This is a genomic window from Streptomyces sp. NPDC085931 (genome assembly GCF_044540565.1).
Lineage (GTDB): Bacteria > Actinomycetota > Actinomycetes > Streptomycetales > Streptomycetaceae > Streptomyces.
Map to the genome: position 1 here is coordinate 1 of NZ_JBITSK010000021.1, position 113,773 is coordinate 113,773.

A 113,773-nucleotide genomic window follows, 5' to 3' on the forward strand; every position below is an offset into this window, starting at 1 on the left:
GCGGCCTTCTTCCAGACCACGGGCATCGACCGCATCGAACGGGTCCTGACCGACAACGCCTGGCCCTACCGCAAGAGCTTCGCCTGGCAGCAGGCACTCGGCGACCTCGGCGCGGCCGGCAAGCTCACCCGCGCCTACCGGCCGCAGACCAATGGCAAGGTCGAACGCTTCAACCGCACCCTGCTCGACGAATGGGCCTACCTCAAGCCCTACACAAGCAACGACGAGCGAACCGCGGCCCTGGCAGACTTTCTGCACGCCTACAACCACCACCGCTGCCACACCGCACTCGGCGGCCAGCCACCGATCAGCCGCGTTAACAACCCTGCGGGTCAATACACCTAGGGCCTGTCGTGCCGCCCGGGTGGCCCGCGCCTAGGGCCGTCGTGCCGCCCGGGTGGGCGCAGCGGGCACCCCGCCGCGCAACGCCCGGCGCCGAGAGCCGGGTCCTGTCCGACCGTTCCCGCCTGCCTCGCGACGGCGGGAACGGTCGGACAGGCCACTAGGGCCTTGTCGTTTGGATCAGGTCGCAGGAAAGGGACGGTGCTGTTCAGCGCCGGGGAGCGTGGTCTGGTGCGTGCAGCTGCAAGGCGGAGGAGGGAGTCGACGCGGAGCGTCGGCGACCGACGACAACGCCGCAGATGTGCGTGCCAGACCACGCGTCTGCGGCGTGATCCAAACGACAGGCCCTAGACGGCCGGCTGCGACGGATACGTCCCGTGCTCGAACTCCGGCTCGGGGTCCCGGGGTCCGAACAGCGCCGTGAGCCCCAGGTGCACGACCAGCGCGGCGAGCGGCCACGCCAGCAGCGCCCCCTTCGCCCCGAGCTTCAGCGGCGCGGAGAACGTCACGCCCCGCCCCACCTCACGCGCGTGCGCGACGACGTCCTCGGCGGGACCGAGCCACACCCCGACCCGCCAGGCCAGCAGCGACCCGAGCAGCCCGCCGACGGCCAGGCCCACCACCAGCGGCACACCCCCGCGCCGCCGCAGCAGGAACACCGCCAGCGCGCTCACCAGCCCGAAGCCCAGCCCGAGCAGCGTGAACGTCCCGTCCACGCCGACGGCCTGCTCCCCTTCGGTGTCCTTGAGGTAGACGACCCAGTTCCCGTCCGTCACGTCCCCGATCAGCGGCACGTGCGGCGCGAGCCACCACCACAGCACGCCCAGCAGCACCCCGCCGAGGGCCACGGCCAGGGCGACCAGCCCGGCCTCCCGCAGTTCGGTCCTCATCCCGGGGCCGTCGTCCTGTCCGTACCAGCCGGGCCCGGTGTGCTTGGCGTACTCGGCGTGCTCGGAGCCGGGAGCCGCGGGCGCCCCGGCCGGCGGCTGCCACGAACCCTGCGCGGAGTGTTCGTGCGGTGGCGGTGGCGGAGTCAGTGGTGCGGTCACCCTGCCATCGTGCCAGGCCCGCCTGTGTGCCGCGTCACCGGACGACCCCTCCCCGCTCACCGGACGGCCGCCCGCCGGTACGCCCAGGTCGCCACGGCCAGCGAGACGACGCCCACACCACCGCAGACGGCGAGATCACCGAGCACGAACGCCCAGTCCGGGTCCGCCCCGAACGTGCGCGCGAACGCCTCCACCCCGTACGTCGACGGCAGCAGGTCCCGCGCGAAGCGCACGGCCTCCGGCATCCGGTCGGCCGGCAGCACGCCCAGCAGCAGCGCCGCCGACATGCCCAGCTGCCCGAGCAGCGTGGCCAGCTCCGGCCGCGGCGCGAGCAGCCCCAGCGCCGCCCCGAGCCCGGCGAGCGCGGCGCCCGCCAGCGGGATGACGGCCATGAGGATCCACAGATGGGCCAGCGGCAGCCCGAACAGCACACAGCCGAAGACCGCCGTCACGACCGTCCCGGGCACGGTGAAGGACGCGTACGCGCCCGCCGCGCCGAGCACCACGGCCGCGGGCGGCACCGGCAGGGTCGCGTAGTGGTCGAGCCCGCCGCTGGCGCGCAGCTGCCCGAAGTACTGCGCGAGCAGGTTCAGCGCGACGAAGGCGACCACGAGGACCGACGAACCGGCGACCACCGCCTGCGCCTCGGCCCCGTCGTCCACGACCCCGCGCATCAGGATCATGATCCCGACCGACTGGAAGGTCGCCACGAACAGCAGCGGGATCCGCGCGACCCGCGCCCGGGACAGCTGCGCCCGGTACACGGCCGCCAGCGACGGCCACAGCCGCGCCCGGGGCCCGAGCTCGGCCGCGCCCGCGGCGGGCTCCTGGACGGCCAGGGCACTGCCCGGCAGGACATCGGCGGGTACGACACTCACGTCGCGCTGCTCCCCTTCGTCGGGTCCACTGCGGCAGTCGCCCTGTTCGGTACGTACGCGGCGGCCCACGCACTCAAGGCCTCGGTGTTCCTCACGTTCCTCATGCCTTCACCAGCCCCTGCTGCGCGGCACCGCCCAGCGCCAGGTAGACGTCCTCCAGGCTCGGCGTGGCCAGCGTGAAGTCGTCCAGGGCGGCGAAGGCGGCGCCGCCGGTGACGGTCGCGACGACCGCCCGGGCCTCCTCGGGGCCGAGCCGGAGCGTCCAGCGGCGGCCCGACTCCACGGCCCGGTCCCGCAGCGCGGCCACCTCGGGCACGTGCAGCGGAGCGGCGTCCCGCCACACCAGGTCGACCCGCACCTCGCCCGCGACCTGTTCCTTGAGCCCGGCGGGCGTGTCGCAGGCGATCACCCGCCCCCGGTCCAGGACGGCCACCCGGTCCAGCACGGTCTCGGCCTCGATGACGTTGTGGGTGACGAGCAGCACGGTCGTGCCGTGCTCGGCCCGCCGCCGGTCGACCGCGGACCACACGGCCCGCCGGGCCACCGGGTCCATGCCGGTGGTCGGCTCGTCGAGCACGAGCAGCGGCCGCTCCCCCACCAGCGCCGCGGCGAAGCACGCCAGCCGCCGCTGGCCGCCGGAGAGCTTCTTCAGCGGGCGTCCGGCCAGCGGGGTGAGGCCGAGTTCGTCGAGGACGGCGTCCCGCTCGGCCCGCGCCCGCCGGACCTCCAGGCCGCGCAGCCGCCCGGTCGTCTCGGCGGCGAGCGACACGGTCAGTTCGTCGAGGGCGGTCGACTCCTGGCCGAGGTAGGCGAGGATGCGCGAGGCCCGCTCCGGGTGGCGCACGATGTCGTGCCCGAGGATCTCCACGCTGCCGCTGTCGGGCCGCATCAGCCCGGTGAGCTGCCGTACGAGGGTGGACTTGCCGGCGCCGTTCGGGCCGAGCAGGCCGAAGATCTCGCCGCGGCGGATCTCCAGCCGTACGTCGTCCGTGGCCCGGACCTCGGGGGTCGCGGGCGCGCCGCGCCGGCCGCGGACCGCCGGATAGGTCTTGGTCAGCCCGCGCACCGCGCACACGATGTCGCCATCGTGCCGAAATGCCTGTGCCGCGCGCTTACTCACAAGGGACGAGACTACGGGGTCGGCGGGCCCGGTTCGCTCTCGGGTCGCTCCGTGACGGGAAAAGAGCCGGCGAGGCCTCAGTCGCCGACCGGGGCGTGCTCCACCCCCGTGCGCACGCCGATCTCCTTCCAGAAGCCGGCCCGGATGGCGTAACGGTCGCGTTCGTCGATCTGGTCGTCCTTGTGGGCGAGCAGGCCGAACCGGGCGGCGTAGCGCAGCAGCTCACCGTCGACCCGGTGCGGGATGCGTGGGTACATCCCGGACAGTTTCTGCAGGTGGCTCTGGTCGCCGAGACGTTCCACCCAGCGCCGGGCGAAGACCTGGCCCACCTCGAAGGGGTCGCCGCCGACCGTGGTGATGTCCTCCTCGCGGTCGGCCCAGCGCTGCTCAGCGGTGGTCAGCTGGGCGAGCGTCGGCATCGAGGCGGCCTCGGGGGGCTCGGCCGCGGGCCGGTCGACCCAACCTTTGTCGGAGGACCAGCGGAGGGTGGCGGAGGCGGGGGGCTGGGCGGGCTGGGTGCCGGGGGCGCGCAGGGCGGCCAGGTCTTTGGGTGTGGGGACCCCTTTGGCGGCGGGCACGCGCTCCTCGCTGCCGTTCTGGCCGGGGCCGGGCACCGGGTGCGGGGGCTGCGGGGCGGGCCGCTCGGCGGGGGCGGCGAGGGCGGAGTCGGGCAGCGGCGCGGAGAGGATCGCGGCGATCTCCGGCCGGGGCGCGGGCTGCGGGGCGCACACCCCCGAGTACTCCTTGGCGCGGACGGCCTTGGTGATCCACGCGCGGTCCAGGACACGCCGCTCGTCGGCCTCGGCGACCAGGTCCTCGGACTGGTTGTAGTCGCCGTCGGCGGCCTGCACGGCCCACAGGTGGACGGCGACCCCGTGCTCCTTGGCGGCCATCATGCCCGGCAGCAGGTCGCCGTCGCCGGTGACCAGGACGACGTCGGAGCAGGCGCGGTTGCGGGCCAGTTCGGTCAGCTCGGCGTGCATGGCGGCGTCCACGCCCTTCTGCGCCCAGCGGCCGTCGCTGCGGGTCAGGGCGCCGAGCCGGACGGTGACCCGGGGCATCACGCGCAGCCTGCGGTGCTCGGGCTGCGGGACGCGGTCGGGGGCGCCGTCGAACCAGTAGATGCGCAGCAGCGGCTGCTGTGTGTCGGATTCGGCACGCTCGCGCAGCCCCTGGATGAGGGCTGTGTGGTCGACCGTGATGCGGGACCGCGAGGGCTCCCCGGCGAGGAGGCTCGCCGCGGCTCCCAGCAGATACCCGGCGTCCACCAGGACGATGCAGCGGTCCACGCGACTCACCCTCTTCCCGGGAGGTTTGTTTCGGGCTTCCTTCGAGTCTGCCCGACGGCGCGGAGGTTAACGGCCGGAACTCGATCTTCGGCGTGGCGTTTCGCCGCCCCCCGCTCCGACTCCCCCTGTCACGCAGGGTAATTGTCCGACATGCGATCGTTGTCGGCCTGTGTGAATCTGGTCCCGGCCCTGGCCCCTAGATCCCCCACAGGAGGCATCACCATGGCCAAGAACAAGAACCGTGACCGTAAGCAGCAGCGTCCGACCGAGCGCGGGCAGCGGGCGGACCGCAGCCCCGCGGCCCAGGCGGAGCCCCAGACCGAGGTCGAGCTGACCCCCGGCGACGTGGCCTCCCGCAAGCGGAAGCGCAGCTTCGGCCACAACTGACGTTCGCGGCGCGGGTTTTCGCGATCCACGCGCATACGTGAGGGGCGTACCAGGTACCGGGTACGCCCCTCACGCGCGTCACGCGCGTCACCAGCCGCCCGCGGCCCCGGTCAGCGAGCCGGACAGGACGGGCCGAGCGGCACGGCCGCGGTCAGCCCGCCAGGCAGGACGGGCCGAGCAGCACCTTCAGGTCGCCGAAGAGTGCCGGGTCGGGCTTGACCCGGTGCCGGTCCAGACGCAGCACGGTCGTCTTGGTCGGCCCCTGGAGCTTGATCCGGACCTCGCTGTCGCCCTTGTGGTGGCTGAGCACCTCGCCGAGGCGGCTGACCAGCGGCGGGGTGACCCGGGTGGCCGGGATCGTGAGGACCACGGGCGCGTTGGTGCCGGCGTTGGACAGGTCCGGGACCATCAGCTCCATCGCGACGAGCCGCGGCACGTCCTCGCGCTTGTCCAGGCGGCCCTTGACGAACACCACGGCGTCCTCGACGAGTTGGGTCGAGACGAGCTGGTAGGTCGCGGGGAAGAACATGCACTCGATGGAGCCGGCGAGGTCCTCGACGGTGGCGATCGCCCAGGCGTTGCCCTGCTTGGTCATCTTGCGCTGCAGGCCGGAGATGATGCCGCCGATGGTGACGACCGCGCCGTCCGCGTGCTCACCGCCGGTCAGCTGGGAGATGCCCGCGTCGGCCTTGTCGGACAGGATGTGCTCCAGGCCGAACAGCGGGTGGTCGGAGACGTACAGACCGAGCATCTCCCGCTCCTGGGCGAGGAGATAGGTCTTGTCCCACTCGTCGGTGGAGAACTCCACGTCGAGCCCGAAGCCCGGCTCGCTGGTCTCGGCCTCGCCCATGCCGCCGAAGAGGTCGAACTGCCCCTCGGCCTCCTTGCGCTTGACCGCGACCACGTTGTCGATCATCGGTTCGTACTGGGCGGTGAGACCCTTGCGGGTGTGGCCCAGCGAGTCGAAGGCGCCGGCCTTGATGAGCGATTCGGTGGTGCGCTTGTTGCAGACCACCGCCTCCACTTTGTCCAGGTAGTCCGGGAAGGACGTGTACTTCCCCTTGGCCTTGCGGCACCGGATGATCGACTCGACCACGTTCGTGCCGACGTTGCGGACGGCGGACAGGCCGAAGAGGATCACGTCGTCGCCCTGGGCCGCGAAGTTGGACATCGACTCGTTGACGTTCGGCGGGAGCACGCGGATGCCCATGCGGCGGCACTCATTGAGGTAGACGGCCGACTTGTCCTTGTCGTCCTTCACGGACGTCAGCAGGGCGGCCATGTACTCGGCGGGGTGGTTGGCCTTGAGGTAGGCCGTCCAGTAGGAGACGAGTCCGTACGCGGCGGAGTGCGCCTTGTTGAACGCGTAGCCGGCGAAGGGGACCAGCACGTCCCACAGCGCCTGGATGGCCTCGTCGCTGTACCCCTTCTTGCGGGCGCCCTCCTGGAACAGGACGAAGTTCTTCGCCAGTTCCTCGGGCTTCTTCTTGCCCATCACGCGGCGCAGGATGTCGGCCTCGCCCAGCGAGTAGCCGGCGATGATCTGGGCGGCCTTCTGCACCTGCTCCTGGTAGACGATCAGGCCGTAGGTGACGTCGAGGACCTCCCGGAGCGGCTCCTCCAGCTCGGGGTGGATGGGCGTGATCTCCTGCTGGCCGTTCTTGCGCAGCGCGTAGTTCGTGTGGGAGTTCATGCCCATGGGGCCCGGGCGGTACAGGGCCGACACGGCGGAGATGTCTTCGAAGTTGTCCGGCTTCATCAGCCGGAGCAGGGACCGCATGGGCCCGCCGTCGAACTGGAAGACGCCGAGGGTGTCCCCGCGCTGGAGCAGTTCGAAGGTCGTCGGGTCGTCGAGCGGGAGGCTCAGGAGATCGATGTCGATCCCCTTGTTGGACTTCACCATCTTGACGGCGTCGTCCATGATCGTCAGGTTGCGCAGGCCCAGGAAGTCCATCTTCAGCAGGCCGAGCGACTCACAGCTCGGGTAGTCCCACTGCGTGATGGTCACGCCGTCGGTGTGCCGGACCCAGACGGGCACGTGGTCGGTGATGGTCTCGCTGGACATGATCACGCCGGCGGCGTGCACGCCCATCTGCCGCACCAGGCCCTCGACGCCCTTGGCGGTGTCGATGACCTTCTTCACGTCCGGCTCGTTCTCGTACATCGCCCGGACCTCGCCCGCCTCCGAGTAGCGGGGGTGGTTCGGGTCGGTGATGCCGTCCAGGTTGATGCCCTTGCCGAGGACGTCGGCCGGCATGGCCTTGGTGATGCGGTCGCCCATCGCGTACGGGTAGCCCAGCACGCGCGCGGAGTCCTTGATCGCGTTCTTGGCCTTGATGGTGCCGTACGTGCCGATCATGGCGACCTTGTCGGCGCCGTACTTCTCCGTGACGTACCGGATCACCTCGACGCGCCGGCGCTCGTCGAAGTCGATGTCGACATCGGGCATGGAGATGCGCTCGGGGTTGAGGAACCGCTCGAAGATCAGGCCGTGCGGGATGGGGTCGAGGTCGGTGATGCCCAGGGCGTAGGCGACGATCGAGCCGGCCGCCGAGCCACGGCCGGGGCCGACCGCGATGCCCTGCTTCTTGGCCCACATGATGAAGTCGGCGACCACGAGGAAGTAGCCCGGGAAGCCCATCGAGATGATGGTGTCCATCTCGTACTCGACCTGCTTCATGCGGTCGTCCGGGATGCCGTCCGGGAAGCGGCGGTGCATGCCGCGCATGGTCTCCTCGCGGAACCAGCTGACCTCCGTGTACCCCTCGGGGATGTCGAACTTGGGCATGAGGTCGCGCTTTTCGAACATGCCCGTGGTGTCGACCATCTCGGCGATCAGCCGGGTGTTGGCGCAGCCCTCCTGCCAGGCGTCCGAGGAGTCGATGGCGTACATCTCGTCCGTGGACTTCAGGTAGTAGCCGGTGCCGTCGAACTTGAAGCGGTCCGGGTCGGAGAGGTTCTTGCCGGTCTGGATGCACAGCAGCGCGTCGTGGGCGCTCGCCTCGTGCGCGTAGGTGTAGTGCGAGTCGTTGGTGACCAGCGGGGGGATGCCGAGCTTCCTGCCGATCTCCAGCAGGCCGTCGCGGACCCGGTGCTCGATCTCGATGCCGTGGTCCATCAGCTCCAGGAAGTACTTGTCCTTGCCGAAGATGTCCTGGTAGTCGGCGGCGGCCTTGAGGGCCTCGTCGAAGTGGCCGAGGCGCAGCCGGGTCTGGACCTCGCCGGAGGGGCAGCCGGTGGAGGCGACGATGCCCTCGGACCACTTGGCGATGGTCTCCTTGTCCATCCGGGGCCACTTCTGCAGCCAGCCCTCGGCGTAGGCGTCGGAGGACAGCCGGAAGAGGTTGTGCAGACCGGTCTTGTTCACGGCCCACATCGTCTTGTGCGTGTAACCGCCGGAACCGGAGACGTCGTCCCGCTTCTGGTGCGGCTGGCCCCACTGGATCTTGCGCTTGTTGCGGCGCGACTCGGGCGCGACATAGGCCTCGATCCCGATGATCGGGGTGATCCCGGCCTTCTGCGCGGAGTGGTAGAAGTCGTACGCCCCGTGGAGGTTGCCGTGGTCGGACATGGCGATGTGGGTCATGCCCATCTCGTTGCACGCGTCGAACATGTCCTTCAGCCGCGCGGCACCGTCCAGCAGCGAGTACTGGGTGTGGACGTGCAGGTGCGTGAACGGCGGCTTTGACACGGCTGCGGCCTCCAGGAAGAACACGGGTCGAATGGGGTCCGACAGGCTGCGGACAGTCTGGGGGACAGCGTCGAAGTCTATGCCTCGGCAGTGACACACGGGGGCCTGACCCGCGTACCTTCGTGCGGGGGCCGTGGGCACTCGCGCGTGCCCCCGCACGTTAGGCACAGGGCGGACCTGCCGCCCGAGACGCATGCACCAGGAGGCACCCAGCGATGTCGTTCCCGCAGCTCGACGGCGAGCACCGCGGTGAGGAGATCCTCGCCGTCATCGACACCGCCTTCGGCGAGCTCCTGGCCGCCGACCCGGCCGCGTTCCGCGTGAAGTTCCGGAAGATGGCGGCCTCGGCCTTCGCCTTCTACCGGGGCACGGCGAGCCTCTTCTACCACGACCTCGACCGGGAGGGGCTGCTGGACGGCCCGTACCTGGACGAGCGCACGTCGCGCGTGTGGATCCACGGCGACCTGCACGCGGAGAACTTCGGCACGTACATGGACGCCAACGGCCGCCTGATCTTCAACGTCAACGACTTCGACGAGGCCTACGTGGGCCCCTTCACCTGGGACCTGGCGCGTTTCGCCGCGTCCATCGCGCTGATCGGCTACGCCAAGGCGCTCAGCGACGAGCAGATCACCGAGCTGGTGCGGGTGTACGCGGGCGCGTACCGGGAGCGGATCCACGCCCTGGCCACGGGCGCGAAGAGCGACGAGGTGCCGCCGTTCACGCTGGACACCGCGCAGGGCCCGCTGCTGGACGTGCTGCGCGACGCCCGCTCGCTGACCCGCTTCGGGCTGCTGGAGTCGATGACGGAGATCCGCGACTTCGAGCGCCGCTTCGCGCCGGGCGGCGGCTCGGTCGAGCTGGACGCGGCCACGCGCTACAAGGTCCTCGCCGCCTTCGACGGCTATCTGGAGACGCTCCCGGACAGCTCCCTGGCCCGCCCCGACTCCTACCGCGTGAAGGACGTCGTCGGCCGCCGCGGCATCGGGATCGGCTCGGCGGGGCTGCCGTCGTACAACATCCTCCTGGAGGGTCACAGCGACGCCCTGGAGAACGATGTCGTGATCTACATCAAGCAGGCCCAGACCCCGGCCGTCTCCCGGCACATCACGGACCGGGCGATCCGCGACTACTTCCAGCACGAGGGGCACCGCACGGTCATCTCCCAGCGCGCCCTCCAGGCGCACGCCGACCCGTGGCTGGGCTGGACCGAGCTGGACGGCGCGGGCCAGCTGGTCGCCGAGGTCTCGCCGTACGCGGTGGACCTCGACTGGGGCGACATCGACGACCCGGAGGAGATCGCCCAGGTGGTGGCGGACCTCGGCCGGGCGACGGCCACCATGCACGCGGCGGCGGACGACCAGTCCGGCGAGTCCCTGGTGCCGTTCTCCACCGAGCGGGCCATCGACGCGGCGATCGCGGCCGACGAGGAGGGCTTCGCGCCCCTGCTGGTCGACTTCGCGCACAACTACGGCGCACGCGCGCGTGCCGACCACCAGACCTTCGTGGACCTCTTCCGCAACGGCCGGATCCCGGGTCTGTGACGGAAGAAGCTCACACAGGCATCCTTTAGGGGTCCCTTACAGGTCCCCGTGACAGACTCTTCTCTCGCTATGGACATATCCGGGACCCCGCTCAGAGCCGTGCGCGCGGCGCTGTTCACGGCCGTGGTCGTGACGCTCAGCACCGCGTCGCACGTGCTGCTGTCCCGGGCCCCGCTGCCGGTGGGCACGGTGGCGGCGGTCGCCGCCGCCGTGTTCCTCCTCGCCTACGCCCTGGCGGGCCGCGAGCGCTCCTTCGGGCGGATCGCGGCCCTGCTGATCCCGCTGGAGCTGGCCGCCGACACGGTGTTCACCACGGGGCAGCACGCCTGTTACGGCCGCGCGGGCGGCCCGGTCGCGGGCCCGCTGCGCTCGGTCGGCCTGGACGTGCTGTGCGGCGGCGGCGAGGTCGGTACGCCGCTGGCCCGGATGGCCGGTGCCACCGGTACGGAGCGGCTGGCAGCGGTGGTCGCCCACGCCGACCCGGCCACGGCCTGGCTGCTGCTCGGCGCGCACCTCGGCGTCGGCCTCACCGCGGCCGTGTGGCTGCGCCGCGGCGAGCGGGCCCTGGCCCAGCTGCTGCGGGCGGTGACGGCGACGACGTTCCGGCCGTTGCTGCTGGCGGTCGCCGCGGTGGCGGTACGGCGGCGGCCGGCCGCCCGCCGGCTGCCCGCGCGCCCCGCCGGCCGCACGTCGACCGCCCGCGACCTGGTTCTCGCCTACTCCCTGGGACGGCGTGGACCGCCGTGCTCGCCCGCCCTCGTCTGAGGCACCCGCCGTCGCGCACGGCGAGCACGAGCAGTCCCCCTCACCTATCCCGCACACACGACGTGTGCGCGTCCCCCACGGAGAACATCACCATGAGCAAGCGGAACAGCCAGGCGGCGAAGACGGCGGCCCGGGAGCGGCTGCGCGTCGAGCGCGAGCGCGAGGCCAAGCGGGCCAAGGCCAGGCGGCAGATCGTCGTCGCCTGCTCCGTCGTCGGCGTCCTCGCGATAGCCGGCGGCATCGGCTACGCGGTCGTCCAGGCCAACAAGCCCGGCTACTGGGAGGCCCAGAAGGACGCCGAGGTCGTCGCCCCGGCCAACACCACCGGCACCGACGGCACCACGGTCGTCATCGGCAAGGACTCGGCGAAGAAGACCCTGAAGGTCTACGAGGACCCGCGCTGCCCGGTGTGCGCCCAGTTCGAGCAGACGGTCGGCCCGACCGTGAAGAAGGACATCGACGACGGCAAGTACAAGATGCAGTTCATCGGCGCCACCTTCATCGACGACAAGGACAACGGCGAGGGCTCCAAGAACGCGCTGAGCGCCCTGGGCGCCGCGCTGAACGTCAGCGACCGGGCGTTCCTCGACTACAAGGCCGCCCTCTACTCCGCGAAGTTCCACCCGGAGGAGACGACCGACGAGTTCAAGAAGGACAGCTACCTGATCAAGGTGGCGAACAGCGTCCCGGAGCTGAAGGGCAACAAGAAGTTCCAGGACGCCGTCGAGAAGGGCACCTACGACGCCTGGGCGATGGCCATGTCGAAGACCTTCGACGACAACAAGGACGGCGTCACGGGCACGCCGGGCTTCGTGATGGACGGCAAGCAGCTCACCGCCGACAGCCAGGGCACGCCGCTGATGACGGTGGCCGACTTCAACCGGGTGGTGGGCGAGGCCCTGAAGAAGTGACGACGGGCCGTGGACCGGCCGGCGTGTGAAGAGCGGGCGAACTTCCGGAGTTCGCCCGCTCCGGCGCATACCGACCAGTAACCTGATCGCTCGTGACCAGTCGATACAGATCATCGAACACGTCCGAGGGCCTCAACTCCCTCACCCCGCGCCGCCGTACGGTCGTCAAGGCCGCGGCGGCGACTGCTGTCCTGGCCGGGCCGCTGGCGGCGACCCTGCCCGCGCGCGCCGTGGACCAGGCCCCCGCCTTCCTGCACGGCGTGGCCTCCGGCGACCCGCTGCCGGACGGCGTCCTGCTGTGGACCCGGGTGACGCCCGTCCCCGAGGCGATACCCGGCTCCGGCATCGGCCCGGACATCGACGTCGCCTGGACGGTCGCCCGGGACAAGGCGTTCACGAACGTCGTCGCCCAGGGCTCCACGACCGCCACCGCCGCCTCCGACCACACCGTGAAGGCCGACATCCGCGGCCTGGAGCCGGGCACGGACTACTGGTTCCGCTTCTCCGCCGGCGGCACCGACTCCCCCGCCGCCCGCACCCGCACCGCCCCCGCTCCCGACGCGGCCGTCACCGGCCTGCGCTTCGGCGTGGTCTCCTGCGCCAACTGGGAGGCCGGGTACTTCGCCCCGTACCGGCACCTCGCGGCCCGCGGCGACCTGGACGCCTGGCTGCACCTGGGCGACTACATCTACGAGTACGGCACCGGCGAGTACGGCACCCGCGGCACCGTCGTCCGCCCGCACGTCCCGGCCCACGAGATCGTCACGCTCGCCGACTACCGTGCGCGGCACGCCCGTTACAAGACGGACCCGGACCTGCAGGCGCTGCACGCGGCGGCCCCGGTCGTGGCGATCTGGGACGACCACGAGTTCGCCAACGACGCCTGGTCGGGCGGCGCGGAGAACCACACGGAGGGCGCCGAGGGCGCCTGGGCGGCCCGTCAGGCCGCCGCCCGGCAGGCCTACTTCGAGTGGATGCCGGTGCGTCCCGCCCTCGCCGGCACCACCTACCGCCGGCTGCGCTTCGGCAAGCTGGCCGACCTGTCGCTGCTGGACCTGCGCTCCTTCCGCTCCCAGCAGGTCAAGGTCGGCAACGGCGAGGTCGACGACCCGGACCGCACCCTCACCGGCCGCGCCCAGCTCGACTGGCTCAAGGCGGGCCTGCAGGCGTCCGACACCACCTGGCGGCTGGTCGGCAACTCCGTGATGATCTCGCCGTTCGCCATCGGCTCGCTCTCCGCCGACCTGCTGAAGCCGCTGGCCAAGCTGCTGGGCCTGCCGCAGGAGGGCCTCGCCCTCAACACCGACCAGTGGGACGGCTACACCGACGACCGGCGCGAGATCCTGGCGCACCTGCGCGCGCACGCCATCCGCAACACCGTCTTCCTCACCGGCGACATCCACATGGCGTGGGCCAACGACGTCCCGGTGGACGCGGGCACGTACCCGCTCTCCCCGTCGGCCGCCACGGAGTTCGTCGTCACCTCGGTCACCTCGGACAACCTCGACGACATCGTGAAGGTCCCGGAGGGCACGGTCTCCGCGGTCGCCGCGCCGGTGATCCGCGCGGCCAACCGGCACGTCCACTGGGTCGACACCGACCGCCACGGCTTCGGCGTCCTGGACCTCACGGCGGAGCGGGCGCAGATGGACTACTACGTCGTCTCCGGCCGGGCACGGCGCGACGCCACGGCCGTGTGGGCGCGCTCGTACCGCACGCGCAGCGGCACGCAGAAGCTGGAACGCGCGTACGACCCGGTGTAACCGGAGTCGCACCGGATGCCCGCCGTACCGGTACCGCACCGAGCCGCGGCGCACCACCCTGCGGATCGCGTGCTCCACCACCGCCACCCCGTCGGGGAACATGTGGTTCCGGATCTATGACTCGCAGCCGGTGGGCTGGGGCTGGTCCGGGCACTTCGCGTCGCTGGTGCACCCGCCGAAGAAGTGCTGACCGGCCGCTAGAGCGTGTCGAGGAAGCCGAGCGCCACCCGCCAGGTGGCCTCGGCCGCCTCGGCGTCGTAGTCGGGCAGGTCGGGGTCGGTGTAGAGGTGGCCGGCCCCGGCGTAGCGGTACACCTCCACGTCGGCGCCCGTGCGGCCCATCTGCAGGTACCAGGCGCTCAGCCAGTCGTCCGTCTCGAACGGGTCCGGCTCCGCGACGTGCAGCTGGACCGGCAGCCCGTCCACCGTCACGCCCGGGGCGATGTCCGAGGTGCCGTGCAGGAGCAGCAGGCCGCGGGCCTTGTCGTCGCCGAGGGCGAGGGTCTGGGCGATGGAGGCGCCGAGGGAGAAGCCGGCGTACACGAGCCCGCGCTCCGAGTAGGGCGCGGCGGCCAGCACGGCCCGCCTCAGCAGCTCCTCCTTGCCGATCTTCTCGTTGTGCTCCATGCCCTCCTCGACGGTCTCGAACGTGCGCCCTTCGAAGAGGTCGGGCGTCCACACCTCGTGACCGGCCGAGCGCAGCCGGTCAGCGGCCTGCCGCACCGCGGGCCGCAGACCGAAGGTCGAGTGAAAGAGCATGATGTTCATGAGGCCATGGTGCCAGCCGGGTGTGACGGGCCGGGATCGCGGCAGTACCCAGGACGCCGCCGAAGTCACATGTTCATGCCCCCGGCGAGCCGGTTAGGTTCGGGGGCATGGAGAACCTGCTACGACCGCTGATCGTGGTCGGTGGCTCGGTCGTGCTCACGCTGGTGATCGGCTGGGCCACCGACCTCCTGCTGCGCAAGGCCGACGAACGGCACCACGACACCCCGCTGTGGGGTCTGCTCCGCCGTGCCCGTATCCCCTACCAGCTGGTGCTGTGCGCCGCCCTGCTGAGAGGGTCGTACCGCGAGGCGGACCTGCTGCGGAGCAACGAGGAGACCGCCGGCCGGGTGCTGACCCTGGTGCTGATCGGATCGACCGCCTGGCTGGTGATCCGTATCGCGGCGGCGATCGTCGAGACGTCGTACAGCCGGTACGCCCACGGCCGGGCACACCGCGATCCGGCCCGGGTCCGCCGGGTGCGCACCCAGGTGACGCTGATCATGCGGGTGGTGTCCGCGATCGTCGGCGTGGTGGCCGCGGCGAGCATGCTGCTGACCTTCCCGGCGTTCAAGGCGGCCGGCGCGTCGCTGCTGGCCTCGGCCGGAATCCTCGGCATCGTCGCCGGTGTCGCCGCCCAGTCCACGCTGAGCAACATGTTCGCCGGGTTCCAGATCGCCTTCGGCGACATGGTGCGCATTGGGGACACCGTGGTCGTGGACGGCGAGTGGGGCACGGTCGAGGAGATCACGCTGACGTTCCTCGCCGTGCGCACCTGGGACGAGCGCCGGATCACCATGCCGGTGTCGTACTTCACGTCCAAGCCGTTCGAGAACTGGTCGCGGGGCACGCCGCAGATGACGGGCATCGTCTTCTGGCACCTGGACCACACGGCCCCCGTGGAGGCGATGCGCGACAAGCTCCGCGACATCCTGCGCGAGTGCCCGGCCTGGGACGGCCGCGCCTACGACCTGTCGGTCACGGACACCACGCCGAACACCATGCAGGTGCGGGCCCTGGTGACCGCCAAGGACGCCGACGACATCTGGACGGTGCGGGTCGCGGTCCGCGAGCGGATGATCCGCTGGCTGGCCGACGAGCACCCCTACGCCCTGCCCCGGGTCAACACGGCCGACGCGATCCTGCCGCCGTCCCGGGACGGCGGGTCCCCCGCCCGCAACGGCGCCCGCCCGTCCCGCGACGGGGACCGGCCGTCTTACGACGGCGTCCCGGGCCAGCGCCGCTACCACGGCTCGCCCCGCTCGGAGCGCTGAGCCCGGCCGCCCCGCACCGCACACCGCCGAGGACGGCTGCCCCGCGACAGCGGGCGGCCGTCCTCACCGCTGCCCGGGTTCCGCCCGGGCCGGTTTCCGCCCGGGCCGGGTTTCGCCCAGCCGGGTTCATGGGTGCACGGGGGCAGGCCGCAGGGGCGGGCGAGGGCGTGGCTCAGCGCAGGCTGCGCACGTCGAGATGGCGCAGCACCCGGTCCACCACCTCCGGATCGGCTCCCGGTTCACTCCGCGCCGCCAGCACCTCGTGCCGCGCGGCGCTCAGCATCTCCTGCTGGATCCGCCGCATCCGCTTCAGCTGCCGTGCCCGCTCCCGGTGCGCCTCACGCCGCTCGTCCTCCGCCACCTCGGGGCTGATCCGCACCCCGATGTCGAACGCGCGCCGCAGCATCTGCTCGGACAGCTCCTCCGGCAGCTCCTCGGAATCCTCGATCTCCCGCAGCCGCCGCTTGGCCGCCTTCGCCGCCCGGATCGCCAGGGTCTTCGCGAAGTCCTTCTCCACGTCCGTGTCGGCCTTGACCCCGAGCCGCCGCACCAGCCAGGGCAGCGTCAGCCCCTGCACGATCAGCGTCACCATGATCACCCCGAAGGCGATGAAGATGATCTCGTCCCGGTTGGGGAACGGCGCCCCGGTGTCCGTCTCCAGCGGAATGGCCAGCACCAGCGCGACCGACGCCACCCCCCGCATCCCCGACCACCACATCACCACGGTCTCGCGCCAGCTCACGGGGATGTCCTCGTCGTAGTCCCGTCGCGCGTGCAGCCGTTTGGTCAGCCAGGTCGCCGGCAGCAGCCACAGCAGCCGGACGAAGACGACCACGCACACCACCAGCGCCGCCCACCCGAGCAGCTGTCCCCACCGGCCGGCCGCGGTGTGGATGGCGTTGTGCAGCTCCAGCCCGACCAGCCCGAAGGCGACGCCGGTGACGAGCGTGTCCACGATGTTCCAGAACGTGTGCCCGGCCAGCCGCGTCATCACGTCGTCGGCGTCGGAGCCGTACTCCGCCAGGAACAGCGCGGTGGTGAGCACGGCGAGCACCCCGGAGCCGTGCAGTTCCTCGGCCATCACGTAGGCGGCGTACGGCACCAGCAGGGTCAGCGAGATCTGCAGGGTGGCGTCGTCGAGCAGCTCCATCAGCTTGTTGGTGCCCCAGCCGAGCGCGAGGCCGACGGCCACCGCCACCACCGCCGACAGCACCAGGTCGAGCCCGGCCTGCCACGGCGAGAACGTCCCGCTCACGGCGGCGGCGATCGCCACGTGGTAGAGGACGATGGCCGTCACGTCGTTGAAGAGCCCCTCGCCCTCCAGGATGGACACCAGCCGGCGCGGCAGTCCCAGCTGCCCGGCGACGGCGGTCGCCGCGACGGGGTCCGGCGGCGCCACCAGCGCACCGAGCGCGAACGCCGCGGCCAGCGGCAGGCCCGGCACGATCGCGTCGGCCGCGGCGGCCACACAGGCCATGGTGACGAACACCAGCGCCACGGCCAGCAGGAAGATGGGTCTCTTGTTGGCCGCGAACTGCCGCCACGAGGTGCGCCGCACGGCGGCGTACAGCAGGGGCGGCAGCAGCAGGGGCAGGATCAGGTCCGGCGGGATCTCGACGTTCGGGACGAACTCGAGCAGCGCGAGGACGATGCCGAGCAGGGTCATCAGCACCGGCGCGGGCACGCCGAGCCGATCCCCGACCGGGACGCTGATCACGGCCCCGAGCAGCAGCACGAACAACAGGGCCAACTGATCCACGGTCAGCGCTCCGGGAGGTCAGACGGTCACACGACTGATCTCAAGCGTGCCACGCAACACCCGTGACAAACCGTTTCGGCACCCGCTGCGGCGGGCTAGAGCGAGCGCCGCATCCCCTGATGGGGAATTCCGGCCTCCAGATATTCCGGCCCGTAGGCCGCATAGCCCAGCCGCTCGTAGAAGCCGAGCGCGTGCGTCTGGGCGTGCAGGTCGACGGCCGCGAGCCCGCGCGCGCGTGCCGCGTCCTCGATGGCCCGCACCAGGGCGGCACCGACACCCGTCCCGCGCGCGTGAGCGGCCACGGCGAGGCGCCCGAGGGAGCCCACCGACGGATCGGCCCCGGTCTGCGCCACGGCCGCCTCCCCGACCAGCAGCCGCCCGGTCCCGAGCGGCACGCCGTCCGCCCGGATCGCCAGCACATGGACGGCCCCGGCGTCGTGGGCGTCGTACTCCAGGTCCTCCGGCACGCCCTGCTCGCCGACGAAGACCTCCTTGCGCACCGCGAAGCACGCCTCACGGTCGGCCGGGTCCTCGGCGACCCGCACCGCGTAGCCTGGCTCGCTCACGCGTACGTCTCCTCCCGCACCTGGTCCAGGGCGTTGCTCAGGTCCTCCGGGTAGTCGCAGGAGAACTCCACCCACTGCCCGTCCCCGGGGTGCTCGAAGCCGAGCCGCACCGCGTGCAGCCACTGGCGGGTCAGCCGCAGCCGCTTGGCGAGCGTCGGGTCGGCGCCGTACGTCAGGTCGCCGACGCAGGGGTGCCGGTGGGCGGCCATGTGGACACGGATCTGGTGGGTGCGGCCGGTCTCCAGCTTCACGTCGAGCAGGGACGCGGCGCGGAACGCCTCGATGAGGTCGTAGTGCGTCACCGACGGCTTGCCCTCGGCGGTGACGGCCCACTTGTAGTCGTGCTGCGGGTGCCGGCCGATGGGGGCGTCGATGGTGCCGCTGGTGGGGTCCGGGTGGCCCTGGACGAGCGTGTGGTACCGCTTGTCGACCGTGCGCTCCTTGAACTGGCGCTTCAGCGACGTGTACGCGTACTCCGACTTGGCCACGACCATCAGCCCCGACGTGCCCACGTCCAGGCGGTGGACGATGCCCTGGCGCTCGGCGGCGCCGGACGTGGAGATCCGGTACCCGGCGGCGGCGAGGCCTCCGATGACGGTCGGGCCGGTCCACCCCGGCGACGGGTGCGCGGCCACGCCGACGGGCTTGACGATGACGACCACGTCGTCGTCGTCGTGGACGATCTCCATGCCCTCGACCGGCTCGGCCACCACCTGCACCGGCGCGGGCGCCTGCGGCATCTCGACCTCCAGCCAGGCCCCGCCGTGCACCCGCTCCGACTTGCCGACCACCGACCCGTCGACCGTGACCTTCCCCGCCGCGGCCAGCTCGGCCGCCTTGGTACGGGAGAAGCCGAACATGCGGGAGATGGCGGCGTCGACGCGCTCGCCCTCCAGGCCGTCGGGCACGGGCAGGGTACGGATCTCGGGAAGCGTGCTCACCCGTCGAGTATGCCGGACGGGCCCGGCACCCCCGTACGCGCCTGTGGACAACCCGTCCGGCGCCCGCTCAGTCCTTGTGGACGGTGCCGTCCGGGTCGAGCCCCTTGAAGGACAGCAGCACGATCAGGATGCCGCCGCACACGATCGCCGAGTCGGCCAGGTTGAACACGGCGAAGTGCTTGGGCGCGATGAAGTCCACCACCGCGCCCTCGAAGACGCCCGGCGCGCGGAAGATCCGGTCGGTGAGGTTGCCCAGCGCACCGCCGAGCAGCAGCCCGAGCGCGATCGCCCAGGGCAGGCTGTAGAGCTTGCGGGCCAGACGGGCGATCACCACGATCACCGCCGCCGCGATCACGGTGAAGATCACGGTGAAGGCCTCGCCGAAGCCGAAGGCCGCGCCCGCGTTGCGGATGGCCTCGAACTTCAGCCAGTCCCCGATGATCTCGATCGGCGGGTGGTGCTCCAACTTGGCCACCACGATCAGCTTGCTGATCAGGTCGAGGGCATAGGCGAACAGGGCCACCGCGAAGAGCACCGCGATCCGGCGCCTGCCCCGCGGGGCCGGCCCGGCCGCGGCCTCCGGCTCATCGGAACCGGACGCCCCGGCGGCCGCCGCGCCCGTCGGGGCGGTGCCGGACTCCCCGGTCCGGGCGCCGGTGTCCTCGGAACTGGGCCGCTCCCGTCCGTCCCCGGCCGCGTCCGGTGTGTCCGGCGTACCGATGATGCGCTCCGCCTCTGCCACGTGAGTCCCTCAACCTAGGTGCCTGACTGAGCACGAGGGTACGTCACGGCTCGCGCGACGCACGTGCTCAGGAGGCATTCGGCGAGGGTCAGTACCGGCGCTCCTGCTTCTGCTTGCACTCCACGCAGAGGGTGGCCCTCGGGAAGGCCTGCATCCTGGCCTTGCCGATGGGGTTGCCGCAGTTCTCGCACAGGCCGTAGGTGCCGGAGTCGAGGCGGTCCAGGGCGCGTTCGGTCTGGTCGAGCATCTCGCGCGCGTTGGCGGCCAGCGCCAGCTCGTGCTCACGCGTGATGTTCTTGCTGCCGGTGTCCGCCTCGTCGTGCCCCGCGCCGTCCCCGGAGTCCCGCATCAGGCCGGCGAGGGACCGCTCCGACGAGCTGATCTCCTCCCGCAGCCGCGCCTCCTCGGACATCAGCTCGGACCTGGCCTCCTCGACCTCTTCGGCCGTCCAGGGGTCCTCCCCCGGGCGTACCGCGAGCTCACCGGGCTCCACCACGCCCGCCCGTGCCTTCGGAACGGCGGTCTTCGCCGCCGTGGCCGTGCCAGGAGTCTTCTTCGCACCCACCGTCGTCGCTCCCGTCTGCGGCGCGGTCCCGGCCGCGCCCGCCTTCTTGGCCGTGCTGCTCCCGGCCGTGTCCTGTGTGACCGCTGCGGCCCGGGCGGTGCCCGTGCCGGCCGCGCTCTTCGTGGTGGTGCTCCCGCCTGCGGCGCCCTGCCCGGCCACGCCCTCGGCTCCCTTCCTCACGACCCCGCCCCCACCGTCGCTCTCCTTGCCGCCGACGCCCTTCCTGGCCGGAGCCTTCCCCGCCACGGCCTTCTTGGCGCCTGCTTTCTTGCCGGGCGCCTCGGCGCCCTTCTTCGGGGCGGCCTTCTTCACCGGCGCCTTCCCGGCCCTTGCCGCCTCTTCTGCCGCCTCTTCGGAGACCGCCACTTCGCTTCCGGCCTTGCGCGCGAGGGCTCCCTCGGCGGAGCCCTTCCCGGCTGCGGCCTTCTCGACCGTGGCCTTCTTCGCGGGGGCTTTCTTGGCCACGGCCTTCTTGACGGGGGCCTTCTTGACCGGGGCCTGCTTGGCCACGGCCTTCTCGGCTGCGCCCTTCTTCGCCGCGGCCTTCTTCGCTGCACCCTTCCCGGCTGCGGCTTTCCTGACCGGAGCCTTCTTGGCCGGAGCCTTCTTGGCCGGAGGCTTCGTGGCCGGCCCCTTCTCGGCCGGAGCCGTGCCGGCGGAAGCCGCGGCATCCGAAGCCGAAGCGGCCGCTGCCTGCCCGCGCGAAGCCGCCTGCCCGCGCGACGCTGCCTGCCCGGCCCCCGTCCGATCCGCCGGCGTCGTCCCCTCGGCCGCTCCCCCGCCCCCGGTCTCCCGGCCCGCCGCCCCCTCGGCCGCCTCCTTCGTGACGTTCTTGACGCTCCTGACGGCCGCCTTGGTCTTCTCGACCGCGGCCTTCGTCCCCCCGGCCGCCTTCTCCACCGCCCCCTTCACCGCCCGCCCAGCCGAGCCGGCCTGCGCGGACTTCTTCCCGCCCACGCCCTTGGCCGCACCGCCGGGGGCCTTGCCCGGCCCGCCGGACGCCGGCTGCTGTACGGCGGTCTTCTTCGCCACCATGGCCGCGGCCCCTTCACATATTGTGATCTTGCTCGCGCATCGTGCTGGGACGATAAATCGACTCGAGTCCCACGGCAACGGGGCACACCGCCCGATTCGCCCGCCTCGCGCACGCCGCGTGGCGAACCTGCATCCGTTGTGCCCCGCTCCCCGTCCGGTAATCCGCCGGGCCGGACGTCCCAGGATCCGAACACCCATACCACCCCAATAAGGTCATCAAACCCATAAGCCATCCCAGAACTCGCTTTCCGGCCCTCCCGAAAAGCGGTCGGCCGCTGTCCGCCCGGCGCCGTACACTGGGCGGAGCGAAAAGCGTGGATGGGGACGAGTAGCGGCGTACGCAGCCCAGAGCGACCCGGGGACGGTGGAAGCCCGGGGGCGAGCGCGACGTGAAGATCACCCCGGAGCCGCCGGAAGAACGCCGCAGCGCAGGCAGCGGCCAGTAGACCCGGCATCGCGACCCCAATGAGGGGGCTCGCCGGCGCACACCCCGTGCCGGAGGGCCAAGGAGGGTGGTACCGCGGGAGCGCGCCGAAGGCGGCGCAGGCAGACGTAGCTCTCGTCCCTCCGGACGGAAGGCAGCAAGTCCGCCGGAGGAAGCCCGCTGATGACATCGCCGACGTATCGCCAGGTACCCGCCCAGGTCGATCTGCCCGCCCTCGAGCACGCCGTGCTCGACTTCTGGCGTGAGCAGAAGATCTTCGCCAAGAGCCTGGAGCAGTCCGAGGGCCGCCCCGAATGGGTGTTCTACGAGGGCCCGCCCACCGCCAACGGCATGCCCGGCGCCCACCACATCGAGGCCCGCGTCTTCAAGGACGTCTTCCCGCGCTTCCGCACCATGCGCGGCTATCACGTGGCCCGCAAGGCCGGCTGGGACTGCCACGGCCTCCCGGTGGAGCTGGCCGTCGAGAAGGAGCTCGGCTTCTCCGGCAAGCAGGACATCGAGGAGTACGGCATCGCGGAGTTCAACGCGAAGTGCCGCGAGTCGGTGACCCGGCACACGGACGCCTTCGAAGAGCTCACGACCCGCATGGGCTACTGGACGGACCTGAAGAACCCGTACCGCACGATGGACCCCGAGTACATCGAGTCCGTCTGGTGGTCGCTGAAGGAGATCTTCACCAAGGGCCTGCTCGTCCAGGACCACCGCGTCGCCCCCTGGTGCCCCCGCTGCGGCACGGGCCTGTCCGACCACGAACTGGCCCAGGGCTACGAGACGGTCGTCGACCCGTCCGTCTACGTCCGCTTCCCGCTGACCTCCGGCCCGCTCGCCGGCGAGGCCGCCCTGCTGGTGTGGACGACGACCCCGTGGACCCTGGTGTCCAACACCGCGGTCGCCGCGCACCCCGAGGTGACCTACGTCGTCGCCACGAACGGCGAGGAGAAGCTGGTCGTCGCCGAGCCGCTGGTCGCCAAGGCCCTCGGCGAGGGCTGGGAGACCACCGGGCAGACCTTCACGGGCGCCGAGATGGAGCGCTGGACCTACCGGCGCCCCTTCGAGCTGATCGAGTTCCCCGAGGCGGCCCACTTCGTCGTCAACGCCGAGTACGTCACCACCGAGGACGGCACGGGCCTGGTCCACCAGTCCCCCGCCTTCGGTGAGGACGACCTCAAGGTCTGCCGCTCCTACGGCCTGCCCGTGGTCAACCCGGTCCGCCCGGACGGCACGTTCGAGGAGGACGTCCCGCTCGTCGGCGGCGTCTTCTTCAAGAAGGCGGACGAGAAGCTCACCGCCGACCTCGACGAGCGCGGCCTGCTCTTCAAGCACATCCCGTACGAGCACAGCTACCCGCACTGCTGGCGCTGCCACACCGCGCTGCTCTACTACGCGCAGCCGTCCTGGTACATCCGCACCACGGCGATCAAGGACCGCCTCCTCGCGGAGAACGAGGGCACCAACTGGTTCCCTGACACGGTCAAGAACGGCCGCTACGGCGACTGGCTGAACAACAACATCGACTGGGCGCTGTCCCGCAACCGCTACTGGGGCACCCCGCTGCCCATCTGGCGCTGCGAGGACGACCACCTCACCTGCGTCGGCTCCCTCACCGAGCTGACCGAGCTGACCGGCACCGACCAGTCGGGCCTGGACCCGCACCGCCCGTTCATCGACGAGGTCACCTTCGCCTGCCCGCAGGGCGGTTGCGGCAAGACCGCCACGCGCGTGCCCGAGGTGATCGACGCCTGGTACGACTCGGGCTCGATGCCGTTCGCGCAGTGGGGCTACCCGTACAAGAACAAGGAGCTGTTCGAGGCCCGCTACCCGGCGCAGTTCATCTGCGAGGCGATCGACCAGACCCGCGGCTGGTTCTACACGCTGATGGCGGTCGGCACGCTCGTCTTCGACAAGTCGTCGTACGAGAACGTGGTCTGCCTCGGTCACATCCTCGCCGAGGACGGCCGCAAGATGTCCAAGCACCTGGGCAACATCCTGCAGCCGATCCCGCTGATGGACCAGCACGGCGCCGACGCGGTGCGCTGGTTCATGGCCGCCGGCGGCTCCCCCTGGGCGGCCCGCCGCGTGGGCCACACCACCATCCAGGAGGTCGTCCGCAAGACGCTCCTGACGTACTGGAACACGGTCGCCTTCCAGGCACTGTACGCCCGTACGTCGAACTGGTCCCCCTCCGAGGCCGACCCGGCCCCGGCCGACCGCCCGGTCCTGGACCGCTGGCTGCTGTCCGAACTGCACGCCCTCACCGACCAGGTCACCCAGGCCCTCGACGCCTACGACACCCAGCGCGCCGGCAAGCTGCTGTCCGCGTTCGTCGACGACCTGTCCAACTGGTACGTGCGCCGCTCCCGCCGCCGCTTCTGGCAGGGCGACAAGGCCGCGCTGCGCACGCTGCACGAGGTCGTGAAGACCGTGACGCAGCTCATGGCCCCGCTGACCCCGTTCATCACCGAGCGGGTCTGGCAGGACCTGATCGTCCCGGTCACCCCGGACGCCCCCGAGTCGGTGCACCTGTCGTCCTGGCCGGAGGCGGACCTCACCGCCATCGACCCGGAGCTGTCGAAGCAGATGGTGCTGGTGCGCCGCCTGGTCGAGCTGGGCCGGGCCACGCGCGCGGAGTCGGGCGTCAAGACGCGTCAGCCGCTCTCCCGCGCCCTGATCGCGGCCACCGGCTTCGAGACGCTGGACTCCGAACTGCGCGCGCAGATCACGGAGGAGCTGAACGTCGAGTCCCTGGCCACGCTGAGCGAGGTCGGCGGCTCCCTGGTCGACACCACCGCGAAGGCCAACTTCCGCGCGCTGGGCAAGCGGTTCGGCAAGCGCGTCCAGGACGTGGCGAAGGCCGTCGCGAACGCGGACGCGGCCGCCCTGTCCCTGGCCCTGCGCGAGGGCACGGCGTCGGTGGAGGTCGACGGCGAGACCGTCACGCTGGCCCCCGACGAGGTCATCATCACCGAGACCCCGCGCGAGGGCTGGTCGGTGGCGTCCGACGCGGGCGCCACGGTCGCCCTGGACCTGGAGATCACGGAGGAGCTGCGCCGTGCGGGCCTGGCCCGTGACGCGATCCGCCTGATCCAGGAGGCCCGCAAGAACAGCGGCCTCGACGTGGCCGATCGCATCGCCCTGCGCTGGACGGCGACGGACGCGGCGACGGTCGCGGCCCTCACCGACCACGCCGGCCTGATCGCCGACGAGGTCCTCGCCACGGACTTCGCCCAGGGCGAGGCGGACGGCGGTTACGGCGAGCCGTTCACCGACGAGGGACTGACCCTGACGTTCCGCCTGCGCAAGGCGTAACCACCAGGACCTCACCCGCCGAAGGCCCGGCCCTGCCAAAGATCTTGGCGGGACCGGGCCTTCGGCGTTGCGTACGCACGACCGCGGACACGTTCGCCCGCACACCCGTGCGCGGGCACGAACGGGCAGGGCAAAGGGCGAGGCCCCGGGATGTACCCGGGGCCTCGCCCTGAACGCTGCCGACGTCTACGCCGTACTACCGGCCATCAGGCCGTCAGTTGTCGTCCTCGTCGATCAGGAAGCCCCGCATGGGCGAGGGCGCCTGACCCATCGGCGACGGACCCTGCGGACGCACCGGCGCCATCGGCTGGGTCATCGCCGGCGACATCTGCTGCTGGCCACCGTAGGACGGAGCGGACGGCGAGGGGGGGCCGCCCATCGTCTGGTTGCCACCGTAGGACGGGGCGCTCGCGCCGGCCGGTGCCATGGAAGGCGCCGGGGACGGCGGGAGGGACGCGGTCGCCGGAGTGCGCGGCGGGGCCAGCGAGTCGTCGGCCTGGGTCTCCAGCTGACGCAGCTGCGACTCCAGGTACGACTTCAGGCGCGTGCGGTACTCGCGCTCGAAGCCGCGCAGGTCCTCGACCTTGCGCTCCAGCGTGGCGCGGGCGGACTCCAGGGAGCCCATCGCGACGCGGTGCTTCTCCTGCGCGTCCCGCTCCAGGGCGTCGGCCTTGGCCCGGGCGTCACGCTCCAGACCCTCGGCACGCGAACGCGCCTCGCCGACGATCTTGTTGGCTTCGGAACGGGCCTCGGCGATCGCCTGGTCGGCGGTCTGCTGGGCCAGCGAGAGGACACGGGCGGCGCTGTCGCCGCCGGGTCCCTGACCGGGGCCGCCCATCGGACCGCCCATGGGGCCGCCCATCGGACCACCCATCTGCTGCTGCATGGGGGGCTGACCCATCGGACCCGGACCCTGGCCCATCGGACCGGGACCACCAGGACCCTGGGGACCACCCTGACCGCCGGGACCGGCGGGCAGCTGCGGGGCACCGCTCGGCAGCTGGGGCGGACCACCCATGGGGCCACCCATCTGCTGCTGCGGCGGGCCCGATATGCCGGCGGGTACGGGACCACCCGGACCTCGCATGCCCTGCTGCTGCTGTTGCTGCTGCTGGTCCTGCTCCGGCGGCTTGCGCATGTTCTGCTGGTTCTGGGCAGCAGCGCGCGTGGCCGCGGCCAGTTTGGCGCGCAGGTCCTCGTTCTCGCGGAGCAGGCGGGTCAGTTCGGCTTCGACCTCGTCGAGGAAGGCATCGACCTCGTCCTCGTCATAGCCTTCTCGGAGGCGGACGGTCGTGAACTGCTTGTTCCGCACGTCCTCGGGGGTCAACGGCATCTCTTCACCTCAACGTAGTCGTCGGCATTCGGCAAGACCATGGTTCACATCGCTCACAGCCGGCTCACGATCGAGATCAGGATGTAGACGATGATCATCAGTACGAAGAAGGACAGGTCGAGCGCCACGCCCCCGAGACGCAGCGGCGGAATGAACCGCCGCAGAAGCTTGAGCGGTGGATCAGTGACAGTGTAGGTGGCCTCCAGAACGACCACCATCGCCTTGCCGGGTTGCCATGAGCGGGCGAACTGGAAGACGTAGTCCATGACCAACCGGAAGATGAGCACGATGAGGAAGCACATCAGCGCGATGTAGACGACATCCAAAACCACGCTCATGACCTGTTGCTTCCCTCTCCCCTGTGCCCTGCTGTGTAGTGCTGTGTACTGATGTTTCCGGTGGTGCGTCTCAGCTCTGGTTGAAGAACCCGCCCTCTGCGATGCGGGCCTTGTCCTCCGCCGTGACATCGACGTTAGCAGGCGACAACAGGAACACCTTCTGCGTCACCCGCTCGATGCTGCCGTGAAGACCAAACACCAAACCGGCCGCAAAGTCGACAAGTCGCTTCGCGTCTGTGTCATCCATCTCAGTCAGATTCATGATCACCGGGGTGCCCTCACGGAAGTGTTCCCCGATGGTACGGGCCTCGTTGTAGGTCCGCGGGTGGAGCGTGGTGATCCGGTAAGGCTCTCGTTCCGACACGACCTTGGGCATGATCACCGGTGCGTTCTTCTCCAGGCTGGCGCGTTCTTGTGTGATGGATGCCACGGGCGCGATGCGCGCCGGGCGGCTGGATTCCGCGGGGAGCGAAGCGGAGCGGGGGGCCGGCTCGCGAGGTGCGGACGGTTGTACGACTCGTACCTCTTCGTCCCTTTGGGGCTGATGTGAGACATGCGGCGGGTGGGACGGCTCGTGCCGCCGGTGGTCCCGCTCGGGTTCCGGGTCCAGTTCGGGTTCGAAGTCGTCGTCGGGGTCGAATCCGCGGCCGTCGTACCCATCGTCCTCCACGAGGCCGAGGTAGACCGCCATCTTGCGCATCGCGCCGGCCATGCTCTGAGTCCTCCGCTCTGTGGTGGATCGGCTGACGACTGCCAAGTGCCCGCGATCCACGAGGTCCTTGCATCCGCCTTTCGGCGGCAATGACCATATTTTCTGCTGTGGTCCGACTTCTTGGCGACGTTACCGGAGCCTGGGGCGGACTCCGAGTACCGCGCTGCCGACGCGCACATGTGTCGCTCCGGCCGCCACGGCCTGTTCGAGGTCCGCGCTCATCCCTGCGGAGACCATGGTGGCAGCCGGATGACTCCGGCGCAGGTCGGTCGACAAATCCATCAACCGCCCGAACGCCGCCTGTTCGCGTCCCGCGTACTCCCCGGTGAGCGGTGCGACGGTCATCAGACCGGCGAGCCGCAGCCCGGGCGCGCCGGCGACGAGGCCGGCCAACTCCGCGACGCCCTCGGGCGCCACGCCTCCGCGCTCGCCCCGCCCGCTCACCCCGGCGTCGAGCGCGACCTGCAGCAGGCACCCCAGCTCGCGCCCGGTCCGCTCGGCCTCCTTCGACAGCGCGGTGACCAGCTTGGGACGGTCGACGGACTGCACGAAATCCGCGTAATTGACCACGGATCGCACCTTGTTGGTCTGGAGTTGACCCACGAAGTGCCATGTCAGGGGCAGATCCGAGCACGCGGCGGCCTTGGGCGCCGCGTCCTGGTCGCGGTTCTCGGCGACATGGCGCACGCCGAGCTCCGCGAGGATCCGCACGTCGCTCGCGGGATAGGTCTTGGTGACCACGATCAGGGTCACGTCCTCGCGCACGCGCCCCGCGGCCGCGCACGCGTCGGCGATGCGCCGTTCCACTTTCGCCAGGTTCGCGGCGAGTTCGTCCTTACGGTCCGTCATGTCCTGTCAGTCCAGCCACACATAGCCCGCGAGCCGCCCGGTGGTGCGGTCGCGCCGGTACGAGAAGTGATCGCGCGACTCCCGCGTGCACACCGGCGAACGCACCCGGTCGCGCACCCCGAGCCGTTCCAGTTGGGCGTGCACCCCGGCGCTCACGTCGACCGCCGGCGTGCCCCAGCTCGTCTCGGCGTACGCCGCCGGCTCGGCGGCGGACACCTCGGCGCGCATCTCCTCGGGCACTTCGTAACACCGGCCGCAGACGGTGGGTCCGGTGCGGGCGACGATCCGGGAGGGGTCGGCGCCCAGGTCCGTCATCGCGCGTAGCGCGGCCGGGACGACGCCGGCGATCATGCCGGGCCGGCCCGCGTGGGCCGCGGCGGCGATCCCGGCGACGGGGTCGGCCAGCAGCACCGGCACGCAGTCGGCGGTGAGCACCGCGAGGGCGAGCCCCCGCCGCGCCGTGACGATCGCGTCGACCGACGGGATCTCCCGTGCGGTTCCCCACGGTGCGTCGACGACCACCACGTCCGCCCCGTGCACCTGGTTCATCCAGACCACCCGGTCCGGATCGAGGCCCAGGGACGTGGCGGCCCGTTCCCGGTTGGTGCGTACGGCGTCGGGGTCGTCCCCGACCGCTCCGCCCAGGTTGAGCTCCTCATACGGAGCGGCGCTCACCCCGCCCCACCGGTCGGTGAAGGCGAAGTGCGCGCCGCTCACGCTCTCGCGCTGTCCTATCACGTCAGAAGGATCACTTGAGGAAGTCCGGTACGTCCAGTTCCTCGGCCGCGCTGTCCGAGTAGGTGCGCGGCGCCGGCGGGACCGGCGGGGCGACCGGGATCTCCTCGACCGGCTTCGGAGCGGGCTCCGGGTCCTCCTTCGGCGTCACGCTGCCGAGCGAGCCGAAGGTCGGACGGCTCTCGGCCTGCCGGACCGGGGCGGGCTCCTCGCGCTTGGCCGAGGCCGAGCCGATCACGTTCTCCCGGCGGGCCGGGGGCTGGCCCCCGTCGAAGCCGGCCGCGATCACGGTGACCCGGACCTCGTCGCCGAGGGCGTCGTCGATGACGGCGCCGAAGATGATGTTGGCCTCGGGATGCGCGGCCTCACTGACCAGCTGGGCGGCCTCGTTGATCTCGAACAGGCCGAGGTCGGAGCCGCCGGAGATGGAGAGCAGCACGCCGCGGGCGCCGTCGATGGACGCCTCCAGCAGCGGCGAGGAGATCGCCATCTCGGCGGCGGCCACGGCCCGGTCGTCGCCGCGGGCGGAGCCGATGCCCATCAGGGCCGAACCCGCCTCGGACATGACCGACTTGACGTCGGCGAAGTCGAGGTTGATGAGGCCGGGGGTGGTGATGAGGTCGGTGATGCCCTGCACACCGGACAACAGGACCTGGTCGGCCGACTTGAAGGCGTCGAGCACCGAGACCTGGCGGTCCGAGATGGACAGCAGCCGGTCGTTCGGGATGACGATGAGGGTGTCGACCTCTTCGCGGAGCTCGGCGATGCCGTCCTCGGCCTGGTTCGCACGGCGCCGCCCCTCGAAGGTGAACGGGCGCGTGACCACACCGATGGTGAGGGCACCGAGCGAGCGGGCGATGTTGGCCACGACGGGCGCGCCGCCGGTGCCGGTGCCGCCGCCTTCACCGGCTGTCACGAAGACCATGTCGGCCCCCTTGAGGACCTCCTCGATCTCCTCGCGGTGGTCCTCGGCGGCCTTGCGGCCCACGGCCGGGTTGGCTCCGGCGCCGAGTCCGCGGGTGAGTTCACGGCCGACGTCCAGCTTGACGTCGGCGTCGCTCATCAACAGAGCTTGCGCGTCGGTGTTGATGGCGATGAACTCGACGCCCTTGAGACCGACCTCGATCATCCGGTTGATGGCATTGACACCACCGCCGCCGACACCGATGACTTTGATGACTGCGAGGTAGTTCTGCGGTGCTGCCACGTCGAAGGCCTCTCGCCTCGAGTTACGTGTCGCCGAATCCCCGTGACGCCCTGCGCCCCGTGACCCGACGACTGATGCCGAATGGGACGGTCCGTATCGCCGACCCGAACCCTAACCCTGAAGTTTAGGGTTACCAGTGTGTCCGTTCCTTGGAGTCTTCTGAACAGGACACTAAGTCGACAAGTGGCGCACGTTCAACGAACACGCCGAACCTCCCGTTTTTCTTTTCACCCTATGTGATCAGCCGTAGCACTGCCCAACCAGGGTGCTGGCCTGCGCGGATGTGCGTCAACTCCCTGATGACGCGGGGGCGGTGGGGACGCTCACGTCGAAGTGCCGCGCGTCGGGCGAGGCTTTCATCAGGGCGGTCAGCGTGCGGGCCTTCGCGGCACCCTTCTCGCTGCTCCCCCAGACGACGGTGCGGCCGTCCCTCAACTCCAGCGAGATGTCGTCGTAGGAACGGACCTTGACGGTCCGTGTGTCGCGGGCGACCGCGGCCGGGACGGCGCGGGCCACGCCGACCGCCTCGCGCACCAGCCGGGGCTCGCCGAAGCGGCGCAGTCCGGCGGCGGCCGAACCGGAGCGTGACAGCGTCAATTCCAGTGCGGGCACGCCTTTCGGCGCCTCGGAAACCGTGGCGAAACGGACACCTTCATCGTCCACTTCGACGAACTTTCCGCCCTTTTGGACAATCAGGACCGGAGTCCGCTCGACCACTTTCAGCTCGATTCCACGGGGCCAGGAACGGACCACGTCAACCGAGTCAATTCGGGGCAATTTCCGGCGCAGTCGGGTCTCGATCGCGTCCGTGTCGACGGAAATCAGCGGCTCGCCGAGGGGGACCTCGGCGGCCGCCTTGACCTGAACCGGCGTCAGGACCCGGGTGCCCGACACCGCGACCCGCTCGGCGCGCAGCCAGTCGGACCCGTAGAACAGCCACAGGGTCGGGAAGCCGACGAAGACCACGGTCAGGCCCAGGATGACGATCACACGAACGTGGCGCCGCCTCAGACGCCTGACGGGAGGCGGGCCGGACGACTTCTGCTGGCGTTCACCGCGCTCGGCGGTGGTCGATCCGGCCACGCTCCCCTGCCTTCCGTCATACGGGCCTAGCGGTGTGCACGAGCGGCGGCGATCGCCTCGTACACCATGCCGACGAGCAGGTCGTCGGCGTCCCGGCGGCCGAACTCGGCGGCGGCGCGGGACATCTGGTACAGCCGGTGCGGGTCGGCGAGCACGGGCAGGACGTTCTGCTGGACCCACTCGGGGGTCAGTTCCGCGTCGTCGACCAGCAGGCCGCCGCCGGCCTTCACCACCGGCTGGGCGTTGAGCCGCTGTTCGCCGTTGCCGATGGGCAGCGGGACGTAGGCGGCCGGGAGCCCGACGGCGGAGAGTTCGGCGACGGTCATCGCGCCCGCGCGGCAGAGCATCATGTCGGCCGCGGCGTACGCGAGGTCCATCCGGTCCAGGTAACTTACCGGGATGTAGGGGGGCATCCCCGGCATCTGCTGGACCTGCGGCAGTTCGTTCTTCGGGCCGACCGCGTGCAGGATCTGGATGCCGGCCTGCTGGAGCCAGGGGGCGACCGTCTGCACGACCTCGTTGAGGCGGCGCGCGCCCTGGGAGCCGCCGGAGACCAGCAGCGTGGGCAGGTTGGGGTCCAGCCCGAACGCGGCCCGGGCCTCGGGGCGTACGGCGGCCCGGTCCAGGGTCGCGATGGAGCGCCGCAGGGGGATGCCGATGTAGCGGGCGCCGCGCAGCTTGCTGTCCGGGGTGGAGACGGCGACCTGGCTGGCGTAGCGCGAGCCGATCTTGTTGGCCAGGCCCGGGCGGGCGTTGGCCTCGTGGATGACGATCGGCACGCCGAGGCGCTTGGCCGCGAGGTAGCCGGGCAGGGCGACGTAGCCGCCGAAGCCGACCACGGCGTCCGCCTTGGTGCGCTCCAGGATCTGCTCGGTCGCCTTGATCGTGCCGCGCAGCCGGCCCGGGACGGTGATCAGCTCGGGCGTGGGCTTGCGTGGCAGCGGCACGGCCGGGATGAGCGCGAGTTCGTAACCGCGCTCGGGTACCAGACGCGTCTCCAGGCCCCGCTCCGTGCCCAGGGCCGTGATGCCCACGGTCGGGTCCTGCCTGCGCAGGGCGTCCGCGAGGGCGAGCGCGGGCTCGATGTGGCCCGCGGTTCCTCCGCCGGCGAGTACGACATGCACCGAAATTCACCGCTCTCCGGACGGACGCGCCGCCGTGGCGCGCCGTCGCATCGTGTTCCATCTCCGGGGACTCCGACCCGAACCGGTTCCCCCGGCCCCCCGCTTTCTACCAAAGCGAGGTTGCCGCATCGCAAGCGCTGCCCGCGCAGCGGGCTCGTCGCGCGCGAAGGCGATCAGCAGCCCGATGGCGAACATGGTCGGCAGCAGGGCGGATCCCCCGTAGGAGAACAGCGGGAGAGGCACACCGGCGATCGGCAGCAGACCGAGCACCGCACCGATGTTGATCACGGCCTGGGCCGTGATCCAGGTGGTCACGCCTCCCGCGGCATACCTCACGAAGGGGTCCTCCGTGCGTCCGGCCACGCGGATACCCGCATAGCCTAGAGCCGCGAAGAGGGCGAGGACCGACAGCGTCCCCGCCAGGCCCAGTTCCTCACCGGTGACGGCGAAGATGAAGTCGGTGTGGGCTTCGGGGAGTTGACCCCATTTCTCCACACTCGCCCCCAGTCCCGAGCCGAAGATCCCGCCGGAGGCCAGGGCGTAGATGCCGTGCACGGCCTGCCAGCAGTCGACGGGCCCGGACTGGGGTTCGGTGGCGCCCAGGCACTGCAGGCGGGCCATGCGGTTGGGGCTGGTCTTGATGAGGATCAGGCCGAGCACGGCGGCGACCGACAGGACGCCGGCGAACAGCCGCGTGGGCGCTCCGGCCAGCCACAGCAGGCCGAACAGGATGGCCGTGAGGATGATCGCGGTGCCCATGTCGCCGCCGATCATGATCAGCCCGAGCAGCATGAAGGCGGCCGGCACCAGCGGCACCAGCATGTGCTTCCACTGGGTCAGCAGCCGCTTGTCCTGCTTGCGGGCGAGCAGATCGGCGCCCCACAGCACCAGCGCGAGCTTGCCGAACTCACTGGGCTGGAGCTGGAAGGAGCCGCCTACGGCGAGCCAGTTCTGGTTGCCGTTGACCGAGACTCCTATCCCGGGCACCTGCACCAGCGCCATGAGGAAGACGGCGCCGGCGAGGATGGGGTAGGCCAGCGCCCGGTGGAGTTTCACCGGCATGCGTGAGGCGGCGAGCAGCAGACCGGCGCCGATGACGGCCGCGAGCAGCTGCTTGCGGAAGAAGTACGAGCCGGGCAGCGACATCTGCAACGCGGTGATCTGGGAGGCCGAGTAGACCATCACCAGGCCCAGCACGGTGATCAGGGCGCTGCCGCCGAGGATCAGGTAGTAGGCGGTCAGCGGCCGGTCCCAGCCGCGGCGGGCGCGGGTGTACAGGCCGAGGACGCCGTTCTCCCGGGGGGGCCGGGAGACGGCGGGGCGCTTGGGGGCGCGCGGGGTCGGGGGCCGTCCGGTGCGGCTGGTGGGCATCGCCGCTCACCCCGCCTTGCCGGAGGGGGGCGGCGTGCGGCGCACGCTCCCCGGCCGCTCGGGCACCAGCCACATCCGTGTCACGCGTCCCTCCCAGGTACGCCCGGCGTCACCGCCGGGCGAGGCGGACCCGGGTCAGCCCTCGACGGAGCCGAGTTCGCGAACGGCGTCCGCGAAAGCGTCCCCGCGCTTGTTGTAGTCGGCGAACATGTCCATGGAGGCACAGGCCGGGGCCAGCAGCACCGTATCGCCGGCCCGGGCGAGCCGTCGTGCCTCCTGGACCGCCGCGCGCATCGCCCCAGTGTCGGTCCGGTCGAGGTCGACGACGGGTACTTCCGGGGCGTGTCGCGCCAGGGCTTCGCGGATGAGCGCGCGGTCCGCGCCGATCAGCACGGCCCCGCGCAGCCGCTTCGCGGCCTTGGCGACCAGTTCGTCGAAGACGGCGCCCTTGGCGAGCCCGCCCGCGATCCACACGATCGACTCGTAGGCCGCCAACGAGGCTTCCGCGGCGTGGGTGTTGGTCGCCTTGGAGTCGTCGACATAGGCGACCCCGTCCACGTCGGCGACGTGCGCGATGCGGTGGGCGTCCGGGGTGAAGGCCCGCAGCCCGTCCCGGACGGCCCGGGCGGGCACGCCGTAGGCACGGGCGAGGGCCGCCGCCGCGAGGGCGTTGGCGATGTTGTGCGGGGCCGGCGGCCTGACGTCCGCGACCTCGGCGAGCTCCTGGGCGTTCTTGTGCCGGTTCTCGACGAAGGCGCGGTCGACCAGGATGCCCTCCACGACGCCGAGTTGGGAGGGCGCCGGGGTGCCGAGCGTGAAGCCGATCGCCCGGCAGCCCTCCTCCACGTCGGCCTCGCGGACCAGGTCCTCGGTGGACGGCTTGTCGGTGGCGTCCACGTTGTAGACGCAGGCGACCCGATTGCCCTCGTAGATGCGGCCCTTGTCCTTGGCGTACGCCTCCATGGAGCCGTGCCAGTCGAGGTGGTCGGGGGCGAGGTTGAGCACCGCGGCCGAGTGGGCGCGCAGGGACGGCGCCCAGTGCAGCTGGTAGCTGGACAGCTCCACGGCCAGGACGTCGTACGTCTCCTCGCCGAGCACCGCGTCCAGCACGGAGACGCCGATGTTGCCGACGGCGGCGGTGCGCAGGCCCGCCGCCTTCAGGATCGAGGCGAGCATCTGGACGGTGGTGGTCTTGCCGTTGGTGCCCGTGACGGCCAGCCAGTCGGCGGCGTCGGGTCCGCGCAGGCGCCAGGCCAGCTCGACGTCGCCCCAGACCGGGACGCCCGCCTGTGCCGCCGCCGTGAACAGCGGCTTGTCCGGCCTCCAGCCGGGCGCGGTGACGATCAGCTCGGTGCCCTCCGGCACGGTGTCGCCGTCGCCGAGGCGCACGGTGATGCCGAGCGCCTCCAGTTCGGCCGCCTGCGCCCGCGCGCGCTCGTCGGCGCCGTCGTTGACGACCGTGACGCGCGCGCCGAGGCCGTGCAGCACCTTGGCCGCCGGGACGCCCGAGACACCGAGTCCGGCGACGGTGACGTGCTTGCCCTGGAAGTCGAAGGGCTCCGAGGAGGTCACTTGTCCGCTGCCCATCCTGCGTAGAAGAGGCCGAGTCCGACGATCACACAAATGCCCTGGATGATCCAGAAGCGGACCACGACGAGCACTTCGGACCAGCCCTTGAGTTCGAAGTGGTGCTGCAGTGGCGCCATCCGGAAGACGCGCTTGCCGGTGAGGCGGAACGAACCGACCTGGATCACCACGGACATGGTGATCAGGACGAACAGGCCGCCGAGGATGGCGAGCAGCAGCTCGGTGCGCGAGCAGATCGCGAGGCCGGCGAGCACACCGCCGAGCGCGAGCGAACCGGTGTCGCCCATGAAGATCTTGGCCGGCGAGGTGTTCCACCACAGGAAGCCGAGGCAGGCGCCCATCAGCGCGGAGGCGACCACCGCGAGGTCGAGCGGGTCGCGGACCTCGTAACAGGCCCCGGGGTTGGTCAGGGTGCCCGCGTTGGCGCAGGACTCCTGGAACTGCCAGACGCCGATGAAGGTGTAGGCGCCGAAGACGAGCACGGAGGCGCCGGTGGCCAGACCGTCCAGACCGTCGGTCAGGTTCACGCCGTTGGACATCGCGAGGATCATGAACAGCGCCCAGACCACGAACAGCACCGGGCCGATCGTCCAGCCGAAGTCCGTGATGAACGACAGCTTGGTGGAGGCCGGGGTGTTGCCGCGGTTGTCGGCGAACTGCAGGGACAGCACCGCGAATCCGATGCCGACGATCAGCTGGCCGGCCATCTTCGCCTTGGCCCGCAGGCCCAGCGACCGCCGCTTGACGATCTTGATGTAGTCGTCGAGGAAGCCGACCAGGCCCATGCCGACCATCAGGCCGAGCACCAGCAGGCCCGAGAAGGTCGGCGCCGCGTCGGCCTTCGGGTCCACATAGCCCGTGATGACCTTGGCCAGGAAGTACGCGGCCACCGTCGCCAGGATGAACGCGATGCCGCCCATGGTCGGCGTACCGCGCTTGCTGGCGTGCTCGCGCGGTCCGTCGTCGCGGATGTACTGGCCGTAGCCCTTGCGCGCGAGCAGCTTGATCAGCAGCGGGGTGCCGACCAGCGTGAGGAAGAGACCAATGACTCCTGCGAACAGGATCTGCTTCATCATCGGGCGGCAACCTCACCCTCGGCACCGGACTCCAGCAGCGCCTGGGCAACGCTCTCGAGCCCGACCGAACGGGACGCCTTCACGAGCACGACGTCCCCCGGGCGCAACTCGCTGCGCAACAGGTCGACCGCCGCCTGTGCGTCGGACACGTGCACCGACTCCTCACCCCACGAACCCTCGTTATATGCGCCCAGTTGCAGCCAGGCGGCTTCCCTGCCACCGACCGCGACGAGCTTGCTGACGTTGAGCCGGACGGCGAGCCGCCCGACCGCGTCGTGCTCGGCGAGAGCCTCGTCCCCGAGCTCGGCCATCTTGCCGAGCACCGCCCACGTGCGACGCCCCTTGCCGATCGCCACCAGCGCGCGCAGCGCTGCCTTCATGGACTCGGGGTTCGCGTTGTAGGCGTCGTTGACGACCGTCACGCCGTCCGGGCGCTCGGTGACCTCCATCCGCCAGCGGGAGAGGGAGCCCGCCTCGGAGAGCGCGAGGGCGATCTCGTCTGCGGACATGCCCAACTCGTGGGCGACGGCGGCCGCGGCGAGCGCGTTCGACACGTGATGCTCACCGTACAGGCGCATGGTCACATCGCTTGCACCGGAGGGTGTGTGAAGCCTGAACGAGGGCTGTCCGGTGTCCGTGAGTCGCACGTTCTCGGCGCGAACGTCCGCTTCGCCGGACTCTCCGAAAAGGAGCACCTTCGCCTTCGTTCGGGAGGCCATGGCGCGGACGTAGGGGTCGTCCGCGTTGAGGATCGCGGTGCCGCCCTCGGCCTCGGGGGGCAGCGCCTCCACCAGCTCGCCCTTGGCCTGGGCGATCTGCTCGCGGCCGCCGAACTCGCCGATGTGGGCGGATCCGACGTTGAGCACCAGCCCGATCCGCGGCGGGGTCAGTCCCGTCAGGTAGCGGATGTGCCCGATGCCGCGGGCGCCCATCTCCAGGACGAGGAACCGCGTCTCCGCGGTGGCGCTGAGCGCGGTCAGCGGCAGCCCGATCTCGTTGTTGAGCGAGCCGGGCGTGAACACCGTCGGCGCCTTGCGCTGGAGCACCTGCGCGATGAGGTCCTTGGTGCTGGTCTTGCCCGCCGAGCCGGTGAGGGCGACGAGGGTGGCGCCGAGCCGGGCCACGACGTGCCGCGCGAGGGCGCCGAGAGCGGACTGGACGTCCTCCACGACGATCGCGGGCACGCCGACGGGACGGGTGCCGAGCACGGCCACCGCTCCCGCTTCGACGACCGCCGCCGCGAAGTCGTGGCCGTCCACGCGCTCACCGGCGAAGGCCACGAACAGGCTGCCCGGCCCCGCCTCGCGGGAGTCCCGGACGACCGGGCCGGTGACCTGGACGGACGGATCCGGTATGTCGTGCGTCTGCCCGCCGACGACTTCTGCGATCTCGGCGAGGGAGAGGGCGATCACAAGTTCATCCCCTGGGTCTTCTGGATTTTCATCCCTGGGTCTTCTGGATGGCTTCGCGCAGCACCTGGCGGTCGTCGAAGGGACGGACCACACCGGCGATGTCCTGGCCCTGCTCGTGGCCCTTGCCCGCGACCAGCACGGTGTCGCCGGGCTCGGCGCGCGCGACGGCGGCGGCGATCGCGGCGGCCCGGTCCTCGAAGACCTGCACCTCGCCGCGCTCGTGCGCGGGCACGGAGGCCGCGCCCTGCAGCATGGTGGCGAGGATCGCGAGGGGGTCCTCGCCACGGGGGTTGTCGGAGGTCAGGACGGCGGTGTCGGCGAGCCGCGCCGCCGCGGCGCCCATCGGCTCCCGCTTGGTCCTGTCCCGGTCGCCGCCGCAGCCGAGGACGATGTGCAGCCTGCCCTCGGTGACCTTGCGCAGGGCGCGCAGCACGGACTCGACGGCGTCGGTCTTGTGCGCGTAGTCGACGACGGCGAGGTACGGCTGCCCGGCGTCCACGCGCTCCAGGCGGCCCGGTACGCCGGGCACGGCGGCGACGCCGTCGGCGGCGGACTGCGGGTCGAGTCCGGCGGCGGCCAGGGCGACGATCGCGGCCAGGGTGTTGGCCACGTTGAAGGGGCCCGGCAGCGGCGACTTGGCGCTGATCCGCTCGCCCTCGGGACCGACGACGGTGAAGGTCGAGTCCAGCCGGCCGACCCGGACGTCCTCGGCGCGCCAGTCGGCGTCGGGGTGGCCCTCGGCGGAGTAGGTGACGACGGGGACGCCGGCTTCCTTCGCCAGCCTGCGGCCGTACTCGTCGTCGACGTTGACCACGCCGAGTCGGCTGCGCCGCGAGGTGAACAGCTGCGCCTTCGCCTGGAAGTAGTCCTCCATGTCGGAGTGGAACTCCATGTGCTCCGGGCTGAGGTTGGTGAAGACGCCGATGTCGAAGACGCAGCCGTCGACCCGGCCGAGCACCAGGGCGTGGCTGGAGACCTCCATGGCGACCGCCTCGACGCCGCGTTCGCGCATCACGGCGAACAGGGCCTGCAGGTCGGTGGCTTCGGGGGTGGTGCGCTCGGACTTGATGCGCTCGTCGCCGATGCGCATCTCGACCGTGCCGATCAGGCCGGTGGACCGGACCGTCCTCAGGCCGCCCTCGACGAGGTAGGCGGTGGTGGTCTTGCCGGAGGTGCCGGTGATGCCGATCTGGAGCAGGTCCCGGCCGGGGTGGCCGTAGATCGTGGCGGCCAGCTCGCCCATCTGCCCGCGCGGGTCGTCGACGACCAGGACGGGCAGGCCCGCCGCGGCGGCGCGTTCGGCCCCGGTCGGGTCGGTGAGCACGGCGGCGGCGCCCAGGCCCGCTGCCTGGTTCACGAAGTCAGCGCCGTGCAGGCGGGCGCCCGGGAGGGCGGCGTACAGGTCGCCGGGGCGCACGGCGCGCGAGTCGTGGGTGATGCCCGTGACCTCGGCGGCGCCCCGGGGCGCGGGAGCACCCAGCTGATCGGCCAGTTCCGCGAGGGATGTGGCGGAGACCTGCGCCGGCCTGGGCGGCCCGGGGTATGTCACGGGATGCCCCTTCTGGGTGGTTTGGGACTGATCAGCGTGTGGCACGGCGGTGAGCGTACCGGGCGTACCCGCCTGCGGGCGAAGTGAGGGGCCCGGGGTGCTCTGGTTCCCGGGGTCCGGGGTGATCGTCGTCACGAGTGGTTCCTGGCTGTTCGGTGCGGACGGGCGCGGAGGGCCGGCCGGCGCTGGGGGTCAGCGCCGGAAGGTGACCGGGAGCTTGGCGGGCTCGGCCCCGGTCGGCGGGACCTGGAGGGACTTCAGTGCGAACTCCATGACCTGCTTGTAGACGGGACCGCAGATCTGACCGCCGAAGTAGCTGCCCCGGGTGGCGTTCTGGATGGCGCAGTAGACGGTGACGCGGGGCTTGTCGGCGGGCGCGAACCCGGCGAACGAGGAGGTGTAGCCGCTGTACTTGCCGGTGGCCGGATCCACGCGGTTGGCCGTGCCGGTCTTGCCCGCGACGCGGTAGCCGGGGATGCGCGCCTTGGTGCCGGTGCCCTCCTCGTCGTCCACGACGGACTCCAGCATCCGGGCGAGGGTCTTCGCCGTCTGCGCGCTCACGACCCGTGTCTTGCCGGGCTTCGGGGCGGGCGTGAAGCGGCCGTCGGGGCCCTTGGTGCCGCGTACGAGCGTGGGTTCTACGCGGACGCCTCCGTTGGCGATGGTCGAGTACACGGAGGCGGCCTGCATGGCGTTGATGGAGACGCCCTGGCCGAAAGGGATCGTGTACTGCTGCGAGGTCGACCACTTGTCGGGCGGGGCGAGGATGCCCTTGGTCTCGCCGGGGAAGCCGAGTCCGGTGTAGCTGCCGAGGCCGAACCGGCGCAGGTAGTCGTAGAGGACCTTGTTGGCCTGGGCCTGGGTCTTGCCGAGCTGCCCGGTGGCGAGGATGGTGCCGATGTTGCTGGACTTGGCGAGGACGCCGTTGAGCGTCAGGTACCAGGTCGGGTGGTCGACGTCGTCCTTGAAGAGCCGGTCGCCGCGGTGCAGCCGGTTGGGCACGACCACGTGGGTCAGCGGGGTGGCGGCCCGCTCCTGGAGGACGGCGGCCATCGACATGACCTTGGCGGTGGAGCCGGGCTCGAAGGCGTCCTGCAGGGCCGCGTTGCCGAGGGCGGCCGGGTCGGCGTCGGACAGGTCGTTCGGGTCGAACCCGGGTGAGTTGGCCATGGCCAGGATCTGCCCGGTGCGGGTGTCCTGGACGATGACGTAGCCGCGGTCGGCCGCGGACTCCTCCACCTGCTCGGTGATGGCGTTCTGCGCGGCCCACTGGATGTCGCGGTCGATGGTGAGCTCGACGTCGCTGCCCGGCACGGCGGGCGTCTCGGTGGCGCCTCCCGCGGTGGGGACGAGGCGGCCGCCGGACTGGGCGTAGCGGATCTTGCCGTCCTTGCCCGCCAGCTGCTTGTCCAGCTGCAGCTCGATGCCGCCGCCGGGCTTGCCCTCGGCGTTGACCCAGCCCAGTATCCCAGCGGCGAGGTCGCCGTTGGGGTACACGCGCTTGCTGGTGGCGACGGAGAAGACGCCCGCGAGCACGTTGCGCACGGACTTGTCCGTCTCCTCCTTCTTCGCGAGCGCGGACTTCAGGTCCTTGATCTGCTTCCAGACCTGCGGGGTCTGGCGGGAGGCCAGCTTCACGTACCGCAGGGCCTTGTTCTTCGGCCGCAGCTTGTCGACCAGGGTCTCCTGGTCCTGCCCGAGGATCGGCGCGAGCAGGGCGGCCGCCCGCTCCGGCCCGTCACCGATCTTCAGCATGTCCGGCGCGAACATGGTGGGGTCGGCGGTGATGTCGTAGGCGTCCTCGCTGGTGGCCAGGGCGACGCCGGAGCGGTCGGTGATCTCACCGCGGTCGGCGGCCAGCACCTGCCCCACGTAGCGGTTCTGCTCGGCCTTGGCGGCGTACGTGCTCGCGTCGACGGCCTGCACCTGGAACAGCCGGACGACGAAGGCGATCAGCACGAGGGTGAGCGCGAGCCCGACCAGGCGCAGCCGGGGGCGCGGGCTGCCCAGCCGCAGCGGCTTGGGCGGGGCCGGGCGTCCCGGTCCGGGCCGCCGGGCCGGCCGGGCACCGGGCCCGGGCCGGCGCCGGGCGTCGGGGCGGGCGGGCCTGGCGGGGCCGGGCACACGGCGGCGTGGCGGTTCCCTGTCGGACACTTCCGTCACCTGCCGGGGGTCGTTGCGGTGCCGTCGGGCATGGCCTCGGGGGCGAGGACCAGGGGGACGTGGGCGGCCGGCCGGACGCCGGGGGCGGGGCTGGGGACGCCCTTGACCGAGCCGTCGGGGCCCAGGAAGGCGGGGTCGCCGCCGGGGACCATGCCGAGTTCGCGGGCGCGGCGCTGGAGGGCCTCCGGGGCGGAGTAGGCGTCGATGTCCCGCTGGAGGGCCTGCTCCTCGTCGGTGAGGTTCTTGGTCTCGCGCTGGAGGTCGTCGAGCTGGAACGCGCCTTCGCTGACGGCCGAGTTCAGCACGAGGAGGGCGATGAGCCCGCCGCCGAGGAGGAGGACGACCAGGAGGACGAAGGGGGTGCGGGCGGCCTGCCCGGGGCCGGTGGGCAGGAGCCGCGCCAGACGCGCCGCCCGGCCGGTCAGTTCGGGTCTACTGCTCACACGCACCCCTTCGGGTCCGCCCTGGCCCCGGTCCCCCGGCCGGCGCTCCACCGGCCCGGGACGTCTCCCGGGCACCGGTGCACGCTCCACCAGCTCGGGACGCCTCCCCGGCACCGGTACACGGTCCACCGGCCCGGGACGCCTCCCGGCCACCGGCACACGCTCCACCGGCTCGGGACGACGTGTCGCCCAGCGGGGCTCCGCCGGGCCCGGTCGACGTATCGCCCATCCGGGCTCCGCCGGGCCGGGACCGTCGCCCCAGGCCCGCCGGCGCTCCGGCCGGCCGGGACGGCCGCCACCCGTCACACACTCGCGTTCCATCGGTCCGGGACCACCCGTGGCTCACTCGACGTCCTCCCTGATGCGCTGGGCGCCGCGCAGCCGCGCCGGTGCCGCTCGCCGGTTCTCGGCGATCTCCTCCTCCGTGGGGAGTTCGGCACCGCGGGTGAGCAGCTTGAGCCGCGGCTGGTAGCGCTCCGGCACGACCGGCAGCCCGGGCGGCGCGGTGGTGGCGGCGCCCGCCGCGAACACCTGCTTGACCAGCCGGTCCTCCAGGGAGTGGTACGACAGCACGGCGATCCGCCCGCCCACGTCCAGCGCCTTCACGGCGGCCGGGATCGCCCGCTCCAGGACGGCGAGTTCGCCGTTGACCTCGATGCGCAGGGCTTGGAACGTGCGCTTGGCGGGGTTGCCGCCGGTGCGCTTGGCGGCCTGCGGCAGGGCGTCCCGGATCAGTTCGACCAGCCGCGCGCTGGTGCTGAACGGCTCCTTCTCCCGCTCCCGCACGATCGCGCCGACGATCCGCTTGGCCTGCTTCTCCTCGCCGTAGGCCCGGAGGATCCGGACCAGTTCGCCCGGCGGATACGTGTTGAGGACCTCCGCGGCACTGACCCCGGTCGTCTGGTCCATCCGCATGTCGAGCGGGGCGTCCTGGGCGTAGGCGAAGCCGCGGTCGGCCTCGTCGAGCTGCATGGAGGAGACGCCGAGGTCGAACAGCACGCCCTGCACGCGCGCGATGCCGAGCCTGCGCAGCACGTCGGGGAGTTCGTCGTAGACGGCGTGGACCAGGGTGGCGCGCTCGCCGTGGGGCGCGAGGCGCTCGCCGGACAGGCGCAGCGCCTCCTTGTCACGGTCCAGGGCGACGAGGCGCACGTGAGGGAACCGCTCCAGGAGCGCCTCGCTGTGACCGCCGAGGCCGAGGGTGCAGTCGACGACCACGGCGTCCGGGCCCTCCAGGGCGGGTGCCAGCAGATCCAGGCACCGCTGGAGCATCACCGGGACGTGTCGACTCTCGCTCAAGGGGCCCTCTCAGATCCGGCGGGCCCGTACGTACGCGCCGCGCACGCGGGGAGATTCCCGGTCGTCGCCGGGGTCTCCGAAGAACTCAGTCCAGCGGGCAGAGTCTCGCCTCCCGCTTCGCGTCACTTTAGTCCACCCTGTCTCGCGGTCAATCAACCGGCCTGCGCGTCGCAGGCCCACGCCACACCACCCCTGTGGGTTACCTCACTACAAGGCCCGATGGCGTTCTTTGTCCCCTCTCACAGCGGGACGAGGACACGGGTGACCAGTAACGTCATGGTTATGACGACTTCTGCATCGGTTCCCACTGGCCCCCACGCCGCGACCACCGGCGGCACCGTCACCGACCGGCTCGTCGAGGCGAACCAGCGCTACGCCGAGGCCTTCACCGACCCCGGCATGGACGCCCGCCCCGTCCTGCACGTCGCCGTCGTGGCCTGCATGGACGCCCGCCTCGACCTGCACGCGGCGCTCGGTCTCGAACTCGGTGACTGCCACACGATCCGCAACGCGGGCGGTGTCGTCACGGACGACGTGATCCGCTCCCTCACCATCAGCCAGCGCAAGCTGGGCACGCGCAGCGTGGTCCTCATCCACCACACCGGCTGCGGCCTGGAGAGCCTCACCGAGGACTTCCGCAACGAGCTGGAGGCCGAGGTCGGCCAGCGCCCGGCGTGGGCCGTGGAGTCCTTCCGGGACGTCGACCAGGACGTCCGGCAGTCGATGCAGCGCGTGCGCACCTCGCCGTTCCTGCTGCACACCGACGACGTGCGCGGCTTCGTCTTCGACGTGAAGACCGGCCTGCTGCGCGAGGTCGACCCCGCCTCGCCCGCCTCCTGACCTGGTCGCCCACCCCGTCCGGCAACCCCGGGTAGCTGTCGAAAGCCTGTCAGTCACGCGTTCGAATGGCCGTAAGACCGACATATCGCGGCCAGTTGTCCACAGTCGAGTGACACGAATCGGTAACGGCAGCAAGAATGCGGGAGTGGCCTCACGCGGAACTTTTCACGCGTGGTGTCCGTGTTCGGGGTGGGCCGGCCCGCGTCATGCGGCGTCGGCCCGGGAAACTGGGGTATCCCGTGCTTCCTGGGAGCAGGGGAAAGGCCGAGGAGGGCCGGGTGACGACCTATGACGATCGAGCGAGCCTCACTGATCTGACCGCCGTGGTGGAGCGCGTGCGGGAGTCGGTGGAAGGCGTGATCGAGGGCAAGCCCGAGGTCGTACGGCTCTCGCTGACCGTACTGCTCGCCGAGGGGCATCTGCTGATCGAGGATGTCCCGGGCGTCGGCAAGACGATGCTGGCCAAGGCGCTGGCGCGGTCCATCGACTGTTCGGTGCGGCGTATCCAGTTCACGCCGGACCTGCTGCCGTCGGACATCACCGGTGTGTCCATCTGGGACCAGCAGCGCCGTGACTTCGAGTTCAAGCCGGGTGCGATCTTCGCGCAGGTGGTGATCGGCGACGAGATCAACCGCGCCTCGCCCAAGACGCAGTCCGCGCTCCTGGAGTCGATGGAGGAGCGCCAGGTCACCATCGACGGCAAGACCTACGAGCTGCCCAGCCCCTTCATGGTGGTGGCGACGCAGAACCCGGTCGAGATGGAGGGCACCTACCCGCTGCCGGAGGCCCAGCGCGACCGCTTCATGGCCCGCGTCTCGGTCGGCTACCCGAGCGCGGAGGCGGAGCTGCAGATGCTGGACGTGCACGGCGGCGTCTCCCCGCTGGAGGACCTCCAGCCGGTGGCGCACGCGCACGAGATCCTCAAGCTGATCGAGGCGGTGCGCGGCGTGCACGTGGCCGAGCCGGTCCGGCGCTACGCGGTCGACCTGGTCGGCGCCACGCGCACGCACCCCGACCTGAGACTGGGCGCCTCCCCGCGTGCCACGCTGCACCTGCTGCGCGCGGCGAAGGCGACCGCGGCCCTGAGCGGCCGGGAGTACGCGCTGCCGGACGACGTGCAGGCCCTGGCCGTCGCCGTCCTGGCCCACCGCCTGCTGCCCACCGCCCAGGCCCAGCTCAACCGCCGCACGGCCGAGCAGGTCGTCGAGGAGATCCTGCAGCGCACCCCGGTGCCGGCCTCGACCCAGCAGCAGAGCGGCTACGGCGCCGTGGGCCGCACCGCGCCGACCTATCCCTCGCACCCGCCGCGGAGGCTGTGATGAGCACCGCGGGGACGGGGCAGGCGGAGGCCGACCGGGGCGAGAAGGGCGGCGTCCGCACCGCCCTGGCCGGTCTGACCACCCGCGGACGCTCCTTCCTGGCCGCCGGCGTCGCGGCCGCCGTCTGCTCGTACGTGCTCGGGCAGGCGGACCTGCTGCGCGTCGGCCTGCTGCTGGCGGTGCTGCCGCTGGTGTGCGCGACGGTGCTGTACCGCACGCGCTACCGGGTCGCGGGCAGTCGCCGGCTCGCCCCCGCGCGCGTGCCCGCCGGCAGCGAGGCGCGGGTCCACCTGCGGATGGACAACGTCTCGCGGCTGCCCACGGGCCTGCTGATGCTCCAGGACCGCGTGCCGTACGTGCTCGGCCCCCGGCCCCGCTTCGTGCTGGACCGGGTGGAGGCGGGCGGCCGGCGCGAGGTGTCCTACCGGGTCCGGTCCGATCTGCGCGGCCGCTACCCCCTGGGCCCGCTCCAGCTGCGCCTGACCGACCCGTTCGGCATGTGCGAGCTGACCCGGTCCTTCTCCACGTACGACACCCTGACCGTGATCCCGCGCGTGGAGCCGCTGGCGCCGGTGCGGCTGAGCGGCGAGGCGAAGGGGTACGGCGACGGGCGGCAGCGCTCGCTGGCGCTGGCCGGCGAGGACGACGTGATCCCGCGCGGCTACCGCTACGGCGACGACCTGCGCCGCGTGCACTGGCGCTCGACCGCCCGCTACGGCGAGCTGATGGTGCGCCGCGAGGAGCAGCCCCAGCGCGCCCGCTGCACGGTGCTGCTCGACACCCGGGGCATCGCCTACGCGGGCGCGGGCCCGGACTCGGCCTTCGAGTGGGCCGTGGCGGGCGCCGCCTCCGTGCTGGTGCACATGCTCGAACGGGGCTTCTCGGTACGGCTGCTGACCGACACCGGCAACGCGGTGCCCGGCGAGGGCGGCGACGGCTTCGCGGGCGCGAGCCAGGGGTCGGCGGACGCGGCGGGGCTGATGATGGACACCCTCGCGGTGATCGACCACTCCGACGGCGCGGGCCTGTCCCGGGCCTACGACGTGATCCGCGGCGGGAACGAGGGGCTGCTGGTGGCCTTCCTCGGCGACCTGGACGAGGAGCAGGCGGCCGTGGTGACCCGGATGCGCCAGCGCAGCGGGGGCGCGGTGGCCTTCGTCCTGGACAGTGACACCTGGACGCGGGAACCGGGCGACGTGCCCGGTCCGTTGGACGGGAGCGGGGAGCGGCTGCGCATGCTGCGCGAGGCGGGGTGGACGGCCCTCGGCGTGCCGCGGGGTGTCTCGCTGGACGCGCTGTGGCGGCAGGCCGACCGGGAGCGCCGGGGCGTGGCCGCCGCGAGCGGCGGGGAGGGACCGTGATGAGCGGGCGGGTACGACTGACGCTGGCCGCGTGGGCGGCCACGCTGATGGCCGCGTGCGCCCTGCTGCCCCTGGTCGAGCCGGCCACCTGGATCGTGCAGGCGGCGTTCCTGCTGGCCGTGCAGGCGGGCGTGGGCGCCGCGGCCCGCCGGGTGCCGCTGGCGCGACCGCTCACGGTGGCGGCCCAGGCCCTGGTGACGCTGTTCCTGCTGACCTTCGTCTTCGCCCGGGAGCAGGCCCTGGCCGGGCTGGTCCCCGGGCCCCAGGCCTTCGAGCGTTTCATCCTGCTGTTCGAGCAGGGTGGGCAGGACATCGCGCGGTACGCGATCCCGGCTCCGCTGGAGTCCGACGGCATCCGGCTGATGCTGATCGGCGGGGTGCTGGTCATCGGGCTGCTGGTGGACACCCTCGCCGTGTCCTTCCGCAGCGCCGCCCCGGCCGGTCTGCCGCTGCTCGCGCTGTACTCGGTCGCGGCGGGGCTGTCCGACGGGGGCACCGACTGGCTGTGGTTCCTGGTCGCGGCGGCCGGCTATCTGATGCTGCTGCTGGCCGAGGGCCGGGACCGGCTCTCCCAGTGGGGCCGGGTCTTCGGCGGTCCCTCGCGCACGGGCCCGGGCGAGCCGGGCGGCGCGGTCGCCCCGGTCCGCACCGGCCGGCGCATCGGCGTGGTCGCGCTGGGCATCGCCCTGGTGGTGCCGCTCGCCCTGCCCACGATGAACGGCGGGCTGCTGGACTCGGTGGGCGCGGGCGCGGGTGCCGGCTCGGGCGGCGGCGGCACGATCTCCGCCGTGAACCCGCTGGTGTCGCTGCGGGACAGCCTGAACGCGGACGAGGACCGGCAGGTGCTGTCCGTGAAGACGGAGATGGCGGATCTCTCGGACCTGTACTTGCGGATCGTGTCCCTGGACGACTTCGACGGCACCACCTGGAAGCCGTCGAGACGGTCCATCACCGCCGTCCCCGACGGCACGTTCCCCACGCCGATCGGCCTCTCCGCGGACGTCAAGCGCTCGGAGGTCGACACGTCGATATCGGCGGCCGGCTGGTACGCCCAGGACTGGCTGCCGATGCCGTACCCGCCGAGCGGGGTGCGCATCAGCGGCAACTGGCGGTACGAGCCGCTGGGCATGACCCTGGTCGGCGACCACGGCCAGAACACGCGGGGCCTGACCTACCAGGTCAGGAGCCTGGACGTGCAGCCGACGGCGGAGCAGCTGGCCGCCGCCGGGCCGGCGCCCGAGGCCATCCGGCGTGACTTCACCGAGTTGCCCGACTCCCTGCCCTCCATCGTCGCCCGCACGGCCCGCCAGGTCACCGCGGACGCCGCCGACCCGTACGACCAGGCCGTCAAGCTGCAGGACTGGTTCGCGGTGAACGGCGGCTTCGAGTACGACACGCAGGTGCAGGTCGGCAGCGGCTCGGAGGCGATCGCCCGGTTCCTGCGGGACAAGCAGGGCTTCTGCGTGCACTTCTCCTTCGCCATGGCGGCGATGGCCCGCTCCCTGGGCATACCGGCCCGGGTCGCGGTCGGCTTCGCGCCCGGTTCCCCCCAGGCGGACGGCACGGTGTCGGTGGGGCTGCGCGACGCGCACGCCTGGCCCGAGCTGTACTTCGAGGGCGTGGGCTGGACCCGCTTCGAGCCGACTCCCAACCGCGGCTCGATCCCGCCGTACACCCTGCCGGACACACCGGGCAGCTCGGTGCCGGACGAGGTGCGTCCGAGCCAGTCGACGTCCGCCGCGCCGTCCGCGGCACCCTCGGCGAGCGAGAGCTGCACGCCGGAGCAGAAGAAGCTGGACGGCGGCTGCGGCAGCGAGTCCCCCCAGGCGGCGCTGCCCACCGGCGGCGACGGCCCTCCGTGGTACGCGTTCCTGGTCTGGGCCCTGGCCGGGCTCGCCGTGGTGGCGCTTCCCCTGGCCCCGATGCTGTGGCGTCTGCGCACCCGCTCGGTCCGCCTGGGGGCGCACGGCCGCAGCGAGGCGGACGCGGCACCGCACACGCTCGCCGTCTGGCAGGAGCTGACGGACACCGCGTGGGACTTCGGCATCCCGCCGGACGAGTCGCTGACCCCGCGCAAGGCGGCCGCCCGCATCGTCCGGCTGGGCAGCCTCGACGGCGAGCCGGCGGCGTCGGTGCACCGGGTGGCGGACGCGGTGGAGCAGGTCCTGTACGCGCCGCACCCCCGGCTCACGGCCGGGCTGACGGACGACGTCCGTCGTGCGGCGGCGGGCCTGAGTGCCGGAGCGAGCCGTGCGGCGAGGCTCCGCGCGGTCCTCGCCCCGCGCTCCACGGCACGGGTGCTGTGGGCGGCCTCGGACTGGTGGTCCGGTGTCCGGCAACGAGCCGTGGCACTGCGCCCGAACTGGGGCAAGCAGGGCTGAGACCGGGGCGGCGGTCGCGGTTCCGCGGAGCGGGGCGGCGGCTGCCGGGCGGCGGCCGGTGGACGGCGGCTGCCGGGCGGCGGCCGGTGGACGGCGGCTGCCGAGTGGACGGCTGGTGGACAGCGGCTGCCGAGTGGACGGCTGGTGGACAGCGGCTGCGGGGTGGCGGCTGCCCTCGCGGCCGGTACTTCGGAGCCCGACGGGCGGCCCGGAAGGGTTGAGCCCGGTCCTGCGGGAGCAGGGCCATAACTGCCGGACGGTGGCCCTGGACGGCGGCTGCCCTGAGCCGGCCCTTCGGGCCCGACGGGCCGCCCGGTTCCGGTACCCGTTCCCGCCAGGGCGTTCCGAGAAGGGCCCGTACGGCTGGAGCCGGCCGGATGTGATGGCGTCCGGCCGGCTTCAGCCGTACGGGCCTGCCCGCCCACTCCCCGGCATGCGTCAGGGGGTGACCACGACTCGGTGGTCACCCCCTGACGAGGTGTTCATGAGGCCCTGGGCAGGCTCCGCGCGGGGCTAATGACCGCCCTGCTCGTCGCGGCGCTTCTGCCAGCGCTGCTCGATGCGGTCCATCATGGAGCGCCGCGGCCGGCCCTGGCGGCGGCCCTGCGGGCCCGCGACGGCACCGGCGGCCTGTTCCCCCGGCTTGGGGGCCTTGCGCCAGCCGGTCACGGCGAGCACCGCACACCCCAGCATGACGAGAAAGCCCACGACGCTGAGCCAGACCTGCTTGGCGACCATACCGGCCATGAGGAGCGCAATACCCACGAGGAAGCCCGCGACCGCCTGGTAGACCCGCCGCCGGGTGTACGTACGCAGCCCGCTTCCCTCAAGCGCCGACGCGAACTTGGGATCTTCGGCGTACAGCGCTCGCTCCATCTGCTCGAGCATGCGCTGCTCGTGCTCCGAGAGCGGCACGGAGTCCTCCTCATCGTGCAGTCGCCGGGGCGACCCGGGGGGTCCCTTCAGGATAGGCAGGGAATCGCCCCCGTGAAACCCGCCCCTCTGCGCCAATTGGCCAACCGGTCTCCGCCATGGGCGTCCCGGCTCGCTGAGGCTTGTCATTCCCCGGCGGCCGACCCGTCATGCCGGAACGGTCTCCCTCGATCATACGGCGCCAAGCCCCCATTCGGGGGGCCTGTGGCGTACTCCATCCCCAGCCGAGCCGCTGATCAGCGGCGGTACCCCGGGAGGTGACTCAGGCCTCGCCGGACCCAGTCGTCTCGTTGACCCCACCGGTCTCAGAGGTCTCACCGGCCGCACCGGTCTCACCGAGCACATGGAGCTGTGTGGCCACCGAGTGGAAGGCCGGAAGCTCCGCCGCCGCCTCCTCCAGCTTCACCAGCGCCTCCAGAGCCCCGGGCTCGGTGTCCACGAGGACGCCGGGCACGAGGTCGGCGAAGACCCGCACGCCGTGCACGGCGGCGACCCGCAGGCCCGCGCCCTCGACCAGCGCGGTGAGCTGCTCGGTGGTGAAGCGGCGCGGGACCGGGTCACCCGAGCCCCATCGTCCGTTCGGGTCGTCGAGCGCCTGCCTGGCCTCCTTGAAGTGTCCGGCGAGGGCCCGCGCGAGCACGGCACCGCCGAGCCCGGCGGCGAGCAGGCTGAGGACCCCCTCCGGGCGCAGCGCGGCCACCGCGTTGCGGACGCCCTCGGCCGGGTCGTCCACGTACTCCAGGACGCCGTGGCACAGCACGGCGTCGTAGCCGTCGCGCTCCACCACGTCGAACAGGCCGTGGGCGTCGCCCTGCACGCCCTTGACGCGGTCGGCGACGCCGGCCTCGGCGGCGCGGCGCTCCAGGGCGAACAAGGCGTTGGGGCTGGGGTCGACGACGGTGACCCGGTGGCCGAGGCGGGCGACGGGCACGGCGAAGTTGCCGCTGCCGCCGCCTGTGTCGAGGACGTCCAGCGACTCCCGGCCCGTGGCCTTGACCCGGCGCTCCAGGGCGTCCTGGAGGACCTCCCAGACCACGGCGGTACGGAGTGAGGCGCGGGGGCGCATCGGGTCCGACACGGCAGTTGACTCCTCGGCGCGGCACCGCCTCTTGCACGGCGGAGCGAACGGGCTGCCTTCCCGGCCCCGGCCGTGGGGAGGGAAGACTTCAGGCGTCCCCCACCCTATTGCCTCCGGCCCGGCACCCGGGATGAGCCGGTGCCGGGACTCCTCCGGCCGGTCAGCCCGCGTCCGGCATGTCCGCCCCCGATCCCCGGCCGTCGGGCCGGTCCTGGTCCGGCCGGGGCTGCGGGAGGACCGGCTGGAGGACCAGCATGCGCTCGACGAGGCGCAGGAACATCGACACGTCGCGTATGAGGTCGTCGGCGTCCCGGCCGCTGGCCGCGCCCTGGATGCCGGCCTCGGCGCGGGCCCGGCGCCGGGCGCCGGAGGCGAACAGGGCGCTCCACTCGGACAGTTCGGGTGCGATCTCGGGGAGCACTTCCCACGCGCTTCGGATCTTGGCCCGGGCACGGGGCGAGGTCTCCGGCCTGCCCCGGGCGGCGAGTACGGCGGCGGCGGTACGCAGGGCGGCCAGATGCGCCGTCGCGTAGCGCTCGTTGGGGGTCTCCAGGACGGTGGCCTCGTCGAGACCGGCGCGGGCCTGGGCGAGCAGGTCGAGGGCGGCGGGCGGGGCCGAGGCCCGGCGCAGCACGGGGTGCACGTCGCTCGCCGGGCCGGTCAGTGAGGGGGCAGGGCCGGTCGCGCGGCGCCGGCGGGCGGCTGCTGCGTTGTAGCTGGCCATGACGAACCTCCTGTCGTCTGTGTGACGGCGCGTCCGCTACGGAGTGCCGTATGTGACCCATCGTGAGGTATGGCACTGACAATCCGTTCTGACCTGCTGTTTCTCCTGACGGGGGAGGTCTGCCGAGCCGTGGTTCCTGTCCTGACTTCCGCTCCCGGTGGCCGGGCAGCGAAAGCGGGCGAAATCAGGGATGGCCGAGAGGCAGGAGAACCCAAAGCCGGTATATGCCCGCCCGGGAAGTCGACGCCGTAGGTGCAATACCCGGAAGGCTCTCGCCACGAGTGCTCACGCCCCGCCGATGTAGGCACTGCGGCTCCGGCAGCATCTTCGAGGGCGCCGCACGCTACGGCACCGACGCAGCCCGTTGCCTGTGGTGAAACGGCAGGTACAGCGGCTCGAACAAGTACCGCTTGTATGCCGGGCCCGTCTATCAGAAGCGCGGCGGATGCGGCGAGGCGTACTCCTACATGAAGTCCGGGAGCACGGTCGTCGTCGACAACGTCTACGAGATGTCCGGATGTAACTGAGCCTCATTCCGGCGGGCTGCGCCGTATCGCGTACGGCGCAGCCCGCCGGAAGTCGATGGCACCGAAGTGCTCCCAAGGACATATCCCGGTGTGCATGATTTCCGCCATTGCTCACCGGATTCGTGGGCGCCATGCCGAGCGCGGGCCATCCCACGGGCAGCCGGTTCCCGGAGATCCCGAGCGCCCTCGCCCGCCGACGGGACTCGTCCACCCTGGCCATCACAGCCCTCACCTGCTGTTTTGCCCCGTCCCCAGGTTCGGGGTAATTTTTGCACTGACCAGTCAGTTCAAATGGTGGGGAGTCTCGTGGGGGAACCGACGGGAGGAGTGCGGATCGTCGCCGAGGGTCTGGGGATCAAGGGCCCCAGAGGGTGGGCGGTCCGTGGGATCTCCGTGGACGCCGAGCCGGGGGCGCTCGTCGCGGTCGAGGGCCCGTCCGGGTCCGGCCGGACGTGCCTGCTGCTCGCGCTGACGGGGCGGATGAAGGTCACCGAGGGCACGGTGGCGGTGGGCGACGCCCGGCTGCCCCGGCAGATGGCGGCGGTGCGCCGGGTCAGCGCGCTGGCGCACGTGCCGGGGGTCACCGACCTGGATCCGGCGCTCACCGTCGGCGAGCACCTGCGGGAGCGGGCCCTGCTCCAGCGGCGCTTCGGCGATTCCCTGCGCGGTCTGCTGCGGCCGCGCGGCGCGCGGGCGGCCGAGGCCGGGCGGCGCGTAGACGAGGCGCTCGCCGCCGCCGGTCTCGACCTGGAGAACCTGCCCAAGGGGCCGCGCACCGCCGTCCGGGACCTGGAGCGCCTGGAAGCCCTGCGGCTGTCGGTCGCGCTCGCGCTGGTCGGCCGACCGCGGCTGCTCGGCGTCGACGACACCGACCTCAAGCTCTCGGGCGACGAGCGGGAGGAGGTCTGGGCCCTGCTCAGGTCCCTCGCCGACGCCGGGACGACGGTCGTCGCGGTGTGCAGCGAGGCCCCCGGGGACGCCCTGCGGGTCTCCACCCGGGACAGCCGCGATGACGGGCCCGCGGCGGACATCCCGGACACCGGAGGCGACCGGACCGCCGGAGACGACCGGACCGCCGACGGCGCCCCGGACACCGAGCCCGCCCCGGACACCGCAGACCACCAGGACACCGCCGGCCACCAGGTCGCCGGAGACGACCAGCACACCGAGCCGGTCCGCGACTCCGCGGAGCAGCCCGTCGGCGGGAGCGGCCGGGACATCGGGGGCGCGCAGGCCGTCGCCCGCGCGGACGCGGATCAGGGAGAGGGGAAGGCCGATGCGCTCGCCGAGACTGGCCGCGCTTGAGCTCCGCCGCTTCGGGCGGGGGAAGCTGCCGCGCGCCGCACTCGTGGCACTGCTGGTGCTGCCGTTGCTGTACGGAGCGCTGTACCTGTGGTCGTTCTGGGACCCGTACGGCCGCCTCGACCGCATCCCCGTGGCGCTGGTGAACGAGGACCGGGGCGCCACCGCCGGCGGCGAGCGCGTCACGGCGGGCGACGACATCACCAAGGGCCTGCGCGACAGCAAGACTTTCGACTGGCGTGAGGTCGGTGCCGCCGAGGCCCGCAGGGGCGTCGAGGACGGCACGTACTACCTGTCGCTCACCATGCCCGCCGACTTCAGCGAGCGGATCGCCTCCAGCTCCGGGAACACCCCGGAGACCGGCGCGCTCCAGGTGCACACCAACGACGCCAACAACTACATCGTCGGGCAGATCTCCCGGACGGTGTTCGGCGAGGTGCGGCGGGCCGCGTCCACGAAGACCTCGCGGTCGTTCCTGGACAGGATCTTCGTGTCGTTCTCCGACATCCACGGCAAGACCGTGCGGGCGGCCAAGGGCGCCGACAAGCTCAAGGGCGGCATCGGCAAGGCGGAGAAGGGCTCCAAGGACCTCGCCGACGGCCTGAAGGACGCCGAGGACGGCAGCGGCAGGCTCGCCGGCGCCCTGAAGAAGCTCACCAAGGGCGCCGGAGACCTCCAGGACGGCTCGCAGCGGGTCGCGGACGGCACGCAGACGCTCGCCGACAAGGTCAACGGCACCGCCGGCAAGGTCCGCCCCTTCCTGAAGGGCAACGAGAAGACCATCGGCGACACGGCCCAGCTCGTGGCCGACTCCTCCGGGGTGATCCGCAAGCACCTGGACGCCCTGGTGAAACGGGCGCCGACCGCCGCCAAGGGCGCCCGCGCGGCGTCCGGCACGCTGAGCGACATCCACGCCCGGCGCTGCGAGGAACCCGCCCTGCCCGACGCCGCCTGCGCCGACCTGAAGAAGGCCGAGGAAGCGGCCGCCGACGTCACCCTCATCGCCGACGACCTCAACACGCTGATCGCGGACCAGGACGGCGACCTGGACCGGCTGGACAAGAACCTCGCCACCCTCCAGAAGCAGTCCCAGGCGCTGGCCGACCGCGCGCCCCACCTCTCCGAGGACCTCGACGACGCCGTCAAGAAGATCAACAAGCTGAACGACGGGGCCGCCCGGGTCGCCGCAGGCGCGAAGAAGCTGCACTCGGGGCTCGGCAAGGCCAAGACCGGCGCCGTCGACCTGGACAAGGGCGTCGGGGAGCTGAAGACGGGCGCGGACGACCTCAACGGCGGCATCTTCAAGCTCGTCGACGGCTCCGGCAAGCTCGCCGGCGGGCTGCACGACGGGGCGGAGAAGATCCCCGACTACGACAAGCGGGACCGCGACCGGCGCACCGAGGTCATGGCCGACCCCGTGCGGCTCGCCTCCCAGGACCTGCACAAGGCGCCCAACTACGGCACCGGATTCGCCCCGTACTTCATCCCGCTGTCCCTGTGGGTGGGTGCGATGGTGGCGTACATGCTGATCACGCCGATGAACCGGCGCGCACTCGCCGCGGGCGCCCCCGCGTGGCGGATCGCGCTGGCGGGCTGGCTGCCAGTGGTGGCCATCGGGGTGCTGCAGACCGTGGCCCTGATGGCGGTGCTGCACTGGGCGGTCGGCCTGGAGATGGTGCGGGCGGCCGGGACCGTGGGCTTCCTGTTCCTGGTGACGGCGTGCTTCGCGGCGATCGTGCAGTGGCTGAACGCGCGCTTCGGCGCGGCGGGCCGGATCCTCGTCCTGGCGCTGCTGATGCTCCAGCTGACCTCGGCGGGCGGCACGTACCCCGTGCAGACCAGCCCGGGCTTCTTCAACGCGCTGCACCCCTTCCTGCCGATGAGCTACGTCGTCGAGGCACTGCGGCGGCTCATCACCGGCGGTGGTCTCGAACCGGTGTGGCACGCGTGCGTGGTGCTGACGGCGTTCACCGCCGGTGCCCTCGCGCTGACCGCCGTGGCGGCCCGCAGGCGCCAGGTGTGGACGCTGGACCGGCTGCACCCGGAGCTGACGCTGTGAGCGCCTCCGTCACTTCTCCGGGAAAGGTTCCTGTGACAATCAGGGCCATGGAAAGCAGCAGTGCCGCGTCGGGCGGCAGCACGCGCCGCGAGGCCACCCGGCAGAAGCTCTACGAGGCGGCCGTCACGCTCATCGCCGAGCAGGGGTTCTCCGCCACGACCGTGGACGAGATCGCCGAGCGTGCCGGGGTCGCGAAGGGCACGGTGTACTACAACTTCGCCAGCAAGTCCGTCCTCTTCGAGGAGCTGCTGCGGCACGGGGTGGGGCTCCTCACCGCCTCCCTGCGGGAAGCGGCCGAGCGCACCGCCCGGGACGGCGGCGGCAAGGTGGACGCGCTGGACGCGATGATCCGCGCGGGCCTGGTCTTCATCGACCGCTACCCGGCCTTCACCCAGCTCTACGTGGCCGAACTGTGGCGCACCAACCGGGCCTGGCAGTCCACGCTGATGGTGGTGCGGCAGGAGGCCGTGGCGGTCGTGGAGGGCGTCCTGCGCGAGGGTGTCGACAACGGCGAGTTCAGCGAGGAGATCGATGTGCCGCTGACGGCGGCGGCGCTGGTCGGCATGGTCCTGGTGGCCGCGCTCGACTGGAAGTCCTTCCAGCCGGAGCGCTCCCTGGACGACGTCCACGCGGCTCTGTCGCGGCTGCTCCAGGGGCGGGTCAGCGGCTGCCGCTGACCGCGCGGCCGGCGCCGATGGGAAAGCGCCGGTCCGCTGTGGCCGCGTCCCCCGCGGGCCACCTCGAACCGGCGCCTTCCGTGCTCCCCCGTTTCCCCTGCTCCCCCGTACGTCCCCCCCGCAGGACCCCCGTTGCGGTCGTCCCCCGGTTTTCCCCGGTTCTCCCCCTGTTTTCTCCCCCGTGCCTCGCTTCCGCCGACGCCGTCGGCGGAAGGAGCGGATCGCGGGCCGGCCCCGTTCCGGCGCCCCGTGTCGCCGGTGCCGGAGCCGAGCCCCTCTCCGTGTCTCCACTCTCTCGTTCGCGCAGGTCGTCCCCCATCCGCGCGCGTACTCAACTCCCCCACTAGGTACGGGTACTCAGTCCTGCGCGCTCGGCCCCACACCGCCGTGCCGCCGCCTGGTCACGAACGCGTCCGCGCCCGTACTCGCCGGGTGGGCCGGCGGGACGGTCGGTGGGGGCCGATAAAGTCCCTGGCATGGCACGGATTGCGGTGATCGGCGCCGGGATGGGCGCACTGGCGGCCGCGGCCCGGCTGGCCGTCGCGGGCCACCGGGTGGCGGTGTACGAGCGGACGGACACCTACGGCGGAGCGCTGCGCCGCTTCGAGCGGGACGGGTTCTCCTTCGACACCGGCCCCGGCCTGCTCCCACTGCCCGCCGTCTACCGCGACCTGTTCGTCAAGACCGGCAAGGAGCCGCTGGAGGCGTGCGTCGAGCTGGTCCAGGTCGACCCCTCGTCCCGGCACGTGTTCGCGGACGGCACGGCGGTGTCGCTGCCGAACGCCTCGCGCGCGGGTGTCGTCGCCGCCCTGGACGAGGCCCTCGGCGCGGGCGCCGGCGAGCGGTGGGGCGACTTCCTGGTCCGGGCCCGTGAGGCCTGGGACCGGACCCGCCGGCCGCTCCTGGAGGAGCCCTTGTGGCCCGACTGGCAGGTGCTGGCCGAGCGTGAGCCCTACCCGGCGGTCCCCCACAAGCGCCTGCTGCGCACCCGCCGGGCGGGCACGCTCGCCGAGGTCGGCGCCTGGGAGCTGCGCGACCCCCGGCTCACGGCTCTGCTGGAGGGGTACGCCCTGGCGTACGGCCTGGACCCGCGGACCACCCCGGCGAGCGCGGCCGTCCTGCCGTACATGGAGCACGCCTTCGGCACGTGGTACGTGCGCGGCGGCATGCGCGAGCTGGCCCGGGCGGTGTACGAGCGGTGCCTGGCGCGGCGGGTCGAGTTCCACTTCGGCGCGGACGTCACCGCCGTGCGGGAGAAGGACGGCCGGGCCTGCGGGATCGAACTCGCCGACGGGACGGCCGTCGAGGCCGACTTCGTGGTGGCGGGGGTCGCGCCCGGTGTGCTGGACGGGCTGACGGCGGGCCGTGGGGTGCGGGCCGAGGGCGAGGTGCCGCCGCAGCCGGCGGCGGCCAGCCGGCTGACCGTCCTGCTCGCCCTGCGCGGCGCCCGCCCCGAGGGCACGGCGCACCGCACCGTGGTGCACGCCCCGGACCGGGAGGCCGAGTTGGCGGCCCTGTCCGGCACGGCGGCGCCGGACGCGCAGCCGACCGTGACGGTGCTGCGGCCCGGCGACCCGCGGTCGGCCCCGGAGGGCCACGAGGCGGTCTCGCTGACGACGGTGGTGCCCGCGCGGCCGGACGGCCCTCACGACGCCCTGGCCGAGCGGATGATCGCGGCCGCCGAGCGGGCCGTGCCCGGGCTGCGCGACCGTCTGCTGTGGCGGGAGGTGCTCACCCCGGCCGACATCGCGCAGGCGACGGGCGCGGAGGGCGGGGCGGTGCCCGTCCCCGCGCTGGCGGCGGCCGGGGGGCGGCTGCTCCACCCGTCCAACGGCACGCGCGTGCCCGGCCTGTTCACCGTGGGCGGCTGGGCGCACCCGGGCGGCGGGCTGCCGCACGCGGGCATGTCGGGCGCGCTGGTCGCGGGACTGATCGTGGAGGGGCCGGAGTTCCGGGGCTCCCAGTGACCGACTCCGCCCCGGTCCGGGGGCGGGAGGACGTCTGAGAGGGCTTCAGAAACGGTACTGCTCGTCGAAGCCGTTGCCGTGCGGCTGCTGTCCGCCCTGGTAGGGGTAGGCCTGCTCGGGCGGCAGCTCCTGCCCGTACTCGTCGGTGTTGCGCTGCTGCGGCACCCACACGCCGCCAGGCGGGGTCTCGCCGCCGTGGGTCCCGGGGTACTGGTCCTGCCCGTACCCCTGCTGGGCGTAGTACTGCTGGTCGCCGTAGCCGCCGTCGTACGGGGCCCCGCCGTAGTGCGAGGAGCCGATGTACGGGTCGGAGTAGGCGGCGTACTGCTGCTGGCCGCCCGCGTCGTAGCCCTGCTGCTGGGCGTAGCCGGAGTAGTCGTAGGCGTAGGACTGGTCGCCGTTCTGGGCGGCGTACTGGTCGTGCTGCGGGACCTCGGGCCGGGGGTAGCCGGTGTCGGCGTAGACGCCGTAGGAGCCGGTGTCCTCCGGCATGGGCTGCGGCGCGTAGACGGCGGTGGTCTCGGCGGCGGTCCGGCCCGGGCGCGCCGGTGTGAAGACATCGTCGCGGTCGTAGTCGTCGTCGTGGCCGTAGGCGGACTCGCGGCGGTGGTCACCGGGCTCATCGCCGTAGCCGCCGTCGGCCGCCTCCAGGCCGGAGACCTCCAGGGTCGGCTGCCGGCGGCCGCGCTCACCGCGGCCCCGGCGCTTGCTGCCGCCGAGCATCGGGGCGTTGACCGCCCAGCCGGCCGCGAAGCCGCTGCGGAAGGAGAGCGTGACGTAGGTCTGCCCGACCGCGAAGGCGGCGGCGCCCAGTCCGATCACGACGACGGACGGGATGAGCACGCCGACCACCACACCGAGGAAGCCGACGAAGGCCAGCAGCCGCCAGCGCAGCCGCGCCTTGTACTGCAGCAGTACCTCGCCCAGCAGCCACAGCGCGACGATGCCGAACGCGATGTAGAGGACCGCCCAGCCCATGTACGCCCCTCTCCCAGTGGCCGTTACGCAGTGTGTCGTATACCGGTGCGAACGGTCTAGGCCTGCGATGCGTGGTGCAGGCCCAGGTTCTCGTAGATCTCGAGTGTCGCGGTGGAGTTGTTGAGCGTGATGAAGTGCAAGCCGGGCACACCCTCGGCGAGCAGCTGCGCACAGAACTCCGTGGCGAATTCGATACCAATGGAGCGTACAGCGGCCGGATCGTCTTTCGCTGTGAGGATCCGCTCTTTCAGGGCGGCCGGGAAGGCGGCGTTGGTGAGCGAGCCGATCCGCTCCAGCGACCGCACGCTGGTGATCGGCATGACCTCGGGGATGATCGGGGTGTCGCAGCCGGCCGCCGCGACGCGGTCGCGCAGCCGGAGGTAGTCCTCGGGGTGGAAGAACATCTGCGTGATGGCGTAGTCGGCGCCCGCGCGGCACTTGTCGACGAAGTGGCGGACGTCGGTGTCCCAGTCGGTGGAGCGGGGGTGCATCGCCGGGAAGGCGGCGACGCCCACGCAGAAGTCGCCGGACGCCTTGATCAGTTCGACGAGTTCGGCGGCGTAGGCGAGGCCGCGGGGGTGCGGCACCCACTCGCCCATCGGGTCGCCGGGCGGGTCGCCGCGCAGGGCGAGCATGTTGCGGATCCCGGCGTCGGCGTACTGGCCGATGATGTTGCGCAGGTCGGCCACCGAGTGGTCGACCGCGGTGAGGTGGGCGATCGGGGTGAGGGTGGTGTCGGAGGCGATCGCCTCGGTCGCCTTGACCGTGCCCGCGCGGGTGGAGCCGCCGGCGCCGTAGGTCACGGAGACGAAGTCGGGCGCGACGGCCTCGACCCGGCGCAGCGCGTTCCACAGCATCCGCTCGCCCTTCGGGGTCTTCGGGGCGTAGAACTCGAACGAGTACGTCGTCTTGCCGGTCGCGAGCATGTCGCGGACGGTGCGCGCGTGGTCCGACCTGATGGATGCGGTGCCGAGGGCCATACCGGCAGGTTAGCCAGGGGCGGTCGGTCACCCAACCGGGCGCTGCGGATTGCCCTTTTTGTCCCCTTGCTGTCCACCCCTTGGACAGTCCGTCCCGTGACCACGGCTCCCGGGCGCGGCGGGCAGGGCTAGGGCCTGTCGTTTGGATCAGGTCGCAGGAGAGTGACGGTGCTGTTCAGCGCCGGGGAGCGTGGTCTGGTGCGTGCAGCTGCAAGGCGGAGGAGGGAGTCGACGCGGAGCGTCGGCGACCGACGACAACGCCGCAGATGTGCGTGCCAGACCACGCGTCTGCGGCGTGATCCAAACGACAGGCCCTACTTCTCCCGCAGCCGCCTGGCGAACTCGGACGCCGCCGCGCCCGGGTCGTCGGCCTCGGTGATCGCCCGGACGACGACGACGCGCCGGGCGCCCGCCTCCAGGACCTGGTCGAGGGTGGTCAGGTCGATGCCGCCGATGGCGAACCAGGGGCGGTCGGTGCCGAGGGCGGCGGTGTACCGGACCAGGTCCAGGCCGGGGGCGTGGCGGCCGGGCTTGGTGGGGGTGGGCCAGCACGGGCCGGTGCAGAAGTAGTCCACGCCGTCCTGCGCGGCGGCCGCGGCGGCCTCGGACTCGGCATGGGTGGAACGGCCGATCAGGACGTCGTCGCCGAGGATGGCGCGGGCCGCGGGGACCGGGAGGTCGCCCTGGCCGAGGTGGAGCACGTCGGAGCCGGCGGCGTGGGCGACGTCCGCGCGGTCGTTGACCGCGAGCAGCTTGCCGTGCCGGGCGCAGGCGTCGGCGAAGACGGCCAGGTGCTCCAGCTCCTCGGCGGCCTCCATGCCCTTGTCGCGCAGCTGTACGATGTCGACGCCGCCCGCCAGCACGGCGTCCAGGAACTCGGCGAGATCGCCCTGCCGCTTGCGCGCGTCGGTGCACAGGTAGACCCGGGCGTCGGCGAGCCGGGCGCGGGCCGTGGCGGTGATGGTGGCGGTGCCGGGCATGGGTGTCCCCCTGGAGGTCGGTGCCGCGGGGCGCGCCCGCGGTACGTCGGTGCCGTACGGGTGCGTGTGCGGCTCGCGGGCGAGGCCCGGGCCGCCACGACGCCTCGGGCACCCTACGCCTGCCTCTCGGCCGGCCCGGCGCGGCCGTGGACCCGAAACGGGCACGGCCTGCCTCCGGGCCGTGACCCCACGGGCCACGGCCCCCTACGGGCGGTTGTTCGGGCCCGGACCCGCTCAGGCGGCGGTGCCGGGCGGTTGTTCGGTCGGGGTCGGTCAGACCGCGAGCGCCTGGGCGCGGCGCTTCACCTCCGTGCCGCGATTCTCACGAAGTGCCTGCGCCGGGGTGCCAGGCAGGGACGGGTCGGGGGTGAAGAGCCACTCCAGCATCTCTTCGACCGTGAAGCCGTCGTCCCGCAGGAGCGTCAGGGTCCCGGCCAGGCCCTTGACGACCTTGTCCCCGTCGATGAAGTCCGCGGGGACGTGCAGCGCGCGGTTCTCACCGCGGCGTACGGCGATGAGCTGGCCCTCCTTGACCAGCTGCCGCACCCGCGTCACCTCGACGCCGAACTGTTCGGCGATGTCGGGGAGGGTGAGCCAGGCAGGGACGAGAGCATCGATCTTTGCGTCAATCTCGGTCACGGAACAAGCCTGCCATCCGCCACTGACAGCCGGAAGCCGACCCGGTCCACCCGGGCGGACGCGCCGGGCCCGGCACCCGCCGGACAGCGGACCACGGCCCTGCGCCACGGCCTTGCGCCGCAGCCCCGCACACGGGCCCTGCGGCAGGGCCGTACCGCGACGCGGGCTCCAGCCGTGGGCCGTGGGCCGTGGGGTCACAGCCGCTCGGGCGCGGGCCCGGAACCACGGCCGCACAGGGCGCGGGCCGCCGCACCCGACCGCAGACCCGAGCCACCGCCGCACCGGGCGTTGGCCCCGACCCACCACCGCACCCGACCACAGGCCCCCGGCCCCCGGCCCACCGCCGCACCCGCCCCACCGCCGCACCCGACCGCAGCCCCCGACCCACCGCCGCCCCCGACCACAAGCCCCCGACCCACCGCCGCCCCCGGCCGGAGGCCTACGCCGCGGCCGCCTTCAGCGGTCTCGCCGGGTCCGCCAGCAGCACCGGGTTCATCGGCGTGCCCGACTCGATCAGGCGGCGGCCCTGGGCCAGGTCGCGGGGGCGGCCCACCGCCAGCAGGGCGACCAGCCGCTCGCCGCGCAGCCAGCACACCGTCCAGGCCGGACCGGACGGGTCGCCGCGCCACAGGGTCCGCTCGGCGCCCGCGTGGTGCCCGGCGTACTGCACGAACCGGCCGAACTGCTCGGACCAGAAGTACGGGACCGGGTCGTAGACGGCCGGCGGCTCGCCCGTGGCCCGGCCGACGATGTTCGCGGCGACCGTGCGCGGCCCCTGCAGGGCGTTGTCCCAGTGGTGCACCAGCAGGCGCTCGCCGTACCGCCCCGAGGGGAAGGAGGCGCAGTCGCCGACCGCGTACACGTCCGGCACCGACGTGCGCAGGTGCGCGTCGGCCACGATCTCGCCGTGGCCGCCCAGCTCGATCCCGGAACCGGCGAGCCAGGCCGTCGCCGGGCGGGCCCCGATGCCGACCATGACCGCGCCGGCGGGCAGCCGCGCACCGTTGTCGAGCAGGACCGCGCCGGGCTCGACGCGGTCCACGCGCGCGTGCGTGCGCAGCACGGCTCCCGCGTCGGCGTACCAGCCGGCCATGGGAGCGGCGACCTCCGCGGGCAGTGCCCCGGCGAGCGGCCGCTCGGCGGCCTCCACGACGGTCACCGCGCAGCCCGCCTCGCGCGCGGCGGTGGCGAACTCCGCGCCGATCCAGCCGGCGCCGACCACCACGATGTCGTGCTGGCGGGCGAGCACCGGCCGCAGCCGCTCGGCGTCGTCCAGGGTGCGCAGCAGGTGCACGCCGGGTACGCCCTCCGCGCCGGGCAGCCGGACCGGTTCCGCACCGGTGGCGATCACCAGGACGTCGTAGGGCACGGGCCCGTCCTCGGTGTCGAGTTCGTGAGCGCCGGGACGCACGCCCAGCACCTCGCAGCCGAGCCGCAGTTCGATGCCCAGGGCCTCGAAGTCGACGTCGAAGGCGGAGCCCTCGGACTTGCCCAGCAGGACGGCCTTGGACAACGGCGGCCGGTCGTAGGGCTGGTGGGGCTCGGCGCCGATCAGGACCACCGCGCCGGCGAAGCCCCGCTCCCGCAGCGCGACCGCGGTCTGCACACCGGCCATGCCCGCGCCCGCCACGACCACGCGCCGCGGCGCGGACGACCCTGGTTCCTGCGTCTGCTCGCTCACCTGATCACCATAGTCAGCTGACGTTGCGTCAGTCAGTGCCCGTGCGCCGTGACCTGCTCCACAGCGCCCGCCCCGCCACCCGGGTGTGCCTGTCCGGGTACCCGCAAACGGCCCGGATACGACGCCTCGGTGGCCGGTTCCGTGCGGAGGCTCCCTTACTGCGGCGCAGGGCGTCCGGCTAGGGTGGTGCGCAGGACTCGCGGGAGCCCGGACGCACCGGGCTGAGAGGGAGGCTGGCGGCCTCCGACCGTACGAACCTGATCCGGGTCATGCCGGCGAAGGGAGGGGCTGGACGCCCATGTCGCGTACGCGAACCTCAGACGTCCTCGTCATCGGGGGCGGGATCATCGGGCTGGTCACGGCCTGGCGGGCCGCGCAGCGCGGACTCGCCACGGCGGTGGTGGACCCCGAGCCGGGCGGCGGGGCCGCGCAGGTGGCGGCCGGGATGCTGGCCGCCGTCACGGAGCTGCACTACGGCGAGCAGACCCTGCTCGGCCTGAACCTCGCCTCCGCCCGGCGCTACCCGGACTTCGCGGCCGAGCTCACCGAGCTGACCGGCCACGACCTCGGCTACCGCCGCTGCGGCACGCTCGCCGTGGCCCTGGACGCCGACGACCGGGCCCATCTGCGCGAGCTGCACGCCCTGCAGCAGCAGTCGGGGCTGGACTCCCAGTGGCTGTCGGGGCGCGAGTGCCGGCGCCTGGAGCCAATGCTCGCGCCGGGCGTGCGCGGGGGTCTGCGGGTGGACGGCGATCACCAGATCGACCCCCGGCGGCTGGCCGGGGCGCTGGTCGCCGCGTGCGAGCGGGCCGGTGTGGTGTTCCACCGGGTGTGGGCCGAGCGGCTCACCGTCTGCGGGGACCGGGCCACCGGCACCGTCACGGCCGACGGCACCGCGCTGGCCGCCGGGCAGGTCGTGCTGGCCGGGGGCAGCCTGAGCGGACGTCTCACGGGGGTGCCGCGGGACGTGCTGCCGCCCGTGCGGCCCGTGAAAGGCCAGGTCCTGCGGCTGGCCATGCCGGGGCGGCACGGGCCGTTCCTGAGCCGGACGGTGCGCGCGGTGGTGCGCGGCGGCCAGGTCTACCTGGTGCCGCGGGAGAACGGCGAACTGGTCGTCGGGGCGACCAGCGAGGAGCTCGGCTGGGACACCACCGTGACCGCGGGCGGCGTGTACGAGCTGCTGCGCGACGCCCACGAGCTGGTCCCGGGCATCACCGAGCTGCCGCTCACCGAGACCCGGGCCGGACTGCGCCCCGGCTCCCCCGACAACGCGCCCCTGCTCGGTCCGACCGGCCTGGAGGGCCTGCTGCTGGCCACCGGGCACCACCGCAACGGCGTCCTGCTCACGCCGGTCACCGGCGACGCCCTGGCCCACGCCCTGGTCACGGGTGAACTCCCCGAGGAGGCCCGTCCGTTCACCCCCAAGCGCTTCAGCACCGTCACCGCACTCACGGAGCAGCCCGCATGAACATCTCCGTCAACGGTCAGCCCCGGGACGTCCGGCCCGGCACGGCTCTCGACACCGTCGTGAAGTCGCTCACCGCCTCGCCCTCGGGAGTGGCCGCCGCCCTCAACGAAACCGTCGTCCCGCGCGCCCAGTGGCCGTCCACGCCCCTCACCGAGGGGGACCGCGTGGAGGTCCTCACCGCCGTCCAAGGAGGCTGACCATGGCCGACGATCCGTTCGTCCTCGGGGGTGCGACCTTCACCTCCCGTCTGATCATGGGCACCGGCGGGGCGCCCAGCCTCGACGTGCTGGAGCGGTCGCTGGTGGCCTCCGGGACGGAGCTGACGACGGTCGCGATGCGCCGGGTGAACCCCTCGGTGCACGGTTCGGTGCTGTCCGTCCTGGACCGGCTCGGGATCCGGGTGCTGCCCAACACCGCGGGCTGCTTCACCGCCGGCGAGGCCGTCCTCACGGCCCGGCTCGCGCGCGAGGCCCTCGGCACCGACCTGATCAAGCTGGAGGTCATCGCCGACGAGCGCACCCTGCTGCCGGACCCGATCGAGCTGCTGGAGGCGGCCGAGACGCTGGTCGACGACGGGTTCACGGTGCTGCCGTACACCAACGACGACCCGGTGCTGGCCCGGAAGCTGGAGGACGTGGGCTGCGCCGCGGTCATGCCGCTCGGCTCGCCGATCGGCTCCGGGCTCGGCATCCGCAACCCGCACAACTTCCAGCTGATCGTCGAGCACGCGCGCGTGCCGGTGATCCTGGACGCGGGGGCCGGGACGGCGTCGGACGCGGCGCTCGCCATGGAGCTGGGGTGCGCGGGCGTGATGCTCGCCTCGGCGGTGACGCGGGCGCAGGAGCCGGTGCTGATGGCCGGCGCCATGCGGCACGCGGTGGAGGCGGGGCGGCTGGCCTACCGGGCCGGGCGCATCCCGCGGCGGCATTTCGCCGAGGCGTCGTCGCCGGCCGAGGGCATGGCCGTGCTGGATCCGGAGCGTCCCGCCTTCCGGTAGGGCGGACGTCACAGGACGGCTGCAGTCCCGCCCCGGATCCGCCGGTGGGGCGGGGCTGTCGGTCGTGGCTCGTAGACTCCCCTGCGTGGACACGACCCTTCAGGACCCCTTGGTCGGGCAGGTGCTCGACGGGCGGTACCGCGTCGACGCGCGGATCGCGGTCGGCGGGATGGCCACGGTCTACCGGGCCGTGGACACCCGCCTGGACCGGGTCCTCGCGCTCAAGGTGATGCACCCGGCTCTGGCCGTCGACGCCTCGTTCGTCGAGCGGTTCATCCGCGAGGCGAAGTCGGTGGCCCGGCTGGCCCACCCGAACGTGGTGCAGGTCTTCGACCAGGGCACCGACGGCTCGTACGTCTACCTGGCCATGGAGTACGTCGCCGGCTGCACGCTGCGGGACGTGCTGCGCGAGCGCGGGGCGCTGCAGCCGCGGGCCGCGCTGGACATCCTGGAGCCGGTGCTGGCCGCCCTGGGCGCCGCGCACCGCGCCGGGTTCGTGCACCGCGACATGAAGCCCGAGAACGTCCTGATCGGGGACGACGGCCGGGTCAAGGTCGCCGACTTCGGGCTCGTCCGCGCGGTGGACACGGTGACGAACACCACGGGCACGGTGCTGGGCACGGTCTCGTACCTCGCCCCCGAGCAGATAGAGAACGGCACGGCGGACCCCCGCGTCGACGTCTACGCGTGCGGCGTGATGCTCTACGAGATGCTCACCGGCGACAAGCCGCACGACGGGGACTCCCCCGCCGTGATCCTGTACAAGCACCTGCACGAGGACGTCCCGCCGCCCTCGGCCGCCGTGCCGGGCCTGGCCTACGAGCTGGACGAGATGGTCGCCTCGGCCACCGCCCGCACGCCGGAGATCCGCCCCCACGACGCCGTGGCCCTGCTCGCCCAGGTCCGCGACGGACGCGGCCGGCTGAGCGAGGAGCAGCTGGACTCGGTGCCGCCGCAGGCGCTGGCGGCCGGGCACGACAACGCCGACGACCGCACGAGCGTCATCCCGCGCGCACTGACCACCCCCCGCCCGCTGCCGGTGAACGAGGACGAGGCGCCGGAGGCGGAGCTGCACCGCACGAGCCGGTTCGCCTCCCCGCCGCCGCCCCCGCCCAGGCGCCGCCCGGGTGTGAGGCGCGGCCCCATGACGATCGTGGTGGCCGTGCTGCTCGTGCTCGGCCTGGGCACGGGCGTCTGGTACATCAACTCGGGCCAGTTCACCGAGGTCCCGCCGCTGCTGGCCAAGACACAGGCCCAGGCCGAGGACCGGCTGGCGGACGCCGGCCTGGAGCTCGGCGAGGTCGAGCACGCCTACAGCGACACCGTCGAGCGCGGCCAGGTCATCAGCAGCGATCCCGCGGCCGGGACGCGCATCCGCGGCAACGACGCGGTGAGCATCACCGTCTCGGACGGCCCCGAGACGGTGCGCGTGCCCGCCCTGGCCGGCCGGAAGCTGGCCGAGGCGCGCACCCTGCTGAAGCAGGACGGGCTGGAGCCGGGCATGGTCACGCGCGCGTTCAGCGACGACGTGCCGCGCGGCTCGGTGGTCTCGGCCCGCCCGGCGGACGGCACGAAGGTCCGCGCGGGCACGGCCGTCGCGCTCGTCGTCAGCAAGGGCAGCCCGGTCGACGTCCCCGATGTCACCGGTGAGGACGAGGCCGACGCCCGGGCCGAGTTGGAGGACGCCGGCCTGAAGGTGCGGATCGCCACCGAGCGGGTCAACTCCTCGGAGTTCGACAAGGGCCAGGTCGTGAAGCAGAGCCCGGACGCCGGAGGCCGGGCGGCCGAGGGCGACACGGTCACGCTGACGCTGTCCAAGGGCCCCGAGATGATCGAGGTGCCGGACGTGGTCGGCGACAGCGTCGACGAGGCCCGGCAGGCACTGGAGGGCGCCGGGTTCCAGGTGGACGAGGACCGCGGCCTGCTCGGCTTGTTCGGCGACACCGTCAAGGGCCAGTCGGTCGAGGGCGGCGAGACGGCGCCCAAGGGCTCGACGATCACGATCGAGATCAGGTGACGGCCGGGCCCGTGGCCGGGGCGGGGCCGGACGCATGACACCCTGAACGGGTGAACAGTCAGCTCTCCGGCCGCACCCGCAACCCCGTGGGCGGCCATGTCCCGGTGGCCGGCGGGCTCCACCGCGTCGGCCTGTCGTACGCCCGTGACCTGGGGGCGGAGACCGTCCAGGTCTTCGTCGCCAACCCGCGCGGCTGGGCCACCCCGGCCGGGAACCCGCGGCAGGACGAGGCGTTCCGCGCGGCGTGCGAGGCCGAGTCGGTCCCCGTCTACGTGCACGCCCCCTATCTGATCAACTTCGGCTCGCACACCGAGGCGACCGCACAGCGGTCGGTGGAGTCGCTGCGGCACTCGCTGCGGCGCGGGCGGGAGATCGGGGCGAAGGGCGTGGTGGTGCACACGGGCAGCGCGACCGGCGGCCGGGAGCGGTCCGTGGCGCTGCGGCAGGTCCGCGAGCACCTGCTGCCGCTGCTGGACGAGCTGACCCACGACGACGACCCGTTCCTGCTGCTGGAGTCGACGGCCGGCCAGGGCGCCTCGCTGTGCTCGCGGACGTGGGACTTCGGCCCGTACTTCGAGGCGCTGGACGCCCACCCGATGCTGGGGGTGTGCCTGGACACCTGCCACATCTTCGCGGCGGGGCACGACCTGACCGGCCCCGGCGGCATGCACCGGACGCTGGATTCGCTGGTGGACACGGTCGGTGAGGGCCGGCTGAAGCTGATCCACGCCAACGACTCCAAGGACGTGGTGGGCGCCCACAAGGACCGGCACGAGAACATCGGCGTCGGCCACATCGGCGAGGACCCCTTCCGGGCCCTGCTGACGCATCCCGCGACCGCGGGCGTGCCGCTCATCATCGAGACGCCGGGCGGCAGGGAGGGGCACGCCGCGGACGTGGAGCGGCTGAAGAAGCTGCGCGACGGCTGACCCTTCACAGGTCGGGGCCGTCCCCCGGTTCCTCCTGGTACGAGTAGCGCTGCTCCCGCCAGGGGTCGCCGATGTTGTGGTAGCCGCGCTCCTCCCAGAAGCCCCGCCGGTCGGCGGTCATGTACTCCACGCCGCGCACCCATTTGGGGCCCTTCCAGGCGTACAGGTGGGGCACGATCAGGCGGAGCGGGAAGCCGTGCTCGGCGGTGAGCAGCTCGCCGTCCTTGTGGGTGGCGAACAGGACCCGGTCGTCGGCGAAGTCGGTCAGCCGCAGGTTGGAGCTGAAGCCGTACTCGGCCCACACCATCACATGGGTGACGTCGTCCGCGGGCGGGGCGAGGTCGAGGATCGTGCGGGCGGGGATGCCGCCCCACTCGGCGCCCAGCATGCTGAACTTCGTGACGCAGTGCAGGTCGGCCACGACGGTGGTGTGGGGCAGGGCCGTGAACTCCTCGTGGGTCCAGCAGTGCTTGCCGCCGTCGGCGGTGGCGCCGAAGACCCGGAACTCCCAGCGCTCGGGCCGGAACTTGGGGACGGGCCCGTAGTGCGTGACCGGCCAGCCGCGCTGCACCCGCTGCCCCGGGGGGAGTGCGGGCTGCGTCTCTCCTGCCGCGTCGCGCCCTTCTCCCGATGCGTTGTCCAGCGGCTGACCCATGACTCCATCCTGACAGACCTCGGGTGATGCCCCTCACCCGGGCCGCCGCAAACCGGGCATTGTCCACTAAGCATGCCCTTACTTACTAAGTGAAGACTTACTGGACGATCTTCTCCGCCGGTGGAATCATGCGGCGCAACCTGCCAGTCCCCCCGCGTTGGAAGGAGCCTCTGCGATGCAGGGCGACCCCGAGGTCCTCGAATTCCTGAACGAGCAGTTGACCGGCGAGCTGACGGCGATCAACCAGTACTGGCTGCATTACCGGATCCAGGACAACAAGGGCTGGACCAAGCTCGCCAAGTACACGCGTGAAGAATCCATCGACGAGATGAAGCACGCGGACAAGATCACCGAGCGCATCCTCATGCTGGACGGGCTGCCGAACTACCAGCGGCTCTTCCACGTCCGGGTCGGTCAGACGGTCACCGAGATGTTCCAGGCCGACCGGCAGATCGAGGTCGAGGCCATCGACCGCCTCAAGCGCGGGATCGAGGTGATGCGCAGCAAGGGCGACATCACGTCGGCCAACATCTTCGAGGAGATCCTCGCGGACGAGGAGCACCACATCGACTACCTGGACACGCAGCTGGAGCTGATCGACAAGCTCGGCGAGGCGCTGTACATCGCCCAGCAGATCGAGCAGCCGAGCTAGCCGGGACCCGTCAGGCGGCGTCTTCCAGTTCCGCGAGCACGGGCTCGCCCCGGTCGGCCAGGTCCCGGCGGGGACAGGCACCCCTGCCGAGGATGGCCTGGATCCGGCGCACGCACGATCCGCAGTCCGTGCCCGCCTTGCAGGCGGAGGCGATCTGGCGGGGGGTGCAGGCGCCGCTGTCCGCGTGCTGCTTGACCTGCTGCTCGGTGATCCCGAAACAACTGCAGACGTACACGCGGTCCACCTCCCGACGGGTTCGTTCTGTGGTGCCGTCCCCGTGATCGGTGAGGCAAACCTAACCTTACCCGCCGGGCCGGAGGCGCAAAAGCGGAGAGGGGCGCGGATCGTATGTGATCCGCGCCCCAGTCGCTGCCGGGCGGCCGGCTACTGGTCCCGGTACATCTCCGCCACGAGGAACGCCAGGTCCAGCGACTGGCTGCGGTTGAGCCGCGGGTCGCAGGCCGTCTCGTAGCGCTGGTGCAGGTCGTCGACGAAGATCTCGTCGCCGCCGCCCACGCACTCGGTGACGTCGTCGCCGGTGAGCTCCACGTGGATGCCGCCCGGGTGCGTGCCGAGCTCCTTGTGGACCTCGAAGAAGCCCTTGACCTCGTCGAGCACGTCGTCGAAGCGGCGGGTCTTGTGCCCGGAGGCCGCCTCGAAGGTGTTGCCGTGCATCGGGTCGGTCACCCAGGCCACGGTCGCGCCGGAGGCGGTGACCTTCTCGACCAGCTCGGGGAGCTTGTCGCGGACCTTGTCGGCGCCCATGCGGACGATGAAGGTCAGCCGGCCGGGCTCGCGCTCCGGGTCGAGGCGCTCGATGTACTGCATCGCGTCCTCGGCCGTGGTCGTCGGACCCAGCTTGATGCCGATCGGGTTGCGGATCCTCGACGCGAACTCGATGTGCGCGTGGTCCAGCTGCCGGGTGCGCTCGCCGATCCACACCATGTGCGCGGAGACGTCGTAGAGCTGCCCGGTGCGCGAGTCGACCCGGGTGAGGGCGGACTCGTAGTCGAGCAGCAGCGCCTCGTGCGAGGAGAAGAACTCGACGGTCTTGAACTCCTCCGGGTCGGCCCCGCAGGCGTGCATGAAGTTCAGCGCGTTGTCGATCTCGCGGGCGAGCTGCTCGTAGCGCTGCCCGGACGGGGACGACTTCACGAAGTCCTGGTTCCAGGCGTGGACCTGGCGCAGGTCGGCGTAACCGCCGGTGGTGAAGGCGCGCACCAGGTTCAGCGTGGAGGCGGAGGCGTGGTACATCCGCTTCAGCCGCTCGGGGTCCGGAATCCGGGCCTCTTCGGTGAAGTCGAAGCCGTTGACGGAGTCGCCGCGGTAGGTCGGCAGCGTCACGCCGTCGCGGGTCTCGGTCGGCTTGGAGCGCGGCTTGGAGTACTGGCCGGCGATCCGGCCGACCTTCACGACCGGCACGGACGCGGCGTACGTGAGCACGGCGCCCATCTGGAGCAGGGTCTTGAGCTTGTTGCGGATCTGGTCCGCGGACACCGCGTCGAAGGCCTCGGCGCAGTCGCCGCCCTGGAGGAGGAACGCCTCTCCCTTGACGACGGACGCCATCCGGGCGCGCAGCTGGTCGCACTCGCCCGCGAAGACGAGCGGCGGATACGACTCGAGGTCCGCGATCACTGCGCGCAGAGCCTCGGGGTCGGGGTACTCGGGCTGCTGCGCCGCGGGCAGGTCTCGCCAGGTGTTGCCAGCAGTCGCGCTGGTCTTAGCGTTCACGGTCACGCCCTCAACCCTACGGGGTCGGGTCGGGCGTCCAGACCCGCGCCCAGCAATTGAGACACCGGGTACACCCCTCGGACATGGGGTAGGGTGCCTCGCATGTTCGCGCACTCGACCCAGACCTGGTGGTGGACCGCTCATCCGGCGGCCCGCTGACTGCGCGTATCCCAGACTTCGCGAAGGCCGCCCGAGGGGCGGCCTTCGGTGTTTCCCGGGTCCGTTCCTCTCCCTCCGAGTCTCCCCGAGTCTCAATGAGAAGGAGCACGGACCCATGAACCTGCTCGGCTTGCCGGACGACTCCCGTCCGTTCGCCCTGCTGCGCCGCCGTACCCCGGGCCACGACCACGAGCTGGTCGAGGTCCTGATCGGTCCGGTCACCGCCCACGAGCGGCTCGCCGACCTCCCCGGCGACAGCCTGGCGCTGGTGCCCTTCCGGCAGATCCGCGAGCGCGGCTTCGACGTCCGCGACGACGGCACGCCCCTGCTGGCGCTCACCCCCGAGGAGTCGTACACCGTCCCGCTGGCCGAGGCGCTGGAGCAGCTCCCGGCGCACGACGTCGGCGTCAACGGACACGGCTTCGACATCGCCGACGAGGAGTACGCGCGGATCGTCGGGCGTGTGCTGGAGGAGGAGATCGGCCGGGGCGAGGGCGCCAACTTCGTGATCCGCCGCACCTACCGGGGCCGGATCCCCGGGTTCGGGCGGGCCGACGCCCTCGCCCTGTTCCGGCGGCTGCTGGAGGGCGAGCGGGGAGCGTACTGGACGTTCGTCGTGCACACCGGGGACCGCACGCTGGTCGGGGCGAGCCCGGAGGCGCACGTGCGGATGTCCGGCGGCACGGTCGTCATGAACCCGATCAGCGGCACCTACCGCTATCCCCCCGGCGGGCCGACGCCCGAGCACCTGCTGGACTTCCTCGCCGACGGCAAGGAGACCGAGGAGCTGTCCATGGTCGTCGACGAGGAGCTCAAGATGATGTGCACCGTCGGTGACATGGGCGGGGTCGTCGTCGGGCCCCGGCTGAAGGAGATGGCCCACCTCGCGCACACCGAGTACGAGCTGCGCGGCAGGTCCTCGCTGGACGTGCGGGAGGTGCTGAGGGAGACCCTGTTCGCCGCGACCGTGACCGGCTCACCGGTGCAGAACGCCTGCCGGGTGATCGAGCGGCACGAGAGCGGGGGGCGCGGGTACTACGCGGGGGCGCTGGCCCTGATCGGCCGGGACGCGGGCGGGGCGCAGACCCTCGACTCCCCCATCCTGATCCGCACCGCCGACATCGACGCGGACGGGGGGCTGCGGGTGCCGGTCGGCGCGACCCTGGTGCGCGGCTCGGACCCGGCGAGCGAGGTGGCCGAGACCCACGCCAAGGCGGCCGGTGTGCTGGCGGCCCTGGGCGTACGGCCGCCCCGGCCGCGCGCGGAGCACGCGCGCGTACGGCTCGCCGACGACCCACGCGTGCGTGCGGCGCTGGACGGGCGCCGGGCCGCGCTCGCGCCCTTCTGGCTGCGGATGCAGGAGCGCTCCGGGGAACTCGCGGGGCACGCCCTGGTCGTCGACGGGGAGGACACCTTCACGGCGATGCTCGCCCACGTGCTGCGCTCCGGCGGCCTGGAGGTGAGCGTGCGGCGGTACGACGAGCCGGGGCTGCGGGAGGCGGTGCTCGGGCACGAGGGCCCGGTGGTGCTGGGGCCCGGTCCGGGCGATCCGTCCGACCCGGCCGATCCGAAGATGCGCCTCCTGCGCTCGCTGACCGCCGAGGTGATGCGGGCACAGCGGCAGGGCGTGCTGGGCGTCTGCCTCGGCCACGAGTTGATCGCCGCCGAACTGGGCCTGGACATCGTGCGCAAGGAGGTGCCGTACCAGGGGGCGCAGACGGAGATCGAGCTGTTCGGGCGGCGGGAGACCGTCGGGTTCTACAACAGTTACGTGGCCCGCTGCGACGACGCGACGGCCGCCGGGCTGTCGGCCCGCGGGGTGGAGGTCTCCCGGGCCGCGAACGGCGAGGTGCACGCGCTGCGCGGGCCCGGGTTCGCGGGGGTGCAGTTCCATCCCGAGTCGGTGCTGACGCTGAACGGGGCGCGGGTGGTGCGGGAGCTGGTGGGGCAGTTGCGCGGCACGGGCGCGCCCTCGGTCTGACCGCGGGGCCGCGGGTGCCGCCCGCCCCGGCCGGCACCCGCGGCCCCGCGGTCAGCCGAAGAAGACCCCGACCTCGTCGTACAGCGCGGGGTCCACCGTCTTCAGGCGGGCCGTGGCGTCGGCGAGGGGGACGCGGACGATGTCGGTGCCGCGCAGGGCGACCATCGTGCCGAAGGCGCCGTCCCGGACGCAGTCGATGGCGTGCAGGCCGAAGCGGGTGGCGAGCCAGCGGTCGAAGGCGCTGGGGGTGCCGCCGCGCTGGACATGGCCGAGGACGGTCGTGCGGGCCTCCTTGCCCGTGCGCTTCTCGATCTCCTTGGCGAGCCACTCCCCCACCCCGGACAGCCGGACGTGCCCGAAGGAGTCCAGGGACCGGTCCTTGAGGACCATGTCGCCGTCCTTCGGCATCGCGCCCTCGGCGACGACGACGATCGGCGCGTACGACGCCCGGAAGCGGGAGGTCACCCAGTCGCACACCTGCTCCACGTCGAAGCGCTGCTCCGGGATGAGGATGACGTTGGCGCCGCCGGCCAGGCCCGAGTGCAGGGCGATCCAGCCGGCGTGCCGGCCCATCACCTCCACGACCTGGACCCTCATATGCGACTCGGCGGTGGTGTGCAGCCGGTCGATGGCCTCGGTGGCGATGCCGACGGCAGTGTCGAAGCCGAAGGTGTAGTCGGTGGCGGACAGGTCGTTGTCGATGGTCTTGGGGACGCCCACGCAGGGCACGCCGTGCTCGGCGGACAGCCGGGCGGCCACGCCCAGGGTGTCCTCGCCGCCGATCGTTATGAGCGCCTCCACCTCCAGCCGGGCGAGGTTCTCCCGGATCCGGCGGATGCCGTCCTCCTCGGTCAGCGGGTTGGTCCGCGAGGAGCCGAGGATCGTGCCGCCGCGGGGCAGGATGCCGCGCACCGCGGGGATCCCGAGCGGGACGGCGGCGTTCTCCAGGGGCCCTCGCCAGCCGTCCCGGAAGCCGGTGAAGTCGTAGCCGTACTCCTGCACGCCCTTGCGGACGACGGCCCGGATGACGGCGTTGAGGCCGGGGCAGTCGCCCCCTCCGGTCAGTACTCCGACGCGCATGGAACAGTCCCTTCGCCGCAGGTGCCTGACGAAGGGTCAGTGTGACGTGCCTCTCACTCGTCGTCGAGGCCGCGCTCGATCGCGTACCTGACCAGCTCCACCCGGTTGTGCAACTGGAGCTTGCCGAGGGTGTTCTGGACGTGGTTCTGCACCGTGCGGTGGGAGATGACCAGGCGTTCGGCGATCTGCTTGTAGCTCAGGCCCTTGGCGACCAGGCGCAGCACCTCGGTCTCGCGGTCGGTGAGCCGGGGCGCCTTCGGCTCGTCGGTGTCGGGGGCCGGGGCGGGCTCGGAGGCGAGGCGGCGGTACTCGCCGAGGACCAGTCCGGCCAGGCCCGGTGTGAAGACGGGGTCGCCGACGGCCGTGCGGCGGACCGCGTCCTGGAGCTCCTCCGTGGAGGCCGACTTCAGCAGATAGCCCGTCGCGCCGGACTTCACCGCCTCCAGGACGTCGGCGTGCTCGCCGCTCGCGGACAGCACCAGCACGCGCAGCGCCGGGTCGGCGGCCACGACCTCCTTGCAGACCTGGACGCCGGGCTTGCCGGGCAGGTTCAGGTCGAGCACCAGGACGTCCGGGACCGCGGCCCTGGCGCGGCGCACGGCCTGGTCGCCGTCACCGGCGGTCGCGACCACCTCGAAGCCCGCCTCGGCCAGGTCGCGGGCGACCGCGTCGCGCCACATGGGATGGTCGTCGACCACCATGACCTTGATCGGGTCCTGCCCGTCCGCCACGCTCCGCGTCATCGCCGCTCCGCCTTCCCCCGGGTGTCCGTCACGTCCTTCGGTACCTTCAGCTCGACCTCCGTGCCCTGGCCCGGCACCGAGATCAGGTCCGCGCTGCCGCCGAGGTCGCGCAGCCGGCCGCGGATCGACAGGGCGACACCGAGCCGCCCCTCGCCCTCGGCCTGGGCCAGCCGCCCCTCGGGGATGCCGGGGCCGTCGTCCCGGACGGTGACGATCACCTCGTCCGGTTCGTCCTCGACCAGGATCCAGGCGCGCGCCTGCTCCCCGGCGTGCCTGCGGACGTTGTCCAGGGCGGCCCCGACGGCGGCGGCCACCTCACGGGCGGCGGCCGGCGCCAGCGGCACGGGCGCCCCCGGCTCGGCCAGGCTGACCCTGGCCCCCGCGTACGGCGCGAGCAGGGCGCGCAGGTCGACCGGGCCGTCGTCGGCGCGCTCGTCCCCGTCGGGGCCGTCGTCGACGGCGCGGACGAGCGCGCCCCGGGCCGCGTCCTCGGAGACCCGGGAGACGGGCACCAGCCCGCCGGAGACCAGGGTGCGCAGGGCGACCTCCTGCTCGCCGGCCATCCGGCCCAGTTCGGCCGCCTCGCCGCCGATCACCGCCCCGCGCCGCTGCACCATGGCCAGCACCTGCAGGACGCTGTCGTGGATGTCCCGGGCCAGGCGCTCCCGCTCCCGCGTCGCGGCCTCGATCTCCAGGGCGCGGGCCAGGGTGCGTTCGGAGGCGCGGGCGACCTCGACGACGTAGCCGATGGCGACGGAGGCGATGCAGACCAGGATGACGTTGTGGACGGTGTCGCGGGCCGGGCTGCCGCGCTCGATCAGGTTGGCGACGGCCACCAGGCCGCTGGCCACGGCCGCCCAGCGCCAGCCGCCCTTGATGGCGAAGGCCAGGACGGCACCGGCCGTCCAGATCGACGGCAGGGTCGGGCCGCCCGCCTGGACCCGCTCGTGCGCGTCGGCGACGGGCGTGAGCAGAATGCCCGTCAGGGCGACGGTCAGGTCGGCGGCGAGGAACCCCTTGGTGCAGCGGGCGGCGTTCGCGACCCGGGGCAGGGTGGCCAGGGTCCACGCAGCCAGGACGGCGAAGTAGGCGACGGCGACCCAGGGGCGGACGAACTCCTCGTAGGCGGTGGCGAACAGGCCGACCGCGTACAGCAGCGTCAGCACCCGGTAGGCCGTGAGCGCACGCCACAGCGGCTGCTCGACCGACATCCTCATCACGCGCTCGCGTCCGGCCATGTCCCCCACCCCCCGGTCCGCCCCCGACTAGGGCTCGGTCCGCGACTCCCCGGTCTGCTGGTCCCGCTCGGCCCTGTCCTGCTCGGCCCTGTCCTGCTCGGCCTTCTCCTGCTCGGCCTGTTCCTTCTCCGCACGCGCGAGCGCGGCCCTGGCCGCCTTGTCGGCTTCCTTCTCCGCCTTCGCCGCGTCCGCGAGCTGCCGCTTCATGGCCGTGGCGTACATGTCGACGTACTCCTGGCCGGAGAGCTTCATGATCTCGTACATGACCTCGTCGGTCACCGCGCGCAGCACGAACCGGTCGTGCTCCATGCCCTGGTAGCGGCTGAAGTCCAGGGGCTTGCCGATGCGGATGCCCGGCCGCATCAGCTTGGGCATCACCTTGCCGGGCGGCTGGATCTTCTCCGTGTCGATCATGGCGACCGGGATGACGGGGGCGCCGGTCGCCAGCGCCACGCGCGCGAGACCGCCCGGCTTGCCCCGGTAGAGCCGGCCGTCGGGCGAGCGCGTGCCCTCCGGGTAGATCCCGAACAGCTCGCCGCGCTCCAGCACCTCGATGCCGCTCCTGATGGCGGCCTCACCCGCGCCGCGCGCACCGGAGCGGTCGACGGGCAGCTGGCCGACGCCCTTGAAGAAGGCGGCCGTCAGCCGGCCCTTCACGCCGGGCGTGGTGAAGTACTCGGCCTTCGCGATGAACGTGACCTTGCGGTCCAGGACCGCGGGCAGGAAGAACGAGTCCGAGAAGGACAGGTGGTTGCTCGCCAGGATCGCGGGGCCCTCTGCGGGAATGTTCTCCAGGCCTTCCACCCAGGGCCTGAAGGCGACCTTGAGCGGTCCCCCAACAGCGACCTTCATCGCGCCGTACAACAACCGAGTGCCTCCTGTGTGTGTCGGTCAGACCTTAACCCGGAGCGCCGTCAAAGGCGCCGACGGCCCTGGTCGGTGTCAGTGCGGTCGCGTACGGTGAAGGTCCCGCGAACGACGTGCGACCCCTTCCATGACGTTCCGTGACGATCCGTGATCGTGTCCGTCCCTTCTCACGACCTGGAGGCCGAAGGTGCCGGTCCTTGCCGGAGCCGAGCCGTTTCGCCACGAGGGCGGGGAGGTCGCCGTCCTCCTCTGCCACGGTTTCACCGGTTCACCGCAGTCGCTGCGCCCTTGGGCGGAGTACCTCGCCGAGCACGGCCTGACCGTCTCGCTGCCGCTGCTGCCCGGGCACGGCACCCGCTGGGAGGACCTGCGGATCACGGGCTGGCAGGACTGGTACGCGGAGGTGGACCGCGAGCTGCGCGCCCTGCGCGAGCGCCGCGCCAAGGTCTTCGTGGCCGGTCTGTCCATGGGCGGCGCCCTGGCCCTGCGCCTGGCCGCCAAGCACGGCGACGCCGTGAGCGGCGTGGTCGTCGTCAACCCGGCGAACAAGGTGCACGGCCTGGCCGCGCACGCCCTCCCGGTGATCCGCCACCTGGTCCCGGCGACCAGGGGCATCGCCAGCGACATCGCCAAGCCGGACAGCCGGGAGCTGGGCTACGACCGGGTGCCGCTGCACGCGGCGCACTCCCTGCGGCAGTTCTTCCGGATCGTCGACGGCGAGCTGCCCCGGGTCACCCAGCCGGTGCTGCTGCTGCACAGCCCGCAGGACCACGTCGTGCCGCCCGCCGACTCGGCCCGGGTGCTCAGCCGCATCTCGTCGACGGACGTGACGGAGGTCCTGCTGGAACAGAGCTACCACGTGGCCACGTTGGACCATGACGCGGACCGGATCCACGAGGAGAGCCTCGCGTTCATCGACCGGCTCGCCCCCGGCCTCGTCAAGGAGCCCGGGCTCGGCAAGGAAGGGACGACCGCAGGTGGCTGAGCACGACTCCGACCGCGAGGGCCGCGAAGGCAGCGAAAGCCGAGAAAGCAGCGAGGGCCACGAGAGCCGCGAGCCGGACGAGAAGGGCGTCCCCTTCGACGAGGAGGCCGCCTGGGCGGCGATCGTCGCCGGCTACGGCGAGGAGCCGCCGGACCCGCCGGGTGCCAAGCCGTTCAAGTCGGTCGAGGACCTCGCCCTGCTGGAGTCCCCGACCAACGACGACCGGGTGGACACGGCGGCCGGCACGGCGCCCGCCGAGGCCGGCAAGCCCGGGGAACCGGACGGGCCGGAGCCGAAGCCGTCGGGCGACAAGCCGGACAAGGCGACCGCGCCGCTGGGTGGCTCGGTCTCCTTCGCGCCCGGCGTCGGCCCTCGCGACTACACCGCGCCCGAGCCCACCGAGGACGACTTCGACGCGGACGACGAGGGCCATTTCGTGCCGCCGGAGCCGCCGCCGCTGCCGACCGCCGACCCCACGGCGAAGTTCGCCTGGCTGGGCGTGCTCGGCGGGCCGGTGCTGCTCCTGCTGGCGGTGCTGCTCGGCTGGGAGATGACCTGGTGGCTGGCCACGCTCGGGATCGGCGGCTTCCTGGGCGGGTTCGCGACGCTGGTGATGCGGATGCGGACGGACGACGAGGAGGACGACGACCCCGGCCGGGGAGCGGTCGTCTAGGACGCGGGCACCCTGAGGGCGGCCAGGACCGGAAGATGGTCCGAGGCCGCCCTCAGGTCTGTCCCGCTCACCCCGGGCAGGTCGGTGGGCACCCCGCAGCCCAGCACCTCGATGCCCCCGGTCGCGAAGATCGCGTCGATGCGCTGGTAGGGGTCGGCGGGGGTCCAGGTGTGCTCGCCGCCCCAGGGGGACGCGGCCCGGCAGTCGGTCAGGGCGCCGGACAGCCGGCGGAAGGCCGGGCCGTCGGGCCGTTCGTTCAGGTCGCCGCCGGCGATCGCGTGCTCCACGCCCAGCCCGGCGAGCCGGTCGAGGAGCAGGCCGGCCTGGTCGTGGCGCTCGTCCTTCTGCAGGGACAGGTGGCAGCTCAGGACGCCGAGGCGGGCGCCGGCGACGCGGACGACCGCGGTGGCGAAGCCGCGCCGGTGCAGGCCGGGGGTGGGGGGCAGGAGGACGTCCTCCGTGCGTTCGACGCCCACCCGGAGCGAGCTGAGGATCGCCGGGCCCGTGGTGGTGGCGCCGCCGGTGACGATCACCAGGTCGCAGGCGCGGGCCAGGCGGGCGAGTTTCTTGCGCCAGCGGAAGAAGCGGGGGGCCTCCTGGAGGAGCACCAGGTCGGGCTCGCACGCCCGGATGACACGGGCCAGCGCGGCGGTGTCGTCGCGCAGGGAGCGGATGTTGTAGCCGAGGACCCTGATGACTGCGGAACCGTCGGGTTCTGTACGCGAGTTGGGGAGCAGCGACATGTGATCAATCTACGCCCGACACGACGGGGCGCGGGGATGGTGCAGGACGGGGCGCGGGGAGGGTGCGCGGGTGCCGGGCCGCATGTGGCCCACCAGCCGCTGCTGCCGCTGTCGCGCAGTTCCCCGCGCCCCGTCGGGCGCTCGTCCTGACGCCGTTTACATGATCGGGTCGGGTTCCCTCGCCAGGTCGGCCGCGCCGACCAGGCCGGCCTTGTTGCCCAGTTCCGCGGCGCGGACCTCGGCCACCGGGCGCCAGTTGCCGCCCACCAGCCAGCGCTTGTAGGACTTGCGGATCGGGCCCAGGACCAGTTCGCCCTCGTCGGAGAGGCCGCCGCCGACGATGAACGCCGAGGGGTCGAAGAGGGAGGCGAGGTCCGCCAGCCCCGCGCCGACCCAACGGGCCAGTTCACGGTAGGAGTCGACGGCCACGCGGTCGCCCTGGCGGGCGGCCATGGAGATGTGCTTGCCCTCGATGCCGTCGGGCGTGCCGTTGCCGAGGCCGAGCAGGATCTCCGCGTTCTCGGGGGTGGCGTTGGCGCGCTGCTTGGCGTACCTCACCAGCGCCCGGCCCGAGGCGTACTGCTCCCAGCAGCCCTGCGAGCCGCAGCCGCACAGCAGGCCGTCCGGCACCATGCGGATGTGGCCGAACTCGGCGGCCACGCCGAAGTGCCCGCGGCGCAGCTTGTTGCCGATGATGATGCCGCCGCCGAGGCCCGTGCCCAGCGTGATGCAGATGACGTTGCGGTGGCCCTTGCCGGCCCCGAACTTGTACTCGCCCCACGCCGCGGCGTTCGCGTCGTTCTCCACGACCACCGGGAGGCCCACGCGGGCCTCGACCTTCTCCTTGAGCGGCTCGTTGCGCCAGTGGATGTTGGGCGCGAAGTAGACCTCCGAGCGCTGCCGGTTGACGTAACCGGCGGCGCCGATGCCCACGCCGACGATGTCGTGACCGACGCGTGCGCCGTCCACCGCCGAGGCGATGGCGTCCACGATGCCCTCGGGCGTGCCCGGGGTCGGCACCTTGTGGGTCGAGAGGATGTTGCCTTCCTCATCGACCACGCCGGCCGCGATCTTCGTGCCGCCGATGTCGACGCCGATGGTGAGTCCCATGAATCCCTCAGTTTCGGTCGAGCCCCGCTACGGCCAACGGTACCCGAGCCCTTGGCGCCGGGTTCCGGTCGTCCGCCCGGTGGGCACCCTCCGGCGGCGGTGTGCCGGGGGCCGCTCGGCCGGGGACCGCGGGCTCAGTCCAGGTCGATGCGCTCGCCCGGGCCCGCGTCGTCGCCCGGGTCGCGGCGTTCGTCCAGGTCACGCGGGTCGCCCTGGTCGTCGCGGCCGGTCCAGCGGCGTTCCTGGGCCTGGACGGCGGAGCGGTAGGCGGCGAGCAGTTCGTTCCCGGCGGCCGCCAGGTGGTCGAAGACGTCCGGATTGCGCTCGATGACCGGTTCCACGGCCGCCTTGGCCTGGTCGACGACCTGGCGTACGGCCTGCTGGGCGGCCGGTCCCGCGAGCGCGCCGAGCAGCGGGGACTGCAGCCCGGCGAGCCGGTCCGCGACGGTGTCGACGAGCTTCTTCAGCTCCTCGGCGGCGGAGCCGGGCGGCTGGCCGTGGCGGGTGCGGCGGCGGGCCTTCTCCGCTTCGAGGTCCTCGGCGCACGCGGTCGCCCAGGCGTCGGCGTCGGTGGCCCGCGTCTCGTCCACGGCCTCGTCGGGGGCGTCACCGGACGGGGGGAGCTGTTCGCTCATGACGGACTCCTGCCTACGGTTCGTCCCTACGACGTTACCCGAACGGGCGTACCGTCCGGGGTCACCGGGACTGCGGCCAGAGCTTCGGGTCGGGGGCGAAGCGGATGCGCAGCTCGCCGTCGCGCAGGGCCGCCCCGGCCACGGTGCACCGGCGCAGCGCGGAGGGCAGCGGGACGACCCGGCGGAACCGGCCCGCGGTGACGACGAGTTCGTCGCCGCGCCGCACGAGGTCGAGTTCGTCGCGTAGGGCGCCGGGCAGGGGGATGTGCCACACGAGCACGCCGTCCTCGCGGAGCCGGTCGGTCACGGGCCATTGCACGGCGGGTGCGTCCGCGCCGGGGCCGGGCACGGCCAGGGCGGTGAGGTCCTCGCCGCCGCGCGGGTCGCGGCCGAGGTGCGCGACGGTGTGGACGTCGTGGCTCTCGCGCCACGCGTCCAGCGTCTTGCGCTGCTGGGCGACCGGGCCGGCCAGCCAGGTGTCCGCCGAGGCCTCGGGCAGGACGCGGTTGGCGAGGACGAGGTCGGTGCGCAGGCCCCGCAGGGCGAGGCCGAGACCCGCGGTGCGCAGCGCGTCGGCGCCGGCCGGGCCGGGTTCGGCGACCAGCCGTACGACGGTGTCGCAGTCGGCGACGACGGCCTCCACGGCGGCCAGCTCCCGGTCCCAGCGGGCCGCCGTCTCGTACAGCCACTCCGCGGGCATCGGGACGCCGGCCAGCCGGCCGAGGACGGGGCGCAGGGCCCGGGCGGCCTGCCGTTCGGGCGGGAGCAGGCGGCGCAGGTAGCGGCGGAGTTCCCCGGGCAGGGCGAGCAGGGCGAGGGCCTGCGGGACCGGGGGCAGGTCGACGACGAGCAGGCCGTGCTTCTCCGACAGCGCGGCGTCGCGCAGGGCGCGCAGCAGGGCGAGTTCCTCCGCGCCGGGCAGCGGGGTGAGTTCCTCGGGGTCCAGACGGGCGGCGCCCAGCAGGTCGAGGGCGGAGGCGGCGCGGTCCTGGAGGGCGGTGAGGTCCCCGCGGAAGTCCCGCGCGGGGTCGGGGCGCCAGGCCGTGAGGTGCGGGGCGGCTTCGACCGGGGTGGGGCCGGTCGGGACGCCGAGGGCGGCACCGAGGGTGTCGGTGGGGTCGGTGCCGAGGACGAGGGTGTCCGTGCCGCGCGCCGCCGCGGCCAGGGCGGTCGCGGCGGCGAGGGTGGTACGGCCGCTGCCGCCGGGGCCGGTGATCAGGAGGGTGCGCATGGGGGTGAACGGTACCCGTGCCGCTGTGCCCCGGGCGGGGGCCGGTGCCGCACCCGCGGCTCCGCCGCGTGGGCGCGGCCGGTCACGGCGGGCCCGCCTCCCGCTGAGCGCGGATCCCCTGCGACGCGCCCCCTACTTGCCCGCTTCCACCCGCTTCTTCAGCCCTGCCAGCGCCCGGTCGATGATGACCTTCTCCGCCTTGCGCTTGATCATGCCGAGCATGGGGATCTTGACGTCGACGGTGAGCGCGTACGTGACCTCCGTACCGCCCGTCCCCGCCGGCTTCAGCAGGTACGTGCCGTCGAGGGAGCGCAGCATCTGGGACTTCACCAGGGTCCAGGACACCTCGTCGGTCCCGGTCCAGGTGTACGCGAGCACCTGGTCGTCCTTGATCGCACCGGCGTCCATGACGAGGCGGACCTGCTCGGCGCGGCCCTGGGCGTCGGTCTTGAGGACCTCCGCCTCCTTCACCTCGCCGGTCCAGTCCGGGTAGCGCGCGAAGTCGGCGATGACCGCCATGACGTCGGCCGGGGCCGCCTCGATGGTGATGCTCGAGCTGGTGTGTTCCGCCATCGCCGTGGCTCCTCCAGATGCGGGCCGGTAAGAGATCGCCGTGCGCCACTCGTGCGCACGCGTGTGCAGCGTGAAGGCTACCGCGCACGGGACCGGCCGATCTCACCCGACCTGGGGCGTCCTCACCACTCCAGCGCCCACGGCTTCCCGGTCCCCGCGAAGTGCCCCACGTTCACACACTCGGTTGCCCCGATCCGCATCCTGCGCACCAGCGGCTGGTGCACATGACCGAAGAGGGAGTAGCGGGGGCGGGTGCGGCGGATGGCGTCCAGCAGCGCCCGGCTGCCCCGTTCGAAGCGGCGCGCGACGGTGTCGTAGACGAGTTCGGGGACCTCGGGCGGGATGTGCGTGCACAGCACGTCGACCTCGCCGACCGCCTCGATCTTCGCCGCGTACTCCTCGTCGCTGATCTCGTACGGCGTCCGCATCGGCGTGCGCAGGCCGCCGCCGACGAAGCCGAAGACCCACCCGCCTATCTCGACGCGCTGGCCGTCGAGGACGGTCGTGCCGGGCCCGGCGTACTCCTGCCACAGGGGCGGCATGTCGACGTTGCCGTAGGTGGCGTACGTCGGAGTGGGGAACGCGGCGAACAGCTCCGCGTACTGCTTGCGCACCGCCTTCTCGATCACCGCGGCCCGGTCCCCGCCGATGCCGGCCCACAGCCGGGCCCCCAGCTCCCGGGCCTCCTCGAAGCGGCGGGCGGTGCGCAGCGCCACGATGCGGTCGGCGTTCTCGACGCCGAAGAGGTCGGGGAAGATGCCGCGCGAGTGGTCGGCGTAGTCGAGGAAGAGGACGAGGTCGCCCAGGCAGATCAGGGCGTCGGCGCCCTCGCCGGCTCTGGCCAGGTCACGGGCGTTGCCGTGCACGTCGCTGACCACGTGCACGCGTGTCCTGCTGTCTCCGGCGGGTGTGGGTGCCATGACGATCAAGCGTAAGCGTGTGCGGCATACGTGAACAGTGGCGGTCCTACCTGCGGTTACTGGCCAGTGATTCAGCCCGTGGACTACTGTGCGCGAAGGAATACCCAACCGTGTGACGCAGCGAACATCTCGACGGGACCCCCTGTCGGAGAAGCCATACCGGCGGGTAACGTCCGGGCAGTCCAGTCGTGCTCTGCATTTCAACAAGTGAATGCCCGAGCACCTGCCCGAGCCTTGGACCGCACCGTCGCAGCACACACCGTCGTGGCGCCGGCGCCCTATGAGGAGCAGCAGTCTTGCGCGAGTTCAGCCTTCCGGCTTTGTACGAGGTCCCCGCGGACGGGAACCTGACCGACATCGTCCGCAGAAACGCCGCGCAGCACCCGGACGTCGCCGTCATCGCCCGCAAGGTCGGGGGCTCCTGGCAGGACGTCTCGGCCACCGCCTTCCTCACCGAGGTGCTCACGGCCGCCAAGGGCCTGATCGCCGCCGGGGTCCAGCCGGGCGACCGGGTGGGCCTGATGTCCCGCACCCGCTACGAGTGGACGCTGCTCGACTTCGCGATCTGGAGCGCCGGCGCGGTGACCGTGCCGGTGTACGAGACGAGCTCGCCGGAGCAGGTGCGCTGGATCCTCGGCGACTCGGGGGCGACCGCCTGCGTCGTGGAGACCGGCGCCCACACGGCCGCGGTCGAGTCGGTGCGCGACGGGCTGCCGGCGCTCAAGCACGTGTGGCAGATCGAGGGCGGCGGCCTCGACGAGCTGGCCCGGCTCGGCCAGGACGTCACCGACGAGACGGTCGAGGAGCGCGGCTCCCTCGCCAAGGCCGACGACCCGGCGACCATCGTCTACACCTCGGGCACGACCGGCCGCCCCAAGGGCTGTGTGCTCACCCACCGCAGCTTCTTCGCCGAGTGCGGCAACATCGTGGAACGGCTGCGTCCGCTGTTCCGCACGGGCGAGTGCTCGGTGCTGCTGTTCCTGCCGCTCGCGCACGTCTTCGGGCGGCTGGTGCAGATCGCGCCGATGATGGCGCCGATCAAGCTCGGCTGCGTCCCGGACATCAAGAACCTCACCGACGAACTGGCCGCGTTCCGCCCGACGCTGATCCTCGGGGTGCCGCGCGTCTTCGAGAAGGTCTACAACGCGGCGCGCGCCAAGGCGCAGGCCGACGGCAAGGGCAAGATCTTCGACAAGGCCGCCGACACCGCGATCGCCTACAGCAAGGCGCTGGACACCCCCTCGGGGCCCTCGCTCGGCCTGCGCGTCAAGCACAAGGCGTTCGACAAACTCGTCTACGGCAAGCTGCGCGCGGTCCTCGGCGGCCGCGGCGAGTACGCCATCTCCGGCGGCGCCCCGCTCGGCGAGCGGCTCGGCCACTTCTTCCGCGGCATCGGCTTCACGGTCCTGGAGGGCTACGGCCTGACCGAGTCCTGCGCCGCCACCGCGTTCAACCCCTGGGACCGGCAGAAGATCGGCACGGTCGGCCAGCCGCTGCCCGGCTCGGTGGTGCGGATCGCCGACGACGGCGAGGTGCTGCTGCACGGCGAGCACCTGTTCAAGGAGTACTGGAACAACCCGGACGCGACCGCGGAGGCGCTGGCGGACGGCTGGTTCCACACCGGTGACATCGGCACCCTCGACGAGGACGGCTACCTCAGGATCACCGGCCGCAAGAAGGAGATCATCGTCACCGCGGGCGGCAAGAACGTCGCCCCGGCCGTGATCGAGGACCGCATCCGGGCGCACGCGCTGGTCGCGGAGTGCATGGTGGTGGGCGACGGGCGGCCGTTCGTGGGCGCGCTGGTCACCATCGACGAGGAGTTCCTCGGCCGCTGGTGCGCGGAGCACGGCAAGCCGGCGGGTTCCACCGCGGCGTCGCTGTGCGAGGACCCGGACCTGCTGGCCGCGGTCCAGGCGGCGGTCGACGACGGCAACGCCGCGGTGTCCAAGGCGGAATCGGTGCGCAAGTTCCGCATCCTGTCGCACCAGTTCACGGAGGAGTCGGGCCACCTGACGCCCTCGCTGAAGCTGAAGCGGAACGTGGTGGCGAAGGACTACGCGCACGAGATCGAGGCGATCTACGCGAAGTGACCGCGGGCGCCGGTCCGGCGGGCGCCGGTCCGGCGGGCGCCGGTCCGGCGGGCGCCGCTACAGCAGTTCCTGGAGGCGCTCCGCCAGCAGGTCCCAGCGCCACTTGCGCTCGACCCACTCGCGGCCCCGCTCCCCCATCCTGCGGCGCAGCTCCGCGTCGCCGAGGAGGGTGGTGATGCGGTCGGCCGCCTCCTCGGGGGAGCCGCCGCGCACCACCCAGCCGGTCTCGCCGTCCAGGACCGCGTCCGGGGCGCCGCCCGAGTCGCCGGCGACGACCGGGAGGCCGGTCGCGGAGGCCTCCAGGTAGACGATGCCGAGGCCCTCGACGTCCAGGCCGCCGCGGCGGGTGCGGCAGGGCATCGCGAAGACGTCGCCGGCGCCGTAGTGGGCGGGGAGCTCGGACCAGGGGACGGAGCCGGTGAAGCGGACCGAGGCGGCCACGCCGGTCTCGTGCGCCAGGCGCCGCAGGTCCTTCTCGTACGGGCCGCCGCCGACGATCAGCAGCACCGTGTCCGGCTCGGCCGCGAGGATCCTGGGCATGGCCCGGATCAGGGTGTCCTGGCCCTTGCGCCGCACGAGGCGGGAGACGCAGACCACGACCGGGCGGTCCGTGAGGCCCAGGCGGGCCCGGATCCCGTCGCCGCCCGAGCCGGGGTGGAAGGTCTTCTCGTCGACGCCCGGCGGCAGCTGGACCATGCGGGCGGCCGCCTCGGGCGTGAGGGTGGAGGCGATCCGCGCGCGCGTGTACTCGCCGAGGTAGGTGATCGTGTCCGTGGTGTCCCCGATGCGGCGCAGCAGCTGCCGGGCGGCGGGCAGTTGCGCCCAGCCGGCCTCGTGGCCGTGCGTGGTGGCGACCAGCCGTTCGGCGCCCGCGGCGCGCAGGGCCGGTGCCATGAGGCCGAGCGGGGCCGCCGCCCCGAACCACACGGAGGTACAGCCGTGTTCGCGCAGCAGCCCCACGGCCCGCCGGGTGGCCGCCGGTGTCGGCAGCAGCATGGTCGTACGGTCGCGTACGACGGTGAAGGGCTGCTCGGCGTCGAAGGCCCGGGTCGCCTCGACGCCCTCCGGGGTCCGCTTCCAGGTCGAGGCGTAGACGACCAGCCGCCCGGGGTCCAGCCGCAGCGCCATGTTGTGCAGGAACGCCTGGATGCCGCCGGGCCGGGGCGGGAAGTCGTTGGTCACGATCAGGGTCTTGCGCACGCCGCCGACCCTATCGAACGGGCCCTCGCGGCCCTGCCCGGCGGCCCGTATGGCACGCTCACAGCTGACGGGCCCATGATGGCCCCCTCGACACGGCGGGCGAACGGGCAGGGAATCACGTGGAGACGACGGGCACGCGGCGGTCCCCGGCATGGCTGCCGGTGGTCTGGTGTCTCACGAGACTGGTGCTCCTGCTGTTCGTGCTGAAGGTGTACGTCTTCCCCGGCCCGGACGTCACCAGCGACGTGCAGGTGATCTACCAGGGCTGGTACGGCGTCCTGCGCAGCGGAACGTTCCCGCTGGAGGACGTCACCTGGCAGTACCCGCCGGCCGCGGCGCTGGCGATCCTCTCCCCCGGCCTGCTGCCCTTCCTGGACTACGCGACGGCGTTCTTCGTCCTGGTCTGCGTCACCGACCTGGCCGTGCTGGCGCTCCTGGTGTACGCGGGACGCCGTCCGGGCCGGTCGCCGCGCGGCGCCTGGGTGTGGGTGGCCGGCGTGCCGCTGCTCGGGCCGACGGTGTACGCCCGCTACGACGTGATGGTCACGGCGGTGGCGGTGGCGGCGCTGCTCGCGGGCGCCCGGCACCCGAGGGCGATGGGCGCCCTGGCCGCCTTCGGCGCGCTGCTGAAGGTCTGGCCGGCGATGCTGCTGGTGGGCGCCCGCCGCGGCAGCGCCTGGATGTCGGCCCTGGTGACCGGGGCCGTGGTGGCGGGCGGGTTCGCCCTGGCCATGCCGGGCGCGTTCGCCTTCCTGACGTTCCAGCGCGACCGGGGCACGGAGGTGGAGTCGCTGGGCGCACTGGTCTTCCATGTCGCCCGGCACTTCGGCTGGCAGGGCGAGGTCCGGCTGAACTACGGCTCGATCGAGTTCCTCGGGCCGTATGTGAGGGAGGTCAGCACCGGCGCGCTGTTCCTGACGGGGGCGGCGTTCGGCTGGCTGGTGCTGTGGCGGCTGCTGGCCCGGCGCTTCGAGGAGCACACGCTCGCCGACGCGGCCTTCGTGGCGGTGCTGATGTTCACCACGACCAGCCGGGTGATCAGCCCGCAGTACATGGTGTGGCTGGTCGGGCTGGCGGCGGTGTGCCTGTGCTTCCCGGGCAGCCGGATGCGGGTGCCGGTCGTGCTCGTGCTGGTGGCGTGCTTCGTGACGGTGCTGGAGTTCCCGCTGTACTTCGCCAGTGTGGTGGCGAGCGACGGGCTCGGCCTGACCCTGCTGTTCCTGCGCAACGGCCTGCTGGTGGCCGCGGCGCTGCTCGCGGCCCGGGGCCTGTGGCGCGCCACGGTCCCGAACGCGCCGCCCGCCGCCCGGGCCCCTCAGCCCGCCCGCGCCGGCGAGACTCCCGTCTCCTCCTGACCCGGAACCCGCCGGAACGACAGCCCCACCAGGGCACACTGCAGCGCCGTGGCGGCCGCCAGCGCCAGGCACACCCCGGGCAGCCCCAGCCCCGCCAGCCCGTGCGCGAGCCCCAGCTGGACGGCCGTGCCGAGCACGGTCACCCGCAGCAGCGCCGACGCCTCCCCGGCGCCCTCGAACACCCCGCCCAGCGCGATGAGGCAGCCCGACAGCAGCAGATAGGGCCCGACGCACCGCAGGAACAGCACGCCCTCGCGCGCCACCTCGGGCCCGGCTCCGAAGGCGGCCATGACCCAGGGGGCGGCGAGAGACAGCAGGGCGGCCGCGGCCAGGGCGAGGGCGCCGGACAGCAGCACGGCCTGCCGCCCGATGGCCCGCCGCTCGTCCCGGCCCGCTCCCCGCGTGTGCGCGGTGTGGATCGAGGCGGCCTGGCGGACGGCGTAGAAGGACATGGTGGCCACGTACATGGCCTTGTAGGCGATCGTGTACGCGGCCACGGCCGGCACCCCGAGCCGGGCCACGATCGCGACCAGGACCAGGGCCCCGGTCTGCCGCACGGTGAAGTCGGCGGACATGGGCAGGCCGGTGGTCAGCGTCCGCCGCAGGGAGGCGGCCAGGGGCTCGCCCGGGGGTGCGGCGCGGGCCGTCCGCAGCAGGGCGTTGCGCCGGACCGCGACGAGCCCGGCCCCGAGCGCCGCACACCGCGAGAGCACCGTCGCGGCGGCGGCGCCCGGAACGCCGTGGAGGTGGATGAACAAGGGGTCCAGGGCCAGGATCAGGCCGTTGGACAGCAGGGCGAGGCGCAGCGGGGTACGGGTGTCGCCGGTGCCCTTGAGGAGGCCGTCGACGAGTTGCTGGGCGAAGAAGACGGCCGTGCCGGGCAGGGAGACCGTGAAGTAGGCGACGGCCGGCGGGAGGGCGGCGCTGTCCGGCCCGCCCAGCACCAGCCGGGCCAGCGGTTCACGCCCGAGCAGGCCGCCGGCCACGACCAGGGGGGTGACGAGCGCCCACAGCGACCATCCGCCGCGCACCGCGGCCCGTACGGCGGCGGGGTCGCGGGCGCCCCGGGCGTGGGCGACCAGCACGGTGGTGCCGGAGCCGAAGACCAGGGCGATGCCGAGCAGCACGTTCTCCGTCGTGGTGGCCACGGCGACGGCGGCCACGGCCGGTCCGCCCAGCCGGGCGACCCAGACGGTGTTGATGATCCCGGCGGCGACCGGGGCGAGCAGCGAGAAGTAGACGGGGCGGGCGAGCAGGACGAGTTGTCCGCGGTGCGCGTTCACGAAGACGGTCCCCCGAGGTGGCGGCGAAGACGTGTACCTCGGACCGAGTTACATCGTTTCGAGGTATCTCGTTAAGAGGTAGCATGGGGTCCCGCTCACCCGCAAGGAGGACCATGCTGGAGCTGTCGATCCTGGGCTTCCTGGCCGAGGAGCCGCTGCACGGCTACGAGTTGAAGGAGCGCATCAAGGCCCTGACCGGGCATGTGCGGCCGGTGAGCGACGGCGCGCTCTACCCGGCGATCACCCGGCTGGTCTCGGCGGGTCTGCTCGACCAGCGCACCGAGCCGGGCGCCGGCGCGGCCCCGCGGCGCATCCTCGCCCTCACCGGCAAGGGACGGGAGGAGCTGCTGGAGCGGCTGCGCCACCCGAAGCAGACCGAGATCACCGACCAGGTCCGCTTCAACACGGTCCTGGCCTTCCTGCGCCACCTGCCCGACCGGCACGAACAGGCCGCGGTGCTGCGGCGCCGGCTGGACTTCCTGCAGGCCCCGACCAGCTTCTTCTACGCGTCCGGCAGGCCCGTCAGCGCCGAGGAGACGGACGACCTGTTCCGCCAGGGCATGCTCCGGGTGGCCCGGGCGACGGGCGAGGCGGAACGGGCCTGGCTGCGGGAGGCCATCGAACAGCTCGGCCGGGCGCCGGATGCCTGAACCGGTCCGGCCCCGGGGAGGGTCCTCAGCCCAGCTGCGTCCGCAGGTACTCCCGCCACTGCTCGGTGAAGGCCTCCGGCGTGGTCCCCAGGACCTCGCGCATCGCGTCCTCCACCGCCCCGGCCCGCTCGTCGTGCGCGCCCACGGCCCGGTAGAACGCGCGCAGCCGTGACTCGCCCCAGCGGTCGGCGATCATCCGGCACGCCGTCCAGCCGCTCTCGTAGGCCCGGGCCAGACGGCCGGAGTCGCCGGTGAAGCCGAAGTCCTCGTCGGCCGGGAGCGCCGCCGGGAGCCGCCCCCGGTCCACGGCGCGGGTGAGTTCGGGTGCGGCGTCGGCGGGCGTGCGGCCGACGGAGCGGTAGCCGACCCAGTCGGCGAAGCCCTCCGACAGCCACAGGGGCGTGGCCGCGGTGGTCCTGGCCCGGGTGGCGACATGGGTGGTCTCATGGGTGACCACGACCTGCTCCCCGAGGCTGCCGAGGAGGGCGAACGCGTCGGGGTTGACGATGATCCGGTCCGCCGGCGCCCGGGCCCGGGCGCCCGTCTCACCCGTCGTGACGGCCGCGATGCCGCGGTAGGAGGAGGCGGGCGAGCCGAGCAGGCCCGCCATCCCCTCCAGCGACTTCGGCACGAGCACCACGACGCGCCCGCTCCACCGCGCGCCCCACGCGTCCGACACGGCCGGCACCGCCCGGTCCGCCAGCTCGGCGTAGCCGCGCAGGGACGGGTCGGACTGGCCGACGCCGAGGACCAGACTGTGCGTGCCCCGCACGATCCGTACCGTGCCCTGGTCCCACAGCTGCTGCGCGGACTTCCGCGCGGGCCGGTCGTCGACGACGGACCACCGCCCCTCGGCGTCCCGGCTCAGCCGCAGGGTGCGCCCGGCGGTCACCGGCGCCCGGTCGTACCCCGCGACGCTGTAGCGCAGTTCGGCGTCGGCGGTGGCCGTGTCACCGCTGCGGCGCAGCGCGGTCACGCGGTAGGACCAGCCGGCGACGGGCACGGCCCGCAGCCGGCGGAAGTCGGTCGCGGTGCCCGTCCGTGCGTAGGCCCGCTCGTCGCGGTCGACGACCGCGGCGGCCCGCCGGTCCAGCAGCCGCTGGACGTCGGCCGTGGCGCGGTCGGCCGGAGACGGGCCGCCGCACCCCACGAGGCCGGCGAGCAGCGGCACCAGCGCCGCCACCCCGAAGCCCCACCGTCGACCAGCCACCTTCCCGAGAATACGGGCGTGGGGCCGCGGCGGTCAGACCCTGGTGACCGACGACACGGGCATCATCCCGACCGGGTCGTAGCGCACGGGCGCGCCGGGATAGGGCGCGTGGATGACCTGGCCGTCGCCCATGTACATCCCGACGTGGCTGGCGTCGGCCCGGTAGACGACCAGGTCGCCGGGGCGGGCTTTTGACAGCGGGACCTGCCGGCCGGCGAACCGCTGGGCCTGCGAGGTGCGCGGCAGGGAGATCCCGGCCTGGGCGTACGACCACTGCATCAGGCCCGAACAGTCGAATCCGGTGGGCCCGTTGGCGCCCCACACGTAGGGCTTGCCGAGGGCGCTGCGGGCGGCGGCGACGGCGGCGGCCCCGCGTCCCGAGGCGGCGGGGGCGCCGCCGGGGTGGGGCAGGTCGCCGCGGCCGGAGCGGGAGGCCCGGTCGTAGGCGTCGCGTTCGCTGTCGGGCAGGGAGTCGAGCAGCCGCCGCGCCGAGGCGAGTTTGCGCTCGACGCTCTTCTTGTGGGCGGCGACGGCCTCGCGGCTCCGCTCCAGTTCGCGGAGCTTGTCCGCGGTCTCCTCGCGGTCCTGGGCGAGTTCGCGCATGGCGTTCTGGAGGTCCTTCAGTTCGCCGGCCTGGTGGGCGGTGACGCGGTCGAGCCGGGACGCCTTGTCGAGGTAGTCGTCCGGGTCGTCGGAGAACAGCAGGGCCACGGCCGGGTCGATGCCGCCCGACCGGTACTGGGCGCCGGCGAGCGAACCGAGCGACTCCCGCATGGAGTTGATGCGCTGCTGCTGCCGGGCGATGCGGTCCCGGGCGGTGCCGACCTCCTCGCGCAGCGCGTCGGCGCGCTCGTCGGCCGCGTTGTAGGCCTCGGTCGCCTTCTCGGCCTGCTCGTATAGCCGGTCCACCTCGGCGCGGGTGTCGTCGTACGGTGCGGCGGCGGCCGGTACCGCGCCCAGGGCGGCGGCGGCGACGGACAACAGGCTGACCGCGACGCCGGCGCCCCGGTCGAGGCCGGACGGTGCAAGGCGGCGATGGGACCCCACGGGAAGCCGCACTCCTTCCGCTGACGGACTGGGAACGCGGCAGACAGTAGCCCCGGGACCGGGAGCCGCCAACGACCATCCGTGGGTACGCGGCAGGACGCCCCGCCGCTGACGCAGGTCACCGGCGGGGCGGGGGCTCACTCGGGGCGGTCGGGATTCGCCCGAACGGCGGACACGGCGTCCCGTCGCGGGGGACGCCGGAGGGCCGGAATCAGACCCGGACGCCGAACATGAAGGGACCGCCGATGGTGTTCATCGACTCGTAGCGGACGACCGTGCCGGTGCGCGGGGCGTGGATGATCTGCCCGTTGCCGGCGTAGAGACCCACGTGGTGCAGGTCGTTGAAGAAGAAGACCAGGTCGCCGACCTTGAGCTGGCTGACCGAGTAGATCTTGGTGCCGATCGTGGTCTGCGCCTCGGAGGTGCGCGGGATCTGCACGCCGGCGGCCGCGTAGGCGCGGGAGGTCAGGCCGGAGCAGTCGAAGGAGCTCATGCCGGTGGCGCCGTAGACGTAGGGCTTGCCGAGCTGGCTCTGGGCGAAGGCGAAGGCGGCGGCGGCGCGGCCGGAGCCGGGCGGGACGTCGGCGGTCAGGGCGTCGCGCTCGCTGGCCCGGGTGGCGCGGTTCTGCTCCTCGGCGAGCTTGGCCTTCTCGGCGGCGGAGAGGCTGTTGAGCAGCTTCTGCGCGGAGGCGAGCTTGGCCTGGACCTCCTTCTTCTTCTTGCCGAGTTCGGCGCGGGTGGAGGCGAGGTCCTTGAGCTTCTCGGAGGCCTCGGCGCGTTCCTGGGCGAGTTCGCGCTGCTTCTCCTGGACCTTCTTCAGCGCCTCGACCTGCTGGCCGCTCAACTGGTCGAGCGTGGAGGCCTTGTCGAGGTACTCGTCCGGGTCCGAGGAGAGGAAGAGCTGGACCGAGGGGTCGATGCTGCCGGTGCGGTACTGCGAGGCGGCGGCGAGGCCGAGGCTGTCGCGCAGCTCGTTGAGCTCCTCCTGGCCGCGGGCGACGTTGTCCTGGATGGTGGAGATCTCCTTCTGGAGCTTCTCCTGCTTCTCCTTGGCGCCGTTGTACTTCTCGGTGGCCTGCTCGGCCTCCTGATAGAGCTTGTCGACCTTGGTCTTGACCTCGTCCTTGCTCGGCTTCTCGCTGGGGGCGGCGTTGGCGGCCTGCGAGCTGAAGGCGACGGCAGCGGCGGCGGCGGTGGTCAGCACGGTCACTCGTGCGCGGCTCGGCTGCTTGGGACGACGGTGGGACGCCACGGGTGAAAAAGCTCCTTCTCGGCCCCTCCGCCGTCTCTCCCGATGAGTGATCACCCGAGCGGAGGTCTGGGGCCTGACCCTAGTGACCTTCCTGTGATCAGTTCAAATCCTCAGATGAAAAATCGCGTCACGGAAGGCCAACTTTTCCCCTGGACTCACAGCCGGTGAGACCCACTTGACGCACCGTGGCACACCGGCCCCGCCAATCCGGGCATCACGCCCGGAGGTTACGCATGGGACGTACGGCCCCTAGGCCCTCGAAAGGCGCTTGAGGAGCATCGCGGAGGCGACCGGCCGGGCGCCGGCGCGGGCCACGCCGTCGGCGACCTCGCGGTCGGTGGAGGCGACGATGACCGGGCGGCCGGGCGGTTCGGCCCGCACCAGCTGGCGGATGAGCTCGTCGGCGGTGACGCCGGGCTTGGAGAACAGCACGCGCACGCCGCGCGGCGGTGCGAGCAGCACCGGGGCGGCCAGTTCGGCGCCGTCGAAGACACACGTCACCTCGGCCCCGCTCTGCGCGGCCAGTTGGGAGAGCTGCCCGAGCAGGCGCAGGCGCTGCTTCTCCAGCGGCATCTGCGGATAGCCGGTCTTGGTGACGTTGTAGCCGTCGACGACCAGATGGGCCTGCGGCAGCGCGAGCAGCTGGTCGAGGACCTGCGGGTCGTTCTCCGACAGGGCGCGCGCGGCGATGTCCTTGGGGGTCATCCGGCCCGGCTCGACGGCGTCGACGGTCTCGGCGGGCCGCACCGACACCGGCGGCAGGGCGAGTTCGCGGCGCAGCCCCTGGGTGGCGTCGAGCAGGGTGTCCAGCAGCAGCCGGACGCGCATGTCCTCGACGCTGCGGCCCTCGCGGGCGGCGCGCCGGGCCGCCTCCAGGGCGGCCTCGGTCTCCCCCAGCCGGGCCTTGAGCCGCCGGGTCTCGCTCTCGGCGGCGGAGACCTGGGCGTGCGCGTCGGCGCGGACGGCCTCGACCTCCCCCTGGACCTTGCGCAGGGCGGCCTCGCCGCGCTTGACGTCGCTGAGGGCGGCGCGCAGCTTGCGGTGCAGCGACTCGGTCTCCTTCCTGGCCGAATCCAGTTCCGCGCGCAGCCGCTCGGTCTCGGCCCGGGTGTGGTCACGGGCCCGGTCGAGCTCGGCGCGCAGCCGCTCCAGCTCCGCCCGGTTCTCCTCGTCGGCGCGCTCGGCGTCGGCCCGCTGGGCCTCCTCGCCGGCGGCGGCCACCAGCTTCACCCAGCCGGGCGGCCGCAGTACGTAGGCCGCGGCCGCCACGTCGAGCGGGTCCGCGGCCGGGGGCGGGGAGCCGGAGTCGAGGGCGCCGGTCAGTTCCGGCTGGGACTCTCTGAGCTTCTCCCCGATGCGCTGCCGGAACAGCGGGTCGGTCTCCAGCGCCGCGGCCATGGCGTTGCCGGCGAACTTGGCGCGGCGGTTCGGGGCGAATCTGGCGTACTGCCGAAGCTGCGCGGGCAGCTCGCCGACCGTCAGCGAGCCGAAGCCGTCCGAGACGATCTGCACGACCCTGCGGCGCACGCCGTCGGGCAGCGGACGGTCGAGCACCTCGGCGGCGCCGTCGCCCGGCCCCCCGCCCGTGGTCTCCACCATCCGTCACACCCCAATGCTGTGCGGGGCCCGCTCCGCTCAGGAGCCGGCGCCCGGCCTGTCCACGAGTTCCACCTGGTCCACCGCGTTGCACCAGCGGCAGCGCACCGACTCGATGGTCTCACTGAGCACCTCGCGCTCCTCGACCTTCGGCTCTCCGGCCAGGTCCAGGTGGACGTACTCGACGACCTTGGACGAGCGGGTCACGTCGAACCTCGTGAGGTTGCCGCAGAGGGTGCAGCGCCACCGCGTCGAGGCGGTCGGCAGGGGAACCGTCATCGTGACCTGTTCTCTTTCCTTCTAGTGTCCGTGACGCGACCGGCCTCCCCGGTGCGTGTGGTCCGTAACCCTACGGCCTGGCGGGTGCTCGCCGCCCGCGTGTCCACGGCGGCGAGGCGGTCTGTGCGGTTGCGTCCGGTTACGTCATGATCTGTATTCATGATCAGGAAGTGGAGTGCGTCGATCGTCCGGGGCGGCGCAGCGATCAGGGGGTCGTCGGCGCCGGTGACGTACGCGCTGATCGCCCTGTGCTGCGCGGTCTTCCTGGCCGGACCCGGTTCGGGCCTGAATCCCGCCTACGGCTCGGGGGACGAGCTGCTCGCCGCCCAGCGGGCCTACTTCCGGCGCTGGGGCGTGATCCCCGCAGAACTGTTCGACGGGTCCGGTAGCTCGCCCCTGACCCCCGCGACGGCGCTGTTCGTCCACGGCAGCTGGGTGCACCTGCTCGGCAACATGCTCTTCCTCTACGTCTTCGGGGCGATGACCGAGGAACGGATGGGCCGCGTGCAGTTCACCCTGTTCTACGTCGGCTGCGGCTACCTGGCCCTGCTGGGCTACGCCGTCGCCAACGCGCACTCCGAGCAGTCCCTGGTCGGTGCCTCGGGAGCCATCTCGGCGGTCCTCGGCGCGTTCCTGTACCTGTTCCCCCGGGCCCGGGTGACCAGTCTCCTGCCGTTCCTGTTCTTCCTGCCGGTGCGCTTCCCGGCCTGGATCGTGCTGCCGTTCTGGGCGGCCCTGCAGTGGCTGGCGGCGGGCCGGGCCTCGGCCGGGCCGGGGGTGGCCTACCTGGCCCACCTCATCGGATTCGCCCTGGGCTTCGGCTACGCCTCCGTCCGCTACGGCCGCCCGACCGGCCCCACTAGAGTGAAGGCCGCCCCAGCTCCGGCCCCCGAGGGAGAGAACCAGCCGTGATCACCGCGATCGTCCTCATCAAGACCAGCGTGGACCGGATCCCCGAGATCGCCGAGTCGATCGCGGCCCTGGACAACGTCAGCGAGGTCTTCTCCGTCACCGGCACCTACGACCTGATCGCGATGGTCCGGGTCAAGGAGCACGAGGACCTGGCCGAGGTCATCCCCGGCCGGATCAGCAAGATCCCCGGGGTGGAGGGCACGGACACGCACGTGGCGTTCCGCACGTACTCGCAGCACGACCTGGAGGCGGCGTTCGCCCTCGGGCTGGACGCCTGAGGCACCGGCCGGCCGGGTCCCGGATGAAGAGTTCTTCATCGGGGCTTCATCCCGCTCCCCGGTTCGCCCGCACAGGATCGGGCCCATGGCCTTCTCCCGTCGTATGGCGGCCCTGTCCGCCGTCGTGCTGATCCCGCTGGGCATCGCCGCGACCAGCTACGCCCTCGCGGACCGTCCCCAGGCGCCCAGGGTGCCGTCCCAGCAGGTCGAGCTGGACCGCGGCACGCCCTCGCCCACCTCCACGCTCCGGCCCTCCTCGTCGCCCGCGCCGGGCGGATCCGCCCCGGGCGACGAGGTGGTCTCGCGGCCCCCGGTGACCGACAGCCCAGCGAGTGACGATGATGACGACGACCGCGGCCGGGACACCTCCGACGACGGACCGGGCGACGACGACGGCCCCGGATCCGACGGCTGACCCCGGACGCCGGCGGATCTCCGCCCGGGTCCGGATCCTGCTGTGGCTGCTGCTGGTGATGGCGGTCGCCCTCGCCTCGGTCGCCATGACCACCCGCTCCTACCTGCTGCGGGACGTCGACAACCGGGTCGACCGGCTGCTGACGCAGGAGACCGGCGAGTTCGCCAACTTCGAGAAGCACGGCGGCGACCCGCGGACCGGCCTGCCGTTCACCGACGCGGACCGGCTGCTGACGGTCTTCCTGGAACGCCAGTACCCGGACGCCGACGAGGAGCTGATCGGCCTGGTCGGCCGGGTGGGCGGCGGCCCCCGGCAGATCCGCCAGCCGCACGACCTGCCCGTCGCCCTGCCCCTGCACCGCGACCCCGAGGCGCGGCGCCGCATCTTCGACTCGCCCGCGTCCTCCGGTGTGCTGCGGCGGCCGCAGGGCGAGATCCGCTGGGCCAAGGTCACCGTGGCGCAGCCGGGCCGGGAGCCGGACGCCGCGTTCGTCGTCGCCTTCCACCCGGAGCGCGAGCAGGCCCGGGTGAACACCGTCTTCCGTACGCTGCTGGTCATCTCCGGGGTCGCCCTGCTGCTGACCACCGGCATCGCCTGGGCGGTCGCGGGGCGGATCCTGCGGCCGGTGCGGGTGGTGCGCACGGCCGCGGCGCAGCTCACCGAGCAGGACCTCACCCGCCGTATCCCGGTGCACGGCCACGACGACATAGCGGCCCTGGCGGAGACCTTCAACGGCATGCTCGACCGGCTGGAGCGGGCCTTCGCGGCGCAGCGCGAGTTCGTCGACGACGCCGGGCACGAGCTGCGCACGCCGATCACCATCGTGCGCGGCCATCTGGAGGTCATGGGCGACGACCCGGCCGAGCGGGAGGAGACGGTCCGGCTGGTCACCGACGAGCTGGACCGGATGAGCCGCATCGTCGAGGACCTGCTGCTGCTCGCCAGGGCCGAACGCCCCGACTTCGTCACGCCCGAGCCGGTCCAGGTCGCCGAACTGACCGCCGACGTCTACGTCAAGGCCCGCACCCTGGGCGAACGCGACTGGCGGCTGGACCCGGTCGCCGACCTGGAGGCCGAGCTGGATCCGCAGCGCATCACCCAGGCCATGGTGCAGCTCGCGCAGAACGCCGTGCAGCACACCACCACCGGCCAGACCATCCGCATCGGCTCCCGCGCCGAGGGCCCGCACCTGGAGCTGTACGTCGCCGACTCCGGGCCCGGCGTGCAGCCCCAGGACGCCGAGGTGATCTTCGAGCGCTTCCGGCGCGGCACGGCCCGCCGCGGCGCCCGGGGCTCCGGGGCCGGGCTCGGGCTGTCCATCGTCAAGGCGATCGCCGAGGGCCACCGGGGGCGGGTACGGCTCGACCGCACGCCCGGCGGCGGCGCCACCTTCGCTCTCGTCCTGCACGCACCCCGGGCACCGGAAGGGGACCTGCCGTGAACCGCATCCTCATCGTCGAGGACGAGGAGCGCATCGCCTCCTTCGTGGAGAAGGGCCTGCGCTCCAACGGCTTCACCACGACCGTCGTCACCGACGGCGACGCCGGCTACGAGTACGCCCTGACCGGCGGCTTCGACCTCGTCGTCCTGGACATCGGGCTGCCCGGCCGGGACGGCTTCACGATCCTGCGCGAGCTGCGCGAGGCACGGGTGTCCGTGCCGGTGATCGTGCTGACCGCGCGGGACTCGGTGCGGGACACGGTGGCCGGGCTGGAGGGCGGCGCCGACGACTGGATGACCAAGCCGTTCCGGTTCGAGGAACTGCTGGCGCGGGTCCGGCTCAGGCTCCGCACGGCGGCGCGGGCGCCGGAGGTGACGGTGCTCAGGTCGGGCTCGCTGAGCCTGGACCTGCGCACGCGGCGGGCCCGGTCCGGGGAGCGGACGGTCGATCTGACGGCACGTGAGTTCGTGCTGCTGGAACTGTTCCTGCGGCACCCCGGGCAGGTGCTGTCCCGGGAGCAGATCCTGTCCCATGTGTGGGGGTACGACTTCGATCCGGGGTCCAACATCGTGGACGTGTACGTGCGGACGCTGCGCAGGAAGCTCGGGGCGGAGCGGGTGGAGACGGTGCGCGGGATGGGGTACCGGCTGCCGTAGGGCCGCGTGAACGCCGTGGCCGGGTGCGGGTGGCGTGTGGCCGGTCGCGCAGTTCCCCGCGCCCCTGAGGTGGCGCACCTGAAGGTTCCTTCATGTGGAACTCATCGGCGGCTCACCGCCCGGGACGATCCTCGACGGTGTGACGCTGAACCTCCGCACCACCACCGCCCTGTGCGTCGCCCTGTCCGTGTGCGCGCTGCTGGCCGTGCCCACCAACGCCCCGGGGCTCGGCACCGACGCGCGGCTCACCCTCGTCGTGTTCGTCCTCGCGACCTGCGCCTGGATCGGGACGACCATCGACGACACCTACATCGCCCTGGGCGCCGGGCTCGCGCTCACGGTGACCGGGGTGATCAGCAGCGACACCCTGTTCGGGACGCTCGGTGACGCCACGGTCTGGCTGCTGATCTGCGCGTTCGTGCTGGCGGCCGCGGTGAGCCGGACCGGGCTCGCGGGCCGGGCGGCGGTGTTCCTGGTCAGCGGGGCGCGCAGCGTGCGCCGGCTGGTGCACCTGACCACCGCCGCCCTGGTCGTCACGGCGTTCGCGGTGCCCGCCACCTCCGGCCGGGCCGCGCTCGCGCTGCCGGTGTTCCTGGCCCTGGCGAAGGTCCTCGCCGACCGGAAACGACTGGTCGTGATGCTGGCGCTGCTGTTTCCGACGGTGATCCTTCTGTCGGCGGTGGCGACCCTGATCGGCGCGGGTGCGCATCTGATCACCGTGTCGGTGCTGTGGGAGACCACCGGGCAGCACATCGGCTTCACCCAGTGGCTGCTGCTGGGCCTGCCGCCGGCCGTGGTCTCCTCGCACCTGGCCGCCGAGCTGGTCCTGCTGACGACGACCCGGCGCACGGACCGCGGCGGCCCGGTCCGCATCACCCCCGAGCAGATCCAGGAACACAGCGAGCAGCCGGTGACCGGCCCCTGGAGCCAGGCCGAGAAGCGCTGCGCCCTGCTGCTGGCCACGGTGGTGCTGCTGTGGTGCAGTGAGCCGCTGCACCGGGTGCCGCCGGCCGTGGTCGCGCTGATCGGTGCCGTCATCGCCTCCTCGCCGGCCCTGGGCACCGTGCGCCTGAAGGACGCGCTGAGGACCGTCCCCTGGTCGCTGCTGCTGTTCATGGCGGCGACGATGGCGATGGGCGTGGCGCTGGCCGACTCGGGCGCGGCCGGATGGCTGGTCTCGGGGCTGCCGGCGGGCGCGACCCCGGTGACGTTCCTGGCGGTCGTGATCGCGGTGAGCACCGCGGCCCATCTGGTCCTGCAGTCCCGTTCGGCCCGCTCCTCGGTCCTGGTGCCGCTGGTCGTGGCCGCCTCCGCCGCCGTCGGCGTCAACCCGGTCGCAGCCGCCCTCGCCTCCACCGCCGCCGCCGGCTTCTGCCACACGCTGCCCGCCTCGGCCAAGCCGGTCACGCTCTTCGCGCAGGTCCCCGGCACCCCCACCTTCACCCCGCGCGACCTGCTGCGCCTGTCCGCCGTCCTGGGCCCGCTGACCGCCGTGCTCGTCCTGCTGTTCGCCGTCGCGGTGTGGCCGCTGCTCGGCGTGCCCGTCACCCGTTGAGGAGCCCCGCATGCTGAACCGTGTCGTCGTAGCCCCCAGTGGCTTCAAGGAGTCCCTGTCGGCCGAGGCCGCCGCCGACGCCATCGCGGCCGGGGTGCGCCGCGTCCTGCCCGGCGCCGACCTCGACCTCGTCCCGCTGGTGGACGGCGGCGAGGGCACGGCCCTGGCCCTGGCCACCGCGACCGGGGGCAGGATCGTCACCGTGCCGGCGACCGGCCCGGTCGGGGAGACCCTCGCCACGCACTACGCCCTGCTGGGCTCCGGGGACACGGCCGTGGTGGAGATGGCGGCGGTGGCGGGCCTCTCCCTGGTCCCGCGCGACCTGCGCGACCCGGGCGCCACCACCACGTACGGCGTCGGCGAACTGATCCGCGCCGCCCTGGACTCGGGCGCCCGGCGGATCCTGGTCGGCTGCGGCGACTCGGGCACCTCCGACGGCGGGGCGGGCGCGCTCCAGGCGCTGGGGGCCCGGCTGCTGGACGAGCGGGGCCGCGAACTCCCCCGCGGCGGCCGGGAGCTGACCCGGCTGCGCCGCGTCGACGCGACCGGCCTCGATCCCCGGCTCGCGGACGCCGAACTCCTCGTCGCCTGCAACCCGTACAACGTGCTGTGCGGTGAGCGGGGCGTGGCCCGGGTCTTCGGACCGCAGAAGGGGGCGACGCCCGCGCAGGTGGAGGAGTTGTCGGCGGCCCTGGAGAACTGGGCGTTCGTCCTCACCCGGGACGCCGCCGCCCCGGGCACCGAGCTGCGCACCGGCCCGGGCACGGGAGCCTCCGGCGGTCTGGGGGCCGGGCTGGCCGCCCTGGGCGCCCGGCTCCTGCCCCGCTTCGACGTGCTGCTGGACCACCTCGACCTGGACGCCCGGCTGGCCCGCGCCGACCTGGTCGTCACCGCCGAGGGCGCCCTGGACCACCAGACGCCGCGCGGCAAGGTCCCGGCCGAGGTGGCCCGCCGGGCCAAGCGGTACGGGCGCCCGGTCCTGGCGCTGGCCGGCACCCTCGGCGAGGGCGCGCACCAGGTGCCGGGCGTGGACGCCTGCCACGGCATCCTGCCCGCCCCGATGGAGCTGGCGGAGGCGCTGCTGCGGGCGGGCGAGCTGCTCACCGATGCAACCGAACGGGCCCTGCGGATGATCGTCCTGGGCGCCCGGCTACCGCTTCACGCCGAGGTGTCCGGGACGCAACGCCCTTCCTCCGTACGGTAGTTCCACTTGGCGCCGTCCGTGACCAGCTCCTTCACCGCGTGCACGAACCGTTCGACGTGCTCGTCCGGCGTACCGGCGCCGAAGCTCACGCGGACGGCGTTGAGGGACTTCTCCCCCGGCGCGGCCTCCGGCGCCCCGCACTCGCCCTGCGTCTGCGGGTCGCTGCCGAGCAGCGTGCGCAGCAGCGGGTGGGCGCAGAACAGCCCGTCCCGCACGCCGATGCCGTACTCGGCGGAGAGGGCGGCGGCGAAGTGGGAGCTGTTCCAGCCGTCGACGACGAAGGAGAGCACGCCGACGCGCGGGGCGTCGTCCCCGAAGAGGGACAGGATCCGGACCTCGGGCACCTCGGCGAGTCCCGTGCGCACCTTCTCGATCAGGTACCGCTCGCGGGCGACGAGGGTGTCGAACCCGGCCTCGGTGAGGGCCTTGCAGGCGGAGGCGACGGCGTAGGCGCCGATGACGTTCGGGGAGCCGGCCTCGTGGCGGGCGGCGCTCTCGTGCCACTCCACGTCCACGCCCCCGTCCGCACGCCGCGCGACCTTGCGGCTGGCCCCGCCGCCCGCGAGGTACGGCTCCGCCGCGCGCAGCCAGTCGGCCCGCCCGGCCAGGACGCCGGAGCCGAAGGGCGCGTACAGCTTGTGCCCGGAGAAGGCGACCCAGTCGACGTCGAGGTCCGCGACGGACAGCGGGTGGTGCGGGGCCAGCTGGGCGGCGTCCAGCACGATCCGCGCCCCGTGGGCGTGCGCGGCGGCCGCGAGCTCCCGTACGGGCCACAGCTCGCCGGTGACGTTCGAGGCGCCGGTGACGCAGACCAGGGCCGGCCCGTGGGGGTCCCGGCCGGCCAGGGCGCGCTCCAGGGTCTCGACCGCCTCGCGGTGGCTCCTCGGGGCGTCGAGGTAGGTGACGCGGGCGTCGCGCCAGGGCAGCAGCGAGGCGTGGTGCTCGGTCTCGAACACGAAGACCTCGCAGCCCTGCGGGAGGGCGGCGGCGAGGAGGTTGAGCGAGTCGGTGGTGGAGCGGGTGAACACGACCTGGTCGTCGGCGCGGCAGCCGAGGAACCCGGCGACGGTCCGGCGGGCGTTCTCGAACAGGTCGGTCGACAGCTGGGACAGGTAGCCGGCACCGCGGTGGACGCTGCCGTAGTACGGCGCGTAGGCGGCGACGTCGTCCCAGACCCGCTGGAGCGCCGGGGCGCTGGCGGCGTAGTCGAGCGCGGCGTAGGTGACCTCGCCCCCGGTCACGAGCGGCACGGTGACATCCCGGCCCAGAACGGGCAGCGGGGCACAAACGGAGCGGTCGGCGGCAACGGTGGAGACGGACATGGCGAACTCCCGTGAGAGACAGGGGTGAAGGAAGAGAGAAGGGGATGCGGAGGCGGGGCTCTGCGGCCCTATCGCATTCGCTGACTCACGGAAGACTCCTCGTCGACCAGGACCCCTGGTGTTCGCGAGGGGTCCGCGCTTGCCGCAGACCTCGCTGCCTGCGGCCTGGTCTTCACCCGGGGCACCCCGCCACGGACGGAGGGTTGCCGGACAGTCGGCCGGGGCCTCATGACTGTCACTCATGACCTGACACGGGAACGTACGTGAAGTGATCGGCGTCCCGCAACCCGAGTCCGGATCGCGGGACGCACCTCACACGCGGCCCGTCACGCGTTGCTGGCGGCCACCCAGCGCTCCAGGGACCGCTTGGCGGCTCCCGAGTCGATCGACTCCGCCGCCCTGGCCATGCCGGCGCGGATCTGCTCGGCCAGCGTGCCCGTGCCCGGCTGAAGCGCCACCAGCGCCGCGGCCGAGTTCAGCAGCACCGCGTCCCGCACCGGGCCCCGCTCGCCCTCCAGCAGGCGGCGGGCGACCTCGGCGTTGTAGGAGGCGTCCGCGCCGCGCAGGGCCTCCACCGGGACCAGGTCGAGGCCCACCTCGCGCGGGTCGAACGCCTCCTCGGTCACCTTGCCGTCGCGCACGACCCAGACCCGGGAGGTGGCCGTGGTGGTCAGCTCGTCGAGGCCGTCGTCGCCGCGGAAGACCAGGGAGGAGTGGCCGCGCTCGGCGAAGACTCCGGCCACGATCGGCGCCATGCGCGGATCCGCCACGCCGACCGCCTGGGCCCGGACCTTCGCGGGGTTGGTCAGCGGACCGAGGACGTTGAAGATGGTCCGGATGCCCAGCTGCCCGCGGGCCGCGCCCGCGTACCGCATCGACGGGTGGAACTTGGCCGCGAAGCAGAACGTGATCCCGGCCTCCTCGGCCACCCCGGCCACCCGGTGCACCGGCAGCTCCAGGTTGACGCCGAGCTTCTCCAGCACGTCGGAGGCGCCCGACGCCGAGGACGCCGCGCGGTTGCCGTGCTTGACGACCTTCACGCCCGTGCCGGCGACGACGATCGCCGACATGGTCGAGATGTTCACCGTCCTGGCCCCGTCGCCGCCCGTGCCGACGATGTCGACCGCCGGGCCCGGCACCTCGATGACGTTGGCGTGCGCGTACATCGCCCGGACGAACCCGGCGATCTCCTCGACGGTCTCCCCCTTGGCGCGCAGCGCCACCACGAACCCGGCGATCTGCGCGTCCGTCGCCTCGCCGCGCATGATCAGGTCCATCGCCCACGCGGTGTCGTCCGCGGTCAGGTCCCGGCCCTGCAGCAGGCCGTTCAACAGCAGGGGCCAGGAGCGGCCCGCCGCGGTGTCGCCTCCAGCGGGGGTCACAGCGCTCATCAGCCGCTCCAGGGTCAGGTGTCCCGCACTACGGGACGAGAGTCTCAACGAGGTCCACCCTATCCAGCCCCAGACGGCGCGAAGGGCCCCGTCCGAACACCGGACGGGGCCCTTCGTGTGGCGTGGCGAAGCAGTGATCAGTGGTGGCCGTGGCCGCTCGTGATCTCCCGGTACTCCTCGACGGTGGGCTTCGGGATCTGGGCGCCCTCGCCGTAGTAGGCGTCGCTGAGCTTGGCGCGCAGCTTCTCGGAGCCCTTCACCTTGCGCTCGACACCGTTCTCGTCGACCGTCGGGCCGAGCTCGACCGGCTTGTACTGCTCGTGCGCCGTGAGCGTGTACATCTGCTCCTGACTGAGCGGCTCGTGCACCTCGATGAACTCACCGTGCGGCAGGCGCTTGATGATGCCCGACTCGCGGCCGTGCAGCACCTTGTCCTTGTCCCGGCGCTGCAGGCCGAGGCAGATCCGCTTGGTGATGACGAACGCGATGACCGGTCCGACGAAGAACCCGATCCGGACGAACCAGGTGACCGCGTTGATCGACAGGTGGAAGTGCGTGGCGACGATGTCGTTGCCACCGCCGATCAGCATGATCATGTAGCCGGTGACCCAGGCGACACCGAAGGCGGTGCGCGTCGGGGCGTTGCGCGGCCGGTCCAGGATGTGGTGCTCGCGCTTGTCCCCGGTGACCCACGACTCGATGAACGGGTACAGGGCGATGATCGCCAGGAACAGGCCGAACAGGACCAGCGGGATGAACACGCCCAGGACGAGCGTGTGACCCCAGAAGTTGATCTCCCAGCCCGGCATGGCGCGGACCAGGCCCTCGGCGAAGCCCATGTACCAGTCGGGCTGCGCGCCGGTCGACACCTGGTCGGGCCGGTAGGGGCCCAGGACCCAGATCGGGTTGACCGTGGCGATGCCGGCGAGGGCCGCGATGACACCGAAGACCAGGAAGAAGAAGCCTCCGGCCTTGGCCATGTAGACCGGCAGCAGGGGCATGCCGACGACGTTCTTGTTGGTCCGTCCGGGACCCGCGAACTGGGTGTGCTTGTGGTAGAAGACCAGGATCAGGTGGCCGACCACGAGCCCGAGCATGATGCCCGGCAGCAGCAGGATGTGGATCGAGTAGAACCGGGCGACGAAGTCGGTGCCCGGGAACTCCCCGCCGAACAGGAACATCGAGATGTACGTGCCGACGATCGGCACGGACAGGATCGCGCCCTGCGTGAAGCGGACACCGGTGCCGGAGAGCAGGTCGTCCGGGAGCGAGTAGCCGGTGAAACCGGTGAACATGCCGAGGACGAACAGCAGGAAGCCGAACAGCCAGTTGATCTCGCGCGGCTTGCGGAACGCGCCGGTGAAGAAGACGCGCATCATGTGCACGAACATGCCGGCGAGGAAGATGATCGCCGCCCAGTGGTGGATCTGCCGGATGAGCAGACCGCCGCGGACGTCGAAGCTGATGTCCAGCGTGGAGGCGAACGCCTCCGACATCAGCTGCCCCTGGAGCGGGACGTAACTGCCGTGGTACTCCACCTCGTTCATCGACGGGTGGAAGAACAGCGTCAGGTACACACCCGTCAGGATGATGATGATGAAGCTGTAGAGGCAGATCTCACCCAGCATGAAGGACCAGTGGTCCGGGAAGATCTTGCGCATGTTGGCCTTGGCCAGGGAGTAGATCCCCAGGCGGCCGTCGGCCCAGTCGGCGACCCGCTCTCCGGCGGGCGCCTTGCGGCGGTCGTCCTTGTTACTCATCCGCGCTCCCAGAAGGCAGGACCGACGGGCTCTTCGAAGTCGCCGAGCGCCTCGAGGTAGCCCTCGTCGTTCACGCCGATGCGCAGCTGCGGCAGGGCGTGACCGGCGGGACCGAAGATCACTCGGGCACCGTCGGACAGGTCGAAGGTGGACTGGTGGCAGGGGCAGAGCACGTGGTGCGTCTGCTGCTCGTACAGGGAGATCGGGCAACCGACGTGGGTGCAGATCTTCGAGTACGCGACGATGCCCTCGTGCGACCACTCGAGCTCGCGCTTGTCCTTGATGTTCTCCGGCTGGATCCGGACGATCATCAGGGCGGCCTTGGCGATCTCGTTCTGGAACTCGTGGTCGTGCTCCTCCAGGCCCTCGGGCTTGGCGAAGGTCAGCGAACCGACGGCGACGTCCGAGGGGCGCAGCGGCTGGTTCGTGTTCATGTTCACGAGCAGCTTGCCCTTGGACCACAGCGTGTGGCGGAGCTTCTCGCCGGGCAGCGGACCGAGGTCGCGCAGCAGCACGACACCGGAGAGCGGCACCAGCGTGAGCGCGCCGAGCATGGTGTTGCGGATCAGCTTGCGGCGGCCGAGCGCGGACTCCTTGGCGCCCTGCTTGAAGTCCGCGAAGACCTTCTCGCGCACCTCGGGCTCCGCCTCGATGGGGTGCCGCTCGTCGGCGATCTCCACGTCCGACATCAGGGTGCGCGCCCAGTGGACGGCGCCCGCGCCGATGCAGAACAGCGCGATGCCGAGCGTGATGCCCAGCGCGAAGTTCAGGGCGCTGATGTGGCCGAGCGGGAAGATGTAGACCGACTTGTCGACCGGGATCGCCACGAACGCGGCGATGAAGGCGATGGTGGCCAGCATCGACACCGTGAACATCAGGGCGACCGAGCGCTCGGACCGCTTAGCGGCCCGCTCGTCGATGTCCTGGATCCGGTGCTCGTGGGGCGGCAGGCCCGGGTCGGCGAACGGGTGCTTCTCGTCCGCGACGCTGACCCTGCCGTGCTCGTCATGTCCTGCGGACCGCGCGGCGGGCAGGTTCTCTTCTGGAATCTCTTGGCTACTCATGACTTCTTGGCCTTTGCGGTCCGGGCGGCGACCCACACGGCGACGGCGATCAGTCCGCCGAGACCGAAGATCCAGCCGAAGAGGCCCTCGCTGACCGGTCCCAGACCGCCCAGTTCGAGGCCACCGGGGCTCTCGGTCTTCTCGCTGTTGACCGCGTCGAGGTACGCGATGATGTCCTTCTTGTTCTTCTCCGACAGCGTGGTGTCGGGGAAGGACGGCATGTTCTGCGGGCCGGTCTGCATGGCCTCGTAGATGTGCTTCTGGGAGACGCCCTCGAGGCTCGGCGCGTACTTGCCGTGCGTCAGCGCGCCGCCCTTGCCGGTGAAGTTGTGGCACTGCGCGCAGTTGGTCCGGAAGAGCTCACCGCCCTTGGCGATGTCGGCGCCCTCGGGGCTGTACTGGTCCTCCGTCGGGACGGCCGGGCCGGCGCCGAGGGAGGCGATGTACGCCGCGAGCTGGTCGATCTCGGCCTGGGTGTAGATGTTCTTCTTCTTCGGGACCTGCGGGCCCTGGGAGGTGGCGGCCGGCATACGGCCCGTGCCCACCTGGAAGTCGACGGACGCGGCGCCCACACCCACCAGGCTCGGGCCGTCGGAGGTGCCCTGACCGCCGGTGCCGTGGCAACTGGCGCAGCCGACCGAGTAGAGCTTCTTGCCCTCCTCGATGGTGAGGGACTGGGCGGATTCGTCGGCCTGCGCCTTGCTCGCGGGTGCGAACGCGGCGTACAGCCCCCCGGTGCATGCCAGCGCGAGGAGTAGGACGACGAGCGCCGCCATCGGGTGGCGTCGTCGTGCGGAGAGCTTTTTCACGGATTACCCCGGTGTCAGGATCTTCTGCGTCGATGCTTCTGGGATGCGCGCCTGGTGGGGCGCGGCGGATGCGGGCCCTGCTACTTGATCATGTAGATCGTGGCGAAGAGGCCGATCCAGACGACATCGACGAAGTGCCAGTAGTAGGACACGACGATCGCGGCGGTCGCCTGCTCGTGGGTGAACCTCCGGGCCGCGTAGGTCCGGCCCAGGACCAGCAGGAAGGCGATGAGGCCGCCCGTCACGTGCAGGCCGTGGAAGCCGGTGGTCAGGTAGAACACCGAGCCGTACGGGTCGGAGGACAGGGACAGGCCCGCGTCCTTGACCAGCTCCGTGTACTCGAAGACCTGACCGCCGATGAAGATCGCACCCATGATGAAGGTGACGATGAACCACATCCGCAGCTTCTTCACGTCACCGCGCTCGGCGGCGAAGACGCCGAGCTGGCAGGTGAGGGAGGAGAGCACCAGGATGGTGGTGTTCGTCGCCGAGAACGGGAAGTTGAGATGGCTCGCCATCTCCTTCCAGTGATCGGGACCCGTCACCGATCGCAGGGTGAAGTACATCGCGAAGAGGGCCGCGAAGAACATCAGCTCGGAACTCAACCAGATGATGGTTCCGACGCTGGTGAGGTTCGGCCGGTTGACCGACGGGTGCGCGTGCCCGGTTTCTACTGTCGTTGCTGTCGCCACGACCGACATTATGTCGGTCGCTTATCCCGCCCTCACTCCGGGGGGTGCCGTTCGGAGTGTCTAAGCCGGTCGTACCGGTGTTGACGTGGTGTTCAAGGGAGTAGCATCCGGCCCAACGGGCCTGTCCTTACGACGCTGACGTCACGGAGGAACAATGCAGCCGACCGCCACGGTGCTGGTCTACAGCGACGACTCCAACACCCGCGAACAGGTGCGGCTCGCCACCGGCCGACGGCCCGCCCCGGACGTCCCCGTGGTGGAGTTCGTGGAGTGCGCGACCCCGGCGGCGGTGATCAAGGAGCTGGACCGGGGCGGCATCGACGTCTGCGTCCTGGACGGGGAGGCCGTGCCCATGGGCGGCATGGGTGTCTGCCGCCAGATCAAGGACGAGATCTTCGAGTGCCCGCCGGTGCTGCTGCTGATCGGGCGGCCGCAGGACGCGTGGCTGGCGACGTGGAGCCGCGCGGAGGCGGCGGTGACGCTGCCGGTGGAGCCGGTGGAGTTCGCCTCCGCCCTGGCGTCCCTGCTGCGGGAGAAGGCGGCTCTGAACGCCTAGGAGACCGGCGTCTAGACGCTCTGCGGACGCAGCCGGGCCCTGTCCGCCGGGGTGGGGCCCTCCGGCGTGCCGCCGACCAGGGCGCTGCCGGTGCGCCACTTGGTCCAGTCGAGGTTCCAGTCGCCGTAGCCGTTGCCGAAGGGGGCCATGGTGTCGCCGGCGGAGTTGACGACCTTGACGATGTCGCCCTCGCGGACGTTCTCGTAGAACCAGGCGGCGTTCTCGGTGCTCATGCCGGTGCAGCCGTGGCTGACGTTGGCGTACCCCTGGGAGCCGACCGACCAGGGGGCGGCGTGGACGTACTCGCCGCTGTTGGTGACCCGGACCGAGTGGTGGACGATCAGGTCGTAGAAGTCCGAGGCGCCGATGCTGGCGCTGGTCATGCGGACGGTGCCCTCCTTGGCGAGGACGACCTTGACGCCGTTGCGGGTGTCGTAGCCGGGCATGCCCGTGGTGACCGGGATCTCGCGGACGACCTCGTCGTTCCGGTAGACGGTCATCCGGTGGGCCGCGGCGTCCGTGACGGCGACGACCTTGTCGGCCGTGGTGATGGTCAGCGGCTCGGCCTTGCCGCCCCGCATGCGGTCGCCGACCCTGATGCCCTCCAGGTTGCTGCTGACCTGGACGGTGGCCTGGGCGGGCCAGTAGTCCTTCGGGCGGTAGTGGAGCTTCCTGTCGTCCACCCAGTGCCAGGCGCCGTCCGTCGCGGGCGTGGAGGAGACCCTGAGCGCGCGTTCGACGACGGCCCGCTGCGCCTTGTCCTTGACGGGCTGGCTGAGCTCGGCCGTGATGGGCTGGCCGACGCCGTAGGTCCCCGCCTTGGGCCCGAAGGTGACGTCCAGGCGCTTGTGGGTGACCGGCTTGCCGGTGTCGAAGGTGAGGACCTTGCGGCCGGGTGCGCCGTCCTCGTCCTCGGTGCTCACCCGGACCGTGTAGCGGGCGTCGGCGGCGAGCGGCGAGGTGCTGTGCCAGCGACGCCCGTCGGCGGCGAGTTCGCCCGCCACGTGGCGTCCTGCGGCGTCGTGGGCGGTGACGTCGGTGATGCGCCCGTCGGAGTCCTCGGCGACGACTTCCAGGGGCTTGTCCGGGTCGGCCTTCCGGCCGCCGTCCGGGGCGTTGAAGGAGATCTGGTCCGCCGCGTCGTAGGGGCGGGCGGCCAGGGGGTTGCCGCCGGAGCCGCAGGCGGTGACGCCCGCGCTGAGGGCTATGACCAGCAACGCACAGCCGGCGGCGGTGCGGGGGCGGGAGATCGCTGTGTGGCTCATGGCCTCACGCTAGGAAGTCGCGTCAACAGCGGCACGCCGACTGACTCGTACGAGTGACATGGATTGCGTCGGAGGGAGCAGCCCACGACCAGGGGCCCGGACGCTCCTGGCGGAGTGTCCGGGCCCCTGCGGCGCTCGGTGCGGTGTTACTGGGTGCGGTTCTCACCGCGGTAGTACTCGAAGACCCAGCCCCAGATGCCGATCAGGATGATCGGCAGCGAGAAGTACATCAGCCACCAGCCGATGGCGACGGCCAGGAAGGCCAGGGCGCCACCGATGGCCAGGGAGAGCGGCTGCCAGCTGTGCGGGCTGAAGAACCCGACCTCGCCGGCGTCGTCCGCGACGTCCGCCTCCTTGTCGTCCTGCGCGCCGACGTCCACCCGCTTGGCCGTGAAGCCGAGGTAGAAGCCGATCATGATGCACAGGCCGAAGGCCAGGAAGAGGGCCGTGGTACCGGCCGGCTCCTTCGACCACACGCCATAGACGACCGCCATGACGAGCACGAAGGCGCTCAGCCACATGAACATCTTGCCCTGGATCTTCACTTGCCGGCCTCCTTGCCGCCAGCCAGAGCCTTGTCGCCGTGACCCACGTTCTCGAGCTGGTCGAGGGCGGCGATCTCCGGGTGGTGCAGGTCGAACGCCGGGGATTCGCTGCGGATCCGCGGCATGGTGATGAAGTTGTGCCGCGGCGGCGGGCAGGAGGTGGCCCACTCCAGGGAGCGGCCGTAGCCCCACGGGTCGTCGACGCCGACCGGCTTGCCGTACTTGGCCGTCTTCCACACGTTGTAGAAGAACGGCAGGATCGACATGCCGAGCAGGAAGGAGCTGATCGTCGAGATCGTGTTCAGCGCGGTGAAGCCGTCGGCCGCCAGGTAGTCGGCGTAACGACGCGGCATGCCCTCGGCGCCCAGCCAGTGCTGGACCAGGAACGTGCCGTGGAAGCCGATGAACAGCGTCCAGAAGGTGATCTTGCCCAGCCGCTCGTCCAGCATCTTGCCGGTCCACTTCGGCCACCAGAAGTGGAAGCCGGAGAACATCGCGAACACCACGGTGCCGAAGACGACGTAGTGGAAGTGGGCCACCACGAAGTAGGAGTCGGACACGTGGAAGTCCATCGGCGGCGAGGCCAGGATGACACCGGTCAGACCACCGAAGGTGAAGGTGATCAGGAAGCCGGTGGCCCAGAGCATCGGTGTCTCGAAGGACAGCGAGCCCTTCCACATGGTGCCGATCCAGTTGAAGAACTTCACACCGGT

Annotated in this window: 101 protein-coding genes and 2 riboswitches; of the genes, 37 read left to right on the top strand and 64 right to left on the bottom strand. The window is 72.3% G+C overall.

Annotated features, from left to right (window positions below; translation table 11 throughout):
* Positions 1–345, top strand: a 345-nt coding sequence (locus tag ACIGAN_RS32600; RefSeq protein WP_399862950.1) for an integrase core domain-containing protein, incomplete at its 5' end; no start/stop codon positions are given.
* Between the two features lie 344 nt (positions 346–689).
* On the opposite strand, the gene ACIGAN_RS32605 is transcribed toward ACIGAN_RS32600, so the two are convergent.
* From ACIGAN_RS32605 to ACIGAN_RS32620, 4 genes are all read right to left on the bottom strand, one after another.
* Positions 690–1,391, bottom strand: coding sequence for an AAA family ATPase (locus ACIGAN_RS32605; protein ID WP_399862952.1), 702 nt, complete (start codon positions 1,389–1,391; stop codon positions 690–692).
* A gap of 56 nt (positions 1,392–1,447) precedes the next feature.
* Positions 1,448–2,269 (bottom strand): ABC transporter permease, encoded by an 822-nt coding sequence (locus ACIGAN_RS32610; RefSeq protein WP_365737374.1) that lies wholly within the window; start codon positions 2,267–2,269, stop codon positions 1,448–1,450.
* Between the two features lie 100 nt (positions 2,270–2,369).
* Positions 2,370–3,344, bottom strand: coding sequence for an ABC transporter ATP-binding protein (locus ACIGAN_RS32615; RefSeq protein WP_365737583.1), 975 nt, complete (start codon positions 3,342–3,344; stop codon positions 2,370–2,372).
* Between the two features lie 122 nt (positions 3,345–3,466).
* Positions 3,467–4,678, bottom strand: coding sequence for an NYN domain-containing protein (locus ACIGAN_RS32620; protein ID WP_365093050.1), 1,212 nt, complete (start codon positions 4,676–4,678; stop codon positions 3,467–3,469).
* Between the two features lie 222 nt (positions 4,679–4,900).
* Between ACIGAN_RS32620 and ACIGAN_RS32625 the strand changes: the two genes are divergently transcribed.
* Positions 4,901–5,065 carry a hypothetical protein gene (locus ACIGAN_RS32625; RefSeq protein ID WP_309094022.1) on the top strand — a complete coding sequence of 55 codons (165 nt, stop codon included), beginning with the start codon at positions 4,901–4,903 and terminating at the stop codon, positions 5,063–5,065.
* Between the two features lie 151 nt (positions 5,066–5,216).
* On the opposite strand, the gene dnaE is transcribed toward ACIGAN_RS32625, so the two are convergent.
* Entirely contained in the window at positions 5,217–8,756 is a 3,540-nt protein-coding gene (dnaE, locus tag ACIGAN_RS32630; protein ID WP_365737371.1) for a DNA polymerase III subunit alpha, read from the bottom strand.
* Between the two features lie 215 nt (positions 8,757–8,971).
* Here dnaE and ACIGAN_RS32635 point away from each other — a divergent pair, with 215 nt between their 5' ends.
* The 4 genes from ACIGAN_RS32635 to ACIGAN_RS32650 all read left to right on the top strand — a co-directional run bounded on the left by ACIGAN_RS32635 (position 8,972) and on the right by ACIGAN_RS32650 (position 13,739).
* Positions 8,972–10,300 (top strand): DUF2252 domain-containing protein, encoded by a 1,329-nt coding sequence (locus tag ACIGAN_RS32635; protein WP_365093043.1) that lies wholly within the window; start codon positions 8,972–8,974, stop codon positions 10,298–10,300.
* A 69-nt stretch (positions 10,301–10,369) separates the two neighbouring features.
* Entirely contained in the window at positions 10,370–11,065 is a 696-nt protein-coding gene (locus tag ACIGAN_RS32640) for a hypothetical protein (RefSeq protein WP_365737369.1), read from the top strand.
* Between the two features lie 92 nt (positions 11,066–11,157).
* Complete coding sequence (locus tag ACIGAN_RS32645) at positions 11,158–11,976, top strand: thioredoxin domain-containing protein (protein ID WP_365093038.1); 819 nt, start codon at positions 11,158–11,160, stop codon at positions 11,974–11,976.
* Between the two features lie 92 nt (positions 11,977–12,068).
* Positions 12,069–13,739 (top strand): alkaline phosphatase D family protein, encoded by a 1,671-nt coding sequence (locus ACIGAN_RS32650; protein WP_399862956.1) that lies wholly within the window; start codon positions 12,069–12,071, stop codon positions 13,737–13,739.
* A 197-nt stretch (positions 13,740–13,936) separates the two neighbouring features.
* Here ACIGAN_RS32650 and ACIGAN_RS32655 read toward each other — a convergent pair whose 3' ends face one another.
* Positions 13,937–14,506: a dienelactone hydrolase family protein gene (locus ACIGAN_RS32655; protein ID WP_365737365.1), complete on the bottom strand. Its 570-nt coding sequence runs from the start codon at positions 14,504–14,506 to the stop codon at positions 13,937–13,939.
* 107 nt (positions 14,507–14,613) lie between these two features.
* Between ACIGAN_RS32655 and ACIGAN_RS32660 the strand changes: the two genes are divergently transcribed.
* Positions 14,614–15,777, top strand: coding sequence for a mechanosensitive ion channel family protein (locus ACIGAN_RS32660; RefSeq protein ID WP_399862958.1), 1,164 nt, complete (start codon positions 14,614–14,616; stop codon positions 15,775–15,777).
* 172 nt (positions 15,778–15,949) lie between these two features.
* On the opposite strand, the gene ACIGAN_RS32665 is transcribed toward ACIGAN_RS32660, so the two are convergent.
* The 5 genes from ACIGAN_RS32665 to ACIGAN_RS32685 form a co-directional block, all read right to left on the bottom strand.
* On the bottom strand, positions 15,950–17,536 hold the full coding sequence (locus ACIGAN_RS32665) for a Na+/H+ antiporter (RefSeq protein ID WP_365737363.1): 1,587 nt from the start codon (positions 17,534–17,536) through the stop codon (positions 15,950–15,952).
* A 95-nt stretch (positions 17,537–17,631) separates the two neighbouring features.
* Positions 17,632–18,102, bottom strand: a complete 471-nt coding sequence (locus tag ACIGAN_RS32670; RefSeq protein ID WP_365737361.1) for a GNAT family N-acetyltransferase — start codon at positions 18,100–18,102, stop codon at positions 17,632–17,634.
* Complete coding sequence (locus ACIGAN_RS32675) at positions 18,099–19,043, bottom strand: RluA family pseudouridine synthase (RefSeq protein WP_365737360.1); 945 nt, start codon at positions 19,041–19,043, stop codon at positions 18,099–18,101. The genes ACIGAN_RS32670 and ACIGAN_RS32675 overlap by 4 nt, the downstream gene beginning before the upstream one ends.
* Positions 19,044–19,110: 67 nt before the next feature.
* The gene (lspA, locus tag ACIGAN_RS32680) at positions 19,111–19,785 is read right to left on the bottom strand and encodes a signal peptidase II (RefSeq protein WP_399862961.1); all 675 of its coding nucleotides are present in this window, start codon (positions 19,783–19,785) and stop codon (positions 19,111–19,113) included.
* A gap of 88 nt (positions 19,786–19,873) precedes the next feature.
* Positions 19,874–21,385: a TraR/DksA family transcriptional regulator gene (locus ACIGAN_RS32685; RefSeq protein ID WP_399862963.1), complete on the bottom strand. Its 1,512-nt coding sequence runs from the start codon at positions 21,383–21,385 to the stop codon at positions 19,874–19,876.
* A 607-nt stretch (positions 21,386–21,992) separates the two neighbouring features.
* Here ACIGAN_RS32685 and ileS point away from each other — a divergent pair.
* The gene (gene ileS / locus ACIGAN_RS32690) at positions 21,993–25,136 is read left to right on the top strand and encodes an isoleucine--tRNA ligase (protein WP_399862964.1); all 3,144 of its coding nucleotides are present in this window, start codon (positions 21,993–21,995) and stop codon (positions 25,134–25,136) included.
* Positions 25,137–25,350: 214 nt separating this feature from the next.
* On the opposite strand, the gene ACIGAN_RS32695 is transcribed toward ileS, so the two are convergent.
* From ACIGAN_RS32695 to rsmH, 16 genes are all read right to left on the bottom strand, one after another.
* Positions 25,351–26,469, bottom strand: coding sequence for a DivIVA domain-containing protein (locus tag ACIGAN_RS32695; RefSeq protein WP_362280483.1), 1,119 nt, complete (start codon positions 26,467–26,469; stop codon positions 25,351–25,353).
* Positions 26,470–26,522: 53 nt separating this feature from the next.
* Positions 26,523–26,807 (bottom strand): YggT family protein, encoded by a 285-nt coding sequence (locus ACIGAN_RS32700; protein ID WP_007448661.1) that lies wholly within the window; start codon positions 26,805–26,807, stop codon positions 26,523–26,525.
* A gap of 70 nt (positions 26,808–26,877) precedes the next feature.
* The gene (gene sepF, locus ACIGAN_RS32705) at positions 26,878–27,519 is read right to left on the bottom strand and encodes a cell division protein SepF (protein ID WP_399862966.1); all 642 of its coding nucleotides are present in this window, start codon (positions 27,517–27,519) and stop codon (positions 26,878–26,880) included.
* A 129-nt stretch (positions 27,520–27,648) separates the two neighbouring features.
* Positions 27,649–28,368 (bottom strand): YggS family pyridoxal phosphate-dependent enzyme, encoded by a 720-nt coding sequence (locus ACIGAN_RS32710; protein ID WP_399862968.1) that lies wholly within the window; start codon positions 28,366–28,368, stop codon positions 27,649–27,651.
* Positions 28,369–28,374: 6 nt separating this feature from the next.
* Positions 28,375–29,106, bottom strand: coding sequence for a peptidoglycan editing factor PgeF (gene pgeF, locus ACIGAN_RS32715; RefSeq protein WP_399862970.1), 732 nt, complete (start codon positions 29,104–29,106; stop codon positions 28,375–28,377).
* A 10-nt stretch (positions 29,107–29,116) separates the two neighbouring features.
* Positions 29,117–30,310: a cell division protein FtsZ gene (gene ftsZ, locus ACIGAN_RS32720; protein WP_365092997.1), complete on the bottom strand. Its 1,194-nt coding sequence runs from the start codon at positions 30,308–30,310 to the stop codon at positions 29,117–29,119.
* A gap of 288 nt (positions 30,311–30,598) precedes the next feature.
* Positions 30,599–31,393: a cell division protein FtsQ/DivIB gene (locus ACIGAN_RS32725; protein WP_399862973.1), complete on the bottom strand. Its 795-nt coding sequence runs from the start codon at positions 31,391–31,393 to the stop codon at positions 30,599–30,601.
* Between the two features lie 26 nt (positions 31,394–31,419).
* Positions 31,420–32,517, bottom strand: coding sequence for an undecaprenyldiphospho-muramoylpentapeptide beta-N-acetylglucosaminyltransferase (gene murG / locus ACIGAN_RS32730; protein WP_010039354.1), 1,098 nt, complete (start codon positions 32,515–32,517; stop codon positions 31,420–31,422).
* A 6-nt stretch (positions 32,518–32,523) separates the two neighbouring features.
* Positions 32,524–33,888 (bottom strand): putative lipid II flippase FtsW, encoded by a 1,365-nt coding sequence (ftsW, locus tag ACIGAN_RS32735; RefSeq protein WP_365092991.1) that lies wholly within the window; start codon positions 33,886–33,888, stop codon positions 32,524–32,526.
* Between the two features lie 135 nt (positions 33,889–34,023).
* A complete protein-coding gene (gene murD / locus ACIGAN_RS32740; RefSeq protein WP_365737343.1) occupies positions 34,024–35,475 on the bottom strand; it encodes a UDP-N-acetylmuramoyl-L-alanine--D-glutamate ligase in 1,452 nt (483 codons plus the stop codon).
* A complete protein-coding gene (gene mraY / locus ACIGAN_RS32745; protein WP_365093066.1) occupies positions 35,457–36,548 on the bottom strand; it encodes a phospho-N-acetylmuramoyl-pentapeptide-transferase in 1,092 nt (363 codons plus the stop codon). Before mraY ends, murD begins: the two co-directional genes overlap by 19 nt.
* Positions 36,548–37,963, bottom strand: a complete 1,416-nt coding sequence (gene murF, locus ACIGAN_RS32750) for a UDP-N-acetylmuramoyl-tripeptide--D-alanyl-D-alanine ligase (RefSeq protein ID WP_365737341.1) — start codon at positions 37,961–37,963, stop codon at positions 36,548–36,550. Before murF ends, mraY begins: the two co-directional genes overlap by 1 nt.
* Positions 37,964–37,991: 28 nt before the next feature.
* A complete protein-coding gene (locus ACIGAN_RS32755) occupies positions 37,992–39,512 on the bottom strand; it encodes a UDP-N-acetylmuramoyl-L-alanyl-D-glutamate--2,6-diaminopimelate ligase (RefSeq protein WP_399862977.1) in 1,521 nt (506 codons plus the stop codon).
* A 192-nt stretch (positions 39,513–39,704) separates the two neighbouring features.
* On the bottom strand, positions 39,705–41,666 hold the full coding sequence (locus ACIGAN_RS32760) for a peptidoglycan D,D-transpeptidase FtsI family protein (RefSeq protein WP_365737337.1): 1,962 nt from the start codon (positions 41,664–41,666) through the stop codon (positions 39,705–39,707).
* Positions 41,667–41,671: 5 nt separating this feature from the next.
* A complete protein-coding gene (locus tag ACIGAN_RS32765) occupies positions 41,672–42,118 on the bottom strand; it encodes a septum formation initiator family protein (RefSeq protein ID WP_365737335.1) in 447 nt (148 codons plus the stop codon).
* A gap of 342 nt (positions 42,119–42,460) precedes the next feature.
* Positions 42,461–43,417, bottom strand: a complete 957-nt coding sequence (gene rsmH / locus ACIGAN_RS32770) for a 16S rRNA (cytosine(1402)-N(4))-methyltransferase RsmH (protein WP_365092972.1) — start codon at positions 43,415–43,417, stop codon at positions 42,461–42,463.
* 219 nt (positions 43,418–43,636) lie between these two features.
* Between rsmH and ACIGAN_RS32775 the strand changes: the two genes are divergently transcribed.
* The 4 genes from ACIGAN_RS32775 to ACIGAN_RS32790 all read left to right on the top strand — a co-directional run bounded on the left by ACIGAN_RS32775 (position 43,637) and on the right by ACIGAN_RS32790 (position 49,318).
* Positions 43,637–44,257, top strand: a complete 621-nt coding sequence (locus ACIGAN_RS32775; RefSeq protein ID WP_399862982.1) for a beta-class carbonic anhydrase — start codon at positions 43,637–43,639, stop codon at positions 44,255–44,257.
* Between the two features lie 278 nt (positions 44,258–44,535).
* Positions 44,536–45,576 (top strand): AAA family ATPase, encoded by a 1,041-nt coding sequence (locus tag ACIGAN_RS32780; RefSeq protein WP_399862984.1) that lies wholly within the window; start codon positions 44,536–44,538, stop codon positions 45,574–45,576.
* Positions 45,576–46,937: a DUF58 domain-containing protein gene (locus ACIGAN_RS32785; RefSeq protein WP_399862986.1), complete on the top strand. Its 1,362-nt coding sequence runs from the start codon at positions 45,576–45,578 to the stop codon at positions 46,935–46,937. The genes ACIGAN_RS32780 and ACIGAN_RS32785 overlap by 1 nt, the downstream gene beginning before the upstream one ends.
* A complete protein-coding gene (locus tag ACIGAN_RS32790; RefSeq protein ID WP_399862988.1) occupies positions 46,937–49,318 on the top strand; it encodes a DUF3488 and DUF4129 domain-containing transglutaminase family protein in 2,382 nt (793 codons plus the stop codon). Before ACIGAN_RS32785 ends, ACIGAN_RS32790 begins: the two co-directional genes overlap by 1 nt.
* Positions 49,319–49,831: 513 nt before the next feature.
* Here ACIGAN_RS32790 and ACIGAN_RS32795 read toward each other — a convergent pair.
* The 3 genes from ACIGAN_RS32795 to ACIGAN_RS32805 all read right to left on the bottom strand — a co-directional run bounded on the left by ACIGAN_RS32795 (position 49,832) and on the right by ACIGAN_RS32805 (position 52,053).
* Entirely contained in the window at positions 49,832–50,233 is a 402-nt protein-coding gene (locus ACIGAN_RS32795) for a DUF3040 domain-containing protein (RefSeq protein ID WP_365092959.1), read from the bottom strand.
* A gap of 280 nt (positions 50,234–50,513) precedes the next feature.
* On the bottom strand, positions 50,514–51,329 hold the full coding sequence (locus ACIGAN_RS32800; RefSeq protein ID WP_399862990.1) for a methyltransferase: 816 nt from the start codon (positions 51,327–51,329) through the stop codon (positions 50,514–50,516).
* Positions 51,330–51,489: 160 nt separating this feature from the next.
* Complete coding sequence (locus ACIGAN_RS32805) at positions 51,490–52,053, bottom strand: SAV_6107 family HEPN domain-containing protein (protein ID WP_399862992.1); 564 nt, start codon at positions 52,051–52,053, stop codon at positions 51,490–51,492.
* A gap of 818 nt (positions 52,054–52,871) precedes the next feature.
* Between ACIGAN_RS32805 and ACIGAN_RS32810 the strand changes: the two genes are divergently transcribed.
* The 4 genes from ACIGAN_RS32810 (at position 52,872) to ACIGAN_RS32825 (ending at position 58,585) form a co-directional block, all read left to right on the top strand.
* Complete coding sequence (locus ACIGAN_RS32810) at positions 52,872–53,885, top strand: ATP-binding cassette domain-containing protein (RefSeq protein ID WP_399862994.1); 1,014 nt, start codon at positions 52,872–52,874, stop codon at positions 53,883–53,885.
* Positions 53,857–55,941, top strand: coding sequence for a YhgE/Pip family protein (locus tag ACIGAN_RS32815; RefSeq protein WP_399862996.1), 2,085 nt, complete (start codon positions 53,857–53,859; stop codon positions 55,939–55,941). Before ACIGAN_RS32810 ends, ACIGAN_RS32815 begins: the two co-directional genes overlap by 29 nt.
* Positions 55,942–55,988: 47 nt before the next feature.
* Positions 55,989–56,618: a TetR/AcrR family transcriptional regulator gene (locus tag ACIGAN_RS32820; RefSeq protein WP_037765744.1), complete on the top strand. Its 630-nt coding sequence runs from the start codon at positions 55,989–55,991 to the stop codon at positions 56,616–56,618.
* Positions 56,619–57,094: 476 nt separating this feature from the next.
* Positions 57,095–58,585 (top strand): phytoene desaturase family protein, encoded by a 1,491-nt coding sequence (locus ACIGAN_RS32825; protein WP_399862998.1) that lies wholly within the window; start codon positions 57,095–57,097, stop codon positions 58,583–58,585.
* 45 nt (positions 58,586–58,630) lie between these two features.
* Here ACIGAN_RS32825 and ACIGAN_RS32830 read toward each other — a convergent pair whose 3' ends face one another.
* From ACIGAN_RS32830 to ACIGAN_RS32850, 5 genes are all read right to left on the bottom strand, one after another.
* The gene (locus ACIGAN_RS32830) at positions 58,631–59,563 is read right to left on the bottom strand and encodes an SCO2102 family sporulation regulator (RefSeq protein WP_399863000.1); all 933 of its coding nucleotides are present in this window, start codon (positions 59,561–59,563) and stop codon (positions 58,631–58,633) included.
* 56 nt (positions 59,564–59,619) lie between these two features.
* Positions 59,620–60,543 carry a methylenetetrahydrofolate reductase [NAD(P)H] gene (gene metF / locus ACIGAN_RS32835; RefSeq protein ID WP_365092941.1) on the bottom strand — a complete coding sequence of 308 codons (924 nt, stop codon included), beginning with the start codon at positions 60,541–60,543 and terminating at the stop codon, positions 59,620–59,622.
* Positions 60,544–60,857: 314 nt separating this feature from the next.
* Positions 60,858–61,523, bottom strand: coding sequence for a thiamine phosphate synthase (gene thiE / locus ACIGAN_RS32840; protein WP_399863002.1), 666 nt, complete (start codon positions 61,521–61,523; stop codon positions 60,858–60,860).
* A gap of 273 nt (positions 61,524–61,796) precedes the next feature.
* A complete protein-coding gene (locus ACIGAN_RS32845) occupies positions 61,797–62,162 on the bottom strand; it encodes an Rv2175c family DNA-binding protein (protein WP_365092935.1) in 366 nt (121 codons plus the stop codon).
* A 439-nt stretch (positions 62,163–62,601) separates the two neighbouring features.
* Positions 62,602–63,843 (bottom strand): NAD(P)/FAD-dependent oxidoreductase, encoded by a 1,242-nt coding sequence (locus ACIGAN_RS32850; RefSeq protein ID WP_399863004.1) that lies wholly within the window; start codon positions 63,841–63,843, stop codon positions 62,602–62,604.
* Between the two features lie 189 nt (positions 63,844–64,032).
* A riboswitch (TPP riboswitch) is annotated at positions 64,033–64,144 on the top strand.
* Between ACIGAN_RS32850 and thiO the strand changes: the two genes are divergently transcribed.
* The 5 genes from thiO (at position 64,142) to ACIGAN_RS32875 (ending at position 69,254) form a co-directional block, all read left to right on the top strand.
* Positions 64,142–65,311: a glycine oxidase ThiO gene (gene thiO, locus ACIGAN_RS32855; protein WP_399863006.1), complete on the top strand. Its 1,170-nt coding sequence runs from the start codon at positions 64,142–64,144 to the stop codon at positions 65,309–65,311. Its footprint overlaps the riboswitch before it by 3 nt.
* The gene (gene thiS / locus ACIGAN_RS32860) at positions 65,308–65,508 is read left to right on the top strand and encodes a sulfur carrier protein ThiS (RefSeq protein WP_365092928.1); all 201 of its coding nucleotides are present in this window, start codon (positions 65,308–65,310) and stop codon (positions 65,506–65,508) included. Before thiO ends, thiS begins: the two co-directional genes overlap by 4 nt.
* Before the next feature lie 2 nt (positions 65,509–65,510).
* Entirely contained in the window at positions 65,511–66,308 is a 798-nt protein-coding gene (locus ACIGAN_RS32865) for a thiazole synthase (protein ID WP_365092926.1), read from the top strand.
* A gap of 85 nt (positions 66,309–66,393) precedes the next feature.
* A complete protein-coding gene (gene pknB / locus ACIGAN_RS32870) occupies positions 66,394–68,325 on the top strand; it encodes a Stk1 family PASTA domain-containing Ser/Thr kinase (RefSeq protein ID WP_399863008.1) in 1,932 nt (643 codons plus the stop codon).
* A gap of 50 nt (positions 68,326–68,375) precedes the next feature.
* Positions 68,376–69,254, top strand: coding sequence for a deoxyribonuclease IV (locus ACIGAN_RS32875; RefSeq protein WP_399863010.1), 879 nt, complete (start codon positions 68,376–68,378; stop codon positions 69,252–69,254).
* A 4-nt stretch (positions 69,255–69,258) separates the two neighbouring features.
* On the opposite strand, the gene ACIGAN_RS32880 is transcribed toward ACIGAN_RS32875, so the two are convergent.
* Positions 69,259–69,909 (bottom strand): sulfite oxidase-like oxidoreductase, encoded by a 651-nt coding sequence (locus tag ACIGAN_RS32880; protein ID WP_365092920.1) that lies wholly within the window; start codon positions 69,907–69,909, stop codon positions 69,259–69,261.
* A 175-nt stretch (positions 69,910–70,084) separates the two neighbouring features.
* Between ACIGAN_RS32880 and bfr the strand changes: the two genes are divergently transcribed.
* Positions 70,085–70,561 (top strand): bacterioferritin, encoded by a 477-nt coding sequence (gene bfr, locus ACIGAN_RS32885; protein ID WP_365092918.1) that lies wholly within the window; start codon positions 70,085–70,087, stop codon positions 70,559–70,561.
* 10 nt (positions 70,562–70,571) lie between these two features.
* On the opposite strand, the gene ACIGAN_RS32890 is transcribed toward bfr, so the two are convergent.
* Both ACIGAN_RS32890 and ACIGAN_RS32895 read right to left on the bottom strand, forming a co-directional pair.
* Positions 70,572–70,796, bottom strand: coding sequence for a (2Fe-2S)-binding protein (locus ACIGAN_RS32890; protein WP_365092915.1), 225 nt, complete (start codon positions 70,794–70,796; stop codon positions 70,572–70,574).
* A 149-nt stretch (positions 70,797–70,945) separates the two neighbouring features.
* Complete coding sequence (locus tag ACIGAN_RS32895) at positions 70,946–72,298, bottom strand: class II 3-deoxy-7-phosphoheptulonate synthase (protein WP_399863012.1); 1,353 nt, start codon at positions 72,296–72,298, stop codon at positions 70,946–70,948.
* 96 nt (positions 72,299–72,394) lie between these two features.
* Between ACIGAN_RS32895 and ACIGAN_RS32900 the strand changes: the two genes are divergently transcribed.
* Both ACIGAN_RS32900 and ACIGAN_RS32905 read left to right on the top strand, forming a co-directional pair.
* The gene (locus ACIGAN_RS32900) at positions 72,395–72,451 is read left to right on the top strand and encodes a trp operon leader peptide (protein ID WP_078625594.1); all 57 of its coding nucleotides are present in this window, start codon (positions 72,395–72,397) and stop codon (positions 72,449–72,451) included.
* 115 nt (positions 72,452–72,566) lie between these two features.
* Positions 72,567–74,432 carry an anthranilate synthase family protein gene (locus tag ACIGAN_RS32905; protein ID WP_399863014.1) on the top strand — a complete coding sequence of 622 codons (1,866 nt, stop codon included), beginning with the start codon at positions 72,567–72,569 and terminating at the stop codon, positions 74,430–74,432.
* A 51-nt stretch (positions 74,433–74,483) separates the two neighbouring features.
* Here the strand turns inward: ACIGAN_RS32905 and ACIGAN_RS32910 are convergent, their stop codons facing one another.
* The 4 genes from ACIGAN_RS32910 to ACIGAN_RS32925 are packed head-to-tail and all read right to left on the bottom strand — an operon-like array spanning position 74,484 to position 78,345.
* A complete protein-coding gene (locus ACIGAN_RS32910) occupies positions 74,484–75,512 on the bottom strand; it encodes a 6-phosphofructokinase (protein ID WP_399863016.1) in 1,029 nt (342 codons plus the stop codon).
* 53 nt (positions 75,513–75,565) lie between these two features.
* A complete protein-coding gene (locus ACIGAN_RS32915; protein ID WP_365092904.1) occupies positions 75,566–76,255 on the bottom strand; it encodes a response regulator transcription factor in 690 nt (229 codons plus the stop codon).
* Positions 76,252–77,493 carry a MacS family sensor histidine kinase gene (gene macS, locus ACIGAN_RS32920; RefSeq protein WP_399863018.1) on the bottom strand — a complete coding sequence of 414 codons (1,242 nt, stop codon included), beginning with the start codon at positions 77,491–77,493 and terminating at the stop codon, positions 76,252–76,254. Before macS ends, ACIGAN_RS32915 begins: the two co-directional genes overlap by 4 nt.
* A gap of 27 nt (positions 77,494–77,520) precedes the next feature.
* A complete protein-coding gene (locus ACIGAN_RS32925) occupies positions 77,521–78,345 on the bottom strand; it encodes a lysophospholipid acyltransferase family protein (protein WP_399863021.1) in 825 nt (274 codons plus the stop codon).
* 202 nt (positions 78,346–78,547) lie between these two features.
* Here ACIGAN_RS32925 and ACIGAN_RS32930 point away from each other — a divergent pair, with 202 nt between their 5' ends.
* Together ACIGAN_RS32930 and ACIGAN_RS32935 are read left to right on the top strand one after the other, a co-directional pair.
* Positions 78,548–79,345, top strand: coding sequence for an alpha/beta hydrolase (locus ACIGAN_RS32930; RefSeq protein ID WP_399863023.1), 798 nt, complete (start codon positions 78,548–78,550; stop codon positions 79,343–79,345).
* Entirely contained in the window at positions 79,338–80,018 is a 681-nt protein-coding gene (locus ACIGAN_RS32935; protein WP_399863025.1) for a hypothetical protein, read from the top strand. Before ACIGAN_RS32930 ends, ACIGAN_RS32935 begins: the two co-directional genes overlap by 8 nt.
* Here the strand turns inward: ACIGAN_RS32935 and ACIGAN_RS32940 are convergent.
* The 6 genes from ACIGAN_RS32940 to ACIGAN_RS32965 all read right to left on the bottom strand — a co-directional run bounded on the left by ACIGAN_RS32940 (position 80,015) and on the right by ACIGAN_RS32965 (position 85,230).
* Positions 80,015–80,761: an endonuclease/exonuclease/phosphatase family protein gene (locus ACIGAN_RS32940; protein WP_399863027.1), complete on the bottom strand. Its 747-nt coding sequence runs from the start codon at positions 80,759–80,761 to the stop codon at positions 80,015–80,017. The two genes, ACIGAN_RS32935 and ACIGAN_RS32940, sit on opposite strands and share 4 nt — an antisense overlap.
* A gap of 156 nt (positions 80,762–80,917) precedes the next feature.
* On the bottom strand, positions 80,918–81,871 hold the full coding sequence (locus tag ACIGAN_RS32945) for an ROK family glucokinase (RefSeq protein ID WP_094052469.1): 954 nt from the start codon (positions 81,869–81,871) through the stop codon (positions 80,918–80,920).
* 134 nt (positions 81,872–82,005) lie between these two features.
* The gene (locus tag ACIGAN_RS32950) at positions 82,006–82,506 is read right to left on the bottom strand and encodes a DUF5304 domain-containing protein (RefSeq protein WP_365092886.1); all 501 of its coding nucleotides are present in this window, start codon (positions 82,504–82,506) and stop codon (positions 82,006–82,008) included.
* 61 nt (positions 82,507–82,567) lie between these two features.
* On the bottom strand, positions 82,568–83,737 hold the full coding sequence (locus ACIGAN_RS32955; RefSeq protein ID WP_399863029.1) for an ArsA family ATPase: 1,170 nt from the start codon (positions 83,735–83,737) through the stop codon (positions 82,568–82,570).
* Between the two features lie 132 nt (positions 83,738–83,869).
* Complete coding sequence (locus ACIGAN_RS32960) at positions 83,870–84,310, bottom strand: SRPBCC family protein (protein ID WP_365092880.1); 441 nt, start codon at positions 84,308–84,310, stop codon at positions 83,870–83,872.
* 122 nt (positions 84,311–84,432) lie between these two features.
* Entirely contained in the window at positions 84,433–85,230 is a 798-nt protein-coding gene (locus tag ACIGAN_RS32965; RefSeq protein ID WP_365737290.1) for a metallophosphoesterase family protein, read from the bottom strand.
* A gap of 296 nt (positions 85,231–85,526) precedes the next feature.
* On the opposite strand from ACIGAN_RS32965, the gene ACIGAN_RS32970 reads away from it, so the two are divergent.
* A complete protein-coding gene (locus ACIGAN_RS32970) occupies positions 85,527–87,323 on the top strand; it encodes an AMP-dependent synthetase/ligase (protein ID WP_399863032.1) in 1,797 nt (598 codons plus the stop codon).
* 57 nt (positions 87,324–87,380) lie between these two features.
* On the opposite strand, the gene ACIGAN_RS32975 is transcribed toward ACIGAN_RS32970, so the two are convergent.
* A complete protein-coding gene (locus ACIGAN_RS32975) occupies positions 87,381–88,523 on the bottom strand; it encodes a glycosyltransferase family 4 protein (protein WP_399863034.1) in 1,143 nt (380 codons plus the stop codon).
* Between the two features lie 119 nt (positions 88,524–88,642).
* Between ACIGAN_RS32975 and ACIGAN_RS32980 the strand changes: the two genes are divergently transcribed.
* A complete protein-coding gene (locus ACIGAN_RS32980; RefSeq protein ID WP_399863036.1) occupies positions 88,643–89,878 on the top strand; it encodes a glycosyltransferase 87 family protein in 1,236 nt (411 codons plus the stop codon).
* Here ACIGAN_RS32980 and ACIGAN_RS32985 read toward each other — a convergent pair.
* Complete coding sequence (locus ACIGAN_RS32985) at positions 89,839–91,161, bottom strand: MATE family efflux transporter (protein WP_365737285.1); 1,323 nt, start codon at positions 91,159–91,161, stop codon at positions 89,839–89,841. The two genes, ACIGAN_RS32980 and ACIGAN_RS32985, sit on opposite strands and share 40 nt — an antisense overlap.
* A 113-nt stretch (positions 91,162–91,274) precedes the next feature.
* Here ACIGAN_RS32985 and ACIGAN_RS32990 point away from each other — a divergent pair, with 113 nt between their 5' ends.
* Entirely contained in the window at positions 91,275–91,811 is a 537-nt protein-coding gene (locus tag ACIGAN_RS32990; protein WP_399863038.1) for a PadR family transcriptional regulator, read from the top strand.
* A 25-nt stretch (positions 91,812–91,836) separates the two neighbouring features.
* On the opposite strand, the gene ACIGAN_RS32995 is transcribed toward ACIGAN_RS32990, so the two are convergent.
* The 5 genes from ACIGAN_RS32995 to ACIGAN_RS33015 all read right to left on the bottom strand — a co-directional run bounded on the left by ACIGAN_RS32995 (position 91,837) and on the right by ACIGAN_RS33015 (position 97,195).
* A complete protein-coding gene (locus ACIGAN_RS32995) occupies positions 91,837–93,021 on the bottom strand; it encodes a hypothetical protein (protein ID WP_399863040.1) in 1,185 nt (394 codons plus the stop codon).
* A gap of 33 nt (positions 93,022–93,054) precedes the next feature.
* Positions 93,055–94,068, bottom strand: a complete 1,014-nt coding sequence (locus ACIGAN_RS33000) for a C40 family peptidase (RefSeq protein WP_399863042.1) — start codon at positions 94,066–94,068, stop codon at positions 93,055–93,057.
* Positions 94,069–94,279: 211 nt separating this feature from the next.
* Complete coding sequence (locus tag ACIGAN_RS33005; RefSeq protein ID WP_365092856.1) at positions 94,280–95,320, bottom strand: C40 family peptidase; 1,041 nt, start codon at positions 95,318–95,320, stop codon at positions 94,280–94,282.
* Positions 95,321–95,569: 249 nt separating this feature from the next.
* Positions 95,570–96,919: an NYN domain-containing protein gene (locus ACIGAN_RS33010; RefSeq protein ID WP_399863045.1), complete on the bottom strand. Its 1,350-nt coding sequence runs from the start codon at positions 96,917–96,919 to the stop codon at positions 95,570–95,572.
* 36 nt (positions 96,920–96,955) lie between these two features.
* Positions 96,956–97,195 carry a hypothetical protein gene (locus ACIGAN_RS33015; RefSeq protein WP_010048941.1) on the bottom strand — a complete coding sequence of 80 codons (240 nt, stop codon included), beginning with the start codon at positions 97,193–97,195 and terminating at the stop codon, positions 96,956–96,958.
* A gap of 159 nt (positions 97,196–97,354) precedes the next feature.
* On the opposite strand from ACIGAN_RS33015, the gene ACIGAN_RS33020 reads away from it, so the two are divergent.
* The 7 genes from ACIGAN_RS33020 to ACIGAN_RS33050 all read left to right on the top strand — a co-directional run bounded on the left by ACIGAN_RS33020 (position 97,355) and on the right by ACIGAN_RS33050 (position 103,656).
* The gene (locus tag ACIGAN_RS33020; RefSeq protein WP_399863046.1) at positions 97,355–98,107 is read left to right on the top strand and encodes a rhomboid family intramembrane serine protease; all 753 of its coding nucleotides are present in this window, start codon (positions 97,355–97,357) and stop codon (positions 98,105–98,107) included.
* Positions 98,104–98,385: an Lrp/AsnC family transcriptional regulator gene (locus tag ACIGAN_RS33025; RefSeq protein ID WP_365092848.1), complete on the top strand. Its 282-nt coding sequence runs from the start codon at positions 98,104–98,106 to the stop codon at positions 98,383–98,385. The genes ACIGAN_RS33020 and ACIGAN_RS33025 overlap by 4 nt, the downstream gene beginning before the upstream one ends.
* 85 nt (positions 98,386–98,470) lie before the next feature.
* Positions 98,471–98,800, top strand: a complete 330-nt coding sequence (locus ACIGAN_RS33030; RefSeq protein ID WP_365737277.1) for a small secreted hydrophilic protein — start codon at positions 98,471–98,473, stop codon at positions 98,798–98,800.
* Positions 98,727–100,241 (top strand): sensor histidine kinase, encoded by a 1,515-nt coding sequence (locus tag ACIGAN_RS33035; RefSeq protein ID WP_399863062.1) that lies wholly within the window; start codon positions 98,727–98,729, stop codon positions 100,239–100,241. The genes ACIGAN_RS33030 and ACIGAN_RS33035 overlap by 74 nt, the downstream gene beginning before the upstream one ends.
* Positions 100,238–100,897: a response regulator transcription factor gene (locus tag ACIGAN_RS33040; RefSeq protein WP_365737276.1), complete on the top strand. Its 660-nt coding sequence runs from the start codon at positions 100,238–100,240 to the stop codon at positions 100,895–100,897. Before ACIGAN_RS33035 ends, ACIGAN_RS33040 begins: the two co-directional genes overlap by 4 nt.
* Before the next feature lie 139 nt (positions 100,898–101,036).
* Entirely contained in the window at positions 101,037–102,452 is a 1,416-nt protein-coding gene (locus tag ACIGAN_RS33045) for an SLC13 family permease (RefSeq protein ID WP_399863064.1), read from the top strand.
* A gap of 10 nt (positions 102,453–102,462) precedes the next feature.
* Positions 102,463–103,656, top strand: coding sequence for a glycerate kinase (locus tag ACIGAN_RS33050; protein WP_399863049.1), 1,194 nt, complete (start codon positions 102,463–102,465; stop codon positions 103,654–103,656).
* Here ACIGAN_RS33050 and ACIGAN_RS33055 read toward each other — a convergent pair.
* The 6 genes from ACIGAN_RS33055 to ACIGAN_RS33080 form a co-directional block, all read right to left on the bottom strand.
* Positions 103,611–104,978, bottom strand: a complete 1,368-nt coding sequence (locus tag ACIGAN_RS33055) for an aminotransferase class V-fold PLP-dependent enzyme (protein ID WP_399863051.1) — start codon at positions 104,976–104,978, stop codon at positions 103,611–103,613. The two genes, ACIGAN_RS33050 and ACIGAN_RS33055, sit on opposite strands and share 46 nt — an antisense overlap.
* A 130-nt stretch (positions 104,979–105,108) precedes the next feature.
* A riboswitch (SAM riboswitch) is annotated at positions 105,109–105,225 on the bottom strand.
* Between the two features lie 79 nt (positions 105,226–105,304).
* Positions 105,305–106,369, bottom strand: coding sequence for an anthranilate phosphoribosyltransferase (gene trpD / locus ACIGAN_RS33060; protein ID WP_365737271.1), 1,065 nt, complete (start codon positions 106,367–106,369; stop codon positions 105,305–105,307).
* Between the two features lie 137 nt (positions 106,370–106,506).
* Positions 106,507–108,129, bottom strand: coding sequence for a cytochrome bc1 complex cytochrome b subunit (locus ACIGAN_RS33065; RefSeq protein WP_365092832.1), 1,623 nt, complete (start codon positions 108,127–108,129; stop codon positions 106,507–106,509).
* Positions 108,126–109,193, bottom strand: coding sequence for a cytochrome bc1 complex Rieske iron-sulfur subunit (locus ACIGAN_RS33070; RefSeq protein WP_365092829.1), 1,068 nt, complete (start codon positions 109,191–109,193; stop codon positions 108,126–108,128). The genes ACIGAN_RS33065 and ACIGAN_RS33070 overlap by 4 nt, the downstream gene beginning before the upstream one ends.
* Positions 109,190–110,002 (bottom strand): cytochrome bc1 complex diheme cytochrome c subunit, encoded by an 813-nt coding sequence (locus ACIGAN_RS33075; protein WP_365092826.1) that lies wholly within the window; start codon positions 110,000–110,002, stop codon positions 109,190–109,192. Before ACIGAN_RS33075 ends, ACIGAN_RS33070 begins: the two co-directional genes overlap by 4 nt.
* An 80-nt stretch (positions 110,003–110,082) precedes the next feature.
* Entirely contained in the window at positions 110,083–110,703 is a 621-nt protein-coding gene (locus ACIGAN_RS33080; RefSeq protein ID WP_365092823.1) for an aa3-type cytochrome oxidase subunit III, read from the bottom strand.
* Between the two features lie 145 nt (positions 110,704–110,848).
* On the opposite strand from ACIGAN_RS33080, the gene ACIGAN_RS33085 reads away from it, so the two are divergent.
* Complete coding sequence (locus ACIGAN_RS33085; RefSeq protein WP_399863054.1) at positions 110,849–111,250, top strand: hypothetical protein; 402 nt, start codon at positions 110,849–110,851, stop codon at positions 111,248–111,250.
* Between the two features lie 11 nt (positions 111,251–111,261).
* Here the strand turns inward: ACIGAN_RS33085 and ACIGAN_RS33090 are convergent, their stop codons facing one another.
* From ACIGAN_RS33090 to ACIGAN_RS33100, 3 genes are all read right to left on the bottom strand, one after another.
* Positions 111,262–112,515 (bottom strand): L,D-transpeptidase, encoded by a 1,254-nt coding sequence (locus ACIGAN_RS33090; RefSeq protein ID WP_399863056.1) that lies wholly within the window; start codon positions 112,513–112,515, stop codon positions 111,262–111,264.
* A 146-nt stretch (positions 112,516–112,661) separates the two neighbouring features.
* Positions 112,662–113,060 (bottom strand): cytochrome c oxidase subunit 4, encoded by a 399-nt coding sequence (locus tag ACIGAN_RS33095; protein ID WP_365092815.1) that lies wholly within the window; start codon positions 113,058–113,060, stop codon positions 112,662–112,664.
* On the bottom strand, positions 113,057–113,773 hold a 717-nt coding region (locus ACIGAN_RS33100; RefSeq protein WP_399863059.1), incomplete at its 5' end, for a cytochrome c oxidase subunit I. The genes ACIGAN_RS33100 and ACIGAN_RS33095, both read right to left, overlap by 4 nt.

Coding starts and splice junctions, on each gene's coding strand:
- mraY (WP_365093066.1), bottom strand. CDS start 36,548: ATGAAGCAGATCCTGTTCGCAGGAGTCATTGGTCTCTTCCTCACGCTG.
- bfr (WP_365092918.1), top strand. CDS start 70,085: ATGCAGGGCGACCCCGAGGTCCTCGAATTCCTGAACGAGCAGTTGACC.
- ACIGAN_RS32955 (WP_399863029.1), bottom strand. CDS start 83,737: ATGCGCACCCTCCTGATCACCGGCCCCGGCGGCAGCGGCCGTACCACC.
- ACIGAN_RS33030 (WP_365737277.1), top strand. CDS start 98,471: ATGGCCTTCTCCCGTCGTATGGCGGCCCTGTCCGCCGTCGTGCTGATC.
- ftsW (WP_365092991.1), bottom strand. CDS start 33,888: ATGCCCACCAGCCGCACCGGACGGCCCCCGACCCCGCGCGCCCCCAAG.
- ACIGAN_RS33080 (WP_365092823.1), bottom strand. CDS start 110,703: ATGTCGGTCGTGGCGACAGCAACGACAGTAGAAACCGGGCACGCGCAC.
- ACIGAN_RS32635 (WP_365093043.1), top strand. CDS start 8,972: ATGTCGTTCCCGCAGCTCGACGGCGAGCACCGCGGTGAGGAGATCCTC.
- ACIGAN_RS32640 (WP_365737369.1), top strand. CDS start 10,370: ATGGACATATCCGGGACCCCGCTCAGAGCCGTGCGCGCGGCGCTGTTC.
- ACIGAN_RS32685 (WP_399862963.1), bottom strand. CDS start 21,385: ATGGTGGCGAAGAAGACCGCCGTACAGCAGCCGGCGTCCGGCGGGCCG.
- ACIGAN_RS32965 (WP_365737290.1), bottom strand. CDS start 85,230: ATGGCACCCACACCCGCCGGAGACAGCAGGACACGCGTGCACGTGGTC.
- ACIGAN_RS32960 (WP_365092880.1), bottom strand. CDS start 84,310: ATGGCGGAACACACCAGCTCGAGCATCACCATCGAGGCGGCCCCGGCC.
- sepF (WP_399862966.1), bottom strand. CDS start 27,519: ATGGCCGGCGCGATGCGCAAGATGGCGGTCTACCTCGGCCTCGTGGAG.
- ACIGAN_RS32825 (WP_399862998.1), top strand. CDS start 57,095: ATGGCACGGATTGCGGTGATCGGCGCCGGGATGGGCGCACTGGCGGCC.
- murD (WP_365737343.1), bottom strand. CDS start 35,475: ATGGGCAGCGGACAAGTGACCTCCTCGGAGCCCTTCGACTTCCAGGGC.
- ACIGAN_RS32940 (WP_399863027.1), bottom strand. CDS start 80,761: ATGTCGCTGCTCCCCAACTCGCGTACAGAACCCGACGGTTCCGCAGTC.
- ACIGAN_RS33090 (WP_399863056.1), bottom strand. CDS start 112,515: ATGAGCCACACAGCGATCTCCCGCCCCCGCACCGCCGCCGGCTGTGCG.
- ACIGAN_RS33070 (WP_365092829.1), bottom strand. CDS start 109,193: ATGAGTAGCCAAGAGATTCCAGAAGAGAACCTGCCCGCCGCGCGGTCC.
- ACIGAN_RS32660 (WP_399862958.1), top strand. CDS start 14,614: ATGGAGAACCTGCTACGACCGCTGATCGTGGTCGGTGGCTCGGTCGTG.
- ACIGAN_RS32950 (WP_365092886.1), bottom strand. CDS start 82,506: ATGAGCGAACAGCTCCCCCCGTCCGGTGACGCCCCCGACGAGGCCGTG.
- ACIGAN_RS32905 (WP_399863014.1), top strand. CDS start 72,567: ATGAACCTGCTCGGCTTGCCGGACGACTCCCGTCCGTTCGCCCTGCTG.
- trpD (WP_365737271.1), bottom strand. CDS start 106,369: ATGAGCGCTGTGACCCCCGCTGGAGGCGACACCGCGGCGGGCCGCTCC.
- ACIGAN_RS32865 (WP_365092926.1), top strand. CDS start 65,511: ATGGCCGACGATCCGTTCGTCCTCGGGGGTGCGACCTTCACCTCCCGT.
- ACIGAN_RS32645 (WP_365093038.1), top strand. CDS start 11,158: ATGAGCAAGCGGAACAGCCAGGCGGCGAAGACGGCGGCCCGGGAGCGG.
- ACIGAN_RS33085 (WP_399863054.1), top strand. CDS start 110,849: ATGCAGCCGACCGCCACGGTGCTGGTCTACAGCGACGACTCCAACACC.
- ACIGAN_RS33020 (WP_399863046.1), top strand. CDS start 97,355: ATGATCAGGAAGTGGAGTGCGTCGATCGTCCGGGGCGGCGCAGCGATC.
- macS (WP_399863018.1), bottom strand. CDS start 77,493: ATGGCCGGACGCGAGCGCGTGATGAGGATGTCGGTCGAGCAGCCGCTG.
- ileS (WP_399862964.1), top strand. CDS start 21,993: ATGACATCGCCGACGTATCGCCAGGTACCCGCCCAGGTCGATCTGCCC.
- ACIGAN_RS32810 (WP_399862994.1), top strand. CDS start 52,872: ATGGTGGGGAGTCTCGTGGGGGAACCGACGGGAGGAGTGCGGATCGTC.
- ACIGAN_RS32775 (WP_399862982.1), top strand. CDS start 43,637: ATGGCGTTCTTTGTCCCCTCTCACAGCGGGACGAGGACACGGGTGACC.
- ACIGAN_RS32710 (WP_399862968.1), bottom strand. CDS start 28,368: ATGACGGACCGTAAGGACGAACTCGCCGCGAACCTGGCGAAAGTGGAA.
- ACIGAN_RS32790 (WP_399862988.1), top strand. CDS start 46,937: ATGAGCGGGCGGGTACGACTGACGCTGGCCGCGTGGGCGGCCACGCTG.
- ACIGAN_RS32910 (WP_399863016.1), bottom strand. CDS start 75,512: ATGCGCGTCGGAGTACTGACCGGAGGGGGCGACTGCCCCGGCCTCAAC.
- metF (WP_365092941.1), bottom strand. CDS start 60,543: ATGGCCCTCGGCACCGCATCCATCAGGTCGGACCACGCGCGCACCGTC.
- ACIGAN_RS33015 (WP_010048941.1), bottom strand. CDS start 97,195: ATGACGGTTCCCCTGCCGACCGCCTCGACGCGGTGGCGCTGCACCCTC.
- ACIGAN_RS33050 (WP_399863049.1), top strand. CDS start 102,463: ATGCTGAACCGTGTCGTCGTAGCCCCCAGTGGCTTCAAGGAGTCCCTG.
- ACIGAN_RS32830 (WP_399863000.1), bottom strand. CDS start 59,563: ATGGGCTGGGCGGTCCTCTACATCGCGTTCGGCATCGTCGCGCTGTGG.
- ACIGAN_RS32820 (WP_037765744.1), top strand. CDS start 55,989: ATGGAAAGCAGCAGTGCCGCGTCGGGCGGCAGCACGCGCCGCGAGGCC.
- ACIGAN_RS32805 (WP_399862992.1), bottom strand. CDS start 52,053: ATGGCCAGCTACAACGCAGCAGCCGCCCGCCGGCGCCGCGCGACCGGC.
- ACIGAN_RS32700 (WP_007448661.1), bottom strand. CDS start 26,807: ATGAGCGTGGTTTTGGATGTCGTCTACATCGCGCTGATGTGCTTCCTC.
- ACIGAN_RS32915 (WP_365092904.1), bottom strand. CDS start 76,255: ATGACGCGGAGCGTGGCGGACGGGCAGGACCCGATCAAGGTCATGGTG.
- ACIGAN_RS32655 (WP_365737365.1), bottom strand. CDS start 14,506: ATGAACATCATGCTCTTTCACTCGACCTTCGGTCTGCGGCCCGCGGTG.
- ACIGAN_RS32925 (WP_399863021.1), bottom strand. CDS start 78,345: ATGAAGGTCGCTGTTGGGGGACCGCTCAAGGTCGCCTTCAGGCCCTGG.
- thiE (WP_399863002.1), bottom strand. CDS start 61,523: ATGCCCGGCACCGCCACCATCACCGCCACGGCCCGCGCCCGGCTCGCC.
- ACIGAN_RS33010 (WP_399863045.1), bottom strand. CDS start 96,919: ATGGTGGAGACCACGGGCGGGGGGCCGGGCGACGGCGCCGCCGAGGTG.
- ACIGAN_RS32880 (WP_365092920.1), bottom strand. CDS start 69,909: ATGGGTCAGCCGCTGGACAACGCATCGGGAGAAGGGCGCGACGCGGCA.
- ACIGAN_RS32945 (WP_094052469.1), bottom strand. CDS start 81,871: ATGGGACTCACCATCGGCGTCGACATCGGCGGCACGAAGATCGCGGCC.
- ACIGAN_RS32625 (WP_309094022.1), top strand. CDS start 4,901: ATGGCCAAGAACAAGAACCGTGACCGTAAGCAGCAGCGTCCGACCGAG.
- ACIGAN_RS33035 (WP_399863062.1), top strand. CDS start 98,727: ATGACGACGACCGCGGCCGGGACACCTCCGACGACGGACCGGGCGACG.
- ACIGAN_RS32785 (WP_399862986.1), top strand. CDS start 45,576: ATGAGCACCGCGGGGACGGGGCAGGCGGAGGCCGACCGGGGCGAGAAG.
- thiS (WP_365092928.1), top strand. CDS start 65,308: ATGAACATCTCCGTCAACGGTCAGCCCCGGGACGTCCGGCCCGGCACG.
- ACIGAN_RS33055 (WP_399863051.1), bottom strand. CDS start 104,978: ATGTCCGTCTCCACCGTTGCCGCCGACCGCTCCGTTTGTGCCCCGCTG.
- ACIGAN_RS32990 (WP_399863038.1), top strand. CDS start 91,275: ATGCTGGAGCTGTCGATCCTGGGCTTCCTGGCCGAGGAGCCGCTGCAC.
- thiO (WP_399863006.1), top strand. CDS start 64,142: ATGTCGCGTACGCGAACCTCAGACGTCCTCGTCATCGGGGGCGGGATC.
- ACIGAN_RS33065 (WP_365092832.1), bottom strand. CDS start 108,129: ATGAGTAACAAGGACGACCGCCGCAAGGCGCCCGCCGGAGAGCGGGTC.
- ACIGAN_RS32695 (WP_362280483.1), bottom strand. CDS start 26,469: ATGCCGTTGACCCCCGAGGACGTGCGGAACAAGCAGTTCACGACCGTC.
- ACIGAN_RS32815 (WP_399862996.1), top strand. CDS start 53,857: ATGCGCTCGCCGAGACTGGCCGCGCTTGAGCTCCGCCGCTTCGGGCGG.